Origin of the sequence: Sphingomonas sp. PAMC 26621, assembly GCF_000251145.1 — a bacterium.
Taxonomy (GTDB): Bacteria; Pseudomonadota; Alphaproteobacteria; order Sphingomonadales; family Sphingomonadaceae; genus Sphingomonas.
This window is the reverse complement of the sequence record NZ_AIDW01000016.1, coordinates 114,063-217,031: the sequence shown is the minus strand read 5'-3', so window position 1 is coordinate 217,031 and position 102,969 is coordinate 114,063. Positions and strand designations below refer to the sequence as shown.

The following is a 102,969-nucleotide window of genomic DNA, read 5'->3' as shown; positions in this document are numbered from 1 at the left end:
ACCAGGTCAGGCCGTCCATGCCGCGCTCACTTGGGCGGATCGGCGATCATTGCGGTGAAGTTCGCTTCCGCGGCAAGCTGTCCGTCGATCGTCGCGCGGCCGGAAAACTTGCAGACGCTCGAACGCTTCTGGACGAACGCGACCTCGAGCTTCAGCAGCACGCCGGGTTCGACCGGCTTGCGGAACTTGGCCCCGTCGATCGCCATGAAATAAACGAGCTTGCCCGAGCCGGCGAGACCGAGCGATTCGACCGCGAGAATCCCCGCCGCCTGCGCCATCGCCTCGACGATCAGCACGCCCGGCATGATCGGACGCCCCGGGAAATGCCCCTGGAAGAACTGCTCGTTGATCGTCACCGCCTTGATCGCGGTGATCGACCGGTCGAGGATCAAATCCTCGACACGGTCGACCAGCAGCATCGGGTAACGATGCGGCAGCGCCGCCATGACCCGCCCGATATCGAGCGGGCCCATGGCGCCACGGCCTTCGGTTTCACCGTCTGCCATGCGACGCTCAGCGACCCTGCGGTGCCTTGGTGCCGGCAGCCGGCGCAGCCGGTGCAGCGCCCGGCGTGCCAGCGGCGCGCTGACGCTGCATCGCCGAGATATAGGCGAGCTGCTGATACTGCTGGAGCAGCTGCTGGGTCTGCTGGCTTGGCTGCCAGCCGGCGGGCGGCGTGAACGGCACGGTCGGGTTCGCGCGGTCGAGCTCGGCCTTGATGGCGTCGGTCACGTCGACGGCAGGCGTGCTGAACTGGACGGTGTTCGCCGACAGCAACAGGCTGAGCTTCTTCGAAGCGACGACGGCCTGCATCGCGGCTGCGTACTTCTGCGAAATCTGCTCGATCGCATAGGCCTGCGCCAGCGTTGCGGGCCCACGCAGCCGTGCGACATCGGCCTGGCCGGTGCGCTGCGCGGTTTCGATCTGCGTCAGTGCCGGGTTCTTGGCAGCCTGCGCCTTCTGGATCTCGTCGTCGGACAACTGCTTGTCCTTGTTGAGATCGAGTGGTGCGTACAGCGTGTTGAGCTGTGCCTGGAGCGCCTGTGCACGTGCGGTGGCCTGGTCGAGCTGTGCCTTGTAGGTCGTCGCAATCGAGGTGTTCGCTGCATCGAGCGCCTTGGCGGTCAGGATCACGGTCTCGGGATCCGCGATCGCGATACCGCCAACCTGGGCCTGTGCCGAGCCGGCAATCGCAAGACCGACGCAGCCGAGCAGGATGGAATAGGTGGTCTTCATCAGAACTGTGTCCCCACGTTGAAAGTTACGAGTTTACTATCGTCGCCCTTGTCCTTGAGGAGGGCGTAAGCGAGATCGATGCGAAGCGGTCCGAAGGGCGAATTCCAGTTCACGCCCGCGCCGACGGACACACGCGGCCGGGGGGAATCCCCGACGAAGCGTTCGAGGAACGGCGCCGACACCTGAGTCGTCAGCGGCGTGTTGACCGAAGTGCCCGAGCAGGCCCCGCCTACCGCTGCCGAATAGCCGACCGCGCACGTCGTGTTTGCCGACGGATTGGTGCCGTCGGTGGCAGGCACGGTGTAATACGGGTTACCGTTGGTAGCGAGGACTGCCTGTGTCAGCGGAAGGACGATCGTGCGACCGGTGACCGGGTCGACCGTCGTCTGGAACGTCGCGGTCGGCTTGGGACGGGTAACGCCGAACAGCGCGCCCGCCTGGACATAGATCGACGGCCGCAACCCGAGTTCGCGAGCACCCGCGCCGAGCGGGATCTCGAGTTCGAGCTTGCCGAGATAGTAAGCGTTGCCGCCGAGCGCGTCATCGACGAACTGGTTGCGATCGGTGACCAGCGTCTGGTTGCCCGCTGCATCGGTCTGATACGGGATACGCTGGATCCGCGGGCCGACGCCACGAATGTCGAAGCCGCGGAAATCGGGTTCGCCGAGATAGAAACGATCGGTGATGCGGACCTTGTCGATCCCCACGCCGCGGCTCTTCTCGAGCGACTTGATATAGCCGCCTTCGACGTTGAGCGAAGCAATGAACCCGCTGCCGACATTGACGAACTTCGAACCCTCGACCTTCGTGCGGATGTACTTCACGTCCCCGCCCAGCCCGGCGAAATCCTGGCTGAAGATGAAACGTTGCCCTGCGGTCGGGCGCAGGCGGCTGTTGAGGCTGTCGTACAGCAGCGAATAGCCGACCGACGAGGTCCAGCGGTTGCCGATCGAGTCGCACAGATAGCGCCCGGCGCGAAGTGGATCGCAGACGCCGTTGGTGAAATAGGTCGCCTGATCGAGCCCGACCTGGTCGTAGGACAGACCATAGCGGCCGGCGAGCTGCCAATATTCGGTCAGCGGGATGCCGGCGCGAAGCTGGAAGCCGGTCGAGACCTGCGTGTAGGTGGTGTTGCGCTGGTTCCCGGTCGTGAAGTTGAACGCATTGTAATCGCGCCGGAAAATGTCACCACCGATCGCGATGTTCTTGTCGAGCAGATACGGTTCGGTGAAGCCAAGCTCGACCGACTTGGAATAGGTCGAGTAATTGACGCTGGCGCGCAGTTCCTGGCCCTTGCCGCGGAAGTTGCGCTGGCGGATCGACGCCTGGATGATGAACCGCTCGAGGCTCGAGAAACCCGCCGACAGCGACAGCTCGCCGGTCGACTTTTCCTCGACGTTCGCGGTCAGCACGACGCGGTCGGGCGAGGACCCCTGCGTCTGCTTGATCTCGAACTTGTCCTGGAAGAAGCCGAGCGAGTTGATGCGATCCTGCGACCGCTTGACCTGGAAGCTGCTGAACGCATCGCCTTCCGCAAGACGGATCTCGCGACGGATGATCTTGTCCTGCGTCTGGGTGTTGCCGTTGATGTCGATCCGCTCGACATAGGAGCGCTTGGCTTCGGCGATGTGGAAATTAATCCCCATCGTCAGCGTTTCCTTGTCGCGCTGGAAGTCCGGGTTCACCTCGGTGAAGGCATAGCCGAACGCGCCGGCAGCCTCGCTGAGCGAGTCCACTGCGGTCTCGACCTTCTTGGCGTTATACCAGTCGCCCTTGTTGATCCCGAGGCTGGCGGCGAGCTTCTTGTTGTCGAAGTCGCGGATGTCGCTGTCGACGGTCACGTCGCCGAACTTGTAGCGCTTGCCCTCCTCCACCACGTAGGTGATGATGAAGTCCTTCTTGTCGGGCGTCAGCTCGGCAACCGCCGACGTTACCTTGAAGTCGGCATAGCCCTCGGTCAGGTAGAACTGCCGCAGCTTCTGCTGGTCGTAGGCGAGCCGATCCTGGTCGTAGCTCGTGTTCGAACTCAGCAGCGTGATCAGGCGTGCCTGCTTGGTCGCCATCTGTTCGCGCAGCTTGTTGTCCGAAAACTCCTGGTTGCCGAGGATGTTGATCTGGCGAACCTTGGACTTTGGCCCTTCGCTCACCTCGAAGATCACGTCGACGCGGTTCTGGTCGAGGTTGACCATCTTGGGTTCGACCACCGCGGCGAAACGCCCCTGGCGGCGATACAGCTCGATGATCCGCGCGACGTCCTGACGGACCGCGGTGCGGGTGAAGATCTGGCGGGGGGCGAGTTTCACCTCCTTCTTGATCTTGTCTTCCTTGAGCCGCTTGTTGCCCTCGAAAATAATCCGGTTGATCACCGGATTTTCGCGGATCCGCAACACGATGTCGCCCGTTTCCGCACCAGCGATCGAAACGTCGGCGAACAGGTCGCTCGCGTACAGATCCTTGATCGCCTGATCGAGCGATTCGTTGGTGAAGGCCTGGCCGGACCGCAGCTTGGTGTAGGACAGCACGGTCTCGGGCTCGAGCCGCTGCGACCCCTCGACGCGGATCGACTTGATCGTGCGCGTCACGGCGGGGGCAATGGCAGCAGCCGGGGCCGGTGTTTGTGCCACAGCCGGAGCCGGCGCTGCACGACGTCCGGCGGGCGACGTGGTCTGGGCATCGGCGGGCAGGCACGAGAACATCGTGCTTGCCAGCAACACGGCGGTGGCCCGTGCCCTGAACGGAGAAACCTTGATCGCTGTCACATCCCACCCCAAATCGGAGAAAATACCCGCGTGGCCAAAAACGCTGGCCCGCCCTGCCTTACCTGCGTCAACCGATCAACCCGCCGAGGGTCTTCCAGAGGCCGAATGCGCCGAGGTCGTTGAACGTCACCATCACCATCAAGGCAAGAATCGCTGCCAATCCCCCGCGGAACGCCCATTCCTGCACGGTCGGCGCGACCGGCCGACGCTGCACGGCCTCGATCGCGTAGAAGAAAAGATGCCCGCCATCCAGCATCGGAATTGGCAAAAGGTTGATGAATCCCAGATTAATCGAAACCCCGGCGATAAAGAAGATCAGCACCGGCCAACCGAGCGAGAGCTGCTCGCCCGACACCTTGGCGATCCGCAGCGGCCCGCCGAGTTCGTCGACCGAGCGACGCCCGGAGATGATCTGCCCCAACCCCTCGACCGTGGTCCGCAGGATTTCCCCCGTCATGTCGATGCCGACGAGCGGCGCCTCGAGCAGGCCGACGGGATGCGCGACGGGTGTCGTCGGTCCGATCCCGAGCAGCCCCTTCTTGAATTCGTTGCCGAACCGGTCCCGCTCGGTTGCAACGCCAAGAACGGTCTGGCGGCTCTGCGGAACGCCGTTGTGGACGTAATCGACCAGCACCGGCTCGCTCGGGCGGAGAACCGCATATTGGAAGACGTCCTTGAACGTCGCAATCGCGCGCCCGTTGAGCGCGGTGATACGGTCGCCGGTCTGCAGGCCCGCCTTCGCCGCCGCGCTGCCCGGGCTGACGACCCCGACCAGCGATGGCGTCCGGTCGACGCCGTAGGTCATCGCGAAGCCCGCGAGGATCAGGATCGCGATGAAGAAGTTGGTCACTGGACCCGCCGCCACGACAATCGCGCGTTGCCATACCGGACGCGCCTGCAAGGTCCGCGCGCGTTCGGCAGCGGGGAGCTCGAGCCAGGCGGGATCGGGAACGCTGGCGGCATTCATGTCGCCCGCAAATTTGACATAGCCGCCAAGCGGCAAGGCGCTGAACTTCCAGCGCGTGCCGAGCCGGTCGGTCCAGCCGAACAGCTCCTTGCCGAAGCCGATCGAGAAAGCGTCGATCTTCACGCCGAACAGACGCCCGGCGAGATAATGTCCCATCTCGTGCAGGAACACGAGCGGACCGATCACCAGCGCGAACGCGAGGATCGTCAGCAGAAATCCGGGCGATTGGCTCAAACGACGTTATCCTTCATCAACGCCCCGTTGCGATGCCCCACCTGCCGGCGCGCTATGCTGCGCGCTTCGGCGTCGACCGCGAGAACGTCGCCCAACGTTCCCGGTGCGGCCGGATGATAGACCGACAGCGTATCGTCCACGATTGCGGCAATTTCGAGGAAGCCGATTTCGCGGTTGAGGAAAGCGGCGACCGCAATCTCGTTGGCGGCGTTGAGAATTGCAGGCCGCGCTCCCCCGGCGTCGAGCGCCTCGCGCGTCAGGCGCAGCGCGGGGAACCGCTCGGGATCGGGCGCCTCGAAATCGAGCTGTCCGATCGCCACCAGGTCGAGCGGGGCCATCGGCGTCGCCATCCGGTCGGGCCACGCGAGACAATGCGCGATCGGGGTGCGCATGTCGGGCGGCCCCATCTGCGCGAGCACGGAGCCATCGACGTAATCGACCAGCGAGTGGATTACCGATTGCGGGTGAATCACGATCTCGATCGACTCATGCGGCACCGGGAACAGCCGAGCGGCCTCGATCAGTTCGAGGCCCTTGTTGAACAGCGTTGCCGAATCGACCGAGATCTTCGCGCCCATCGACCAGTTGGGATGCGCGACCGCCTGCTCCGGGGTGACGCCGCGCATCGCCTCGGTCGACCAGGTCCGGAATGGACCGCCGCTGCACGTCAGGATGATCCGGCGCACGCGTTCGGGCCGTGCCGCGTCGAAACACTGAAAGATCGCATTGTGTTCGGAGTCCGCGGGCAACAGCGTCGCACCGTGCTTAGCCGCCGCCGCCAGAACCACGTCCCCTGCCGAGACGAGCGGCTCCTTGTTGGCAAGGATTACCGTCTTGCCCCCGGTGATCGCGGCCATCACGGGTTCCAGCCCGATGCACCCGACGATCGCCCCCATGGTGATGTCCGCGCCAAGCGTCGCCGCCTCGATCACCGCCGCGCGTCCGCCCGCGCAGACCGTGTCGGTTCCAGCCAGCGCCTGTCGGAGGTCGGGAAGGCACGCTTCGTCCGCCACGACGGCAAGCCGTGCGCGCGTGCGGATCGCAGCGGCGGCGAGCCGCGCGACGTCGCAATTGGCGGTCAGCGCGAGGACTTCGAACCGGTCGGGCTCGCGCTCCACCAGGTCGAGCGTCGAGGTGCCGATCGACCCCGTCGCCCCCAAGATCGTGATCGTCTTCACCACCAATAGACTTTCGGTAACAGGATGAGAAACGCGGCCACCGGCGCGACCGGGACGAGCCCGTCGAGCCGGTCGAGCACGCCGCCGTGCCCGGGCAGCAGGGTGCCGCTGTCCTTGACTCCGGCGCGCCGCTTGAGCCAGCTTTCGTACAGATCGCCGCCTTGCGCCAGTACCGCGAGAAACGGCGTCGCCAGCGTCAGCCGCAGCGGCAAGCCATATCGCAGGTGCAGGAACGCGCCGAACAACCCGGCCGCAAGGACGCCACCGCCGAGGCCCGCCCAGGTCTTGTTCGGGCTGATCGCGGGAGCGAGCTTCGGTCCGCCGATGAAGCGCCCGGCGGCATACGCGCCGATGTCGCATGCCCAGACGAGCGCTAGCGTCCAGATCGTGAGCACGATGCCGTTTGCCTGGCTGCGGATGAGCAGCAAGGCGAGGATCGGCAGACCGACATAGACGATACCGGTGGCAAGTCCCTGCCGCCGCGTCACGATTACGATGAAAAATGCCGCGCCGGCGATCAGCCCAAGAGCGAAGAAGCCCGGTCCCGCCCCGAGATGCGGTGCCATGATCGCGAGCGGGACCGACACCGCATATTGCGCGAGCCGCTTGGTGCTGGACGGAGCGGCGTGCAGATCCGCCCATTCCCCCATCATGAACAGGCCGAGCACGACGCACAGCAGCCAGAAGGCGATATCGCCGAACAGGACACTGGTGAGCGCCACCCCGATCAACGCTACGCCGACCACCGACCGCAGCGCGAGGTTGGACGACATTCGCTGCGACAGACCCCGCTTCACAGGCCCCCGAACCGCCGCTGTCGCTGCCCGAACGCGGCAATGGCGCGCGTGAGCGTGTCCCCGTCGAACTCGGGCCACAGCGTGTCGACGAACAGCAACTCGGCATAGGCCGCCTGCCACAGCAGGAAATTGGAGAGGCGAACTTCGCCCGAGGTCCGGATGAGAAGATCGAGCGGCGGAAGGTCGCGCGTCTCGAGTTCCTGTTCGAACATCGCCTCGTCGATCGTCGCGGGATCGAGCACGCCGTCACGCGCGCTTTCGGCGAGCCGTCGCGCGACCGAGGCGATTTCGGCCTGCGCCCCGTAATTGAGCGCGATCGCGAGGATCGGCCCGGTATTGGACGCGGTGCGACCGACCGCGTCGTCGATCAGCTGCACGAGATCGGCACTGAACCGACGATAATCGCCGATGATCCGCAACCGGACATTCTCGCGCACCATCTCGTCGAGGTCGCTACGGATGAACAGCCGCAGCAATCCCATGAGGTCGCTGACCTCTTCTTCCGGACGACGCCAGTTCTCGCTCGAAAAGGCGTAAAGCGTCAGCGCCTCGATTCCGAGCACGCGCGCGGCGCGCGAAACCCTGCGGACTGCCTCGACGCCCTGACGATGACCGGCAAGCCGCGGCAAGTGCCGCTTCTTCGCCCAACGACCGTTGCCGTCCATGATGATCGCGACGTGACGCGGGAGGACGGCAACGCCGGAATCCGGCGCCCCCGATTCCAATGTCGTCGCCCGATCGGCAGCCGGGGCGGCAAACGGCCTCACTTCCCCAGGATTTCCTTTTCCTTGACGGTCGCGGCGGCGTCGATCTCGCCGATCGTCTTGTCGGTCAGCTTCTGCACTTCGGTTTCGAGCTTCTTGCGCTCGTCCTCGCTGTAGACGCCCTTCTTCTCGTCGGTCTTGAGGCTGTCCATGCCGTCCCGACGGACGTTCCGTGCGGCGATCCGCGCATCCTCGGCGTACTTGCCGGCGAGCTTGGCGAGCTCCTTGCGGCGCTCCTCGGTCAGATCCGGAATCGGCAGGCGCAGCGTGGTGCCATCGACGATCGGGTTGAGCCCGAGCCCGGCCGAGCGGATCGCCTTGTCGCACGGCCCGACGTTCATCTTGTCCCACACCTGGACCGAGATCATCCGCGGCTCGGGTACCGAGACGGTCGCGACCTGGTTGAGCGGCATCTGCGCGCCATAGACCTCGACCGTCACCGGATCGAGCAGCGACGTCGAGGCGCGGCCCGTGCGGAGGCCACTGAGGTCGCCCTTCAATGATTCGATGCTGCCGGCCATACGCCGCTCGAGATCGGCCTTGTCATAGGCTGCCATGATTATGCTCCTGTCTCTGCCTGGACGATCGTGGAAACGCCCTCACCCCGCAGCACCGCGGCAAGATTGCCGGGCTCGCGGATGTTGAAGACGACGATCGGGATATTGTTGTCTCGGCACAAGGCGATCGCGCTCGCATCCATGACCTTGAGGTCCTTCGCGAGCACGGTGCCATAACTGATCGTGTCGTAGCGCTTGGCGGTCGGGACGAGCTTCGGATCGGCATCATAGACGCCGTCGACCGAAGTGCCCTTGAACAGCGCATCGCACTTCATTTCGGCGGCGCGCAAGGCTGCACCGCTGTCGGTGGTAAAATAGGGGCTGCCGACGCCTGCCGCGAAAATCACGACGCGGCATTTTTCGAGATGGCGCTCGGCGCGGCGACGGATGAACGGCTCGCAGACGCTCGCCATCGGAATCGCGGACTGGACGCGCGTATCGACGCCGATCTGCTCGAGCGCATTCTGCACCGCGAGCGCGTTCATCACGGTCGCGAGCATCCCCATGTAATCTGCAGTCGCGCGCTCGAACCCCTTGGCGGCTGCGGCGAGACCCCGGAAGATGTTGCCGCCGCCGACGACGACGCAGACTTCGAACCCCTTGGAACGGGCATCTGCAATCTCGCCCGCAACCCGAGCGGTTACCGATGGATCGATCGCGAGGCCTTCGGGCCCCATCAGGACCTCGCCCGACAGTTTCAACAGGATACGTTTGAAATTTGGGTTTGGCACGACAATCCGAACGGCAAGAAGACGGGGCGCGCGGACCTTATCGGGGGCGCGAAGCGATTGGAAGCGCGGAAACTGTGCGAGGCGGGCAATGGCCCTGCCTGCTTCGCAAATCAGTCGCGCGCAAGCGGCGCGCTGTCGCAATTTGCGTTAGAGTGCGGTGGGGGTGAGCCGTGCCCGAAGGCACGGCGCACCCCCACGCAAAGGGGTCAGGCGGTCTGCTGGGGAACGCCCGATGCCGCAGCGACTTCCGCTGCGAAATCGGTCGCTTCCTTCTCGATGCCTTCGCCGAGCTGGAAGCGGACATAGTCCTTGAGCTCGATCGACTTGCCCGCTGCCTTGGCGGCATTGGCAACAACGTCCGAGATCTTGGTCTTGCCGTCCATCACCAGCAGCTGGCTGACGAGCGCGTTTTCCTTGCGGTACTTGGCGATCGCACCGTCGACCATCTTGGCGACGATGTCGGCGGGCTTGCCGCTCTCGGCTGCCTTTTCGGTCGCGATCGCACGCTCGCGCGCGACGATCTCGGGGTCGAGGCCGTCCTCGTTAAGCGCGAGCGGGAAAGCGGCCGCGATGTGCATCGCGATCTGCTTGCCGAGCGGCTCGAGCACGTCATGGCCGGCATCGCTCTCGAGCGCGACGAGCACGCCGATCTTGCCGAGGCCCTGGGCTGCCTGGTTGTGGATGTACGGGATGACCGCGCCCTGCGTGACTTCGAGGCGCTTTGCGCGACGCAGGTTCTGGTTCTCGCCGATCGTCGCGATGTTGTTGGTGAGCGTCTCCTCGACGGTCGCCTCGCCGAGCGATGCTGCCTTGATGACGGCAATGTCGTCACCGAGCCGCAGCGCGACCGACGTCACGTCGCGAACGAAGGTCTGAAACTGCTCGTTCTTCGCTACGAAATCGGTCTCGGAATTAACTTCGACCGCTGCACCGATGGTGCCGTCGACTTCGACGCCGATCAGGCCCTCGGCCGCGGTGCGGCTGGACTTCTTGGCGGCAGCCGCGAGGCCCTTGGCGCGCAGCCAGTCCATCGCCGCGGTCATGTCGCCGGCAGCTTCGGTCAGCGCCTTCTTGCAATCCATCATGCCCGCGCCGCTCTTCTCGCGCAGGTCTTTCACCGCAGCGGCAGTAATGTCGGCCATGTCACTTATCCTCTTGTGTGTCAGATGCGGTTTTGGACGGGGCAGAGCGATGCCCTACCCCGTCCCTATGTCAGTTCTGCGACGCTTATGCGTCGATCTGGCGCTCGGCCTCTGCGACCATTTCGGCCTGCAGCGCTACGTCGCTGGCTGCGGTCGGCTCGGCACCGGCTTCAGCAGGGGCAGTCTCGAGCAGCGCTTCCTCGGCGGGCGGCGCTTCCATCGAACCGATGTCCTGGCGGCGAGCAAGCTGCTCGTTGCCACCGCGGGTCGCGGCGATCGCGATCGCTTCGCAATACAGGCGGATCGCCCGGCTTGCGTCGTCGTTCGCGGGGACCGGGAAGGCAATGCCGTCCGGCGAGACGTTCGAATCGAGGATCGCGACGACCGGAATACCCAGCGTGTTGGCTTCCTTGATCGCCAGCTCTTCCTTGTTCGCGTCGATCACGAACATCACGTCGGGGATGCCGCCCATGTCGCGGATGCCGCCGAGCGACAGCTCGAGCTTGTCCTTCTCGCGGGTAAGCTGGAGCACTTCCTTCTTGGTCAGGCCGACGGTGTCACCGGACAGCTGCTCCTCAAGCGTCTTCATGCGCTTGATCGAGTTGGAAATGGTCTTCCAGTTGGTGAGCATGCCGCCCAACCAGCGATGGTTGACGAAGTGCTGGCCCGAACGGCGCGCTGCGTCTGCGACGGGCTCCTGCGCCTGGCGCTTGGTGCCGACGAACAGAACCTTGCCGCCTGCCGCAGTCGACGCCGAGACGAACTCGAGCGCGCGGGCGAAGAGCGGTACGGTCTGCGAGAGATCGAGGATGTGGACGCCGTTACGGTCGCCGAAAATGTAAGGCTTCATCTTCGGGTTCCAGCGATGCGTCTGGTGGCCGAAGTGTGCGCCCGTCTCGAGCAACTGCTGCATGGAAACGACAGGTGCCGCCATAAATAATTCCTTTCCGGTTGATCCTCTGGGAAGCGAGTAATCGATTCGGGGTCAAACCCCTGCACGACACCGGTGATGTGTGCTTCCCATGCGGTGTGAAGGCGCGCCCTTTACGCAATCCGGGACACAAAGGCAAGACAGCGAAACCGCTTGACGAGCAGAACGAACATGGAACATACCATGTTCACGTACAGAACAGGGAACGTTGCCCACGCGTGTGGGTTAGACCTGCAACCTTTCGCGTCGAGACAGAGGAATTTAGGCGATGATGATGGTGACGGGCTTTCTGGTCTTCGCAAGCGCATTCGCTGCCAGCGCGGCCGTATTTTGGCAGACGCTGGTCCCGGCAATGCCGCGGATCGTCTCTCTGCTTCGCGATGGCGTCGAGCCTGTGACCGGCGCACGCCCGATGCTCACCGTCAGCGAAGCTCGGGTTCGGGTTCGGGCGCGGCTGGTGCCGGTGACCGCAGTGCCCCGCCAGGCGTTGCGCGCAGCCGCTTGACCTTGCCATAAGCCGCTATGCTGAACGGTAGCGTGCCTAGGTAGGCAATGCACAGGAACGTCAGCGTATGCCAGGGCGCTGAAATCAGGGCCGCGCCCAGCAGGACGACAACCGCGATCGCCTCGAACCGTATATGCGTCCGCAACCGCAGCGATGACCAGCTGAACGTCGCGACGCTCGAGATCATCAGCACTGCCATCGCCGCGACCCACGGCGCGACGAGCAGGGGCGACCGCCAGAAGTCCAGCCCCGTCCAGAACCACAGGTAGAGCGGCAACATCGCCAGCCCTGCCCCGACCGGAGACGGCGCCCCCGTCAGGAAGCCTGCGGATTTGTGGGGCTGCTCGACAACATCGATCGCCGCATTGAACCGGGCGAGCCTAAGCGCACAGAACACCGCGAACACCAGCGCGCAAAGCCAGCCGAGCCGCGGAAGATCCTTGAGCGACCAGAGATACAGGATCAGTGCTGGGGACACGCCGAACGAAATCGCGTCGGACAGGGAGTCGAGCTCCGCGCCAAACCGGCTTTCCCCGCGCACCATCCGGGCGATCCGTCCATCGATCCCGTCGAGCACGCTTGCGATCATCACCATCAGGACGGCGGTTTCCCACTGACCGGCGATCGCGAAGCGGATGCCGGTCAGCCCGGAACACAAGGCGAGCGCGGTCACCGCATTGGGCGCGACTGCCCGTAACGGAAGACCGCGCGTCGTGGCGCGGCGCTCGGGGCGCCTCATGCCCGCGTTTCCGAACCTATCACTGCGCGATCCCGGTAGCCACGGTCCCGCCGACACGACCAAGGATCGTCTCGCCGGCCACGCTGCGTTGCCCGAGCACCACCTGGCACGCGCAATCGTCGGGCAGGTAGACGTCGACGCGGCTGCCGAACCGGATCAGCCCAATCCGCTGCCCCGCGGCGACCATGTCGCCCGGCTTGACGAACGGCACGATCCGGCGCGCGAGCAGGCCGGCGATCTGGGTGAAGCCGATCCGACGCCCGTCGCGGCCCTCGACGACCAGATGCTGCCGCTCATTATCCTCGCTCGCCTTGTCGAGCTCGGCATTCACGAACTTGCCCGAGATATAGACGACCTGCTTGATCGTCCCCGCGATCGGCGTGCGGTTGATGTGGACGTCGAACACCGACATGAACACCGAAACGCGGATCAGCGGGGCTTCGCCGAGACCGTTTGGGCCGGCGAGCTCACGCGGCACCGGCACGCGCTCGATCCGCGAGACGAGCCCATCGGCGGGGGACACGATCAATCCGTCGCCCGATGGCGTGACGCGGACCGGATCGCGGAAGAACAGCGCGACCCACAAGGTCAGCCCGAGCAGCGGCCACGCGACGAACCAGCCGAGCCAGACCAGCGCGACGAGCGAGACGGCACCTGCGATGATGACGTATTTGCGCCCCTCTGGGTGGAGATCGGGAACACGCCATTTGGCGGTTTCGGGCGAAGGCGGCGCATAAGGCGGTGGTATCATGGGCCAACCCTAACCGACCGGCCGGTTTGCCACAATCGTCAATGCCCTACCGCCCGCCCCGCCGCGCGAAGCGCCGGGTTGATCGATCCCGCGCATGCTCCTAGACGCTACCCCAAAACCCCCACAGGAAAGTGCGTGATGGCGAAGATCAAGGTAAAGACGCCCGTTGTCGAGATCGACGGCGATGAGATGACCCGGATCATCTGGCAGTGGATCCGCGAGCGGCTGATCCTCCCCTATCTCGATATCGATCTGGAATATTACGACCTCGGCATGATGAGCCGCGACGGCACCGACGACAAGATCACCGTCGACAGCGCCAAGGCGATCCAGAAGTACGGCGTCGGCGTGAAGTGCGCGACGATCACCCCGGACGAGCAGCGCGTTACGGAATTCGGCCTGAAGAAGATGTGGAAGTCGCCCAACGGCACGATCCGCAACATCCTCGGCGGCACGATCTTTCGCGAGCCGATCGTGATCAAGAACGTCCCCCGCCTGATCCCGGGCTGGACGCACCCGATCGTCGTCGGCCGCCATGCATTCGGCGATCAGTATAAGGCGACCGATTTCCGCGTCCCCGGCCCCGGCAAGCTGCGCCTCGTGTTCGATGGCGAGGACGGCACGGTCATCGACCAGGAAGTGTTCCAGTTCCCGACCTCGGGCGTCGCGCTCGCGATGTACAACCTCGACGATTCGATCCGCGATTTCGCGCGCGCTTCGATGCACTACGGCCTGAACCTCAAGTGGCCGGTCTATCTGTCGACCAAGAACACGATCCTGAAGGCCTATGACGGCCGCTTCAAGGACCTGTTCGCCGAGGTTTTCGAGAGCGAATTCAAGGACAAGTTCAAGGAGGCGGGCATCGTCTACGAGCATCGCCTGATCGACGACATGGTCGCATCGGCGCTCAAGTGGCACGGGGAGTTCGTCTGGGCGTGCAAGAACTATGACGGCGACGTCCAGTCGGACCAGGTCGCTCAGGGCTTCGGGTCGCTCGGCCTGATGACCTCGGTGCTGCTGACGCCGGATGGCAAGACGGTCGAGGCGGAAGCCGCACACGGCACCGTCACGCGCCACTTCCGCCAGCACGAGCAGGGCAAGGCGACGTCGACCAACCCGATCGCGTCGATCTTCGCCTGGACCGGTGGACTCAAGTATCGCGGCAAGTTCGACGGTACGCCTGAGGTGACGCAGTTCGCTGAGACGCTTGAGCGCGTCTGCGTGCAAACGGTCGAGGACGGTCACATGACCAAGGATCTCGCACTGCTGATCGGCCCTGATCAGCCGTGGATGACGACCGAGCAGTTCTTCGAGCAGGTCCGTCTCAACCTCGAACAGGCAATGGGCGCTTCCGCCTGACGCCCCGGCATCGCGTCGCCCCGGAGCCATTCCGGGGCGGCGCGACCCGACGTTTTTTCGGCAATCTTCGGACATAAGCTGACAAGCGCAACGAATGTGGCTTAGATGCCACGATGCCTTCAGCCCTCAGCAACGCCGGTTTCAGCGACGCCCTCGTCATTCTGGGCGCGGCCGGTCTTGTCATTCCAGCATTCGCGCGCGCCAAGATCAGCCCCGTCATCGGTTTCATCCTCGTCGGCCTGCTGGTCGGTCCGTTCGGGCTCGGCGCTCTGGTCCGGGATTATCCCTGGCTCTATTACGTCACGATTTCCGATCCGCATTCGATCGAACCCTTCGCCGAATTCGGCATCGTGTTGCTGCTGTTCTCGATCGGGCTCGAACTGTCGCTGAAGCGACTCTGGTCTATGCGCCAGCTCGTGTTCGGCACGGGTGCTGCGCAGCTCCTCGCCGCGGGCGCGATCCTTGGTTTTGGCCTGCACCTGCTGACCGCCCTCCCGTGGACCGGATCGATGGCGCTCGGCATCGCACTCTCGCTGTCCTCGACCGCGCTGGTGCTGCCGATCGCGGGAACGACCAGCCCGGTCGGGCGCACGGCGTTCGCGATGCTGCTGTTCGAGGATCTGGCGCTCGTCCCGATCATCTTCGTGCTCGCCGCATTGGGGCCGATGGCCGCCGACAGCGGCTGGAGCGGGCTGGCGCGGGTCGGATCTGCGGCGTTTCTGACCGTCGGCGTGCTGTTCATCGGCGGGCGCTTCATCCTCCCCAAGCTGTTCGCGCAGGCCGCCCGGACCAAAAGCCCCGAACTGTTCCTTGCCGCATCGCTGCTCGTGGTCATCGTCGCAAGCCTCGCAACGACCGCGGCAGGGCTGTCGCCGATCGTCGGCGCGCTATTGGCGGGCGTGCTGATCGCCGAGACCGACTACCACAGCGAAGTCGAGGTGATGACCGCGCCGTTCAAGGGCCTCGCGCTCGGCGTGTTCCTCATCACGATCGGGATGAGCGTCGATCTGCGCGCGATCGCGGCGAACTGGGCTGCCTATACCCTCGCGATCGCGGCGGTCGTCGCGGTCAAGGCGATCGTTACCTATGGCCTGTTGCGCTGGGCCGGGATCACCGGCGGGGTCGCGGTTGAGACGGGCGTGCTGATGGGGAGCCCGTCCGAAACGACGCTGATCGTATTGGGCGCAGCCGCGCAGGCACAGCTGATCGCCGCGCCGACCGCGAATTTTTGGCAGACGGTCACCGCGATCGGGCTGACCATCACCCCGTTGCTCGCGATGCTCGGGCGGCGCTGGGCGAAGCGGATCGAGTTGCAGGATGGTGCAGATGCGCCGCTCGAGATCCCCGAGGAAGGCCCGGGAACGGTCGTAATCGGGTTCGGTCGGGTCGGTCGAATGGTGTGCGACATGCTGACGGTCCACAACCAGCGCTATGTCGCGGTCGAAGCGGATATCGACGTCGTCACTGCGGCGCATGCCGAGGGCTATGTCGTTTTGTTCGGCGATGTCGTGCGGCCCGAACTGGTCGACCGGCTCAATCTCGGACGCGCGAAGGCGTTGATCCTGACGATGGACGATCCGGTGCTGAGCGTCGCGCTGACGCGGCGCGTGCGCAACTGGGTCCCCGACCTCGCCATCGTGGCCCGCGCGCGCGACACGGGCCATGCCGCCGAGCTGTACCGCGCGGGTGCGACCGATGCGGTACCCGAGACGCTGGAGAGCTCGCTGCAGCTGGCGGAGGCGGTGCTGACCGATCTCGGGGTCGCGGTCGGCCCGGTGATCGCGTCGATCCATGAAAAGCGCGATGAACTGCGACAAGAGATCAAGGCCGCCGCGGAGATGACGGTCGCGCCGCGGTTGAGGCGGGTTCGCGGGCGGCGGGGCATGGATACTACGCCTGCCGCCTAGGGGTGATCGGGGCGTTGAGATCCCCTGTTCCCCGCTTCCGCTCTCCCTCCGCGCTGTTACTGCTCGCCTCCCCGGCGAAGGCCGGGGTCCAGTATTGGTGGTCGAGGTAATCGCGCGCTGCCGCCAGCAATCTTCCGTCTCGCTACTGGGCCCCGGCCTTCGCCGGGGAAGCGGCCACGAGTAAGAAAAGCGATCTCCCCCTTCCCCAATCAGCCGCCAGCACCCGCCAGCGCCGCCTTGACCGCATCGACCGCCGCCGCGCCGGCGCTGCCATCAGGCCCGCCGCCCTGCGCCATGTCCGGGCGACCGCCGCCGCCCTGCCCGCCGAGCACCGCCACCGCGACCCTCAGCAAATCGACCGCGCTCTTGGTCGCGACCAGATCCGCCGTCACGCCGACCGCGACCGAAGCGCGCCCCTCGTTGACCGCGACGATCATCGCGATCCCCGAACCGAGCCGCTGCTTCATCTCATCGACCGTCCCACGCAGCCCCTTGGGGTCGAGCCCGTCGACGACCTGCCCGAGGAACGCGACGCCACCGACCTGCTCCGGACCAGCCGCCGCCGTCCCCGCACCGCCGCCGAGCGCAAGCGCCTTCTTGGCATCCGCCAGTTCGCGCTCGAGCCGCCGCCGGTCCTCGACCAGCGCGGCGACGCGCGCCGGGACTTCGTCGGGCGACGATTTGAGCGTTGCCGCCGCCTCGCGCAGCTTCGAGTCGCGCGTGGTGAGATAGTCGCGTGCGGCTTCCCCGGTCAGTGCTTCGACCCGGCGGACGCCCGAGGACACCGCACCTTCACTCACCACCGTGAACAGACCGATGTCGCCCAGCGCGCGGACGTGCGTTCCGCCGCACAGTTCGAGCGAATAGGTCTTGCCGTGCTCGGTCCCCATCGAGACGACGCGGACTTCATCGCCGTACTTCTCGCCGAACAGCGCCATCGCGCCCTCGGCGATCGCTTCGTCCGGAGTCATCAAGCGCGTTTCGACCGCGCCGTTGCCGCGGATCTGCGCGTTGACGTCGGCCTCGACCTCCATGATCCGCGCGGGATCGATCGCGCTCGGTTGCGAGAAGTCGAACCGGAGCCGTTCGGGCGCGACGAGGCTGCCCTTCTGCGCGACGTGCGCGCCGAGCCGCTGGCGTAGTGCCTCGTGGAGCAAATGCGTCGCGCTGTGGTTGGCGCGGATCTGGTCGCGGCGCGCGGTATCGACGGTCAGGTGGAGCGCATCGCCGAGCGCGATGCCGCCTTCGCCGATCCGCGCGACATGTGCGAACACACGGCCGAGATACTTGCGCGTATCCTCGACCACCGCGTGGACGCCGGGCGCGGTGAGCGTGCCGGTGTCGCCGACCTGGCCGCCACTTTCGGCGTAGAACGGCGTCTGGTTCACGACGATCTCGACCGTCTCGCCCGCCTCGGCGCGCTCGACCTGCGCGCCGTCGCGGACGATCGCGACGACCGCGCCCTCGCCCTCGACCGCGCTGTAACCGATGAACTCGGTCCCGCCGCTCGCTTCGGCGATGTCGAACCACACGTCGTCCGACGCGCGCTGGCCCGAGCCCTTCCACGCCGCGCGGGCGGCGCGCTTCTGCTCGGCCATCGCGCTGTCGAAGCCGGCGCGGTCGATCCCGAAACCCTGCGCGCGCAACGCGTCCTCGGTCAGGTCATAAGGGAAGCCGTAGGTGTCGTAGAGCTTGAACGCGGTCTCGCCGGGCAAGGTCGCGCCAGCTTCCATCGCGCCCGTCGCCTCATCGAGCAACCGCAGCCCGTTGACGAGCGTGCGGCGGAACTGCGTTTCCTCCTGCAATAGCGTCGATTCGATCGCGGCCTGCGCGCGGACCAGTTCGGGGTATGCCGCGCCCATTTCCGCGACGAGTGCCGGGACCAGCCGGTGCATCAACGGCTCCTTCGCGCCGAGGAGGTGCGCGTGGCGCATCGCGCGCCGCATGATCCGGCGCAGCACGTAGCCGCGCCCCTCGGCGGCGGGCAGCACGCCGTCCGCGATTAGGAAGCCCGACGAGCGCAGGTGATCCGCGATGATTCGGTGGCTCGCCTGCGTGTCGCCAGTCGCAGGCGTGCCCGTCATCGCAGCCGACGCCGCGATCAGCGCCTTGAACGTGTCGGTATCGTAATTGTCGTGGACGCCCTGCAGGACCGCGGCGACTCGCTCCAGTCCCATGCCGGTGTCGATCGACGGACGCGGGAGCGGCGTGCGCGCGCCGTCCGCGGTCTGGTCGAACTGCATGAACACGAGGTTCCAGATCTCGACGAACCGGTCGCCATCCTCGTCGGGGGACCCCGGCGGGCCACCGAAGATGTGGTCGCCGTGGTCGAAGAAGATTTCGGAACATGGCCCGCAGGGACCGGTGTCGCCCATCGACCAGAAATTGTCGTTGGTCGCGATGCGGATGATCCGCTCTTCGGGGAGCCCTGCGATCTTGCGCCACAGGTCGAACGCCTCGTCATCGGTGTGATAGACGGTGACGGTCAGGCGGTTCGGGTCGATCCCCCATTCCTGCGTCAGCAGGTTCCACGCGAGCGTGATCGCGCGTTCCTTGAAGTAATCGCCGAAAGAGAAATTGCCGAGCATCTCGAAGAACGTATGATGCCGCGCGGTATAGCCGACATTGTCGAGGTCGTTGTGCTTGCCGCCTGCCCGAACGCACTTCTGCGACGAGGTCGCGGTCACATACGGTCGCGATTCGAGCCCGGTGAAGACGTTCTTGAACGGCACCATTCCGGCGTTGACGAACATCAGCGTCGGGTCGTTCTGCGGCACCAACGGCGCGGAAGCGACCTTCGCATGCCCATTGGCCGCGAAATAGTCGAGGAAGCTGCGACGGATGTCGTTGGTGGAGGTCGGGCTCTGGGTCATGCGCGGTGGCTTAGGCGAGCCGCCCGGGGTTCTCAAGTATGCCGCGCATCGCCAGCGTGGCTCGTCTGGTCGCAATGCGGTACGCTGTGCGAAAGGAGCTTCGATTTTGCCGATGCGTCTGCCTGTGCTCGCGTCTTTCCTGCTGCTGCTAGCACCTGCGACCGGGGGCGGCACCGCCGGACCGCAGGACATCCCTGCCCCAGTCTCCGGCGCAGTCTCCGGCGCGGCGGCGCATCGGATGTGCGGGGATGACGTCATCGCGCCGGGTGTCGCACGGCTGATGCCCGGGTTCGGGTCGGGCGCGCTGATTGTCACGACCGCTCAGCCCAAGGCACAAGCGTTCTTCGACAATGGGTTACAGCTTAGTCATGCGTTCGCGCACGAAGCCGGAACCGCCGCCTTCAAGGAATCCGCTCGGCTCGATCCGCAATGCGGGATGTGCGTCTGGGGCGTGGCGTGGTCGCAGGGACCGACGATCAACTACCCGATCGACGCGGCGACTCAGGTCAAGCTCGGCAAGCTTGTCGACGGCGCGATCCCGCTCGCGGCGACCGGCCCCCTGCTCGAACGACAGATGCTCGCAGCGCTGGCGGCGCGCTATCGGACCGGTGGGGATCTGGCGTTCGCCCGTGCGATGGACGCGATTGCGCGTGACCATCCCGGTAGCGACGAAGTGCTAACGCTTGCAGCGGATGCATGGATGATCCCGGCGTCGCTCGAGGGCAAGACAGAGACGCTGCCGCGTGCGGTCGCGCTGCTCGAGACGGTACTCAAACGCAATCCGGACTTCACGCCCGCAATCCACTTCTATATCCATGCCACGGAAATGTCGGGTTTTCCTGCGCGGGCGGAGCATTATGCAGACCGTCTCGCCGGTCTCGCTCCCGCGGCGAGCCATCTTATCCATATGCCGAGCCACACCTATTATTGGGTCGGCCGTTACCAGGCCGCGACCGAAGCAAACGTCCGCGCCGTCGCGATCGGGGTCGGGGACGCCAAGGCGGCGAAGGCCCCCGGGCCGGATGGCGCGTTCACGTTGCCCTATCATGCGCATAACGTTCATTTCGGGGTCGGCGGCGCTTTGCTCGCGGGAGACGCCAAGGATGCGTTGGCGCTCGCCGCACCGGTCCTCCGCGCGTTGCCGCAGCGCCCTAGTGCCTCTGCGTTCGAGCAAATGGTCGGCGGGACCGCCTATTTCGCGCACGGTCGTTTCGCCGATCCGGCCGTGGTGCTGGCGCTGCCCGACGCTCCGGCGAAAATGGGCTATCTGCGCGCCTACCGCCATTACGCGCGCGGCGAGGCCTTTGTGCGGCTTGGCGATGCGCGTGGGGTGCGCGCCGAGGCGGCGGCGATCCCGCGCTCGGCCGGTCCGATCGGGCGCGAGGATTCCACCCGGCAGGCGACCAATTTGATGCGGATTGCGAAAGCCGTCCTGCTCGGCCGCGCCGCGATGATCGAGCGCCGCTATGATGAAGCGATCCGCGCTTATGCGCAGGCGGCGCGGTTCAACGAGGACAAGGCGATGGCCGAGTTCAACGATCCGCCGATCTGGTGGTATTCGCCGCGCCGGAGCCTCGCGGCGGCGTTGCTGGCAGCGGGACGTCCGCAGGACGCGTTGCACGAGGCGGATGCGGCGCTGGCGCAGCGGCCGCTCGATCCGGTTACGCTGGCAGTACGCGCGGAGGTCTTTATGGCGCTCGGCAAGACAGCGGCGTCGGAACGCGACCGCGCGATAGCGGATAAAACCTGGCGCGGCGACCGGTCCGCCTTCGGTCCGGTGTTGAGCTAGCGCGACTTTCCTTATGGGGTAAGAGGTAGTCCCCTCACCCCAGCGGCGCATCCAGCGACGTCGGCGGTACGCTGAACCATTTCGGCCCGGCCGCGGTCATGTGGAAGCAATCCTCCAGCCGAACGCCGAACTTTCCCGGGAGATACAGGCCGGGCTCGTCCGAGAAGCACATGCCCTCTGCAAGCGGCGTCGTCTCGCCATGGACGAGGTTGACCGGTTCGTGCCCGTCGAGCCCGATGCCGTGCCCGGTGCGATGCGACAGACCGGGAAGACCGTAGCGCGGGCCATAGCCAAGCGATTCGTAATAGCCGCGCACCGCGTCATCCACCTTGCCCGCGGGCGTCCCGAGCTGCGCGGTAGCGAACGCCTTGGCCTGCCCCGCACGAACCTGATCCCAGATCAGTCGCTGCGCCTTGCTCGCGCTGCCGAAGACGAAGGTGCGCGACACGTCCGACTGATAGCCCTGCACGGTACAGCCGCAGTCCATCAGCACGATCTGGCCGTCGGCGACAACCTGCGGGTCCTTGCTGCCATGCGGGAAGGCTGCCGCCGGGCCGATCAGTACCAGCGAGAATTCGGGGTCGCCGCCCAGCCGCTTGGTCGCGGCGTTCATCAGTGCGGCGATATCGGCGGGCTTCATGCCTTTCTCGATGCGCGGCCACGTCCAGCGATAGGCGGCGATCGTCACGTCGGTCGCGGTCTGCATCAAAGCGATCTCGGGCGCGGTCTTGCGCATCCGAACCGCGCGGACGACCGGATTCGCCGATACGATCCGCGCCCCGGGCAAGGCGTGTTCCAGCCCGTCGACCGCGAAGTAGCGCACCGTCTCCTCGATCCCGACCGGGCGGGTGGCGAGCTTGCGCTCCTTGAGGAACGCAGCGATCAACGCGTGCGGGCTTTCGTCCTCCTGCCAGACGCGGACTTCGGCGGGGATGCCGAGCGTCTGGCGGACCGAGGGCTCCTCGAAGAACGGCGTGACGATGCACGGATCGCCCTCGACCGGCAGGATCGCCGCGGTCAACCGCTCGCTCCGGCCCCAGCGGATGCCGGTAAAGTAGGTCAGGCTCGATCCCGATTCGACCAGCACCGCGCCGATCCCGTTGGCGCGCATCAGCGCTTGTGCGCGCGCGAGCCGCCCGCGGCGTTCCTCGGGGCCGATCGGCGCGGTCGCGCCGGTGATGTCGCGCAGACCCGCGAGATCGGGTTCTGCAGCGCGCAGGACACCGCTGGCGGACAGGGCGGGAAGCGCGAGGGCGGCGGACGCGAAAGCGCGACGGGACAGGTTCATGGCACCAGTCTGGCAGCGGGCGTGCCGCCCCGCAACGCGCGTCTTGCTTGACCGATTGCGCATTCTCCCCTTGATGCGGGCCGAACCAACGGGGAAGAAGCGTGGCGAAGCGGCTGACACTGTATATTTTGATCGGCCTGGTGCTCGGGTTGATCGTCGGCTGGGCGATCAACCAGCAGATCGTCGACGGCAGCGCCGCGGGGGCCGCGCGCGCGAAGGAGATTGCCAGCTACTTCTCGATCATCACGACGATCTTCCTGCGCCTGATCAAGATGATCATCGCGCCGCTGGTTTTCTCGACGCTTGTCGTAGGGATCGCGCACATGGGCGACCTCAAGGCGCTCGGGCGGATCGGCGGGCGGACGATGGCGTGGTTCCTCTCGGCATCGCTGGTATCGCTGACGCTGGGCCTCGTGCTGTTCCACGGGATCGAGTTCGTGATCGACCTGGTCTCGCCGGGCAGCGGGTTCGGGCTCAAGCTGCCGCCCCCCGATGCGACGGTCGGGCTCGACGAGAAATCGTTCAACCTCACCAATTTCGTGACCCACATCGTGCCGTCCTCGGTGGTCGAGGCGATGGCGACCAACGAGATCATCCAGATCGTCATCTTCTCGATCTTCGCAGGCGTCGCGCTCACCGCGATCGGCGAGAAGGGCGCGCCGATCGTCCGCGGCGCCGAGGCGCTGGCGGCGATGATGCTGCAGATCACCGATTATGTGATGCGGGTGGCGCCGTTCGCGGTGTTCGCCGCGATCACTGCGACGATCGCGGTGAACGGGCTCGGTATCCTGTGGACGCTCGGGCTGTTCGTCGGGAGCTTCTACATCGGGCTTGCGGTGTTGTGGTTGCTTCTGTTCGGCGCGGCGTTCGCGATCATCGGTCCGCGTGCGCTGACGCTGGCGCGCTATATTGGCGAGCCGATCCTGCTCGCCTTCTCGACCGCCTCGTCGGAGGCGGCCTATCCGCGCACGCTCGAGGCGCTCGATCGCTTCGGGGTACCGCGCAAGATCGCGAGCTTCGTGCTGCCGCTGGGCTATTCGTTCAATCTCGACGGGTCGATGATGTACATGACTTTCGCGACGCTGTTCCTCGCGCGGGTGTACGGGGTCGACCTGTCGATCGGTCAGCAGATCGTGATGCTGCTGGTGCTGATGATCACGTCGAAGGGTATCGCCGGCGTACCGCGTGCATCGCTCGTCGTGATCGCGGCGGTGATGGGGCAGTTCGGCATCCCCGAGGCGGGGTTGCTGCTGATCCTCCCGGTCGACCAGTTCCTCGACATGGGGCGGTCTGGCACCAACGTCGTCGGCAATGCCGTGGCGACCGCTGTGGTGGCGAAATGGGAAGGGCCGCTGGATGTGGCCGAGGCGCCGGAGATTGAGCCGCCGCACGCGCCGTCGAGGGGATAGCGCAGGTTTCTCGACTTCGCTCGAAACGAACGGTGGTTTGAGTAGCGACCCTTATCCGTTCGTTTCGAGCGAAGTCGAGAAACCCGGCACCACTTCAATCACAACGTCCAGATCGCCACGTTCCCGACCAGCACCGCCGCCATCACCAGCATCAGAACCCCCTTGCGGACGTCGCTGCGCCGCCAGATCAGCCGCACGCCCCCGATCAGGCACGCAAACGCCGCCAGCATCGCAATCGCGGGTGCGAGCGATTCGACCCCGCTCACACCGCCTCCGCCAGCACGGATGCATAAGCGGCGCGGTCCACGTTCCCTCCCGACAGCAGCACCAGCATCCCCGGCTCCATCGCCACCTTGCCCGCGAGGATCGCCGCAAGCGCCACCGCACCGCCGGGCTCGACCACCAGCCGCAACCGATCCGCCGCCCAACGCTGGGCGTGCCGGATCTCGGCTTCGGTCACCGCGACCCCGGTCGCGCCGCGCCGCGAGAGTACGTCGAACGTCAGCGGCGAGACGCGCATGGTCTGAAGCGAGTCGCACGCGGTCGGGGGTGGCGAGTCCCCCACCGGTTCGATTCGACCGGCCACGAGCGAACGCCGCATGTCGTCCCAACCTTCCGGCTCGACCACGGTGACGCGCGCCTCTGGCAGCGCCAAGGCAATCCCCGCCGAAAGCCCGCCGCCGCCACAGGGCACCACGACATGCTTCGGCACGCCAAGCCCGAGCACCGCCATCTGCGCCGCCGCTTCGACGCCAGAGCTTCCCTGCCCTTCGATCACCCACGGATCGTCGAAGCTTGGCACCAGCACTGCCCCGCGCGCTTCTGCCAGACGCGCCGCGATCGCCTCGCGGCTTTCGGTCGCGCGGTCATAGTCGACCACCTCTGCGCCCAGCGCGAGCGTGCCGTCGCGCTTTGCCTTGGGTGCGTCGGAGGGCATCACGATCATCGCTGGCATGCCCAGCCGCCGCGCCGCCCACGCGACGCCTTGCGCGTGGTTCCCCGACGAGAAGGCAACCACGCCTTTGGCGCGCAATCCAGGTTCGATTGCGGTCATCCGATGCCAGGCGCCGCGCAGTTTGAACGCCCCCATCGGCTGCAGGTTTTCCGCCTTGAATGCGACTGTAACCCCTTGCGTCTCAATGGTAAAAAGCGGCGTCGCCGGCACCGCAGCCGCCACTTTGGCAGCCGCATCGCGTACCCCAGCCCGAGTGGGCTGTCTTAAAATTGTCACTGTCTGCCTCCGAGGGTCCAAAACCGCTTTACATTAGAAAACTGCGACCCTATTTCGCCCATCCGCTGCCCCATGGGACTTCCAACCGCAAGGCAGCTTTTTTCACCGTTCGGCGCACGCCACTTGGAGGTCCCTTGAGTTGCACAAGCATCATCGCGCGCTGGGGTTAGCGAAGACCCTTTCGAACTCGGTTTCGGGTATCGACATCGCTCAGCAGCGGCCGGTTCAGCCGGTTACGCTGGTTCGTCCTCACGCGGCAGCGCGTGCGGCCAGGTTCTTCGTCGAGAAGTTCCCGGGTCGCTCGATGTATGCGGTCAAGGCGAATCCGGCTCCTGAGTTGCTCAAAATCCTTTGGGACTCGGGGATCACGCATTACGACGTGGCCTCGATCGCCGAAGTCCGGCTCGTCGCGACGACGATCCCGGGCGCGACCCTGTGCTTCATGCACCCGGTCAAGGCCCCCGAAGCGATCCGCTCTGCCTATTTCGACTATGGAGTCCGCACCTTCTCGCTCGATTCGGTCGAGGAGCTGGACAAGATCATGGAAGCCACCGACCAGGCAACCGACCTGACGCTCTGCGTCCGGCTGCGCGTTTCGTCGGAGCATTCCAAGCTCAGCCTCGCGTCGAAGTTCGGTGCCGCTCCCGGTGAGACCAAGGAACTGCTGTTCCGTGCTCGTCAGGCAGCGGACGCGCTCGGCATCTGCTTCCATGTCGGCAGCCAGGCGATGACGCCCGAAGCCTATGCGAACGCAATCGAGCGAGTTCGTGCGGCGATCGTCGATGCGGCGGTCACGGTCGACGTGATCGACGTCGGCGGCGGCTTCCCGTCGTCCTACCCGGGCATGGAGCCCCCCCCGCTCGAGCATTTCTTCGAGACGATCCACCGTGCGTTCGAATCGCTGCCGGTCAGCTATTCGGCCGAACTGTGGGCCGAACCGGGCCGTGCGCTCTGCGCGGAGTACAGCTCGATCGTAGTACGCGTCGAAAAGCGTCGTGGCGACGAATTGTACATCAACGACGGGGCTTACGGCGCGTTGTTCGATGCGGCGCACATCGGCTGGCGTTTCCCGGTCGAGCTCCTGCGCGAGCCGGAGAGCCGCTCGAAGGAGATGGCGTTCAGCTTCTACGGGCCGACGTGCGACGACATGGATCACATGGCGGGGCCGTTCTACCTGCCGGCGGACGTCCAGGCGGGCGACTATCTCGAGATCGGGATGCTCGGCGCCTATGGCTCGGCGATGCGGACCGCGTTTAACGGGTTCGGTTCCGACGAGACGGTGATCGTCTCCGACGAACCGATGGTGTCGCTGTACGGCGAAGCCATGCCCCACGTCGCGTCGAACGTCGTCAAGCTGTAACAGGCATTTCATAGTCAATACGAATCGGGGAGGCGGTGCAGCGATGCACCGTCTCTCTCCGGGTTTCCGCGTCCCCTCAACGACGGCGGCTGTTGAAAAGGGTATCACCCCATGACCGAAGTCCTCAACACCAACCGCAAGGCCGAGCTGCTCTCGACCACCGTCGAGCATATCGACATCACCAAGTTCGACGCGCGCCCGATCGTCGACGCGATGAAGAAGATGAGCTTCACCAGCCGCGACCTCGGCCGCGCGACCGACATCTACAACCAGATGCTGGCGGACAAGGATTGCTCGATCTTCCTCGTCATCGCGGGTTCGACCTCGGCGGGCGGCTGCATGGATCTCTATGCCGAGCTGCTGCGCAACAAAATGATCGACGGCGTCGTCGCGACCGGCGCGTCGATTGTCGACATGGATTTCTTCGAAGGTCTTGGCCACAAGCATTATCAGGCGCTCGAAGTGCCGGACGACGACACGCTGCGCTCGCTGCTGATCGACCGGATCTACGACACGTACATCGACGAAGAACAGCTCCAGGATTGCGACCACACGATCCTCGAGATCGCCAACTCGCTCGAGCCGCGCCCCTATTCGAGCCGCGAGTTCATCCGCGAGATGGGCAAGTACCTCGTCGAGAACGGCAAGAAGGAGAACAGCCTCGTCAAGCTCGCGTACGAGCATGACGTGCCGATCTTCTGCCCGGCGTTCGTCGATTCCTCGGCCGGCTTCGGTCTGGTCAAGCATCAGGTCGACCGCGCGAAGGAGGGCAAGCCCTATATGGTGCTCGATGCGATCGCCGATTTCCGCGAGCTGACCGACATCAAGATCAAGGCGGGCGTTACCGGCCTGCTCATGATCGGTGGCGGCGTGCCCAAGAACTTCATCCAGGACACGGTCGTCTGCGCCGAGATCCTCGGCCATGACGACGTGCAGGTCCACAAGTACGCGGTGCAGATCACGGTTGCCGACGTCCGCGACGGTGCCTGTTCGTCGTCGACGCTGCAGGAAGCCGCCTCGTGGGGCAAGGTCAACACGGGTATCGAGCAGATGGTGTTCGCCGAGGCCGGGTCGGTCATGCCGCTGCTCGCCTCGGACGCCTATCATCGTGGCCTGTGGAAGGACCGCGTCAAGCGTCGCTGGGGTGCAAGCTTCGACTGAACCCGCTAAGCGCCAGGAATGCATAATCGTCGCAATATCCTGGCGCTCTCTCTTGGTGCGGCCGCGGCCCCTGCCGCGGCCGCTGCCCAGGGGAACGGAAGCGCGCTTCCTCCGGGAGCGCTTGCGCCTTCGTCGACCCCGAGCTGGCCTCCACGCGAGAATTTCGCGCTCTGGCCCGGTGCCGCCCCCGGCGCGCGCCTTCCGGAACCCCTCCTCCGTCCCGAAATCACCGGCCGCACCGGCGACTATCACGACCTCTGGATGCGCGGCGTCGTGCGCCCCGACGTCGGTGTCGTCCGCCCGCGCCGCCCCGATGGCCGTGCCGTCCTCATCATGCCCGGCGGCGGGTACAGCTTCACCTCGATCCGCAAGGAAGGGCTCGACGTCGCGCTCGCACTGGCGGCGCGGGGGATCACCGGGTTCGTGCTCAATTATCGCCTGCCCGGCGAAGGCTGGGTCGACCGCGCCAACACCCCATTGGTGGACGCGCAACGCGCGCTGCGGCTGATCCGCGCGAATGCCGAGCGGTTCCGGGTCGACCCGCGCCGGATCGGCGCGCTCGGTTTTTCGGCGGGCGGGCATCTTGCGGCCTCGCTGCTGACGCAGCACGACGCGCCGGTCTATCGCCGGCTCGACGCGGTCGATGCGGTATCGGCGAAACCCGACTTCGGCGGGCTGTTGTACGCCGTGTCCAACATGGATCCGGGCCGAAGCCACGGCGGTTCGCGCGCCAACCTGCTCGGCCCCAACCCCGAACCCGCGATGGAACGCCGCTACGCCTGCGATCGCAACATCACGCGCGAGACGCCGCCGCTGTTCATCGTCCACGCGCAGGATGACGCGACCGTGCCGTTCATGAATGCGATGGACCTGTTTGCGGGTGCACGTGCGGCGCGGATTCCGGTCGAGGCGCACTTCCTGCTGCGCGGGGGGCATGGCTTCGCCACGAGGTTGCCGACGGGCGACAGCGGATCGCTTTGGCCCGATCTGTACGATCGCTGGATCGGTGAGGTGCTGGGCAGCGGCAAGCGCTAGAGCGGGACAGGGTTGATGCACCGTCCGGCCACATAGCGGACGGGAGACGAACGGCCGCGGATCGTCGCCCCGTTGCTTTCTGGAACCCGATGCGGCAGCGTCGGGACGGGGGAGCAAATGATGCACAGTGAAATTCTGAAGCCGATGGTTGCGCTGATCGTCTGGACCTTGGCGATGCTGCTCTGGATGCTGGTGACGCGTTTGCCTGCGATGCAGGCGTCCGGGATCGATCTCGGGACGCTGGTCGGTGCCAAGGCGGCTGACGCCGACGGACGGCTGCCGCCGAAGGTCCAGTGGATCGCGCACAACCACAATCACCTGATGGAACAGCCGACGATCTTCTATGCGGTCTGCACGGTCATCGCGCTGACGGGCACGGGCGATGGCATGAACGCGTGGATCGCGTGGGCCTATGTCGTGCTGCGGATTGCGCACAGCGTGTGGCAGGCGACCATCAACAAGGTGTCGGTCCGTTTCGCCTTGTTCCTCGGTGCCTCGCTGGCGCTGGTCGCACTGACGTTGCATGCGGCGATTGCGGTGTTCGCGTAACGTTTACCGTCCACCAGGAAGGCCAGACCAATCGACCCGGACCTGGCCTACCCGAACAACCGCGCCATCGACCGTTCGAGCATCACCAATTGCCACAAGGTGCGCCCATGCTCGGCGGTCCCGGCGCGGTGATCCTCGGCGATCCGCGCGATCGTCCTGGGGTCGAACCATCCGGTCGCGCCCAGCACGCGGGAGCGCGCCAGCCCCGCCGCCTCGTCGGCCAACGGTCCGCGGAACCAAGCGCTGATCGGGGTGACGAACCCCATTTTTGGCCGGTACAGGATGTCCTTGGGCAGATACCGCTCGAGCGCCTTCTTCATCAGCCACTTCCCCTGCCCGCCGCGCAGCCGCATTCCCACTGGCAAAGTAGCGGCGAATTCGACCAGCCGGTGATCGAGCAGCGGCTCGCGCGCCTCGAGCCCGACCGCCATGCTCGTGCGATCCGCCTTCGTCAGGATGTCGCCCGGAAGCCAGTGCTGAATGTCGGCATATTGCGCCCGGTCGAGCGCATCGCGCGCCGGGGCGTCGCGCATCGTGCGGACGTAGCGTTCCTCGGCGCGATACCCGTCCAGCGCGCGTCTTGCGGCATCGCTGAACAGCGCCGCGCGCAAGGCGGGCGTCGTGACGCCGACCGAGCGTGCATAGGCCTCCGCGCCGTCCTCGGCCAGCGCGAGCAGCGTCGTCTTCGCGCGCAACGGGCGCGGTGCCCAGTCGGCCTTCGGGTAATAGCGGCCCAGCGTCCCGAAGACGCTCTGCCGCAGGTCCGGCGGGAGCAGCCCGCGCACGCGTTCCTCCGCCGCCTGGAACTTGTAGCGGCGATATCCGGCAAACGCCTCGTCCGCGCCATCGCCCGACAGCGCGACGGTGACATCCTCGCGCGCCAGTTCGCACACCCGGTAGGTCGCCAGCGCGGACGCATCGGCAAACGGTTCGTCGAACGCTTCGGTCAGCGTGTCGATGAGCGCGAAATCGTCCGCGGCAACCACGCGCTCCCGGTGGGACGTGGCGAAGCGCTGCGAAATCGTGGTGGCGTAGCGGCGCTCGTCGAGCCCCGCCGCATCGAACCCGATCGTACACGTCCGCACCGCGCCCCGCGACGCTTCGGACATCAAAGCAACCACGGCCGAACTGTCGACCCCGCCCGACAGGAACGCGCCCAACGGAACGTCCGAGATCATCCGCGACGTCACCGCCTCGCGCAGCAATCCTTGCAGCTCCGCCGCAAGATCGCGCGCGGAGCCGCTAGCGCGGCGCGAGAAGTCGACGTCCCACCAGCGTTGCGGCAGCGGGACGGGACGCCCGCGTTCGACCAGCATCGCGTGCCCGGCAGCGAGCTTCTGAACGCCTGCGACCAGGCACGCATCGTCGGGGACGTAGCCAAAGGCGAGATAATCCTCGACCGCGCGAATGTCGGGTTGCCGCCGGAGCAGAGGATGCGCCAGCAACCCCTTGAGTTCAGACGCAAACGCCAGCGCACCATCCGCGAGCGTGACATAATGCAGCGGCTTCACGCCAAGCCGGTCCCGCGCGAGAAAGAGGCATTGCCGGCGGGCATCGTGAAGGGCGAAGGCAAACATGCCGTTCAGCCTTGGCAGCATCGCCGGGCCCCAGGCTTCCCATGCGTGGAGCAGCACCTCGGTATCACCCGCTGTCACGAACCGGGCACCGAGCGTCTCCAGTTCGGCGCGCAACGTAGCGAAATTATAGATCTCACCGTTATAGGTGATTGTGAGCGCGCCGTCCGCGCTCGCCATCGGTTGCGGCGATCCGGCGACGTCGATGATCGACAACCGTCGATGCCCGAGCCCGACCCCGGGCGCTGTCCACACCCCCGACCCGTCCGGTCCGCGATGCGCCTGGACATCCGCCATCGCGCGGATGCGGGCAGGATCGACCGGCTTGGGGGTCGATGGATAATAAAGCCCGGCAATCCCGCACATCAGCGCGTCATCCCCGCGCTACGGTCGGCGAGCACGTCGATCGGCCCGAGCGCCGAAAGGAAGCGGGTCATCGCCGCGCGCGGGTCTGCGCCAGGCATCCGTTCGGCCGACAGATGCACCGCCACCGCACGCTGCGGCCCGCCGAACAACCGCGCCTTTACCGTCTCTATCTTCACCACATTACCCGCATGAGTCACCGTGTCACCAACGCGGTACCATGTCACGATCTCGCGTTCGACTGCCCGCCGCGCGAGGACCCGCATCACCGCGCCACCGGCGAGTTCGGGCCGGTCCTCGATACGGATCCAGACGTCATCCTCGCGCAGCGGCCCCACGCCGAACCCGACGATTTCCTTGCCCTCCCGCTGGCTGCCATAGACCGCAATCGCAAGGTCGACGGACTCGCCCCTGGCATCCGCATACCGCCCCTGCAGGATATGGTCAGCGCCGGGATAGTTGGGAGACCAGGGCGCGCGCGTACTCGATGGGACACGGTGCCAGCCCGGCACCGCCGGCAGCGCGATCCGATCCGGCAGCGCTTGCGCCCGCCCCGCGATCGCCGCCGCCCAGGCCGGAAAGGCAGCCGCTGTTGCGAGCGTCAGCGCGGCGGCAATCGCGAGATCGATCTGCCTGCGCGGTGGACGTTGAAGAGCTGTCGGATCGACCATCGGTGCATCGGGCGCACGATCGAACCAGCGCCACCCCAGCGCAAGCACCGCCGCCATCACCACCCCGAAGAACAGCCAGCCATAGACGATATGGTCGAACCCCGTCGCCCGCGCGACCGACGTCCGGTACGCGGCGTAGATCGTCCCGAACGCGCGCACGCCGTTGGCGAGCACGGGGACGACCAGCGCCACGACCAGGAACCCCGCGCGCCGCCGCCACGAGACGAAACAGACGTTGGCGACGAGCGTGCCGTAAGCGAACATCGCGATGACGAATTTCGCGCCCGAACAGGCCTCGGCAACCTCGAACGTGCCGTTGGGGATGGTGATCAGCACGCCGTCCACGGTTGCCGGCACCTCGAACAGATGGAGCAGCGGCATCGTCAGCGCGATTGTGACGGTCTGGAGCGGCCCCTCGAGCCCCTCCCCGAACGGCACCAGGAACAGCGCATAGCCGACTGGAAACAGCAGCGCGCGTGCCACGTTGGGCCCGAGTAGCGTGACCACCGCGCCTTGGAGCATCAGTACGAGCCCAAAATGCCGCGCCAGCGCGACGCTCCCCGCATCGCCCAGCAGCCAGCCGAACCCGTCGAGCGCGACCAGCACCAGTCCCGGGCTCCAGGCGACCGGGCGGATCTGCGCGAGTTCCGCGCGGCGCTGCCACACCAGCCAGACCAGCACCGGCCCGATGAACAGGCAATGGCCGAAGGTCGTGCTCGTCCACCAGATATGCGCAAGCGTGGCGACGTCGGACCAGAACATCGCGACCAGCACGAGCGCGACCGCGCCAAGGATGCCGCCGTGTCGCTGCCATGCCCCGACGGGCATCGACCGCGCGCGCCGGGTCTGCCCCGCAGCGACGAAGGGAGTCGCCATGTCAGGCGGCGACGGGGCGTTTTGCGGGCGCAAGTCCTGGCCCCAGGTCCAGCCCCAGCCCCAGCAACGCGTCGAGCGGCGCGAGCCGCGCCTCCCAGCTATACCGCGCCTCGACCTGCGCGCGCGCGGCGAGGCCAAGCCGGTCCGCCGCGCTGCGATCGTCGAGCAGGGCGATCACCGCTGCCGCTATCGCCGGGCCATCCGCGCCGACGCGGATCGCCCCCGCGTGATCGATCCCCTCCGCCGCCGCGACCGAGGCGACGACGGGACGCGCCATCGCCATCGCCTCGAGCACCTTGTTCTGCACCCCGCGCGCGAGCTTCAGCGGCGCGACGATCACCGCCGCTGCCGCGATCCAGCCGCGTACGTCGGGCACCTCGCCCGTCACCGTCACGCCCGGCTGGTCGGCCAATGCGACCACCGCCTCGGTCGGCGCGCGGCCGACGATCTTGAAGCCGGCGTCGGGGTGGCGTGCGCGGATCAGCGGCAGGATCTCCTTCGCGAACCAGAGCACCGCTTCGATATTGGGGCGGTAATCCATCTGTCCGGTGAATACGACCGTGTGCGGCGGAAGATCGGCTGGAACGAACGACGCGACGGGATCGAACAGGCGCGTATCGATGCCGTTCTCGATCGCGTGGACGTGTCGCAGGCCGGTCTTTGTGCGGAATAGCGCAGCCTCGGCCTCACTGACGAACAGGCTCGCTGCCGCCGTGCGCGCGACGGCGGCGTCATGCCGCAACAGCAATCGTGCTTCCCGCCGCATCAGCCAGCGCATCGGCCAGCGAGCGGTGTCGGCGTAGGCATCGAATTTCGCCGAATCCATGTCGACGAAATCCATCACGACGCGCTGTCGCGGGTTTCGCGGGAGATACTGCGCCATCTGGCTCGAGAAGACGTAGATCGTGTCGATCGGATGCCGCGCGAGCACGTCCGTTACCGCTGCGCGGATCGCGGCATCGTCGAACGCGGTCTGCGAGACCGGCTTGCCCGACAACAGCGCCTCGATCGCTGCGCGCGCCTGCGACTTGCCGCGCCAAACGACCGACCGGCTTCCGGCCATCGCCTCGGGCTTGGCGGACGGATCGAGGTCGCGCCGGTCATCCGCGAAGGCGACGAGATGAACCCGCGCGCGTGCCGACAGATATTGCATGACATGATAGCCGCGAATCTTGTCGCCGCGATTGGGCGGAAAGGGCAAGCGGTGCCCGAGAAACAGGATATCCCCCATCACCCCAGCCCGCGCGAAATCTGCGGTCCGACGATGTTGGCGAGCCACAATGGCAGCTTCTTCCACATCTCGACCTTGCGCGCGTAGCGCGGGTCGAGCGGATTGATCTCGCGCGGTTCACACCCCGGGGCCGCGTGCTTGGCATATGTCAGCGCAAGCCCCTCGAACCCCCAGTTCTTCTTGAAGGCGGCAGGCCCCGTCCCCGCTTTCGACCGCCCGAAGTCGAACCGCGTGCAGCCGCGCGCGCGCGCATGCGCCATCAGCGCGTGATACATAAGGTCGTTCGCACGGAGCACGCGTGCCGCCTGCGTTCCGCCGCCCCAATAGGGATAGACCGTGCCATTGAAGTACAGGCTCAGCACGCTAGCGACCGCAAGCCCGTCCGACCGCACCGTCAGGATATCGGCGTCCGCCCCGAATTGTTCGAGGATCGAACGGAACAGCCTGGCGGGAAATACCGGGGTCCCGAGGTTGCGCACCGATTCGGCGTAGACCGCATAATGCGCACGGCGGTCCTCCGGCTCACGACCGATCGCTACCGTCAGATCCCCGTCCAGCGCCTTGCGGACTTCGGCGCGTTGCTTGCGCGGGATTGCTGCAAGCAGATCGGTGTCTCCCTGCGGGATCGGCTTCACGAACCCGAGATACGTTGTCGTGTCGACCGACCATTCCCCGGCTGGAACCGCGCCGCCGCGCAGTTCGAGCGTCGGGCATCCGAGCCGCGCCGCCAGCGCGATTGCAGCGTCCGCCAGCGGGCCGACCGCCGCGTCCTCTTCCGTCAGGATACCGCCCCCGACGGCAAAGCCGTTCGACACCAGCGCCTTGCCGAACAGCGGCGAGCGCACCTCGGTCAGCGGGAGGATCCCCGCCAGCGTCCCGTCGGCCCGTTCGGCGATCAGCGTGTGGCTGGTCTGGCCGCAGCCCTGCGCGACGCCGATGCTCCACGCGGGGAGATGGAACGGCGTCGCTTGCGGATGCGCCCCCACGAACGCGTCGATGCTGGCATGATCCTGCGCGTTGCGGAGATCCGCCACGCGGATCGCAACCGGCGTCGCTAGCAACGGCAAGGTCACGCCGCGGTCATCCCGACCGGCACGGGACCGAGCCTGGCGACGATCGCATCCATCCGGCCCCAGTCATGCCGTCCGATCAACCCCCGCAGCTTTCCCGCCATCGCGCCGAGCCGGCTGTAATGCCGCAGCTTCGACTTGAACGGCGCGTTGCCGACCCGTGGCTGGCCGGGGTCGATCTCCCACGGATGAAAGTAGAAGACCGCCGGTTGCGCCTCGGCATCGACCTGCCGGACCGCGAAGTCGGTCAGCGCGGCCGGGAACAGCCGGAAGAATCCGCCCCCCGTCGCCATGCGGCGGTTGCCGAAGGTTGCGACCGTCACCGGCACCTCGACCAGCGGCGATCCGGCGAGCGGGCGGAAGGCGTAGCGCGGTGCTTCGGGCCAGCCATAATGGTCGTGCTTGAGCGGCGCGATGCTCGACGAATAGGCGTAGCCCTCCTCCGCTAGAACGCCATGCGCCCACGGGGTCCGCGCATCGATCGAGAAGCTGGGCGCGCGATAGCCGGTGATCGCCACCCCGCCCGCATCCTCCAGCGTGCCCCGCGCGCGCGCGATGTCCGCACGGAATTGATCGGGTGTCATCGTGAAGACGCGGTCGTGGTCCCAGCCGTGGCTCGCCAGCTCGTGCCCCTGTTCGACGATCCGGCGGATCACCGCGGGATAGCGCGCGGCGACCCAGCCGAGCGTGAAGAACGTCGCCTTGACCCCGCTTTCGGCGAACAGCGCGAGCACCGCGTCGGTGTTGCGCTCTACCCGCGGCGCCAGGCTCACCCAATCGGCCTTGGCGATGACGGTCTCGAACGCGCCGACCTGGAACCAGTCCTCGACATCGACCGACATGGCATGACGCATCCGGCTCACTTCCCGTTGTGCTGGATGGCGCTGATGGGACCGTGCGCGGTCTCCGCCCAGTCGACCAGCAGTGTCAGGACGCGGCGCAGCGCGACATCCTGTTCCTCGATCCGTGCCTCAAGCGACTCGATCCGGGCGACTAGCGCGGCATCGGCCGGAAGCGGGGCTGCGGTCGGCGCAGATGGTTCCGGTTGTGCAACGTCCCCCTCGACCGGGGCGGCGGAGAAGCGGATCGGCAACGCTTCGCTCGGCGCTGGAACGTGAAAGATCGGCAGTGGTTTCGGGTCCGGGAGACGCCTCGAAACGGCCGGCGTTTCGCGTGCCGTCGCTTTCCCTGGCATGTCGCCCGCGATGTCCGCGATCACCGCTCCGACCGCCTCGAGATCGATCGTGTCGAGCGCTTCGAGCGCGCCGAACAGCAATACACGCCCCGCCAGCTGGTTGAGGCGCCGCGGCACGCCGTCGGACGCCGCGTAGAGCGCGGCAAAGGCCTCCCGGGTAAAGTCGGGACGCCCCGCCGACCCGACCACCGCGAGGCGATGCTGGATATAGGGTTCGACTTCCTCTGGCTCCATCGGATCGAGATGATGCACCGCGATCACGCGCTGGCGCAGTTGCTCGAGTCGGTCCGACCCGTGCAGCCGGGTCCGGAATTCGGGCTGGCCGAGCAGGAAGATCTGCACCAGCGCATGCCCGCCGGTCTGGAAGTTGGACAGCATCCGCAGTTCTTCCAGGCTGCCGACCGGCAACGCCTGCGCCTCGTCGACGATCAGCAGCGTGCGCCGACCGGTTCGCGCGATCGCATGCAGCCCGCGCTCGATCGCGACGAGCAACTGCGCCTTGCTCAGCCCCTCCGCGTCGAGCTCAAGCCCGCCCGCGACCATCCGCAGCAGGTCTTCCGCTTCGATCTGCGTCGAGACGATCTTGATGACATGCAGGCGCGCCGGATCGATCGTTGCCATCAGATGCCCGACCAGCGTCGTCTTTCCCGCGCCGACGTCCCCGGTGATGACGATGAACCCCTCGCCCTGCGACAGGCCGTACCCGAGATACGCCATCGCCTTGCGATGCGTCGCGGTCTCGAACCAGAAACGCGGGTCCGGCGTAAGCTGGAAAGGGCGACCGGTCAGTCCGTAATGATCGTCGTACATTGCACCATCCTCGCCGGAACCATACACGCCCGGGCGTTTCAGAAGTGATACCGCATCCCGAGCTGCGCCTGTGCGGACAGCTGATCGTCGATACCCTTCTGGTTGAACGAATAAAGACCGGCCGATGCCTGCGCGGCGATCCGGCCGAAATTGTGGTAATAGAGCCCGGTCGCGCCGGTGCTGAACACGCCTGGCGCGGCGGCAATCCCGCTTTCGTAATAATTGGCGAAGACGTTGCCGTTGACGCCCGAATTGCGATCGATCGGTGCGCCCGCAAAGACCTGCGCGTAGAAGCTTTCGTCGGTCACCCCGTCGATGCTGAAGCCGCCAGCCTCGGGCGCCGCGAAACGCCGCGTGGCATATCCGCCGCCGATCCCGACGTTCAGCGCACCGCGCCGCGCCGACAGCACCGCATCCACCCCGCGAGCACGGTAGGCGGCGGTCGAAATCGACTGGAACACGCCGTTGAGGCATCCGCCCGCCGCAGCACTGGTCGCCCCGCCCGCCGAGCCGCCCGCCGCGCCGCCCGCCGCCCCAAACGTGCAGCCGCTGAACTGCTGCCCGAAGGCATCGGGCTGGTCGACGAAGCTCGTCGGCAGACCGGCGAGACCCTCGCGCAGCTGGCGCCCGAACGTGTCGAAACTGTCGTACACCGCGACCTGGACACCGACCGCACGGCTCGCGGCATAGCTGAACGAACCCGAATAGGTCATCCCGCCATAGCGCCACCCGACCCGCGCCTGCAGTTGCGTGCGCGGGCTGGGGCGCCAGAGCACGCCGCCATCGTAGATCAGTCCGTCCGTGCGATAGGCGATCCGGGGCGCGGCGGTGGGATCGGTGACGAACCGTCCGCGACTGTCGACGACCGGCACGCCATTGCCGTCGCGTAGCGGATCCTTCTGCGTGACGGTGATCTTCTCATATCCCGCCCCGGCGGTAAGCGCGACGGATCCGCTGACCGGCAGGGTGGCATCCGCGCGGCCGAGGGACTGTTCGTATTTCTGGACGAGCTGCGAGGCGCTATCGCGTTCATAAGCGCCGGACAAAGTGATCCCGACCGGCAGCACCGCCCCGGGCTTCACCGCGGCGCTCGCGTTGACGACGTGGCTCTGCGATGTTCCGAACACGTCGAGCGGCACACTGCCCGCCGCGACGCCGGTCGTGCCCGGGGCCTCGGCCTTTGTATAGCCATAGCGATAGCTTGCCGTCACGCCGACCGAGCCGACATGCCGCGCAAGCGTCGGGCCGATATAAGCGGAATAGACCTGACTGATATTGTCGACATTGCCGACGAGGTTGCCCGGTGCCGCCCCGCGAATGTCCGAACGCACGCGCGTTGCGATCGCGCCGCCCTCCAGGCTCACCCCGCGAGCGAGCGTGATCGTACCGCGCGCGAGCCCGCTGTGGACGTCCGCGTCGCCGACTCGCTTGTCCCAGGAAATCCGATGTTCGTAGCGATAGCTGACCTGCGCCTGCGCACGGCGGTTGTGGACCGATGCCTCGACCCCGGCGGCAACCGTCGAATAGGTCAGCACGTCGTCTGTGTTGAGGTCGGCGGTGACGGCCTGATTGATCTCGATATACGGTGCCAAAGCCTTGTCGCGTGGTGCCGCTTCGCTAGGCACCGCGAAAAGCCCGAGCGTCACGACCAGCCCCGGCCACACGCGCCGCCGCATCAGGCGTCGTCCTGCTGCGCATAATAGCTGCCATAGCGACGACCGCCCGGGGCGTAGGCGACCGCGTTGAGCAACAGCTGCACCTGCTCGCAATCATCGAGCAGCGCGACCGCGTCGCGCAGGTCGGACTCGCCGGTGCGATCCGCGCGAACCACCAGCACCACCTGCCCGACGCGCCCCGCGATCAGCGCCGCCGGCGACGCGGCGAGGACCGGCGGCGAATCGAAGATCACGATCCGGCGCGTATCCGCCGCCAGCAACGCCGCGAGCACCTGTTCGGTCCGCGCGCTCGCGACGAGTTCGGTGTCGGCGTGGCTCTTGGTCCCGCACGGCAACAGGCTGAGCTGCGCGATGTCGGTCCGGACGATGCAGCCTTCTGGGTCGATCGTCGGATCGGCGAGCGCATCGAGCAGCCCCGGTCCCTCGGCCAGTCCCACGCGCTTCATCACGTCCGGCTTGGCGAAATCGGCGTCGATCAGCAACACCTCGACGTCGCGTTCCGCCGCAAGCGAGATGGCGAGATTGAGCGCGCAATAGGTCTTGCCGTCATCCGGGTTGGCGGACGTGACGAGGATCGTGCGCGCAAAGGCTTGGCTTTCCGCGCGCAGGCTGCGGGCGGTCGCGAGCAGATGGCGCTTCACCAGCCGGAATTCCTCCGCGAGCGGACCGATCGGTGCGCCGGGCACGAGCAACCCATGCTCCGCCAGCAATGCACGGTCGATGCTGGCGACCGGCCCCGATGCCATTGGAGGGCGCATGCGTGAGGGCGCGGTGGGCGCCGATTCCGCGTCAACGATCCCCGGCGCAGCGCCGGTTCCGCTCGTGCGCGCGCGACGATGCGCATCCAGATCGTAAAGCGCGGCCGCACGCTCCAGCAGCGACGCGAGCGGCTTGTGAGACGATGGATCGATCATGCCGCAAATCCCCGCTGAAGCATCTCGACCCCGAGCAGTCCGACCCAGGCCACGCCCAGTGCCGCGACCCCGCCGCCAAAATACAGCACCATCCGCCGCGCGGTGGCGATCTCGGCGTCGCTGCGCATTTGCCCGATCGCGCCGATCACGGGCATCCCGGCGACCTTTTCCAGCCGCGCCGCGGTCGGGAAGGTCGTCTTGAGCTGGCCGAGCGCGAACGCCGCCGCAATGCCGGCGCCGATCGCCGCGACGAGCACGCCGCTCAGCAGCAACGGGCGGTTGGGCGATGCGGGGACACGCGGCGAAGAAGGCGGATCGATCACGCTGAACTTGATCGAATCGGTCTGCGACTGTGCCTGCCCGCGCAGCTTGATCGCCTCGCGGTCCGACAGCAGCTTTGCGTAGGAATCCTTCAAGACCTGATAGTCGTTTTCGATCTGCGACTGTTCGGCGGCGACCGCCGGGTCGCCCGACAGTTTCGCGGTGATCGAGTCGAGATCGGACTGGAGTTGCGCGCGACGGGCGCTGAGCGCGGCGACCTGCGCCTGCTTCTCCGCCTGGATCGACCGCATCGACAGATAGGCGGGGTTGGACGCCGCTGCGACACCGCCGCCGCCGACCAGCGGCTCGCCCCGCGCCGCCGCCTGTGCGGCGGCAAGCTGCCCCTTGAGCGCGATGACGTCGGGATGGTTCTCGGTATCGCCCTTCGCGCGCGCCTCCGCGAGCTGGCCCTGGATTGCGCTCAGCCGCGCGCGTGCCGGGCCGACGCTGACGGTGCCGGCGATGCCAGCGATGGTGGCGGGGGTTCCTGCCATCTGCCCGTTCATCGCCGCGAGCCCCGATTGCGCCGCCGCGAGATCGCTCTCGACCTGCGCCATCGCGGAGCGTGCCGCGCCCATGCGGTCGGTCAGCGACCCCGTCCCCGGCAGGCTGCCGAGATAGCGGTTCTGGAAATCGGTGCGCTTGGCATCGGCATCGGAGAGTTGCTTCTGCCGCTGCGCCAGCTGCGCATCGAGGAAAGTGAGGCTCTGGCTGGTCTCGTCACGGTCGCCCGACAGGTTCTGCTCGACGAACAGGTCGATCAGCTTCTGCACCACCTGCCGCGTGACCTTGGGGCTCGCGCCGGTCGCGACGATCTCGAACAGATTGTCCTGTTGCGCGGTGATCTTGATCGCCGTTTGCAAGCCTGCCACCCGTTCCGCGAGATCGCGATCGGTCCGGACGGTGGCGGCGAGATCGGTCCCGCGGACGACCTTTTCTAGGCTGCTCGCCGAGGTCAGCGTCTGGCGGATCGTGTCGACGTCCTTTTGCTGGTCCGCCGCGGTGATACCGACCGCGCTCGGCAGCACGGTCTGCATCTGGACGAAGACGCGCGCGCGCGATTCATAGCTGTTGTGGATCTGCGCCACGGCCAGCCAGCCGAGCAGCGCCACACCCCACGCCACCCCCAGCGCGATCCAGCGTCGCAGCCAGATCGCGTAGAGCGTCAGCCGGATTTCGTCGAAAAGCCCGTTCATCGTCGCCGCGCCCTCAGAACATGCTCTCGGGGATGATGATCACGTCGCCCGGTTCGAGCCGGACGTTCGCTCGACTGTCCCCGTCCTTGAGCAACCGGGACAGTTTGAGCGCATATTCCACCTGCTTGCCCGTGGCGCGATCGTAGCGCACCAGCCGCGCGCGGTTGCCCGCGGCATATTGGCTCAGGCCCCCAACCGAGATCATCGCGTCGAGCAGCGTCATGTTGGCGCGATACGGGATCGACGCTGGCTTCTCGGTCGCGCCGACGATACGGATCTGCTGGCTGAACGTGCCCGCGAAATTCTCGACGATCACCGAGACGATCGGGTCCTTGATATATTCGCCAAGCGAAATCTTCATGTCGTCCGCGAGCATCCGCGGCGTCTTGCCGACTGCGGGCATGTCGTTGATCAGCGGCGTGGTGATGCGGCCGTCGGGGCGGACCTGGACCTTGGTCGACAGTTCCGGGTTGCGCCACACGAAGATGTTGAGCTGGTCGAGCGGGCCGATGATATATTCCTCGCTCGGCTTGTCTTGCGAGGCGACGAACGAGGCCTGCGGGAGCGCCGGGCGGTCGCCGGCGGCACAGCCGGCCAGCGTGGCGACGGCCATCCCCGCTAGCAGCAAACCGACCGAAGTCCTCGAAACGCACACCATAAACACCTCCCGCCGAGCGCCATCAGCGCGCGGTATTCGGGACGCTATGCCGGGTAATGGGTGAAGATAGCGTTAGGGCTGCGTGCCCTGCCCGACGAGCATTTCGCTGGGGTGCGGATGGCCGAGGAACGCGGTCGGGCTGGCGGTAAGCCCATAGGCGCCTGCCATGAACACCGCGACGAGATCCCCAACCTGCGCCACCGGCAGCGTTACTTTGTCCGCGAGCCGGTCGAGCGGGGTGCAGAGCGGGCCGACGACGCTGACCGTCTCGGTCGGTGCGTCCGCAACGGCGTTCGCGATCGCGACCGGATAGTTGCGTCGGACCACTGTGCCGAGGTTCCCGGTCGCTGCAAGCTGATGGTGCAGGCCGCCGTCGACCACGAGGAACGTCTCCCCGCGGCTCTCCTTCCTGTCCACGATCCGGGTGAGATAGACCCCTGCCTCGCCGACGAGCCAGCGACCGAGTTCGATCGCGTAGCGCGTTCCGGCCCGGTCGCGACCTTCGAGCTGTTCTCCAAGCGCGGTGCCGATCGCCGCCACGTCGACCGGCACTTCGCCCGGGAAATATGGGATGCCGAAGCCGCCGCCGAGGTTGACCAGCGGCGGATGCGCGCCGACATCCGCACTCAACCGGTCCGCGAGCGCGAGCGTCGCTGCCTGCGTCTCGATGAGCGCGCCAGCGTCGAGCGCCTGCGAGCCCGCGAAAATATGCCAGCCGCGCCATTCCGCCCCGCCCGCGATGACCGTGCGGGCGACCTCCGCCGCTTGGTCCGCATCGATCCCGAACGGAGAGGCGCGCCCGCCCATCCGCATCCCCGAGCCGCGCAGCTCGATGTCGGGATTGACCCGAATTGCGAGACGTGGCGTCACGCCGTCGCGTTCGCCGATCGCCAGCGCCCGCCGTGCCTCGCCCGCGGATTCGACATTGATCGTGATCCCCGCGGCGATCGCCGCTGCCAGTTCGTCGTCGCGCTTGCCCGGGCCGGCGAAACTGATCGTGCGGGCGTGTTTGTGGGGCAAAGCGAGCGCCAGTTCTCCAGCGGACGCGATGTCGAACCCGTCGACCAGCGGCGCCATGAAACGAAGCAATTCCTCGTAGGGATTGGCCTTGATCGCATAATGCAGGTCGATGCCTGCCGGCATGGCCGATCGGAAGCGCGCGATCCGTGCTCCAACTATGGCCGCATCATAGACGAACAGGGGCGTGTCGCCGGCGCGTGCGACCAGGTTTTTCGCGGTTTCTCCTGCAATCCGCAGCGGCGTGCCCGCGTCAAAGTCGCCCGGGATCGTCCCCATCGGTTTCATGACGTCATCTCTGCCTTGATTGCCGCGCGATCGAGCTTGCCATTGGCGTTGCGCGGCAGGTCCGCGCGCCAGACATAGCGCTGGGGTTGCTGGAAACTCGGCAGGTCGCGCCGCAACCGCGCCCGGAGATCGGCCTCGCGTGTCCCGTCGCCGCGCGCGATGACGAGGATCGCCTGCCCCAGCCGCGCATCCGCGACGCCAAGCGCGACCGCCTCGACGGTCTCGCCACCGGCGACGACGGCTTCCTCGATCTCGGTCGGGCTGATCCGGTTGCCCGCGCTCTTGATCATCTCGTCGTCGCGACCGACGAACCGCAACAGTCCGTCCGCCCCGCGCACGACCGTATCCCCCGACCACACCGCCATGCCGGACGCCTCCACCCAGGCCGGTGCCGGGCGAAACCGCATCGCGGTGCGCTCGGGGTCCTGCCAATATCCGTGCGCGACCAGCGGCCCCGCGTGAACGAGTTCGCCCGGCTCGCCCGGCTCCGCGGATGTCCCATCGGGGCGGACGACGAGCACTTCGGCAAACGGGATCGCCCGGCCAATCGAATCGGGGTGGTCCGCTACCAGTTCGGGCGAAAGGTAAGTCGAACGGAACGCCTCGGTCAGTCCGTACATCGGATACAGGTCCGCGGACGGGAAACGGGCGCACAACCCAGCGACGACCGGGGCTGTCAGCGCCCCCCCCGAATTCGTCAATCTTTTGAAGTGGTTTGCAATCGTTTCCGGCCATTCGACTTCAAGCAGTTGGACCCATAACGGCGGGACACCCGCGAGCGTCGTGGGCGCGAGCCGCTCGACCGCTTTCACCACGTCGCGCGCGGTCAGGTAGTCGAGCGGCGCATAACTCGCCCCCGCCGCCCAGGTGGAGAACAGCTGGTTCTGCCCGTAATCGAAGCTGAGGGGCAGCACGCCAAGCACGCGGTCGGCCGCAGACAGGTTGAGATAGTGCGCAACGCTGATCGCCCCGAGCCACAGGTTCGCATGGCTGAGCATCACCCCCTTGGGCCGCCCGGTCGATCCCGATGTGTACAGGATCGCAGCGATCGTATCTCCCGAAGCGTTCGACGGTGGCAGCGGTTGGATCGAGGGGTCGAGCGCGGACTCGAACAGGGTCAGACAACCGTCGGGGATATCGCCGCTTTCCAACGTCTCGAGGCGGGCCGGCTGCGACACGAGCACGGTCGCTCCGCTATCCCCCAGAATGTGCGCGACCTGAGCGCGCTTGAGCATCGGGTTGATCGGTACGTGGACCAGACCCGCACGCGGCGCCGCCATCGGCAAGACGCAGGCAAGCCGAGTCTTGGGCAGCCAGCTCGCGACGCGCGCGCCCGGCGCGAGATTCTGCGCGGAAAGCCACGCCGCCACCTGCCCCGTCAGCCGCTCGAGCCCGGCAAAATCGAGCACGCCCGCCCGGTCGATCAGCGCGACATCGGACGCCGCACCGCGCAAGGGCAGCGTGTCGATCGGGAACGGGATCGGGTCGAGCGAGGTCATGTCCCCTGATAGCCCGCCGTAGCCGCGTGTGAAGCCTCCGCGCGCCGTGCCCTTGGCAGAGGGGCGTACAGTCTCTATCGCAGCGCACCATTACGGTCCTCAACCGGGGTTGTCAGTGCTTCCAGAAGATTACGGCCAGATCGACACCACCATCCGCGCCTGTCTGCGCGATGTGCTGGGCCTTTCCGAAGCGCGCGTCGCTGCGTTCGAGGACGAAACCCCGTTGTTCGGCGCGCTCCCCGAACTCGATTCGATGGCGGTCGCGGGACTGCTGACCGAGATCGAGGAGCGGCTCGGCATCCTGATCGAGGATGACGAGGTCGACGGCGACATGCTCGAGACCCTCGGCGCGCTCGTTCGCTTCGCTGCGGCGCACGCGCCGCGCTGATGGCGGGTTGATCGACCACTATGCCTGGCGCGGCGGCCGTGAGGTCATGCTGCGCTTCGGGCCCGAAACCGGGCCGGTCGTGGTGGTCGCGCTGCCGCTGTTCGAGGAAGCCAATCGCGTCCGCGCGCTTGCAGTGAGCGTATGCCGGGCGCTTGCAGACCGCGGGGTCGCGAGCGTGCTGCCGGATCTGCCGGGGCAAGGCGAGAGCCTCGTTCCTCTGCAGGAGTGCACGCTGAGCGACATGCAGGGTGCCTTTCACACCGTCTGCGAGGTCATGCGCGCAACGGGCCGCCTTCCCTTCTGTGTATCGATCCGCAGCGGTGCGCTGCTTGCGCCGCCAGCGATGGCGCCCTGGTGCCTCGCCCCGCAGGACAAGGCGGACCTGTTGCGCCACCTCCGGCGCATCCAGCAGGCCGGAAACCTCCATCGCGTGCCCGAGACGACGGGGCCAATCGCCGGCAACCCGATCTCCGCCGCCTTCCTCGCCGAACTCGCCGCGCCCGAGACCGCGCCTACGCTGGTCACGCGCACGCTCCGGCTGAACGGAGACCCTGCCGAGGCCGACCGTTATGTCGAAGCAAATCCGCTCTGGCGCCGTGCGGAACCCGACAATGACGCAGCGCTCGCGCAAGTGCTTGCGGCGGATATCGCCGCCTGGATCGCCTCATGCGCCGGCTGATGACCTTCCCCTGCGCGGGCGAGACGCTGGTCGCAACGCTTGACGAGGCGGAAGGCAAGACCGGCCTGCTGATCGTATCCGGCGGCAACGAGATCCGGATCGGCGCGCATCGCGGCATGGCGCTGCTGGCGCAACGGCTTGCTGCGCGGGGCCACCCGGTGTTCCGCTTCGACCGTCGCGGAATCGGCGACTCCACCGGGGAGAACGGCGGTTTCCTGTCGTCCGCGCCCGACATCGCCGCCGCCGCGACGGCGTTTCGCGCGGAAACGGGGATCGAACGCCTCGCCGCCTTCGGCAATTGCGATGCCGCCACCGCGCTGGCGCTGTTTGGGAACGCTGCCGGAATCGACCGGCTGATCCTCGCCAATCCGTGGGTGATCGAACAGTTCGACGACCTGCCCCCGGCCGCAGCGATCCGCGCGCGCTACGCGGAGAAGCTGCGCGACCCGCGCGAATGGCTCAGGCTGGCGCGGGGGGGCGTCAGCTTGCGCAAACTCTTCAGAGGACTGTCGAACTGTCGCGCAACCGGTCGCAGCGTCCACAACCGCTCGCGCAACGCTTTTGCGAGGCCCTGCGAGCGCGCCAATCCGGCGTGACGATCCTCCTCGCCGAGCGCGACAACACCGCCATAGCGTTTCGGGCTGCGGTCGCCGACCCTGTCGCAGCCGTCATGACCTGCGACACCGCCAGCCACAGCTTTGCCCCTGTGAGCGACGCAGCGTGGCTGGAACGCCAGATCGTTGAGGGTCTGGGGACAGATTGAGGCTGATAGAAGCAGCTTCCCCGGCGCAGCCCGGGTCCCAGAAGAAACGGCCGAGGTAACGAAGCTCGTCGCTCGCAATTGCTTGTTTCGCTCCTGGGCCCCGGCCCTCGCCGGGGAGGGAAACATTGCAAACGAGACTTGCCGCCCCCCGCAGGCGGCAGGCTACTCCGCCGCCTCGGCCATTTCGAATTCCATTTCCGCGAGGAACTTCTCGGCGTCGAGCGCAGCCATGCACCCCGTCCCCGCCGCGGTCACCGCCTGGCGATAAATCTTATCCATCACGTCGCCGCACGCAAACACGCCGGGAACGTTGGTCCGGGTGGAGCCGGTCTCGGTCCAGATATAATGGTCGTCGTCGAGCTTGAGATGCCCGCGGAACAGTTCGGTCGCAGGATGGTGCCCGATTGCGACGAAACCGCCCTCGGTGTCGAGCCGCGACTTCTCGCCGGTCACTGTGTCGATCAGATCGATCGCGACGAGCCCTGCGGTCCCGCCGCCGTCGACGAACTGGTCGACTTCCTTGTTCCACAGCACCGTTACGCCCTTATGCGCGAACAGCCGCTCCTGCAGGATGCGTTCGGCGCGGAGCGAATCGCGGCGGTGGATCAACGTCACGTCGGGCGAATGGTTGGTCAGGTACAGCGCCTCCTCGACCGCGGTGTTGCCGCCGCCGATCACCGCGACCTTCTTTCCGCGATAGAAGAAGCCGTCGCAGGTCGCGCAGGCGCTGACGCCCTTGCCCTTGAGCGCGTCCTCGCTGTCGAGCCCGAGCCATTTGGCCTGCGCCCCCGTCGCGATGACGAGCACGTCGCCCTCGTACACATCCCCGCTATCGCCGATCAGACGGAACGGGCGGCGCGTCAGGTCGACCTCGACCACCGTGTCGTACATCAACTGCGTCCCGACGTGCTCCGCCTGCTTCTGCATCTGCTCCATCAGCCACGGGCCCTGGATCACGTCCGCAAAGCCGGGATAATTCTCGACGTCGGTCGTCGTCATCAACTGGCCGCCGGGCTGGATGCCCTGGACGAGGATCGGCTTCATCCCCGCACGCGCGCCATAGATGGCGGCGGAGAGGCCGGCCGGGCCCGAACCGAGAATCAACATGCGGGTGGTATGGGTGGTCATGGTCGCTTTCGTCCTGTCGGCCCGCCGCGTTTAGGGTCGCGACGGGCCGGCTGACAACATGGTGTGCGCGCCGCGTCAAGCAAGACCGGCGCGCGGATTGCGGTATCAGGCAGGCACGCGATGCATCGCGCACAGTTTGTTGCCGGCGGGATCGCGGAGATAGGCGAGGTACAGCTTGCCGAGCGCGCCTTCGCGGATGCCGGGAGGATTTTCGCAAGGCGTGCCGCCAGCCGCCACACCGGCGCATGCCAAGCGTCCGCAGCCTCGGGCGAATCAGCCTTGAATCCGATCGTCCCGCCATTGGCGTGGCACGCGGGCTCGCCGTCGATCGGCTTGGTCAGGATCAACAACCCGCCGCCGTGCATGTAGAAGACCCGTCCCGACGGATCGTCGCGTCCTGGCGTGCCGCCAAGCGCGCCGATCGTCGCATCGTAGAACGCCCGCGATGCGGCCATGTCGTTCGATCCGAGCATAATGTGACTGAACACGGAACCTCTCCTTTTTTTGTCGTGAGAGGTTTCGATTAGCAGTTCGATACGGCGGCGCTACCGTTTTGGTAGCGGAGGAGGGACTTGAACCCCCGACCCCAGGATTATGATTCCCGTGCTCTAACCAACTGAGCTACTCCGCCAAGCCGTATCGAAGAGGGGGCGCTATAGGAGCGGGACGGCCGCGCGGTCAACCGCCTTTTCACGTAAAATTATGGCGCGACAACGGTTCCCACGGTCCGCCACGATACCACCAGCTCGCCAGGCCGGCGATGCGTACCGTCCGTGGCCGGAAATCGGTCTCCAACGTGGCTTTCAGCGCCTTGGCGACGGCAGGGTCGACCTTGTTCTGCACGGTGACGTGTGGCCGCCACCCGGCGCGGTCCTGCGGCGTCAGCAGCGTCTCGAACGCCTCGGCGAGCCCGGCGCGAATCTCTTCAAGTGCGGGCGAATCGATGCGGAACGCCACGCCGCGCCCGAGCGACATCACCCCGGCGATCCGCGCATCGGGCGCGGGAATGCCGCGCGTCTCCGCGGTCAGCCGCTGCTTGAGCTCGCGCTCGAGACTTGGCGCGAGATGATGGAACATCGTCAAATGCGCAGCCAACTGGTTGCGTTCGGGCGGAAAGTGCGCCCGGCGCAGCTCGTCGAAATACGCGGCGTCGCCCGCGCCGAACAGCGCCGTCACGATGATCGGCGCACCCGTCGCTCCATCCATGATCAAATCTCGAGCTGGCTGCCCAGTTCGACCACGCGATTGGTCGGCAGGCGGAAGAACTCCATCGCGCTCTCGGCGTTGCGCAGCATCCACGAGAACAGCTTTTCGCGCCAGATCATCATCCCCGGCCGCGATGACGGCAGCAACGTCTGCCGCGCGAGGAAGAAGCTGGTGTCGATCATGCGGAAATCGGCCCCGCAGCGATGCACGTTGGCCAGCGCGTTGGGGACGTCCGGCTCCTCGACGAAGCCGTAGCGCAAGATCATCCGGTGGAAGCCCTGCCCGAGATCCTCGATCGAGCAGCGCTGCCCCTCGGGGACATAGGGTTCGTCCGCGATCTTGACCGTCAGCAGGATGATCCGCTCGTGGAGCACCTTGTTGTGCTTGAGATTGTGGAGCAGCGCGTGCGGCACCCCCTCGGGCGAGGAGGTCATGAACACCGCCGTCCCCGGCACGCGCGTGGCGGAGGTCGCGGCGGACTGGATGAACACCTTGATCGGCATCGCCGATTCGCGCATCCGGTCGATCATCAGCTGCCGCCCCTTCGACCAGGTCGTCAGCACCACGAAGATGCAGAAGCCGACCAGCAACGGGAACCAGCCCCCCGACGGGATCTTGGTGAGGTTGGCGCTGAAATAGGCGCCGTCGACCAAGAAGAACACGGCAAGCAGCGGCACCGCGAAGTACACGGGCCAGCGCCACAGCCGGAACAGCACGATCGACAACAGGCAGGTATCGATCAGCATCGCCCCGGTCACCGCGATCCCGTAGGCTGAGGTGAGGTTGGACGAGCTGCGGAAGAACACCAGCAGCAGCAGCACCATCGTGCCGAGGATCCAGTTGATCAGCGGAAGGTAAATCTGCCCGACCGTCGCCGCGCTGGTATGCTCGATCCGCAGCCGCGGGATGAAGCCGAGCTGGATCGCCTGATGCGTGACGGAAAACGCGCCCGAGATCACCGCCTGCGACGCGATCACCGCCGCCGCGATCGACAGCAGCACCAGCGGCAGGCGAAGCTGTTCGGTCGCAAGCATGTAGAACGGCGCTTCGAGCGCGGGCAGGCCGATTCGCGAGAGCAACGCGCCCTGCCCCATGTAGTTGAGCATCAAGGCCGGGAGGACGACACACAGCCACGAAATGCCGATCGGGTTGCGCCCGAAATGCCCCATGTCGGAATAGAGCGCCTCGGCGCCCGTCACCGCGAGCACGACCGACCCGAGCGCGAGAAACGCGCGGACCGGGTCCAGCGCGAAGAATTCGAACGCGTGCTGCGGCGACAGCGCCCACAGGATCTGCGGCGTCTCGATGATGCTCAGCACACCGAGCGTCGCGATCACCGCGAAATAGACGAGCATCACCGGCCCGAAGAACAGACTGACGCGCGCGGTCCCGCTGCGCTGGATCGAGAACAGCCCGATCACGATCGCCATCGCGATCGGCAGGACGAACTGCCCGAGGCCGGGCGCGGCGACCTTCAACCCCTCGACCGCCGACAAGACCGAAACGGCAGGCGTAATCATGCTGTCGCCGTAGAACAGCGCCGTCGCGAACACGCCGAGCAGCACGATCCCGCGCGACCAGCGCCGCGTCGTCGTCCGATTGTTGACGAGCGCGAGCAACGCAAGGCTCCCGCCCTCGCCCTTGTTGTCCGCGCGCATCAGGATGGTGACATATTTGAACGTCACCACGATCATCATCGACCAGAAGATCAGGCTGACCACGCCCATGATATGAACCGCGTCGACCGCGAGCTTGTGATGCCCGGCGAAGGTTTCGCGGAAGGCGTAGATCGGGCTGGTGCCGATATCGCCGAACACGACGCCAACCGCGCCGAGCGCGAGGCGGGCAAGGCCGTTCTTACGATGCTGGGGTTCGATCGCGGCGGAGTCGCCAGCGGTCGTCAGGTCCGTCGCGGATGCGTTCACGATGCTCACAATGCGCTGAATTTCAAACCGATTTGAAACGGATAGGCCAAGAATGACCGCATGATGCCGGGGCCTCGATGGTGCGGCGCAATAGCATGCGCCCGCCCCCCTCGCAACGCACCGCTCACGCCTCGCTCGCCAGCGTCCGGATCGTGAATTGGGTCACGAGCCGGTGGACGCCGGGCAAGGCGGAAAGCACCTCGCGATGAATCCGCTCGTAGCTATCGTCCTCGCGGACCAGCACTTTCAGCAAGTAATCCGATTCACCGCTCATCAGATGCGCCTCGCTGACCTGCGTCGTCCGCACGAGCGCCTGTTCGAACGCCATCATCGTCGCCTGCCGCTGGTCGGTCAACGTCACCGACACGAAGACGGTCGAGGGATTGCCCCGCGCCGCCGGCGACAGCCGCGCGCGATAGCCGAGGATCAGGCCCTGCTGCTCGAGCGCCTTGACCCGCCGATGCGCCGCCGATGGCGACAGGCCGACGCGGCTGCCGAGATCCTCGCTGGTGATCCCCGACTCCGCGCCAAGCTGCGCGATGATCTTGCCGTCGATACTGTCCATGCGCGATGCCATTGCGACCCATGAACATCGAACGCAATCATTTCCCGTAAACGCACCGCCAGGCGGCAACTTTGCAAGCACATTTCCGCCCGACAGGGGTATTCTGGCAAAAATCAAAACTGGAGAGTTCACATGCGCGTCGGTGTCCCCAAGGAAATCAAGAACCACGAATATCGCGTCGGCCTGACCCCGCCGTCGGTCGCCGAACTGGTCGCCGCCGGGCATACTGTGTCGGTTCAGACCGGCGCTGGCCTCGGCATCGACTTCGAGGACGCCGATTATGTCGCGGCCGGCGCGACGATCGTCCCCGATGCCGCCACGGTCTTCGCGCAGAGCGACATGATCGTGAAGGTCAAGGAGCCGCAGGCAAGCGAGATCGCGCTGCTCGAGAGCCGCCACCTGCTGTTCACCTATCTCCACCTCGCCGCCGACAAACCGCAGGCCGAAGGGCTGATGAAGTCTGGCGCGACCTGCATCGCGTATGAAACCGTCACCGCTCACGACCGCTCGCTCCCGCTGCTCAAGCCGATGAGCGAAGTCGCGGGGCGCATGTCGATCCAGGTGGGCGCGCATTATCTCGAAAAGGAACAAGGCGGTCGCGGCGTCCTGCTCGGCGGCGTCCCCGGAGTCGCCCCGGCACGTGTCGCGATCCTCGGTGGCGGCGTGTCCGGCGTCAACGCCGCGCAGATGGCGGTCGGCATGCGTGCGGACGTCACGATCTACGACATCTCGAACGCGCGTCTGGCGGAACTCGACATGTTCTTCGGCAGCCAGATCAAGACCGCTTATGCCAGCAAGGCGGCGATCGCGGCGGCGGTGAAGAACGCGCATCTCGTGATCGGCGCGGTGCTCGTCCCCGGCGCGGCGGCACCCAAGCTCGTCACCCGCGACATGCTCAAGACGATGAAGCGCGGCTCGGTGCTCGTCGACATAGCGATCGACCAGGGCGGCTGCTTCGAAACCAGCCATGCGACCACGCATGAGGACCCGGTGTTCGAAGTCGACGGCGTAATCCATTATTGCGTCGCCAACATGCCCGGCGCGGTCGCTCGCACCTCCGCGTTCGCACTCAACAATGCGACGCTGCCGTTCGTGCTGAAGCTCGCCGGCCTGGGTGCGGAAGGCGCGATGGCGGCGGACGTGCATCTCGCCAACGGCCTCAACGTGTCGAACGGCAAGATCCGGCACGAAGCCGTCGCCGAAGCACTCGACCTGCCATTCGAGGCATGCACGCACTGATCCGCTGAACGATCCGGCCGCCCTGCCCCATCGTCACCCCGGCGCTAGCCGCGGGGTGACGGTGGGTTCTTTGCAACCTCGCGTCGTCCCGTCGAAGCTGGTAGATCGCGATGGTGCGTATCTCAAAGCTCGCCGGAGCGCTGCTCTCGCTTCTCTCGACGCCGCTTGCGGCCCAGGTCATCCCGTCGCGCCAGCCGACGCCGCCGGTCGTGACGATCCTGCCGGTGACCGCCGTCCCCGCCGTACCGGCACCCCCGCGCGAAACCCCCGCGCAGGCGCTCGCCGAGGATGCGGCCGAATATGCCCGCCAGTTCGCCGTACCCCCGGCGGAAGCCGAGCGGAGGCTCGTCGCCCAGACGGCAAGCGTCGCCGCGACCGATGGGATCGGGGAAGCGTACCGGTCCCGCCTCGCCGGGATCGCGATCGAGCATCGCCCGACCTATCACATCCTGGTTTCGCTCACCGGCACGACGCCCGTCGCAGAGCAGCACGTCACGGTCGGCAGCACGACCGTCCCGATCATCTTCCGCACCGGCGCGCGCGTCACGCGCGAGCGCGTGATCTGGGCGATGACCAACCACCAGGCGGCGATCCGCGCCGCCCTGAAGACCCCGCCCGGCATGGGGCTCGACCCGCGGACCGGTGAACTGGTCATCACGATCGGCAATGCCGATGCGGCCGATGGCGTCGACGTCATCCGACACCGGGTCGAGGCGATCGCGGGCGTCCCGGTGCAGGTCCGCGCGCTCGACCATGTCGACGTCAACCTCGCGGTCGAGGGCGGCGCGCGGGTCGACGGGGTCGATCCGGGCGACGGCAAACGCTACCTGTGCACCACCGGCTTCGCGGTCACCGACGGCACGCGCAGCGCGATCACCACTGCGGCGCATTGCGTCGACGAATTGAGCTACCGCGATCGCTCCGGACAGCGCGTCGCGCTGCCATTCGTTGCGCAATGGGGCTGGGGCTATCGCGATGTCCAGATCAACGCCTCGCCCGAGCCGCTCGCGCCGACTTTCTTCGCCGACAATGCGAAGACGCGGGTCCGTGCGGTCACCGGCCAGCGCAGTCGCACCAGCACCCGCGCGGGCGACTTCGTCTGCCACCGCGGCGAGCGGACCGGTTATAGCTGCGCGATCGTCCAGCTCACCGATTTTGCGCCGGCGGGGGATCTGTGCGGCGGGCCCTGTCTGCCGACCTGGGTCACCGTAGCGGGCCCGACCTGCAAAGGGGGCGACAGCGGTTCGCCGGTCTTCACCGGCACCACCGCGCTCGGGATCGTCAAGGGCGCGAGCTACCGACGCGACGGGTCGTGCGCCTTCTACTTTTATATGGCGCTCGACTATCTGCCAGATGGCTGGTTCGTGATCCGCGAAGTAGCAGATGGTTTTTCAAAGAGATAACTGCGGTATCACGCCTTTGGCCGGCGGCCTTCCAGCAAGTGTCGCCTATCGTGCCCTTCTTTGTTCGTAATTTGAGTTAACGTTCCGCCTCGTCCATATTGTCGATCTACCGCGTTTGTGGTTGTGCGACATTTGGAAAGACGCAACATCCGGGATGTGTCGCGACGGGGGCGATCCAACCGTCGTTCGTCGTTGGACAGCCTTCATCGCGGGGATCAGATGCATAAAGCGCTTGCCGACCGTATCCCAGTTCAGCCCCGGCCCGACCTTCGCTTCGTCCTCCGCGATGCAACCGACACCATTCACCAGCGTATGCATCGCCACCCGGGATATGCCCGGGCCGCCGACGGCAGCATCGGGCGCGGGGCGTATCGCAATCTGCTCGCACGCTCGTTCGGTTTCTACGCGCCGGTCGAACCGCTTGCCGGAATGAACGGGCAGGCAAGCGCGCGGCTGGTCAACGATCTGCTTCTGCTCGGGCTCAGCCGTGAAGCGATCGCGGCGCTGCCGCAGTGCCCGCCCCTCGCGATCGGCGGGACCATGCCGGAACGGCTGGGTGCGGCTTATGTCCTCGCCGGGGCTGCGCTCGGCGGCCAGGTGATGGCGCGCGCGCTGCCGCGGACCTTCCCGACGCGGTTCCTGAGCGGGGACGGCATCGAGGCCGGTCGCTGGCGCGGGTTCGTGCAGACGCTGGAGGCGACCTGCACCGGGGTCGATCAGCGGGCGGCGGCGACCCGCGCCGCGATTACGACATTCACGACGTTCGAGCGCTGGATGGATCGATGGGGCGATACCGATGCCGAATAACCCCGCCCCGGCGACCGTCGACCTGACCAATTGCGATCGCGAGCCGATCCATATTCCGGGACGTATCCTGCCACACGGCGTATTGCTCGTCGTCGACCCGGAACGGCTGGTCATCGAACAGCTCGCGGGCGATACCGAGCGGCTGCTCGGCAAGCCTGCCGCCGACTTGCTGGGCCAGCCGCTCGCCGGGGTCGTCTCCGACGAACAGCTCGGGCGGATCGCGGACCTGGTGCGCGCATCCAGCCTCCAGCGCCCCCGGCATTTGCTCGACCCGGTCCTGCGGATCGTCGCGGGGCATCCGACCGATGCGAGCATACACCTGAGCGACGGCGCGTTGCTGATCGAGTTCGAGGATGCCGATCTTGCCAACCGGCACGTCGTCGATCCGCTCGCGTGCGTGCAGGAAATGTTCGACGGGCTTGGCGACGCGCCGGACCTGCACGAATACTGCCAGTGGGCCGCCGAGCGGGTACGTACCGTGATCGGCTACGATCGCGTGATGGTCTATCGCTTCATGCCGGATGAATCGGGGTGGGTGTTCGCCGAAGCGCGGCACGACGATCTCACCCCGTTCCTCGATCTCCATTATCCCGCGTCGGACATCCCGAAGCAGGCGCGTGCGCTGTATCTCACCAGCACGTTGCGGCTCATCACCGAAGTCGATTACGAGCCCGCGCCGGTCCTGCCGGTCCTCAACCCGCGCAGCGGTCGCCCGATCGACCTAGGCCAGGCGGTGCTGCGTGACGTGTCGCCGATCCACCGCGAATATCTGCGCAACATGGGGGTGAACGCCTCCATGTCGATCTCGATCGTCCATGAGGGCAAGCTCTGGGGCCTGATCGCCTGCCATCATCGCACCCCGCGCCGGCTGCCGCGGCATCTCCGCGCGGTGTGCGAGCTGTTCGGCTCGATCTTCTCGTTGCAACTGGAAGCCCGGTTGCGTGCCGCAGGCCTTGCGAAACGCCTGGAATCCCGCGCAGCGCTCAACACGATCCTGCACGCCCTGGCAGACGAAGACGATTACGCCATCGGACTCGTCGCGCAGCGCGAGGCGTTGCTCGGCTATGTCGCGGCGGGCGGCCTCGCGCTTCGGCTCGGCCAGTCGAAAGGCGGGATCGCGATCCGCGTCAACGACGGGATCTCGGTGCTGGGAACGACCCCGTCCGACGATCAGATCGCGGCGCTGACCGACTGGCTCACCGCGACGATGCAGCCGTTCGAAGGCGTCTTCACCACCGACCGTCTTGCCGAAGTGTACCCCCCCGCTGCGGCCTATTCCGGGCTCGGCTCGGGCTTGCTCGCGATCTCGGTCTCGCGCGAACCGCATGATTTCATCCTGTGGTTCCGCCCCGAAGTGCTCGAGACCGTGCGGTGGGGCGGCGACCCGAACAAGCCGGTCGAGCAAGGCCCCAACGGCGACCGGCTGACGCCGCGCAAGTCGTTCGAGGTCTGGACCGAAACCGTCCGACAGCAATCGGCACCGTGGTCGAACTCGGATCAGGACGCCGCCTTCGACCTGCGTGTGTCGCTGCTGGAGATCGTGCTGCGCCGGATCGACGCCGCTGCGCGTGAACGGCTGCGCGCTTGGGAACATGAGCAACTGCTGATGGCCGAGCTGGATCATCGCGTAAAGAATACGCTCGCCAACATCCAGGCGCTGGTCGCGCAGACCAGCCGCAGCGCCAATTCCCTGGCCGACTTCACCGCCGGTCTCGACCGGCGGATCCGCTCGATGTCGCGGGCGCACAGCCTGCTCACCAAGAGCCGCTGGGAAAGCGTGTCGATCGAAAGCCTGCTGCAGGAGGAACTCGACGCCTACCGCATGCAGCAGGGCGAGATCACGCTGGTCGGCCCGAACGTCTCGCTGACGCCCAAGGCCGCGCTCGCGCTGTCGCTTGCGGTGCACGAACTCGTGACCAACGCAGCGAAATATGGTGCCTTGTCGATCGCCACCGGAAAGCTGGAAGTTCTCTGGCAGATGGCGCCGGACGGGGCGCTGCATCTGGTCTGGCGCGAGAGCGAGGGCCCGGTCGTGACCGAACCCGAGCGTCGTGGCTTTGGATCGACGCTGATCGAACGCGCGCTGGCAATGGAGACCGGCGGCACGTCGGCGCTGTCCTTCCCTTCCACCGGCGTGATCTGCACGATCATGGTGCCCGCCTCCGCGCTGCACCTCACGTCTGGCCCGGCCGCGGAGACGTCAGCCACCGTCCATCCCGAGGCGGCCGATATCACCGCCCCGCCCCGCCCGACCCAGCGGATTTTGGTGGTCGAGGATTCCGCGCTGGTCCTGATGGAGATCGAGGATGCGATCGCCGACATCGGATGGCAGATGGTCGGTCCGGCGATGCGGCTCGACGAGGCGGTTGCGCTCGTCCGTACCGAAGCGATCGACGCGGCCTTGTTCGACGTGAATCTCGATGGCGAAATGTCGTGGGAAGCCGCCGCGATCGCGCAGGACCGTGGCATTCCGTTCGTCTTCACCACCGGATACGACAGCAACAGCATGATCCCGGAACAATTCGCCGATCATCTGATCGTGGCCAAGCCGTTCAAGCGCGGCGAAATCGTCCGGGCGCTCCGCGCGATGCTTCCCTGAACCGGCCGCGGAACGGTCCGGCCTGATCCCGGTCCGGGACGATTTTCCCGCGTTTCGGGAACGGCATGGCCCGCGTGCGTGTTCGACTGATGGCCAAACGGCGTCGTCAACAGGGAAGTATTCCATGCGTATCATCACCCAGCGAGCCTTGCTGCTCGCCACCGTCCTCGTCGCCTCGACGGGGAGCGCCTTCGCGCAGTCCGCGGCCACGCCGACCGCAGCCCCCCCGCCCCCGCCGCCCGCGACCAAGATGGCGCCCCCCAAGGCAGCGCCCGACATGCAGGCGGTCATCGACCAGCTCGCCGTTCTGAGCTCGAAGCCGGTCGAGACGCTGACCCCGGCGCAGGCGCGGATCAACCCTTCCGCCGCCGATGCCGCCAAGGCGGTCATGGCCGCCAAGGGCATGGCCACCACGCCGGACGCGAGCGTCACGACGCGCGATGTGCCCTATGGCAGCGATGCGCAGCAGTTCGGCCGCGTGTACCGTCCCGCCAACGCGCCGGCGGGTGCCAAGCTGCCGATCGTCGTCTATTATCACGGCGGTGGCTGGGTGATCGCGACCGTCGATACCTATGATGCCGCGCCGCGCCTGCTGGCGAAGCAACTCAACGCGATCGTCGTCTCTGTCGAATATCGCCACGCACCCGAGTTCAAGTTCCCCGCGCAGCATGACGACGCGTTCGCGGCGTATCGCTGGGTCCTGCAGAACGCCGCAAGCTGGGGCGGTGACACGCGCAAGATCGCGTTCGTCGGCGAGAGCGCTGGCGGTAACCTCGCGGTCGCGACCGCGATCCGCGCGCGCGACGAAGGCGTGGCGCGACCGCTCCATATCGTCTCGGTCTATCCGATCGCGAACAGCAGCATGACGCTGCCGTCGCGCACCGATTCGGGTAACGCGAAGCCGCTCAACACCGCGATGCTCAACTGGTTCGGCTATTATTATTCGACCACCAAGGCCGATCAGATGGATCCGCGGATCAACCTGGTTAAGGCGAACCTGCGCGGCCTGCCGCCGACGACGATCATCAACGCGCAGATCGATCCGCTCCGCTCGGACGGCGAGACGCTCGCCACCGCGATGCGGGCGGCGGGCGATCAGGTCGAGCAGCGCACCTTTCCGGGCGTCACGCACGAGATGTTCGGCATGGGGCAGGTCGTGCGCGGCGCGCATGACGCCAACATGTACGCGATCGGCAAGCTCAAGGCTGCCTTCGCGATGCCGCCGAAGCGCTGACGCCATCGAGGACGCGCTGCTGCCGCGGCGCGTCCTTCCTTTTGACTGACCGGAACCCCGCCATGCCGACGCTCACCACCGAAGATCTCGATATCGCCTATACCGATGGCGGGCCTGGTGACGGCCAGCCGGTGCTGCTGATCCATGGCTGGCCCGACGATGCCTCGACCTGGGACGCGGTTCGCCCCGCGCTCCACGATGCTGGCCTGCGGACGATCGTCCCGACGTTGCGCGGGTTCGGCGCGACGCGATTCCGCGGTGACGCCCCCCGCACCGGCAACAGCGCGATCCTCGCGATGGATGCAATCGCGCTGATGGACGGGCTCGGGATCGAGCGGTTCATGGTCGCGGGGCACGATTGGGGTTCGAACACCGCCGAAGCACTCGCGGTCGGCTGGCCCGATCGGGTCGATCGGATCGCAATGCTCGCGACCCCGCCACGGCTTGGCGGAATGCCGACGCCGCCGTTCGAACAGGCGCAGCGGCAATGGTATCACTGGTTCATGGCGACGGGGCGCGGCGCACAGGCGGTCCGCGACGATCGTCGCGGCTTTGCGCATCTCCACTGGGTCAATTGGGCGCCTCGCGGCTGGTTCGACGAGGAAACGTTCGCGCGGGTCGCGGTGTCGTTCGCCAATCCCGACTGGGTCGACGTCACGTTGCACAGCTACCGGGCGCGCTGGGGCGAGGCAGAGCCAGATCCGCGAAGTGCGTGGCTCGAACAGAAAGTGAAGGCGACCAAGAGCCTGTTACTACCGACCTTGTATTTCCAGGGCGAGCGCGACGGCGTCAATCCGCCGTCCGCCGCCGAGTCCGTCCCCGCGAAGTTCACCGGCCCGTTCGCGGTCGTATCTCTGTCGGGCGTCGGCCACTTCCCGCAGCGCGAAGCCCCGAACCGCGTCGCACCCCATCTCGTCCGGCTGTTCACCGGCGATCCGACTACACTTTCCACCGATACCGAGAGGACGATGACGATGAACAAGGTAAAACCCTGGATTGCCGGGCTGGCCGTCGCCGGCGCGGTCGCCGCGACCGCTTTCGGTGCGGCACAGGCCCGCACCGCCGCCAGCCCGCTGTCGCTTGTCGCGACGTTCGACCATCAGGTGACCGGCGTCGCCGTGACGGAAGACGGCCGTCGCTTCGTCAACTTCCCGCGCTGGACCGACGACGCGCCGGTCTCGGTCGCAGAAGTGATGAAGGACGGAACGACCCGCCCCTACCCCGATGCCGAATGGAACAGCTGGCGCAATGCGCGCGCGAGCGAGCTTTCGGTCGCGGACCATTTCGTCTGCGTCCAGTCGATCGTCCCCGACGGCCACGGGCACCTTTGGGTCCTCGATCCGGGCGCGCCGGGGAATGAAAAGATCCTCGAAGGCGCACCCAAGCTGGTACGGATCGACCTCGCCACCAATCGCGTCAGCAAGGTCATCCCGGTTCCCGGCGACGTCGCGCTGCAGGGGACCTACCTCAACGACATCCGCTTCTCGTCCGATGGCAAGACCGGCTACATCACCGATTCCGGAACGCGCGGGGCGATCATCGTGGTCGATCTGGAGAGCGGCGAAAGCCACCGTGCGCTCGACGGTCATGTCTCGACGCAGGTCGACAAGACCGTCAAGGTCCTGCTCGACGGCAAGCCGCTGGTTCGCCCCGACGGTCGGCAGCCTGCCTTCTCCGCCGACGGGATCGCTTTGTCGAACGACGGCAAGACGCTGTATTACCAGGCGCTGACCGGCAAGACGCTGTACAGCATCGACACCGCAAAGCTGCGCAAGGACGTCAGCGAGAACGACCGCGCGAGCGCGGTCAAGACCGTTGCCCAGACCCACGTCGCGGACGGATTGTGGATGGCGCGGAGTGGAACGCTCTACCTTACCTCGCCGACCGACTATTCGATCACGCGCCTGGTCGGAAACCGGGTCGAGCCCGTGGTGTCGGACAAGCGGTTGCGCTGGCCCGACACGTTCTCGGAAGGCCCCGACGGACGCCTTTACGTGACCGCAAGCCATATTCAGGACACCAACTGGTTCGTCCCGAGCGCGCCGCCGTCGATTCGCACGGAACTTTTTGTTTTCTCGCCCAAGACCAAATGAGATCGCCGACGCGATCGATGCCATCAATCCTGAGCTGAAAAATTTTCCAAAAACCTGCGGGATTGCGCAATCCCGCGGGTCTTTTTTGCATTCCGTGGCGGCAAATCATGCCAGCGGCGCGGGACCGTTCTCGACGAAAGCGGGAGCCGCGTTCGCTTCGTTCATGCATCTCCTTGAAGAACAACGCTTGTCTTCCCAAGCAGACTTGACCATCGTCCCGCCGTGCAAAGCACCGGGCGGGGGGCCGACAAAGGGAATTTACTAGGCGTAGCTGCGACCCCGTTAATCGATTGCACATCACAACGTGGCAGCGGTCGTTGAACTGTTCGTATGGAGAGTGAGGTGGCCAGCAACGTTTTACGCATCCTCGCAATCCTGCTCGGGCTATCGTTACCGACCGCGTCGGCAACCGCCGCCGTCCCGCTGCTGCAATCGGCGTGCGCCGCCTATAGCGCGGCTGCGGCCATTCCCGCGCCTCGGGCCGTCATCGCGTTGCGCTTCAGTTGCCCCCCTATTCCCGCGCCGGATCGAACGCGCTGGACGTGGCTGCGGATCGACGGGTCGCAACTGGAGCAGCTGCCCCCGCAATGGCATCTGCTGGTGGACCAGACCCGCTTCCGCCGCGTGATGCTGATGACGGTGCTGACGGACGGATCGGTTCGCCGGTCGATCAGGACCGCCGGCGCGCTAGACGGCATCGGCGCGCCGGGCGGCGTGCTGGACTTCGGCATCGGTGATCGCGGGAGCAAGGTGCGCGCGATTTATCTGGGGTTCGACGGGGTCGACGATCTGTCGCTGATCCGTCGAATGTCCGCGGCAACCGATATCGAAGCGGCGCGATCGCGCGATCGCTGGTTGATTCTGATGGGGCTGTTCGCCGGAACGCTCCTGTCGGCCTTCGCCTATAACGTGTTGATCGACCGCGGCCGTCGCTTCCCCTTCCAGCGCTGGTATCTCGCCTGGATTTCGATCGCGCTGGTCTACGGAATGGCCTGGTCGAACAGCTTCGGGATCGTCTTTCCCAAACTCGTCGGGCCGTGGGTCGTCGGGGTCGACTATATCCTCGTCGGTTTGCTCGTCGGCGCGGGAGGGATGTTCTTCCTGTCGCTGGTAGAGGACCAGCTCCTGCCGCGCTGGTTGCAACGCACCGGGCGAGGCCTTGCCTGGGGTGGTGTCGCGATTGGCGTCCTGGCGGCCACCAACGACGTGCTGTTCCCGCCGCTGCTGCTGGATCGGCTGCTCAACATGGTGGTGATGACGAGCGCGATCATGGCGTTCGTCGGGATCGGCTATGCGATCCGCCGTGGCAGTCGCGTGGTGTGGTTCTACGTCATCGGTTGGGCACCGGTTCTGACGATCTTCGCGCTGCGGGTGATGCGCAACCTCGGCGTATTTCCACAGGGCGACATGCTCGACATCGCCATGTTCGGGGCACTGGCGTTCGAGGCGATCGTCCTCTCGCTTGCCACCTCGGACCGCTTTCGGGCCTTGTGCAACGAGCTGGAACTCGCCCGGCAAAGCCGCGAATGGGGGCTGATCGAAGCCGAGAAGCTGCGGAGCGCGGCGCTCACCGATCCGCTCACGGGGCTGGGGAACCGCGCCGCGTTCCAGCAGGCGCTCCAGACGAGCATCGCGGTCGGACGCGAAGCCCCCTTCACGCTGTTCCTGATCGACGTCGATCACCTGAAGGACGTCAACGACCGGCTCGGCCATGGAGCGGGGGACGAAATGCTGTGCCACATCGCCCGTCGGCTGGCGACCGTCGCGGCGAACGGCGGCGGGGTTGCGGTCCGGCTGGGTGGAGACGAATTCGCGATCATCGCAGCCGACGGCGAAGACCAGTGCGCGCGAATCGAGGCCGACATCGCCCGGATCCAGGGCACGATGTGGCGTCACGCCGAGGAACGCCGCGCCCTTTCGCTCAGCATCGGATCGGCGCGTTGCCCGCGCGACGGGCGCGAACCCGATCTCCTGTATCGTAACGCCGATCTCGCGCTCTATCAGGCAAAGCGGCTCGGGCGGAGCCTGCACCACCGCTACGACGCGATGCTGCGGACGCTGCTGGAAGTCAGCACCGCCTTTGCAAGCGATGCCGATGTCGCGATGCAACGCGACGAATTCCTTTTGTATCTCCAGCCGATCGTCGATCTTCAGGACGATAGCGTGGTCGGATACGAAGGCTTGTTGCGCTGGCAGCATCCCAAGCACGGCCTGCTGATGCCAAGCCAGTTCGCCGATATCCTGGTCGAGGAACGGATCGGCCCGCGCGTGCAGGAGCATGTGCTCGATATCGCGCTGACGCTGCTGCGCGACAATGGTGCCGAGATTCCGTATCTGGCGGTCAACTTCACCTCCGCGCAATTGTCGGGGCCAGTCGCAGCCAAGCGCGTGCTGACCCGGCTCGCGCATTTCGGCGTACCGCCGACCGCATTGTGTATCGAGGTCACCGAAGGGGTCATGCTCGGGCGCGCGGCGGATGGCGTCGTCAACACGCTTCACGCGCTCCACGATGCCGGGGTACGGATCGCGCTCGATGATTTCGGGACGGGCTATGCCTCGCTCAGCCATTTGCGGCAGGTGCCGGTCGACACGATCAAGATCGACCGCTCGTTCATCGCGGCGCTCGAGCGCAAGTCGGATAGCGCCGAGGAGATCGTCCGCGCGATCATCGGCCTGGCCCACGGGCTCGGCAAGGCCGTGGTGGCCGAAGGGGTCGAGAACGAGGCGCAGATGCACATCCTGCTGCAGCTCGGCTGCCGGTATGTGCAGGGCTATCGCTTCGGTCGCCCGGTGCCGTGGCGGGCGATCTCCGCGACGACACGGCACCGGTCGGTCGTGCAGGGGTGAATGCGGCGATACGAGAAAGTTGGTCGGGGAGACAGGAGGCCCGACCGTTAATCCGGTAAGCAACTGACTTTTCCTGCTTTTGAAGTCGAATTCGGTCAAGTGTGCGCATAGCTGTCGCACTTGGCTGTCGCACTTCTGGAGCGACGAATGACAAAGATCCCCTACACCTACCGCCGTAAACACGGCTGCTATCGCTATCGTCGGGCCGTATGTTTGCCAAAATTCGGCAAATTCCACATAACATGTTCGTTAGGGACCAGCATAGCGTCCCTGGCCCGGGTTCGGGCGGCAGCGGTAACTGCAGCCCTTGATAGGGTTGTGGCCATGCTTCATTATCATTCCTTCCAGATCGGCGTGCGCTCCGCAAGCGAGGCCAATCTCCTACTAAAGCAGGTTACCGACTTCACGATCGGAATCGCGACCCAGGGGTATTTCGACCCGGTCGTCTCGCCGGAACTGGTGTCGGCGTCGTGCCTCGTCAACGCCGACCTGCATGATCTCGCCGCGCGGCACGAAGGTTGCGCCATCCTCGACAAAGCCGATGAGATACGCCTGCGGGATCAGGGACGAGATGACGTTCATATGCGTCGCCTTCGCCAATTAATTTCAGCCGAGGGCGATGGCCTACTGCTGAGCGACATGAGTTTGCAGCAGCGGCTAGAGCATCTCGGCATTGCCGGGCGGCCTGGAGCCCTCAAGCAGGACCGACTTCTCATGCATCGCGGGATACGGGATGGTCAGCTGCGCGCGACCCGATTCAATGATCCCGAGGTCGTGGCGAGCGGAGACCCGCTTGGCTATCTCGTCGAGCTTGGCGGCGCCCTGATAGCGCGCGGAGATCAACCGACAACACCGGGAATCGAGGTCGCCGATGCGGAAGTGGCTTCCAGCGCTGTGAGCGCCTCGCCGATGCTGGGAACACTCATCGACGGAATCGTCAATGATCTCATCGCCAAGGACGCTTGGTCAGAAGGCGTCGGCGAAGATGGTCGACGACTGGTCAAGCAATTCGTGTGGATGGTGGGTGACATGCCGTGCCTAGATTATCGCCAGATGCATGTTTCTGAGTTCGTGCGCGAGCTGTGGCAGATACCCAAGACGGTTCGTGTCCAGTCAGTATGGGATCGACCATACTCCAGTGTGAGGAAAAGCCTGGGCTTGGTCACGGCTCACAACCGGCGTAGCAAAAAGACTCTCAACAAAGATCTGGCTTACCTCGCCTCTTTCACGAACCAGATGGTAGCAGCAGGATATTGGCCGGAAGATTTCATTAGGCCGCTGAAGCTGACGGCGACAGTGACGGTTCAGGAGAAAGACAGCGGCCGATTGCCCTGGCGGCCGGTGCATCTCGAAACGATGTTCAACGCGCCGATCTATCGCGGGAACCGGGGCAGCAAGCGTCGTCTTGCCTGCGGCGAAGACGTCTACCATGACAGCGCCTACTGGCTGCCGCTGTTGGCCTGCTACCAGCTCGGCCGACGTGACGAGCATGCCGGGCATCTCGTCAGCGATTTCGTCTTTGATATCGGCACACCGCATATGTTGATTGAAGAAAACCTTAACCGCACCCTTAAGTCGGCGAACTCCGAACGCGTCCTGCCATTACATCCGCGGCTCCTCGAATTAGGCTTCCAGGAATTTGTAGAAGCTGCACGGGCGGCCGGCGAGATAAGCCTTTTCCCTGAACTCTGGCTCAACGCCGGAAAAAAGGGCGGCGATCAATATTATTCCGTTTCCTGGCGGAAGCTGATGGGCTGGCTCGAACAGCAGAGCGGGATCGCGATCCCCGCCACGCCCTCTGGTAAGAAAGCCGACTTTCATTCGATCCGCGCGACCGGATTGAGTCAATTGGATCGCAACGACATTAATCAGTACATCGTATGTGATCTCGCTGGCCATGGACGTGAAGGCACGACGGCGCGTAGCTACCAGAAGCTGTTACAGTCCGGCGGTTTGGAGGACGTGTTGCAAGAGCGCCTAAAGGTTTTGCAACGCCTCCCAGACTATGCCGCGACCGTTTCGCGACAACCGCTGAAGATTCTGCCGATCCCTCTGCGAGCAAGGTAGTCGGGATGCAGCACAGTGCCGTTCCCAATGATTGGCGCGCGCAGCCGAGCTGCGCCGCGTTCCATGCCACCGCCCCGTCCACCGACGGGGCGGAGTGGTCGAAGGTGTCGATCATTCACTCGCCCTTCTGCCGTATTCATGCACGGTATCGACGTCAGTAACGACCCGCATTGGGACATTTCAGCCGTTCGCATGACGCAGGCCGGAGGTCACCTCTTGTCGGAAGCTGACGTTCGGCGTTTGGCCCACCGGTGTCGCGTTGCGACAGAAGCTGGGCCGTTTACCGACAGGCAGTAATCAGCCGTAGAGGCTTGGATAGCGGACGTTCGCATAGGTAAGCGTCGGGTGACCCAAGACCCAAAGCGGATTGTTAACGGCAGTCGCGCAGCTGACAGGTGAGCAGGACAAAGCGGCCGCAGATCGATCCGATTGCGTGCGGCAGGCGGAGGCGACTTCGGCTTTGCCGACAGCACCTCCGACCGACGATTGACCTGACGGAACTCGACTTCAGCCAGCCATGCCCGGGCCCCGCGGCGAAGCTGAAGAGTTGAATTAGTCGGTCATTGCAGCTCAGGAGCAATTAGCGCTAGCAACCGGGCTATCTCGTTCACGTCACCTGCGCCTTCTCTTCCTGCCCATCGATCGGACAGATCCTGCACGATCGCCGAGATTCGCGTGCCGACGTTCATGTAGACTGCGTCGCGTCCATTGAATTGAACGTGGGGTGCGAAGGAATGGCCGCGATGGAGAGCTACAACTCGCCATGCATCGTCGAACACAGGCGCGCCCGATGATCCGCCCTTGGTGTCCGTGAAATAGCGCAGGTCGGTTTCGCTCGCGCTCGCCATCAGGTTGTTGCGGATGGCAAATTGCTTCGGATCACCGTCGGGATGCTGGATGATGTTGAGCGCCGGCGCGCCGTGGTTGGGCGCGGCCTCCGGTAAACCAGCGGAGATCGGCAGGGGCGCGCGCGTCGTATCCGCAATGCTGATGAGAGCATAGTCCAGCGCGGGATCGCTGGCGAGCAGCTCCAGCGCGGCGACGAAGGACGGCTGAACCTCGCTCTCGTCGTGATCGAACAGCACCCGCATCCCGCGCACCTGCCGAACGAGCTCGTCGGCGCTCGCCGCCGCCTGCCCCTTCAGGCGGGCGTTGATCACGTGATGATTCGTCAGCAGCAAGCCGGGCCCGATTAGCCAGCCGGTGCCCAAATGCAGCTTCGTCGTCACAGAGGTGCCGCCGTGGACCGGTGTCACCTCCAACTTGCAGACGCTCGCCGCTGCGGCGAGCCCCTCGCGCATAAACGACAACGGCAGCATGTCGTTCTGGTGAACGATAGCTTCCTTGATCTCGTTCGCGGTCGGCGGCCCGACTGCTGGCGCCCCCGACGCGCGTTCGGCGACGGCATCAAGCAGCTCGCGTATGCGCGAAAGCTTGGTGGGATCGTCCGCTCCGAACACGACCAGCAACGTCTTAAGGAAGGCGGCAAGCGGCACGGTGCCGTCCGCAAGCCGGTCCGTTTCCACAAACTTCGTCAGGTCCGCCATAAGCTGGGCCGCAGGGACGGGCGCCTTTTGCAATATTGCTTTGAAGGGGCTCGGCAGTCCGCCGATCAGCGCTCCGCGGTACGTGTCGTAATCGCCGCCGGTAAGGTCCCTAACAATCGCAAACAGCTCTAGCTTCTGTTCGTTGGTAAGATACTCATTCACGCGACCGACTCGGACGCGCTGTCCGTCTCCCAGCGTTCGCGCCGGCCTTCGAGGCCGGCGAGCGCCGCCGCGGCGAGAGTGGTACCCTCGGTGATGCACAGGCGGTGCGCGGCGACCGCAGCCCGCACATCGCCGTCAGTTTTCTGCAACGCGCCTACGACTAGCTCGATTAGATGGGCCACGCGGGACTCGAGATGCCGGTCGGCCAGCAGCGCGTGCGCCTTACCGAGATCCGGATCGGCAGCGCCCTCCAGCACCTCCAGCAGCTCGACGCGGAGCGTCGAAAGAATGTCGCTGGGCCGGGACGCGATACGGTAGGCGAGATCGTAGGCCAGCAACTTCGCGAAACGCGTCCACAGGCTCCACGGCGCCGGCCCCACGCGAGCCAGCGCGAGACGAACCAGGGTAGCCTCGTTGAACGCGGCGTTAAGATCAAGCGTCGCCAGCGCCTGGCCCAGCCGCTCGCGCGCGGCCTCGGCCTGTTCGGGCTCAGCAACGGAGACCAGTTCGGCCAATGCTTGAACTTCGGTGATTGGGGAGAGGCGGGCAGCAACCGGCACCAGCCGACGGAGCATTTCCGCTGCTGCAGGGCCCGAACCCGAGGCCTGCGCGCCGAACCACAGGAGCTCGGCATGCCGAGTGCGGTCACCCAGCGCGGGAAAGAGGGCGAGCTGCTCGGTCGCGTAGCGTGCCGCTTCTTTATGCCGATTGAGCCCGATGAGAATGCGCACGCGCAGCGGAGCGAGACCGCTACCCGGCGCGATCTGCCGGTCGAGCATAGCTAGGGCCTCATCGAACGCGTCGGACCGGATCGCCGCAAGCACTTCGCGCCCGAGCAGCCGTTCTTCCTCCTCCGCATTTGCCGCTTGCCGGTCGTTGCCGTCGAGCTTGACGCGGGTGAACGCCGCGAGCGCGATCCGTCCGGCCTGTGGCAGTTCGTCGAGCGTGCCGGCCAGCGTGCTCGCCAAACGGCTGCTCAGGCTCAACTCATGGGCTGCCCACTCGGGGTGCGGCAGCATCAGCCGGTGGTACAGAGCCTCGACCCGGTCGCTCTCACTTTGCTCCTCGCTCCAGCGATAGTAACTGTAGGCGGCCTCGTGCAGACTGCGCACCTCATCCGGCGCGTCAGCCTCGATGAGCGCGAGCATTGGCCGGCGAACCTCCTCGCGGTAGACCAGCGCGCCGTCGGGTGCCCGTGACACCAAACTGTGCTCGCGGGCCAAGCCATCGAGCAGCGCCTGCGCCGCCTCCGGCGTATGGACGGGAACGTCGCAGACGGGCGCGAGCACCTCGGTTATTATGTCGGCGGTAACCCGCCGTAAAACCATCCCGGGATGCGCAAGCCGCCGGACGATCGGATCGTGGATGTGATTAAGGATGCGCCGGTAAAGATATCCGCGGATAACCTCCTGCCCGGCGCTGGCGATCGCCTCTCCCGGTAGCGCGTCGCCGACGGCCTTATCGCGGAGCGCGCGGACGCATAGCTTGAGCGTGAGCGGATTGGTGCCGAGTTGGGCGGTTACGCGGGCGGCGGCGTCGGGCGACAGCCCCTCGCGCTTAAGGAACGCCAAAGCGTCGGCTTGGTCCAAATCGCCCAGGCTGAGCGCGTCGGCGCCCAGCCGGTGAAACTGCGCCCCGTCCGGCTCCGCGCGCCCAACCATGAGCAGGCGCAGCGTCGGCACCCGCTCCCCCAGATCGGCAAGGAAATTGTACAGGAGCCACAAGTCGGAGTCCGGGTGGTAGCTCGCCTCCTCGAATGTATCGAGCACAAACAGGAACGATGCCGTCGGGCCGTCGCCCGCTAGTGACGCGAGGCGGTTCAGCGTCTCGGCAAACGCCGCGCCTAATTCGTCGTCGAGTTGCCGGAGCTGCCCGATCCTGCCGCGCTGGCTCGTGGCAACGATCGCGCGGTCATTAAGCCGGCGGCGCGCCCGCGTGTGGCCGGACATTCGGTCGCGCAGCTCGGCGACCGCCTGCCGGGCCTCGTCGGCGGCCTGATCTGTGTGCAGGCTCGCCACCTGTGCCTCGAGCTGGAGCAGCGCCGCACCGATCAGCGTTTGCGGCTCGGCCGGATTGATCGCCGGATCGTCGAACGTTACATACAGGAAGGGCAGCGCCGCCGCCTCCGGTTCGTCGAAGAAGTCGAGGACCACGCGGGCGACTAAGGCCGACTTGCCGACGCCGCCTGGCCCCTTCAGGAACAGCGAACGCGCTCCTTTGCCGCGACGGCCGGCCGACGCCCTCTCCTCCAAGAGGAAAGATCTTAGTCGCGCGAGCTCCTTGCGCCGCCCCACGAAGCGGTTCGCGAGGCCTTCGAAATCTGCGACGAGCCCGCGGCGACGCCAAGCCGCGCCGATGCGCCCGGCGTCCGGAAAGCCGGGCAGGTCGGCGAGGCCCCATTCGCCAATCGTGCGCAGCGCATCGAGTTCGGCCGCGCTCAGCTTCTCCAAGACCAGCGGGCGGCCATCTAGCCAGCGGTCGAGCATCTGTTGTACCACCGTGTCCGCGGGCGGGTTGTTGAGGCGGCGGGCTCGCCGCAGCGAGTCGCGCGTCGCCATCCGGCGGATCGCCGTCCGCCGCGCTGACGTTGAGAGCGTCCACAACCGCTCTGTTGACCATCCGACGGCCGGACTGGCGAATGCTACGACATGGTTGGCGCCGGTACCCGCGGCCATGCCGGCGTTCAGCTCGTTGGGGCGGAACAAGTGCAGCATGGCGGCGGCATCGAGAAAGGCGTCCCGCGTTGCCAGCGATTCGGCGGTCGGCGCTAGCTCTGCGTCGTCGTCCGCATGGAACGTAGCGAGCAGCTCCTCGGTCGAGAGTGCAGGGTTCACGCCGTAAGCTCCACCAGCTTGCGAATCACGCCGGCGCTGCGCCGACCGATTTCGCGCATATCCTCGTGGGGTTCTGACAGACCGTTGAGGATACCCTGCGCGAGATCCGACGAGTCGGGTCGCCCGAGGTTTCGGAACAGCCGATCGAGGTCGTCATGCACCTCGGCGGTGGAAAGGCCCTGGATCGCGATCTCCTGGCTGTACAGCTCCAGGTCGGGCAGCGCGTCGATCGGTATGTCGATGAGGATCAAGCGGTGATGTCGCCGTCCCGCGCCCGTAGTCAGGTTAGTTGCCAGCTGGTGGATGAACGTCGCAACGGGGAGCGATAGTGGCTGCCGGCCCCCCACGTCGAGCACGATGATCCAGGTGCGCGGCGCGGCGTCGGTGCGCTCCAGGAGCTCGGCGGTCACCTCATTGGCCAGTTCGCGGGGCCAGCGCTTCTGGTTGGTGGCGTCGGGCGGCGGCAGCGCGCTCGGCTTGCCGCCGAGCTTGGCCATCATGTCGCGCGCGATCTCGAGCACGCCCGGCGGATCGGTGTCATCCGCAGCCTTGACGATGCAGTGTTCCAACTGGTCGTGGCGGGTCGCCAGATGGTCGATGAAATGCGAGGTGAAAGACTTGCCCGACCAACGCGGCCCGTTCACGAGGAGGAGCGGGATGTCGTGGTCAGCCACCAGTCGCCGCATCGCGAGTCGGAGCGGCTTGCGGTCGATGAACGGCACGAACTGGCGGATCACCAGCGCGTCGTAGGGGTCCGGCATACCGGGCGGCGGCGCGCGAAGCGCCGCCGCGATCGGCGCCAGGATATGGGCCTTTTCCGAGAGTGGCGCGAGCTGAGCCACGAATTGCGACAAGGACGAGGGATTGCGGCTGAAGCCGTCCTCCTCGCAGATCCTGATCGCCGATCGGAGCATGACGGCGAACGGCTTCCCCGGGGTGAAGTGCCGCCGCAGTATCTGCGGCATCGCATCAATTAGTGTAGGTTCGCCGGCATTCTGCGCGACCGGCAAGAGATATTCGAAAAGCTCTTCTCGTCCCGTGTCGTCCAACATGGCGCGGCTACTTCCTGAGAGTCGTTCTACCGTAATCCTCATTGAAGCCGCCCGCCAGAAGCCGCGCAAGGATATTCGTGCGGGTTCCACCCTGCCCTACCGTCCGAAGTCGGACAGGCTTTTTGTCATCCTTGTTGCAACACTCTCAGTTTAGCGTACCCTGCATCGTCGTAACATCATCCGTCTAACCGTATTCAGGGCGAGGATCATGGACGCTACCAAGTATGTTGAGACAATCGAACTCGCCGACTTTGGCGCAGAGGCCCCGCGCCGCCGAAGCCCAGCGGGCGATGCGGCCACGCCCACGGTGCCGGGCACGGTGGCGGCGCACCCGCTGCCAGCCACGCTGTCAGCTGCGGTCAACACCAGTAGCATACTCTCCTTCGTCGACGGCGTGCCTCCTGAGCAGCAGGCGGACGTGATCTATTCGGTACAGTTCGCCATTCGCGCCGCCTCCGCGAAGTTTGACCGCTTCGCCAAGCCGCGCGACTGGTACAACCTGTTCGCGCAGGTACTGGAGACCGTCGGCTGGACCGCCGAACAATTCGCCTTTGCCCAATCGGACCAGTCGCAGGGCGAGTTCCGGATGGATCAGGCGGCCCTAGCCGTGATCACATCAATCGCCACTGGGAACCAGTTGGCCGTGCTCAAGTCCTCGATCGATGCGCTCGGCAAGCTGGCTGACGGGAGCGGGGCGATCACTATTTTTGATTATCACAGCTCCACCGACCTTGCCGGCAACTTTCAACTAGGTTCCGTGGAGCTTGGCCAGAACGGCACTTTGTCGATGGCGTTCGGTGGATTCTACTTCAAGACAAACGACCATCGGAAGAACTTCCTCTTCTTTCATTGGGGAAAGCAGGAGGTGGACTTCTGGACTGCGGCCGAGAAGATGAGCTTCAACGTGGCGCTGTACGGCACGGTGCGGGACAAGGTGAAGGCGCGTCTGGGGGCGGCCGCGACCAGCTATGTCGACGAGATCCCCCTTACATCGTGAGCGCCTGAAGGAGCCCTTCTGGGAACAGGGGACCGTATGCCGAGCCTGATTGGCGAGATTTGGGTCGACACCAGCCGTCTGTCGGTGGAGGTCCGGCCAATGCCGGGGCCGGGGCGGGAGCGGCGGAGCGTTGCAGGCCACGATGGAAGCATGCTCGGCGACGACCTGATCGACGTGCTGCGCGACGCGGACTTCGATCTTGTGTCGGACCTCGACCTCCGCAGGATCGATCCGACGTCAAGGCGCGGAGCCGGGGCGGCGGGATCGGACATCGCCCTTCCCGTGGCGGCCAGCGAGAGCGCCGTGCTGCTGATCGAGACGACGAACGGCGCCCTGCGCTGGCTGCGCCCGCTGGCACGCGAGACAGCGCCCCTCGACCGGCGTGACGCGGTCGGCCCGCGACAGGACACGCTTCATTTCTCGCTGGACGGCGGCGGCGCGGCCGACGCGGCATCCGCCCGGCGTGGGGTGCTCGATCAGCTGGCAGGGAAGGTAATCGATCCAGTACGCACCTTGGTGCTGCGCTTCGTGGTCAGCCGGACGATCGACGCGGCGGTCGCGCGAATCGAGGGCGGCAATCCGACGGGGCCGGTGGCGATTGGCGGCAGCAATCCCGCGGCGTGGATCCCGCGCAACGGTGTCGCGCAACCGGTTGCGTGGCGAAGCGGGCGCGTCCTGCTGATGGTCCATGGCACCTTCTCATCCACCGCCGGCAGCTTTGCCGGGCTGGCCGCGCACGACGAGGGCAAGAGGTTCCTGGATGCCGCGCAGGCACGCTACGATCTCGTCCTCGGTTTCGATCACCGCACACTTGCAGAGGATCCAGTTACAAACGCCGAGGCCATCCTGGCGACATTGACGGCGCTGCATCCGCCAGCCGGCACCGTGATCGATGCAGTCGCCTACAGCCGCGGCGGCCTTGTCTTCCGCGCGCTTGCCGAGCAGCTGCTCCCCACAAGCGGGCTTGATGTCGCCGTCGGGACTGTGGTTCTCGTCGGCTGCACAAATGGCGGCACACACCTTGCTGAGCCGCTGAACTGGGCGGCGCTGGTCGACAGCTACACCAACCTCCTAGTCGCCGCCGAACGCGACGCGACCGCGCTGGCGGGGGCGCCGCAGCTCAGCCCGTTCGTAACGCTGTCGATCCGCACTCTTGGCAGGTTCGTGCAGATGTTCTCCGAGGTCGCGATCAGCGACCGGCGCGTGCCGGGCCTCGCCGCGATGGAGCCCGGCAGCCCGCTCGTGACGGCACTCAACGAGACGGAGGCGGCGCTCGGATCGGCGGCCTACCACGCCATCACCTCGAGCTATGAGGCCGATGGCGGTGTGCTGCCTGGCGCAGTCGGGAGCTTTGTGCTGGATCGGGTGACCGACGCGCTCTTCAACGATCCCAACGACTGCGTGGTCGACACCGGGTCAATGACAATGCTCGGCCGGCAGACTGCCCGCCTGGGAGAGTGCTTCGCGTTCGGCGATACTGCCGAGGTGATGCATACCAGCTATTTCCGTTCGACGCGCGTCGCGGAAGAGCTGAGCGGGCGCCTGGGCCTAAAAGGAGGAGGCGTGCGGCGCGGTCCGACGATGCTGGAGCCTCTCCCGGAGCGGTTTGAGCCCAGGGCGATCGCGCCCGTTGAAATCGAGATGGAGTCGCTGGAGATCGAGGCTGGCGGCTTTGCGCCAATTGCGGGACCACCGCCCGACTCGGCGCCCGCGCCCTCTTCGAGCGGCCCCCTAACGAGCTTTCCTCCTCCGCAGCCGCCGAGGCCCGTCGCCGCCGCGCCGGACGTGCCGGCTCCATCCCCACCGCCGTCTTCAGTCGAGCGATTTATCGCGGCGGAGATGATGCCGTTCCCCGACATTGATCGAGATGCCCGTATCTACATCACTCTCTCTGGCACGCGCATCGACGTAACGGTGGGGGCGACCGCCGCGGCGTCGGCGGAAGGCGTTACGTTGCTGTCCGGCATGCCGGCGCAGGTGGTGCTGATCCCTGTGCGCAACATCGCGCTGCCAGGCAACGTCATCGCCACCGAAGGCGCGAACTCCGGCCTAGCGTACCGCGAGGTCGATCCTCGGATCGAACAGACTGTTAGCTTCACCGCCCGCGGGATCGCAGTCGGTCCTGCGGAGCTGACGGTGCAGCTACGGCAAAACGGTCACATCTTCGCGTCCTTCAGCCTCGCGCCAACCTTCGTCTCGGCCAACGCGCAGGCCCTCGTCGCCGGCCAGACGCTCGTCGCGGCGGCTGCGCCCCCGACTGGGGACGAAGCTGACGAAGAACGAAGATCGATGGTGCTTCGAATCTACGAAACGGTGCAGCCGAATGGCGCGCTGGCGCTTCGTTTCGAGCTGGTTTGCGACGCGCTCAACATCGGTGTTGTGGACACTCGCATGCTCGACCCCCGGTTCGATCTCAGCGCCTATGTCGCATCCGTGCTCGGCGAGGTTGAGGGCGCCTGGAACCTCTCTCGCGTGGCGGGTCAGTACGAGGCGGCGCTGGACCGCTTCGTCGCCAGCGCCAGAATACGGACAGAGGCTATGATGCCAGACTCGATCCGCCGGTCGCTGTGGGAGCATCGAGACGAAATCGTCGCCATCCAAGTAATTGGCGACGTTCCGCTGATCCCGTGGGAACTGATGGCGTTGGTGCCGCCGCCGGGTATTCAGCCTCCTGCGGATCCCTCCCGACGGTTCCTAAGCGACTTTGGACTCGTACGCTGGCTGCCAGGTGTGCCGCAGCCGGGACGCGCGATCCGACTGAACGGAGCGCGCAGTCGCTATATCATTCCGCGCTACGTGCGCGCCGGCAGCAATCTGCCCGGCGCGCAGGAGGAGCAGGCCATGCTGGAGGCGGCGCTGCCCGGCATCCAGCCGATCAAGGCGAGCAGCATCGAGGTGGCCAATGTCCTCCGATCGGAGGCGAGCGACATCGACGTGCTGCATTTCGCCTGCCACGGGCTGGCGGAACAGAAGGCGGTGCTCAGCTCATATCTGCTGATGGCAGGCTTTTCCGGTCCACCGCCCGCCGACGATCCGCTGACGGTGGACCAGGTGAAGGCCTCTGCCTGCTTCGGGAGCGGGGAAAGGCGACCCCTCGTTTTCCTCAACGCGTGCCAGACTGGGCGGGAGGGCGAGGGCATTGCGGGCGTCGCTGGCTTTGCCGACGCCTTCATTCGGCCGTTGAGCGGATGCGGCGCCGCTGCCTTCGTGGGCGCGCTCTGGTCCGTCACGGACTCACTCGCCCAGGACTTCGCGAAGGCCTTCTACGAAAGGCTCAACCAGGGGGATCGGCTGGTCGACGCGGTCAAGTCGGCGCGTGCGGCAGCACGCACGGGTGACGATTTCACTTGGCTTGCCTACGCCGTCTACGGCAACCCATTTGCGCGAGGGGTCGCCGCATGAGCATCGCCGACGCTGTCCACACCATGGTATCGCCCGTTGCCAGCGCGGACGAAAGCGACGCAGATCTGGTTCGCGTGCAGCTAGCGCTGTTCCCACAGGCCCTGATAATTGAGCTGCACGATAGCGGCATCCGGGTCCTAGCGTGCCGGGAGGCCGTCACCGATTACCGGCCCGACCTCCTCATGAAGACACCGCGCGGTTGGCCGCCTGGGGTTAACTGGGGTGCCGTGCCCGGCTGCTACCTGCCCGACGAGCACAATGTCGCGATCGCCACGGTCGTTTGGAGCGGCGTCCGGCAGGTGCCGCCGACGGGCGTGAAGCACGGTTCCTTCAACCTCGTACTGCACGAGACGATGCACGCGGACGACTATTTGGCCAACCGACTGCGCAGCCACAATCCCCACTTTCTCTCCGCGCGCACCAGCGACTTGGCGGCGCTCACCGACTATCAGCGCCAGGACGGCGCTGCGGGCATGGAGGAAAGTTACGCGGAGACCGCAGCGCGCCACTTTGGCGCGGATCCCCACTTCGCCGCCCAGTGCCCTGATCTGTGCCGGTTCTGGAACTCGATCGCGCTGCCGGTGGAGCCCGGTCCGGCCACCCGACTGGCCGACCATGACGCGGACTATATCGGGACGGCGGAGCTGCTAGACGATGGCACCATCGAACTCGATCTGCGCGCCGACGACGACGAGGTTGCTATTGGCGCTCACGCCTTGTTCCGCGTCGCGCCCGGCAGCCGAACCTATGAACAAATTAGGGGACGCCAGCGTCGAGGTTGGAGCAGCGGCACGGTGCTGCTAAAGCCGTTCTAGATTGGTTGGAGCTCGATAGCTCCTTTAACGAACGTAAAAAACCTTTGGGCGCCGGCGATGTAGCTTGTGGCGAAATTTGAGGGCGCCCCCCGCCGTGCACGCCAGATGAATGGACGGCGGGAAACGCGAATGGGGCGCCTTAAAGCGGCCATTCCGCTTTAAAACAATCGTGTCGATCCGCGCTGAGTGAACGGAGGTCCGCTTCAGCTTCGAAACTCCTCAACGTTTCGATTTGGGCGCGTTTCTGCCAGACGGCGTCGCGCTATGCGAATGGCTGGTTATCGCAGAAGCTGCCGTTTAAAGCCCGATCAGCGAACGACGCATTCTGGTCGGCAGCTGCCTCGGGGCATTCCTGCTTATCAAGCGCCAAAGCGTTCTTCGGACGGCCACTCTGGCCATCGGAGAATGATCATGGAGATGCCTGAAACCGAACCCACTGCGACCAAGCGCCAAGTCTGGAACGCCGGACGGACCGTCGGCGCGAAGCGCGCGCTGAAACCGAAGCAAATATGGGAGATCCGATCTTACCTCAATCAGCGCCGCCGCTTGCGAGATCGGGCGCTGTTCGACCTTGCGATCGATAGCAAACTCCGGGGCTGCGACTTGGTGCAGATGAAGATCCGCGACCTTGTCAGCGGCGGACAGATCCGAACACGCGCAATCGTAATGCAGCAGAAAAACAGGTCGGGCGGTTCAGTTCGAACTTCTCCCCGATGCTCGGGCTAGCCTGCTGGCCTGGCTCGATCGGCGGGGCGGCACGGTCGACGACTATGTCTTTCCCAGCCGGGTTGACCAAAGCGGGCACCTCAGCACCCGCCAGTACGCCCGACTCGTCGATGAATGGGTGACAGGGGTCGGTCTGATGCGGAGCGAGTATGGCACGCACTCACTTCGGCGGACGAAAGCATCGATTATCTACAGGGCGACCCGCAACCTTCGTGCCGTTCAGATCCTTCCCGGTCATAGCAAAATCGAGAATACGGTCCGCTATCTCGGGATTGACGTGGAGGACGCGCTTGCCCTCGCCGAGAATACCGAGATCTGACCAATCGGCTCCTCGCCTCCGGCGAGGGGCCAACTTCACGGCGCTTGGGACAAACCCGTCATTTACGCCCGGTCCCCCAAATGTCGGCTTCCGACACGAGCCGACATTTCACGCGTTCGGCCACCATGGCTCGTTGAACGAGCAAGGCTGGCCGTTAAACGACCGACCGGTCTCAGGACCGCACGCAAGGAAGCGGACCTTCGCTCCCATGCCCAAATATAGATGAGCCGCTCCATCATTGGCGCCACATGAACCCAAATCAGATCGCCGAGTTACGACTGTCGACTTGAGGAAGATGCTCGGCCTCAGCTAAAGCGTGATCCGGTTCCCCTCGAGATGACGGAAGGCGCGTTCGCGGCAGGTGAAGAGGATGACCTGCATCCGCCCGGAGGCCTCACCGAGAAGCGTCGTCATGGCATCGAGCCGGGCGTCGTCCGAATAGACGAGCGGATCGTCGAGGATGAGCGACACAGGGGCGCCACGATCCTTCAGCAGATCGGCAAAGGCCAACCGAGTGAGGACTGCGAGCTGCTCCTGCGTGCCCCGGCTATCTCCGTGACGCGAATACAGCGGCGATGAAACTCTATGTCGCTGCCGGGACCGCCAACACCGCGGCACGAAAGTTTGAGAGTCTCGGTCAAGAAGTGAGCGAAAGAGTCACGCGATCGCTTCTCGCGGTCGAACATGCCGAGCGCGGTATGCGGGATCAGGCATCAGAGAATCGGGCTGCCTATCGGGCCATCCGCGAACACCTATCGTGGACGCGGCCAACCCTCCTCATAGTATTGGCGCTGGGTCTTGCCGCCAGCATCATGGTCAACGGCTTCCTTGCGAGGCAGGCGTTCGCCATCCGTCCGAGCAGTTCCTTATGGACGCTTTTATCCGACGCGGAGCGCCGGGAATTGCCCGATTTCGTGGCATCGGGTGCATTGTCCGACGTAATGGACTGCCGGGTAGCGGATTTCCGAATTGAACAGGGTCGATGCATTCCGAACGTCGGGCATGGTGAGCACGGAAGTGGAGGATGGGCGCTCCCGGACGAGGTTGTACGGCGCAGGACGCAACGCTGGAGTTCGGAACGATGAAGGGTTCGCGGCCCCTGCCCCTCGATGCAGTTTAAGGAACGGCCGGGGACGATTTGTCGCAGTCCACCGCCGAGCCCGTGATGATGGCCGTCTCCGACTCTGGCGTACCCGGGGCGCCACTCAGAAGCCGACGACAACCGTGTCACTCTTGACTGTCGCACATAGGGGTAGCAGTTTGCTCCGGCCATGTGGCGAAACCCGCAGGAAAGTGCGGTTTCTTGCCGGAGTAAAAAGTGGTCGGGGAGACAGGATTCGAACCTGCGACATCCTGCTCCCAAAGCAGGCGCGCTACCGGACTGCGCCACTCCCCGATCCCGTCGTGCGCAGGCAATCAAAGCCACTTGCGCCATCGGCCGGTCGGCAACGCCGCAGCGCCGCCTGTCGGGCGGCTTTGCCGTGGTGCGGCGGGGATGGCAAGTGAATTAGCGGGTTTTCTGCGCGTCATGTGCGCGAGAATCGATGGTGGGCCCGGCAGGACTTGAACCCGCAACCTAGCCGTTATGAGCGGCCAGCTCTAACCAGTTGAGCTACAGGCCCCCCGAAAGGCTCGTTAGCGCCGTGCCACGGTCGCTGGCAAGCCCGCCGCGGCAATCACCGTGTCGAGCGACGCCGCCGCGACGCCGCGCCGCGCGAGATCGGCGAGGACGACCGTCCACCAGCGATAAAACGCGGCAAGGTCTGCGGCATCGCGAACGTAGGGCGTGTGCCCCGGGACCAGCGAGGGCGAGTGGAACGCAAAGGTCAGCAGCCGCAGCCCCTCCCCCAGGGCGACCGCGATCGCTTCGAGCGCGGCGTCCAGCGTCATGTCCTCGGGCGTCAGCGCGATTCGGCCGAGCAAGCGGGTGCGGGACAAGAGCCCCCGCCCGCGCGGGATCCTCGCCGCCGCGCGGTACAGCGGCTCGCCACCGCGACGCAGCAGGCCGGTATGGACGGTCGTTAGCGGAACTTCGACCAGCGCGTGATCGGGTCCGGTGCGGAAGGCCGTATTGCCGATCGCGCCGAAATCGGGGCCGCCGTCTGCAGCGTAACAGTATCGCGCGCGCATCGAGCTATCGATTCGATAGCCGCGCGTGGCGAGCAGCCGCAGCGTATTGGGGCCGATCCCGTAGCGGCCGGCACGATAGGCCAGCGGTTGCGTGCCGAAGGCCCGCGAGATCGCGCTGGTCAGCCGGTCCAGCTTCGCGGCCTCGAGCGACTCTGGAAGATTGCCTGCATAGCTGTTGGCAGGGTTCACGACCTCGTCGAACGGCGGATTGACCCACGGATGGAGTTGCGTGCCGACCGCAGACCGACCATCGGCAAGAACCTGCTGGATACTGGCGATCGCCCCCGGGTCGGTCGCGACCGGGTAATCGACCATCAACGTCAACGGCACGCCATGCTCGGCAAACCGGCGGTGCGCTTCGGGCAATGCGGCGATCGCCGACACGCCATGCCCGTCGCGCCGGAGCGGTGCGCGCCAGTCGAACTCTTCCTCGGTGTCGACGAAGACGACGAAACGCGTTCCGAAACGTTCCGGCCAGACGACGGCGTCGGCGGGAGCAGGCGCAGCGGGGCGATAGACCGGTCGCGGCGTCACGCCGGGGATGGCATCGGTCGTGCCACGATCAAAGGTGAGAGATCAGCTCCACGTCCGCAGGGATCGTGGCCGGGAGGTGCAATGTCAAGCTGTCGGGCCCGATCGCCAGCCCGCCCCCCAGCTCTGCCGCAAGATTGCGCGCGAGCCGAAGGGCGAAACCGGTGCCGAGCAACGGCGCACCCTGCTCGCCGGCATCGGTGTCCGCATCGATCGTCAGCAGCAGATCCTCGGGATAATCGGCAAGCGCGCGCGGGCGGTCGAAGGTCAATTTGATCTGCTTCGTCGCGGTCGCGGCGGCAACGATCCCGATCTGCTCGCCCGCCGTCCCCGCCGCGACCAGCGTGGCGAGCAACCGGCCGATCAGGCGCTCCACCGCCTGCCCGTCTCCGCGAATACTCAGCGACGGGTGATCGACGCGCAGCGCAAAACGAGCGCCGCGCAGGATCGCCAGCGGCGCGAGATCGGCCGTGATCCGTTCCAGCAATTGCGCGACAGGGACGTCGTCCACGAAGAGCTGCAGCGCGTTCGTCTCGATCCGCGCGGCGATGTCCATGTCCTCGATCGCGCCGAGCAGCCCTGCCGTCTGGCTGCGGATCGCGGCGGCCTGCTTGCGATAGACCGCAGGTACCGGGCCGAACAACTCGGTCTCGATCATCTCCGCGAAGCCCGCGATCGCATTGGTCGGCGTCCGCAATTCGTGGACGAGTTGCCGTAACGCGTCCGCGACACCGGCACGCTCGTCTGCGGCTTGCTCCGCGGCTTCATCGACCCGCGGGCGCCGCGCGCTGCCGCGATATCCTGTGAACCGGCCCGACGCCCGGTCGAACACCGGGACCGCGCTGATCCGCCATCCCCCCGCCGCATCGGACTGGCCTTCGACCCACAGCCGCAGGTCGGCAAACCCGGCGCGTTGCCGGAACGCGCCAACCACCGCGCCGTCGACGCTGGTCGTCAACGGGTCTGTCGTGTCGGACCTGATCGCCGCCGAGGTCCGCGCAAGGGTCACCCCGATCAGCGGCGATCGGGAAACCCCTTCGACCCAGCGGATCACGCCTGCCGAATCGGTTTCGAACCGGAAGCGCTCCGCCTGTCCGATGGTGCTCGCGTTCGCGCCTGTACCCCCGACGGCACGGTCGCGTTGATACGCGTTGATCCGTTCGACCAGCTCGGCGATTTCGAACGGACCGGTTGCGGGTTCCGCAGCAGGGGCAGATGCCGCCGCAGGGGCATGCAATCCGGCGTCGTCGGCGATTGGGCTCGGCTCGGTCGTTGCGTCCTCCTCCGGTGCAGCCGTGCCTTCGAGGGGAGCAGGCGCTTCGGTCCGAGCGGCGTCGTCCTGTGACGGCGAGGCGAGCACGAAATCGACGCTGCCGAAGCTCTCCAGCATCGCGACGACTTCGGGGCCGAGATCGCGCCGGTGACGCAAGACAGAGCGTGCGGTTGGCGACAGGATCGGCAAGAGCTCCGCCCAATCCGCCGTACTCAGATGGACGCTGCGCAGGACAGGCGCCGCCACCGCGATCTCGTCCTCCGCAAACAGCAGGACCAGCGCGAGCGGGGGCGACGCAAAGGCCACCGCACGCGCGCTCGAGGTGCGGACCGGCGGGGGCACTGTCCCCCGCAATCCCCGGAGGCGCGAGATCACCGCGTCGCTGGCGGCCACCCGGCCCCGCCCGACCAGATCGACCAGTTGGCGCCACGCAAGCTGCGCGCCCATCGGAGAAGACATGTCCGCGGACAGGACGGTTTCGAGGCTATCGTCGTAACGCAAATCGGAGAACCTTCGGGAACAGCGGCATTCTTGGCCTCGCCTCCCGCCTTACTCAGCGGGACGGCCACAGGGAACGGGAGATTTCGCCACGTAACAATGTGGGACAATTGCGTTCTCCGGCAATTATATTATAGGGCCGCTCCACAGCGCGATGCCAAACGCGGCGATTCCAGGAGCTTCACGTAATGTCCTTTGATTCGATCGACCGGCGCATCCTGGAGTTGCTTCAGGACGACGGGCGCATGACCAATGTCGATCTGGCCGAGCGCGTCGGGCTGACCGCTCCCCCCTGCCTGCGGCGTGTCCGTGCGCTCGAGGAAGCCGGTGCGATCCGCGGCTACCATGCCGAGATCGACCCGGCAACGCTTGGCTATCCGATCACGGTGTTCGCAATGGTCAGCCTGCGCAGCCAGGCCGAACAGGATCTTGCCGCGTTCGAACAGCATGTCGCGACCATCCCGGAGGTCCGCGAATGCCATATGCTCAACGGAGAGATCGACTTCATCCTCAAGATCGTCGCGAGCGATCTCAAGGGGTTCCAGGAGATCCTGATGACCCAGCTGACACCCGCGCCGAACGTCGCGAGCGTCAAGACGTCGCTGACGATCCGCACCGCCAAGTCGCTCCCCGGCATCCCGATTCGCGGCGCCTGACCGCTGCAACAAAAAAGGGCGGCCCGTTCGGGCCGCCCTTTTTTTTACCGTGAGGCAAAGCCTTATGCCGCAGGCGGTGCCGCGACATAGGTCTGCCACAAGCGGGCGATCGACTTGTTCGGCTCGCTTGCGACCTTGGCGAGGGCTGCCTTGGCGGCCTCACGGTCGCCCGCCATTGCCAGCGCCATGCCGAGGTGGAGGCTGTTGCGATCCGCGTCGGTCGCGCCCTTGGTCTCGGCGAGACGATACATTTCGACCGCCTTGGCGTAATTGCGCGCGCCAAAGTAGGCGTCGCCCGCCTGGCCTGCGATGTCACCCTTCGGCGCAGCCTGGGCGTTCTTTTCCTTGCCCGCGGGCGAGGTGCTGCCGGCGATGCCGGTCTTGGCCGACGCCATCAGTTCCTTGCCGAGCACGTTGGTCGCGGGAACGACGTTCGATGCCGCGCCCTCGTCGAGCACGACCTTGGCTTCGTTGGGAAGGCCGACCTTGATCGCCGCATCCGCATACTGGAGATATTCGGTCTGCCCGGCCTGGCTCTTGGTCGCCCACATCAGGCGGAACAGGTCGACGCGGTTCTTGCTGTACTTCGCGGCGTTCGGCCCCTGGAAGCCGAAGGTGTAGATCGCGGCGCGCCAGTTCTGCTTGGTGCCGTAATGCGACAACCAGCCTGCGGTCCAGGCGTCGCCCGCCTCGTCCTTGCCAGCCTTGTAAAGACGCGTGAACGCATACTTGTACCATGCTTCCGGCGGCACGCGGCCAGCGGCTTCCTCGGCCTTGACCGCTTGATCGAGCGCGGCGACGCCGCCGTCGACGTCACCGGACTCGACCTTGGCGCGCGCGATGTTGAGCAGCAGGTCGGCGTCGGTGTAGCCAAGGTCCTTGGCCTTCTGCCAGCCGGCGGCGGCCTGAGCGTACTGCTTCTGCGTGAAATACAGGCCAGCGCGCTCATTGGTGCGAATCGCGACTTCGGTCTTCGGGGTCGTCGGGTTGGCGATCAGCGCATCGAGCATCGGCGCGAGCGCGGCGGCGCGCTGTGCGTCGGTCAGGCCGGTGCTCTGTGCGTTGACCACCGACAGGCGCAGGCTGCTGCCGATATACTTCTCGTAATCCGTCTTGGCAGCGGCATCGAGCGCGGTCACGCTTGCCTCGGCCTTGGCGAGATCCTTCGGGTTGGCGTCGAGCGCTGCCTTGGCGGCAACGAAATTGTCGCGAACTTCCTTGGAGATCGTCGGCGCGGCGGGTGCCTCGTCCTTCTTCTTGGCGAATGCGGGCGCAACCAGAGCTGCACCGTTGATCGAGACGACGAGCGCCCCGGTCAGTGCGATTTTCGAAACCATCTTCATTGCCGAACTCTCCTCATGCCTCGAACGGGCGACCTTGCGGGGGAAATGCCTGAGCCGCTCTAACGCCACCGGTTTCACCGTCAAGCGACGCCGGTGCCGTCACCGGGCTGAACAACGCTTGAACCCGCCGTGGTTCCCCCGCTTCGCGACGGCGGGAGACTCTTTGACGTGTCGTCGGCGCGCGGCTACCCGGCTCGGCGATGATCGCCCTGCTCTCCCCCGCCAAGACGCTCGATTACGACAGCGCGCTTCCGCCCGTCACCGCAACGCGGCCGCATTTCGCCGAGGAAGCCGCGACGCTGGCGAAGGCGGCGGCGCACCTGACGCAGAAGAAACTGTCCGACCTGATGGGCATCTCGCCGAAACTGGCCAAGCTCAATGCGGATCGGTTCGCGGACTTCCCGGAAGCGCCGGAGCGTCCGGCGCTGTTCGCCTTCGCGGGGGACGTCTATACCGGGCTCGAGGCATTGACGCTCGACGCACCCGCGCTCGATTTCGCGCAGGACCACGTTCGCATGCTGTCAGGGCTCTATGGCCTGCTGCGCCCGTTCGACTCGATGCGCCCCTACCGCCTCGAGATGGGCACGCGCTGGGCACCGCGGAAGCCGTCGCTGTACGACTGGTGGGGCGACCGGATTGCGGCACTGGTCCGCGATGAAGTGGCCGCCGAGGGGTCGGGCGTGGTGCTCAACCTGGCAAGCCAGGAATATTTCCGTGCGGTCGACGGCAAGCTTGCCGGCGTCCGCGTGGTCGACGTCGATTTCCGCGAGCCCGGGCCGGACGGCCCGCGCTTCGTCAGCTTCCACGCCAAGAAGGCCCGCGGCATGGTTGCGCGCTGGCTGTGCGAGCATCGCATCACCGATATCGAGGCGATGAAGGGGTTCGACAGCGACGGCTATCGCTTCGATCCGGCGGAGAGCACCGACGATTGGTGGCGGTTTACGCGGACATAAGGACATGGGCATGAGGACATGGGCATGACGACAGCCGTCATCATCGGCGCATCGGGCGGCATCGGCGCGGCGCTCGAAGCCGCGCTGACCGAAGAGGGTGCGTTCGACACCGTCCTCGGGTTCGCACGGTCTTACGAGGGCGACCGGCATATCGACTTGCTCGACGAGTCGACCATTGCTGCCGCGGCGGTGCAGGTTGCGAAGGGCCCTGCTCCCACGCTGGTGATCGTCGCGACCGGCCTGCTTCACGATGGCGAACGCGGACCCGAGAAGGCGCTTCGCGAGCTCGACCCCGACTGGCTCGCTCGGCAATTCGCGATAAACGCAATCGGGCCGGCGATCGTCGCGAAGCACTTCCTCCCGTTGATGCCGAAGACCGGCCGTTGCGTCTTCGCGGCCCTGTCGGCGCGCGTCGGAAGCATCTCGGATAACAAGCTCGGCGGCTGGTATGGCTATCGGGCCGCCAAGGCCGCCCTCAACCAGTTAATCCGCACGCTATCCATCGAGGAAAAGCGGCGCAACGACCGGGCGATCGTCGTGGGGCTCCACCCGGGCACGGTCGATACCGCACTGTCCAAACCGTTTCAGGGCAACGTCCAGCCGGGCCGGCTGTTCGATGCCGAGCGCGCGGCGTTGCAACTGCTCGACGTCATCGAGGAGCTGAAGGCCCCGGACACCGGCAAGCTGTTCGATTTCGAAGGCAAGGAAGTGCCCTTCTGAGGTAAGGCGTAGCGCAGTGTTTCGAGCCGCCTTGCTCGACACAGCATGTATTGATGACAACTGCGTTACGCTTCAACAGTAAGTATTTCCCGGACCGGGATGATATCTAGCGTAAACGTCTTGTAGTTTATCGATCGAGATGCTCTGCGGTTAACACATCGTTAACCGGGGGATTTCGTATCATGAAGCGTATTGCACTGCTGGCGGCTGCCGCCACCGCGTTGGTCTCGGCGATCCCCGCTTCAGCGACGACGCTGTTCTACGCGATCACCGGTTCGAACGGTTTCTCGGCACACTTCTCGCTCGACGATCACACCAGGCCCGACGTCAACTTTCCAACGGAATTCTTCATCTTCGACGTTGCCGGCGTTTATTCGGACGGATCGTCGACCGCCAGCCTGGCGCTGTATGATGCAGCGGACGGCGGGGGCATGACGCTCAACACGTTCAACTTCACGCTCGCGAACATCGCGGGTCCGGCGCTGTACAGCGGCACGCTCGCGCAGCCGACCTTGCTCGCGTTCGGGCCGACCGCATTTTACGATTATGACGTCCCGACCGTCAGCTACAGCGTTTCGGCGGTCGCAGCAGCGGTGCCCGAACCAGCGACGTGGGCGATGCTGCTGGCAGGTTTCGGCATGATCGGCATGGCCGTGCGTCGTCGGGGTTCGGCCCCGCTAACCGCCTGAACGCCAACGCTGGACGAGGGGGCGTCGGCATTCGTGCCGACGCCCCCTTTTTTGTGCGTTTTCGCACCGTGAACGCCCGCTTCTGACACCGTGCCGCGTGACATAAGTCGAGCGCTGGGCTAGGTCGTAACCGAACCGACATAAACAGCCGAAGGCACCAAAAATTGACCGACGAGACCGTACTCGCCGACCCTTCCGATATTGCTCCGATCTCGATCGTCGACGAGATGAAGTCGAGCTACCTCGACTATGCGATGAGCGTGATCGTCGCGCGCGCATTGCCTGACGTTCGGGACGGGCTGAAGCCGGTCCACCGCCGCATCCTGTGGTCCGCGTCCGAAAGCGGGTTCGTCTACAACCGGCCGTATCGCAAATGCGCGCGCATCGTCGGTGATGCGATGGGTAAATACCACCCCCATGGCGATAGCTCGATTTATGACGCCCTTGCGCGCATGACGCAGGACTGGTCGATGCGCGTGCCGTTGATGGACGGTCAGGGCAACTTCGGCTCGATGGATCCCGATCCGCCCGCAGCAATGCGCTACACCGAGGCGCGTCTCGCCAAGGTCGCCGGCTCGCTGCTCGAAGACATCGACAAGGACACGGTCGACTTCGTCCCCAACTATGACGGATCCGAGCGCGAGCCTGCGGTGCTTCCGGCGCGCTTCCCCAACCTGCTCGTCAACGGCGCGGGCGGCATCGCGGTCGGCATGGCGACCAACATCCCGCCGCACAATCTCGGCGAAGTCGTCGACGCGACGCTGGCGCTGATCGATGCTGCGACCGGCGCGCGCGACGAAGTGACCACCGACGAACTGATCGAGATCGTCCCCGGTCCCGATTTCCCGACCGGTGCGATCATCCTCGGCCGAGCCGGTGCGCGCTCGGCGTATGAGACTGGGCGTGGCTCGGTGATCGTTCGCTCGCGCTATGTGGTCGAGGAAGGCCGCGGCGACCGTCGCTCGATCGTCCTGACCGCCATCCCGTTCCAGACCGGCAAGAACGGGCTAGTCGAAAAGATCGCCGACGCCGCCAAGGAAAAGCGGATCGAGGGCGTCAGCGACATTCGCGACGAATCGAACCGCGAAGGCGTCCGCATCGTCATCGACCTCAAGCGCGATGCGACCCCGGACGTGGTGCTCAACCAATTGTGGCGGCACACGCCCGCGCAGTCGAGCTTTCCCGCCAACATGCTCGCGATCCGCGGCGGCCGCCCCGAGCTGCTCAACCTGCGCGACATCCTGACGTCGTTCATCACCTTCCGCGAGGAAGTGATCACCCGGCGTTCGAAGTTCGAGCTGGCGAAGGCCCGCGAGCGCGCGCATCTGTTGCTCGGCCTCGTCATCGCGGTCACCAACCTCGACGAAGTCGTCAAGATCATCCGGGGATCGTCGAGCCCCGCAGCCGCGCGCGAAGCGTTGCTCAACCGCGATTGGCCGGTCGCCGAGATCGCGCCCTATATCAAGCTGGTCGAGGCGGTCGAAGCCGAAGTCACCGGCGACACCTATCGCCTGTCCGAAGCGCAGGTCCGCGCGATCCTCGACCTCCGCCTTCACCGCCTCACCGCGCTGGGCCGTGACGAGATCGGCAACGAGCTGCAGGGCCTCGCCGATTCGATCGGTGAGCTGCTCGACATCCTCGGCAACCGCGCAAAGCTGTACGCGGTGATGCGCGAGGAACTGGTCGCGGTTCGCGCCGAATTCGCGACGCCGCGTCGGACCGAGATCGCCGCTGCCGCAGACGGCATCGACGATGAGGATCTGATCGAGCGCGAGGACATGGTGGTCACCGTGACGATGCAGGGCTATATCAAGCGCACCACGCTCGACACCTTCCGTGCGCAGGCACGTGGCGGCAAGGGTCGTGCAGGGATGGCGACCAAGGATGAGGACGCAATCACGAACCTGTTCGTGACGAGCACCCACACCCCGGTCCTGTTCTTCTCGACGCTCGGCAAGGTCTACCGGATGAAGGTCTGGAAGCTGCCGGAAGGTGGCGCCGCCACCCGTGGCCGTCCGATGATCAACCTGCTCCCGCTCGCCGAGGGCGAGACGATCTCGACCGTGCTGGCGCTGCCGGAGGACGAGGCCGAATGGGCCAAGCTCCACGTGATGTTCGCGACTGCGGGCGGCAGTGTGCGGCGCAACTCGATGGATGCGTTCACCAACGTGCCCACCGCGGGCAAGATCGCGATGAAGTTCGAAGGCATCGACGCCGACGACCGGCTGATCGGCGTCGCGTTGCTCAGCGAGCATGACGACGTGCTGCTCGCGACGCGCGCAGGCAAGGCGATCCGCTTCGCCGCCGACGAAGTCCGCGAGTTCCAGAGCCGCAACTCGACCGGCGTGCGCGGCATGCTGCTCAAGGGCGACGACAAGGTCATCTCGCTGTCGATCCTCCACCGCGTCGGCGCTACGCCGGAGGAGCGCGAGGATTATCTCCGCTTCGCACCCTGGAAGGGGGAGCGCGACGGCGAGCCGACGATGGACACCGGGCGCTATCAGGAATTGATGGAGCGCGAGCAGTTCATCCTGACGGTCTGCGCCAACGGTTACGGCAAGCTGTCCTCGGCCTATGACTATCGCCGCACCGGTCGCGGTGGCCAGGGTATCACCAACATCGACAACATCCCGCGCAACGGTCCGGTCGTCGCGAGCTTCGCCGCGACCAAGGGGCACCAGCTGATGCTCGTCACCGACCAGGCGAAGGTGATCCGCACCACGCTCGGCTCGATGCGCGTGATCGGGCGGAACTCGGCAGGCGTGCGGCTGTTCGACGTCGCAAGAACGAGCATGTCGTCTCGGCGGCGCGGATCGAGGAAGCGGAAGGCGATGCCGAGGCGGACGTCCGCGACCTGACCCAGGTCGAGCTCGCCCCCGACGACGGTGCGAACACGAGCGACGACAGCGCAGCCGGTCCGGAGGATGGCGAATGAGCGACCTGCCCCTCACCGCGTACAAGGTCCTGACCGCCGAGCAGATGGCGGCGCTCGAAGCCGACGGATCGTTCGCGGGCGCGCCGGTCGATCTGGCGGACGGTTACGTCCACCTGTCGACCGCCGATCAGTTGACCGAAACCGTCGACAAGCATTTCGCCGGGCAAGGCGATCTGCATGTCGCGGCGGTCGATCTCGGCTCGTTCGGGGCGGGGTTGAAATGGGAGCAGTCGCGCGGCGGGCAACTTTTCCCGCATCTCTATGGCGGTCCGCTGCTGCTGGAGACGGTCATCGCGTACGGCCCGCTCGAGCGGGATGCCGATGGCAGGGTCAAGCTGCCGGTAGCTGGCTAGGACCGGGGACTGTTTCGACGGGTACTTGCGGAATTCGCGGTCCGGGAGGCGCGCGTCCCGCAGCACCTGTCGCTCAGGACTGCACGTGCCCCGGGACGTACCGGTAGACCGTGCGCGACGCCTGATTGAGCTCGAGCGGCGATTCAGCGCCATCGACGATAAGCGTGGATGAGGCATATTTGTCGAGCGACCGCCGGACATGGACGCCCGCGAACTTCCACGTCTGCGGATAGCCCGAGACCGATTGCATGCCGTGCGTACTCGCAGTGAAGTCTTCGAAATCGCCCCAGCTCAGCTCGAACTGACGTGGCACGACCTGTCGGTCCCGGGCGATCGACAACGCGGCGGACATGCGCGAATACGGCATCGACTTCCTCGAAAGGGTGTTGGCTCTGGAAATTGCTGCTGGCCGGGATCGCCATGGCGAGACCTGGTCCATTTGATGTATTCCTACCGCGCTGCTCGCCACGCCTCAAGGCCGGACCGACGGTCCGATACGAATTAACGATGACCGGATCAGCAATAGAGATCGACGACCTCGACCCCCTCCGCTTCCGCCTCGAGCAGCAGCGTCCGGTGGCAATGCCGCGGGTCTCGCTCGTAGCATAGCAGCGCGCTCGGCTGCTCGGCGGCGAGCGCGAGCATGCGTGCCGCCTGTACCTGCGCCTCAGGCAATTCGAGCTGGTGCGCGTAGACCGACTCGAGCGTCGCGACGTCGCCTTTCTTGGCGGCGTCGCGCCCTGCCTTCGGCGTGCCGAGCGCCTTCAGGTGAACGTAATCAATGTCCGCCGCCGCGAGCGACGCGGCCAACGACGTCTTCGAAAATCCCGGGCGGCGAGACAGCGGGAGCGCGCGAACGTCGATTACGCGCGTCACCCCTGCCCGGGTCAACGCGGCGAGGAAGTCGGACATCGTGGCGGCTTCGTAGCCGATCGTGAAAATCTTCATCATATCCCGTTCCGCCCCGACGGCGCGCACCGCCGCCGGGGCTGGATGTCTCTTACATCGCGACAAGCATGTCGATGTGATGCTGGACGACGGGTACGATCTTGGTCGCGGCCGCCTTCAGCGGAGCGGCGGTCCCGGTCGACGACTCATCCTGATGCAGCGCCAGCGCGTCCTGATGCGCCGCCTTCTGCTGCTGGATATACAGCGTGTCGCGCGCAGTACCGGTTGCGGCGCGCAGCGCGGCGAGATCGCTCGACTGCTTCGCGGTCAGCTTGGGCGCGGCGGGATGCATGCCGGCCTTCATCGCGGCGGCCTTGACGGCGGCGGTGCTGTTGGCGTGGTCGGTGACCATTTCCTTCGCGAACTTCTTGAGCTTGGGATTGGCGGTTGACGTCATCACGAGCGTGCTCGCCTGTTTTTCGTAAAGATCGCCTGCGCCTGCCTTCATGACATAGGTCGCCGACGTCATTGCGGGCGCTGCGATCGCAAGCGCCGGAATTGTACCGAGCGCCAGTATCGCTAGAATTTTGCCAGTACGCATCTTCGATCTCCTGTTGAGACGAGCGGCTATGCTTCGCCCTGATGCCGGAACGTCCGGCCCTTGCAATCGCTTCGCGGGTTGCCGATCTTATCTGCTTGATCGACATCAGGCCTTCCCCACCGCGATCGCCGCGTGGCGGTTGACCAGTCGGCGCGGATGCCCAAAGGACGGCGCATGACACACGACATCCACATCATCGGCGGCGGTCTCGCCGGGTCCGAGGCGGCATGGCAGCTGGCCGAGGCGGGCTTTTCGGTCCGCCTGTCCGAAATGCGCGGCGCCCCCGCCGAGCGTGGCGGCGAAATGACCCCCGCGCACCAGAGCGACGGACTCGCCGAGCTGGTCTGCTCGAACAGCTTCCGCTCCGACGATGCCGACAGCAACGCGGTCGGGCTGATCCACCAGGAGATGCGGACGCTGGGATCTCTGATCCTGCGCGAAGCGGACATTCACAAGGTTCCCGCAGGTTCGGCGCTTGCGGTCGACCGCGACGGCTTTTCGGCCGGCGTCACCGCGGCACTCGAGGCGCATCCCAACATCCAGGTGGTGCGCGAACGGGTCGACACGCTCCCCGACACCCCCGTCATCGTCGCAACCGGCCCGCTGACCGCTGCGGGCCTCGCGTCCAGCATCGGCGCTGCGACGGGCGCGGACTCGCTTGCCTTCTTCGATGCGATTGCGCCGATCGTCCATTTCGACAGCATCGACATGGACACCGCGTGGTTCCAATCACGCTGGAACAAGGGAGAGGGCAAGGACTACATCAACTGCGCGCTCAACCAGGAGCAGTATATCGCCTTCCACACCGGCTTGATCGAGGGCGAGAAGACCGAGTTCAAGGAATGGGAGCAGAACACCCCCTATTTCGAGGGCTGCATGCCGATCGAGGTCGCCGCATCGCGCGGGGTCGATACGCTGCGCTATGGTCCGATGAAGCCGGTCGGGCTCGATGATCCGCGGACCGGGCGCTGGCCCTATGCGGTCGTCCAGTTGCGGCAGGACAATGCCAGCGGCACGCTGTGGAACATCGTCGGCTTCCAGACCAAGCTCAAGCATTCCGAGCAGGTCCGCCTGTTCCGTACGATCCCGGGGCTGGAGAACGCGGAATTCGCGCGGCTTGGCGGGTTGCACCGCAACACCTTCATCCGTTCGCCCGAATTGCTCGACCCGACGCTGCGGCTCAAGTCCCGCCCGAACGTCCGCTTCGCCGGGCAGATCACCGGCTGCGAAGGCTATGTCGAGAGCGCCGCGGTCGGGTTGATGGCGGGGCGGTTCGCGGTCGCCGAACTGGGCGGGCGCGCGATGACGCCGCCGCCGGTCACGACCGCGCTGGGCGCTTTGCTCCATCACATCACCGGCGCGGCGGTTGCGGATACGTACCAGCCGATGAACGTCAATTTTGGTCTGTTCCCCCCGATTCCGGGCCGGACCAAGAAAGCCGACCGCAAGAAGATGTACACCGACCGCGCACGCTCGGCACTCGGCGCGTGGTTGTCGGTGGCTTGAACCCGCCCGTCCCGTTCGTTTCGGTCGAAGCCGGTTAACGAACGGGAGGGCTGAGGCCCGGATCGGCCCTCGGATGTCGCGGACGTTCGGGCCCGACCGGTCAACTCTCCTCCGACGCGGCGGCGCTGGCGGGTGGTGGGCAATCGCGATGGATGTGCGGTGGCTTGCGCTTCGGCGCGGTGGTGGCGAATTCGGCGGGGGTCATTCCGCCCGACTTGTCCTTGTCCGCCTCGGCGAACTTCGTTTCGGTCTTTGCGGCCCATTCGTCGAACGACAAGGCGCCGTCATGGTTGGTATCGAGCTTGGCGAACGCCTTGCGGCGTGGCGCGAGATATTCTTCGCGCCCGACCGTACCGTTCTCGTCCTTGTCATACCGCGCGAACCGTTTGGCCTCGCGCGTCGCCTCGGTCGCGGCGGGCGCGACGTCTGGCAGGTTTTCACCGCTCCCCGCCTGCGCGACCGGCAACGGCACCGCCGGCAGCGCCGCGACCGACCGTGCATTGCGATTGAACAACACGACGCCCGCCGCGACCAACGCAAGCGCGGCGAGCCCACCGATGATGATGCGCCACATATTCCGATTCCCCCCATGTCCCCGCTCCCGGAATATCGGGTTCGGCTGCCCCGGGAAAGCCTAGCGTCCGCTGATTCGGTGCCACGCGAGCCGGGCGACGCGCCGCGGCGAAGTGCTTGGCGGACCGCCGTCCTGCAGCATCGCCAAATCCATCCGTGCGGTGAGGGCGAGGGCGCCGAGCGCGCGCGCCGGCCTGCTCCAGCGCAACCCGAACGCCGCGTCCAGTTCGTGTTGCGAAAGCATCCGCGGTAGCGCGGCAGCTTCGGCGTCGCGCACGTGACGCGCGAGGTCGGCGAGCGCCCACCCCGCCCCTGCCTGCAGCAACGGATCGCGCGGACCTGCACCGAGCAGAACACCGGCCTGGGCGAACAGTGTCCCGCCGCGGTGCGCGGCGTAGGCTTCGAGCGTTGTGCGAGTTAGCGGATCGGGGTCGAGCAAGACTTCCCATCCGTCGATCATGCCCGCAAGCGCCGCCCCCGACACGCCCCGGGACACGACCTCTGTCGCGAGCGCCTGCAACACCGGCTGCGCCGGCGGCGCGGTGTGATCGAGCGCGGATAATGCCTCGTGCCACCAGGTCAGCCGCATCTGCCCGACCATCGGTTCGCGCGTCGTCCGCAGGATCTGGCCAAGCGTCCCGTCGAGCGCGAGCAACGCGGTAAGTCCGGGCTGCGCGGCGGGTACCGCGTAGGATAAGGCGAGGTACCGTTCGGGGTCTTCCTGCCCGCTCATCGCGCGATGCCGCGCGGCGCGTGGTCATCGCTCCTTAACCATGCTCGCTCACGCGTGATTATCCCCTTCTGCGGCATATCGCACCCCGAGACGCGTGTTTTTCTTGCAGGGGATATTGGCGGCATGACGGGGCAGGCACCCAGGACGGAGGTAGCGGCACGCGGCCTGATGGTCACGCTCGCGCACGATGCGAGCGGCAACACGCTCGCCATGATGGCGATGTTCCTGATCCCGCTGACGGGTCTGGTCGGATCTACGGTCGACATGGGGCGCATCTATGTCGCCAAGACCCGGCTCCAGCAAGCCTGCGACGCGGGCGCGCTCGCCGGGCGCAAGACGATGGCCTATACCAACAACACCGCGCTCGACGACCCTGCCGTGGCGCAGGCAAATGCGTTCTTCGCGAACAATTTCAACAAGGACGATCCTACCAAGATCCCGGCCGTAACCGGCTACATGGGCACCACCAAGGTTGCGTTCACGCCGACCAAGACCACCGACAATCAGGTCGCCGCCACCGCCACCGCGACCGTACCGATGACCGTCTCGAAGATCATCGGGACCAAGGACGTCACCCTCACCGTAACGTGCGAGGCGCGTTTCGACGTCGCCGATACCGACGTGATGTTCGTGCTCGATACCACCGGGTCGATGGCGTGCCTCGCCTCGCAGACCGCGGGCTGCAGCCCGACGATCAAGAGCTATACGCGGCCCGACGGTACGACGGGGTATTACGCCCAGGAGGTCAGCGGCTCGAAGCTGTCGGGCGTGCGCACGGCGGTGCTCAACTTCTACGACACCGTCGCGGCGAGCAAGGATGACACGACCCACATCCGCTACGGCTTCGTGACCTATACCTCGACGGTCAACGCCGGCTATGCGGTGACTCAGGTCTCGCCGGTCGATCCGACCGTTACCGACATCACCAACTATCCCCTGTATATGGTGAGGAACTGGAGCTACGACACGCGCCGCCTGAAGGGCGATATGACTGACGGAACGTCCTCGAACGTTTCGAAACCCAACATGACGTCTGCGGCCTGCACAGCGCTCGTCCGCGATCCTGTGACTGGATACGCGACCGACGGTACCGCAACCGCCTATACCTACCAGTCCTGGACGCAGACGAGCACGTCGGGAAGCCCAGCTCTCGGCACGTGCAAGCTCTCCGCGCAGCCGGTCAAGCCCGCGTGGATCTACGATTATTCGCAGCTCGACGTCGGCAATTACGTAATGGGCAACAGCGTCGACGATCCCTCCAAGATCACCGCAGCGACCAGCAGGTGGCAAGGCTGCCTTGAGGAACGCGACACGACAACGGGAGCGACGAGTTTCGACCAGACCAAACTACCGCCCGATCTCGACCCCGATTTGATCCCCAACGGCTCCACCGCGACAAAATGGCGTCCGATGTGGCCGGATGTGATCTATTATCGTGGGACGGCGACGTCGCTGGACTCGAGCGTTCTGGACAATGGCAACAACAAGAACTGGGCAGGTACCAACAGCACCAATCCGCGCGGCGACAGCAACAGCACGACGCAAACGGGTGTTTGGACCGCACTCAACCTCTATCAGAACATCTCGTCCGGCTATGTCTCGTGCGGCAAGCCGGTCCAGCGGCTCGATACGCTGACCCGCGCGCAGGTCAGCGCCTATGTCAACGCGAGCGATTTCGTGCCGCAGGGTGGTACGTATCACGACACCGGGATGATCTGGGGCACGCGGATGATTTCGCCCCTTGGGATCTTCAAGAACGATACCTCGACATGGCCCGGTCGCAACGCGCCCAACCGCTACATCGTCTTCATGACCGACGGCGACATGGCGCCGAACGCCAACATCTACGGGCTTTACGGGATCGAGGCGTATCGCAAGCGCGTCGCCAACGGCAATCAGGGAAACCTGACGACCTACACCAATTATCACAACCAGCGTTTCCTCGCCGAATGTGCGGCGGCAAAGGCCCGCAACATCAAGGTGTTCGTGGTCGGCTTCGGGCAGCAGCTGACCAACGAACTGACCACCTGCGCATCCGACGGGCAGGCCTATTACGCCAGTGACAACAAGTCGCTCGACACCGCCTTCCAGAAGATCGCCAAGCAGGTGGCGATGCTCCGTGTGACGAAGTGAGCCGGGCTTCGCTCCGCCGCGACATTCGCGGCGGGACCCTGCTCGAATTCACCTTCGTCGCGCCGGTCATGGTCGTGCTGATGATGGCGCTCTGCGACCTGCTGTACGGCACCTATGCGCGCGCGATCTTGAACGGCGCCGTCCAGAAGGCTGCGCGCGACAGTACGCTGCAAGGTGCCTCGGTCAACGACCTCGATCAGAAGGTGATGACCGTGATGGGCGGTCTGATCGGAGCGACCACGCAATCCTGCGCGACCGATCCGGCGGCCGGCACATGGTGCGCGACGCGAGTGAGCTATTCGAGCTTTACGCAAACCGGTCCCGAGCCGTTCTCCGACAACAATAATGACGGCATTCGCCAGCCGACCGAATGTTATTCCGACGTCAACGGCAACACGAAATGGGACGCCACGCCCGACCCCGGTGCCAGCGGCCAGGGCGGTGCAAGCGATGTGACGGTCTACACCATGCGGGTAACCTACCCGCGTCTCCTGCCCGTGGCGGGGTTGCTCGGATGGTCACCCAACCAGACAATTACGGGTAGCACGACCTTGAAAAACCAGCCTTACCAGTCCCAGTCCTCGCCTGCGACCGCGCCCGCGGTGTTGTGCACGCCATGATCCGCGCATCGACCTTCGCCAGGCTTCGCGGCGATACCAGCGGTCTCGCGTTGCTCGAATTCGCGCTATCGATGCCGATCGTGCTCGCGCTCGGGCTTTATGGCGTCGAGATTTCCAATCTTGCGCTGACCAACCTGAAACTCAGCCAGATCGCGCTGGCGCTGGCGGACAACGCGTCGCGCGTCGGGGTGGATAACGGCCTGTCCCAGCAGGATCTGCGCGAGTATGACGTCAACGACGTGCTGCAGGCGGCAAAGCTGCAGGGCACCGATTTGAAACTTACCGCGAATGGTCGGATCACGCTGTCCAGCCTCGAGGAGTCGAACGGCGTCCAGCGGATCCACTGGCAGCGCTGTCTCGGTCTCAAGACCGGCACCGGCTTCGATTCGACCTATGGGCGCACCACTATCAAGAACAACGCGCCATCGACCGCGGACGATTCCGCTGCCAGCTATGATCCCACCGCCGGCGTCAACACCGCTTCCTCGGGCAGCCCCGACAATTCCGCCAGCCACCCCGGCAGCGTGATCACCGGCGGGATGGGCGACGTTGGCAGCAAGGTTTCTGCGCCGACCGACTCCGGGGTAATGTTCGTCGAGATCAACTACAATTACCAGCCGGTCACCGGCACCTGGCTGATCGGCGCAAAAAAGCTGCACTCGATCGCGACCTTCATCGTTCGCGACAAACGCAACTTCACGCAGGTGACGAACCCGGCACCGACCGCCAAACGCAATACCTGCGACCTCTACACCGCGTGACGCCCCGAAGGGCGTACCGGGGCCTCAGCCCCGGTACGTCACCTTCTTAACCGCAGCGACGATCTTGTCGCTCGTCACCAGCATCAGCTTCTCGAGGTTCGCCGCATAGGGCATCGGCACGTCTTCGTTGGTGACGCGCAGCACCGGCGCGTCGAGGTCGTCGAAGCCCTGCTCCATGCAGACCGCCTGGATTTCCGACGCGATCGAGCAGGTCGCCCAATTCTCCTCGGCGATGACCAGCCGATTGGTCTTCTTGAGGCTCGCGAGCACCGTCTCGGTATCGAGCGGGCGCAGCGTGCGCAGGTCGATCACCTCGGCGTCGATCCCCTCTTCCGCCAGCTTTTCCGCAGCTTCGAGCGCAAGCCCGACGCCGATCGAATAGCTGACGATCGTGACGTCCTTGCCCTCGCGCATGATCCGCGCCTTGCCGATCGGCAGGACGTAATCGTCGAGCTTGGGGACTTCGAACGTGCGGCCGTAGAGCAGCTCGTTCTCGAGGAACACGACAGGATCCTCGGTGCGGATCGCGGCCTTGAGCAGGCCCTTGGCATCCGCCGCATCATAGGGCGCGATCACGATCAGGCCCGGAACGCTGGCGTACCATGCCGCGAAGTTGTGCGAATGCTGCGCACCGACGCGCGACGCCGCGCCGTTCGGACCGCGGAACACGATCGGGCAGCGCATCTGGCCACCCGACATGTAGTTGGTCTTCGCGGCCGAGTTGATGATGTGATCGATCGCCTGCAACGCGAAGTTGAAGGTCATGAACTCGACGATCGGACGAAGCCCGCCCATCGCCGCGCCTGCACCGATCCCGGCAAAGCCATATTCGGTGATCGGCGTATCGATCACGCGCTTGTCGCCGAACTCGGCGAGCAGGCCCTGCGTGACCTTATACGCGCCCTGATATTGCGCGACTTCCTCGCCCATCACGAAGATGCGCTCGTCCGCGCGCATTTCCTCGGCCATCGCGTCGCGCAGCGCTTCGCGTAGCGTAATCTTGACCATCTCGGTCCCTTCGGGGATCGCGGGGTCGCTGACCTTTGCCTTCTGCTCGGCGGCGGCGTGAAGCTGCTGCGTGCCGCTCTCGGCGGCCATCGGCACGTTGCTCTCGGGGGCTGGCGGCGCCTTGTCGGCGGGCTGCGCTTCCTTGGGCTGCGCGTTGGCGGAATCGCCCGCACGCTCGCCGGACGACGGCTCTTCGCCCTCGGCGTCGAGCGTCGCGATGACGGTGCCGACCTTCACGTTATCGGTGCCCTCGGCGACGAGAATCTTGCCGATCGTGCCTTCGTCGACGGCTTCGAATTCCATCGTCGCCTTGTCGGTCTCGATCTCGGCCATGATGTCGCCCGACTTGACGACGTCGCCTTCCTTGACCAGCCACTTGGCGAGCGTGCCTTCCTCCATGGTGGGGGAAAGCGCGGGCATCTTGATCTCAATCGGCATCAGTATTTTTCCACCAGAACGTCGGTATAGAGCTCGGCCGCATCGGGCTCGGGCGTCTGTTCAGCGAAATCCGCCGCTTCGTTGACGATCTTGCGGATCTCCTGCTCGACCCCCTTGAGATCGCCCTCGGTCACGCCCTGCTCCTCGAGCAGCTTCTTGACGTGCTCGATCGGGTCGGACTTGTCGCGCACCGCCTGGACTTCCTCGCGGCTGCGATATTTCGCGGGATCGGACATCGAGTGACCGCGATAGCGATAGGTCTTCATCTCGAGGATGATCGGACCCTTCCCCGCGCGAACCCAGGCGAGCGCCTCTTCGGCCGCGCCACGGCATGCCAGCACGTCCATGCCATCGACCTGAATGCCCGGGATGCGGAAGCTCTCGCCGCGGCGATAGAGCTGGTCCTCGGCCGATGCGCGATTGACGCTCGTGCCCATCGCATATTGGTTGTTTTCGATGACGTAGATGACCGGCAGCTTCCACAGCTCGGCCATGTTGAAGCTCTCGTAGACCTGACCCTGGTTGGCAGCACCATCGCCGAAATAGGCGAGGCAAACGCCGCCGTCGCCCTTGTACTTGTGGCTGAAGCCGAGCCCGGTGCCGAGCGAGACCTGCGCGCCGACGATGCCGTGCCCGCCGTAGAACTTATGTTCCACCGAGAACATGTGCATCGAGCCGCCCTTGCCCTTGGAGATGCCGGCGGCACGCCCCGTAAGCTCGGCCATCACGTCCTGCGGCGGGATGCCGCAGAGCAGCATGTGGCCGTGGTCGCGATAGCCGGTGATGACGCTGTCGACCGGGGTCAGCGCGGATTGCAGACCGACTGCGACCGCTTCCTGGCCGATGTAGAGATGGCAGAAGCCGCCGATCAGGCCGAGGCCATAGAGCTGGCCCGCCTTTTCCTCGAAGCGGCGGATCAGCAACATCTGCTTGTAGAATTCGATCAGCTCGTCCTTCGAAGCCGCGTACGGCGTCGGTTCATCGGGACGTTCGCGGTTGGGAACCGGCGGTTCAGCTTTACGAAGGGCGGGGGCTTTGGCCACGGACGATCAACCTCGTATCCTGGGGAATGTCGCGAGCCTATAGGCCCGTTGTTGCGCGCATATCAATGTCCCGCGTCAAATCCCTAGCGTCGCCGGGACGAACAGAAGTTTCCACGGGCCAAGCAAGACGGTGATTGCGGCGCGCGCGCGGCTCGGCCTAAGGCATGACGCGATGCAGACGCACCGCATCCCTTCCGCATCCCAATTTCCGCGCCTATTGGGCGTCGCGCCTGTCGGGCACGGTCGCGATCACCGCGATGGCATTGATCGTCGGCTGGCAGGTCTATGGCCTGGCGCGCGCGACCATGGGGATTCGCGAGGCGGCGTTCCTGCTCGGGATGATCGGCGCGGCGCAGTTCGTGCCGCTATTCCTGCTGACCCCGGTGGTCGGCCTCGTCGCCGATTCGGTCGACCGGCGCTGTATCGTGCGGGTGACGACGCTGGTGATGCTGCTCACCGCCGGCACACTCGGCGTGCTGACCGCGACGCACACGCTCACCCTCCCCGCGCTGTTCACCGCCGCTGTCGTGTTCGGGATCGTCCGCGCCTTCTCCGGCCCGGCCTATTCCGCGCTCGCCCCCAACCTAGTGCCCCGCGAAAGCCTGCCAACTGCGATCGCGGTGAGCTCGATCGCATGGCAGGTGGGGTCGATCGCGGGGCCGAGCCTCGGCGGGCTTCTGTTCGCGGTCCACCCGGACTTTGCGTATGGCGTCGTCGTAAGCCTGTTGTCGGTCGCGCTGGTCGCGATGTTCCTGATCGGCCCGGTCCCGCAGCCGCCGTCGCAACCCGACCAGCACCCGCTCACCCGGATCGCGCAGGGCTTCGCGTATGTCCGGCACAACCGGTTGGTGCTGGCAACGATCACGCTCGACCTGTTCGCGGTGCTGCTCGCGGGGTCCACCGCTTTGCTCCCGGTGTTCGCGCGAGACATCCTGCATGTCGGCCCGCAGGGGCTTGGCATCCTCGCCGCGAGCATGGGCGCTGGCGCGACCGTCACCGCCTTGTTCTTCTCGGTCCGGCCGATGAAGACCAACGTCGGGGTCAAGATGCTGATCGCGGTGATGGTGTTCGGCGCGGCGATCCTCGTCTTCGGCCTGTCGCGCAACCTGTGGCTCAGCGCCGCGGCGCTCGCGGTCGCTGGCTGCGGCGACATGGTCTCGGTCTATGTCCGCCAGTCGCTGATCCAGCTCCACACCCCCGATGCGATGCGCGGCCGCGTCAGCGCGGTCTCGCAGCTCACGATTTCCGCCTCGAACGAGCTCGGTGAAGCCGAGAGCGGGCTGCTCGCTTCGCTGCTCGGCCCGGTCGGCGCGGTAATGTTCGGCGGGATCGGCGCGATCGTCGTTACGATTCTGTGGGTCCGCCTGTTCCCCGAGCTCAGGCTTGCGAAGACCTTCGACCAGCCCGACATAGCTTTAACCAAGACCCCAGCAGGAGTTGCGCAATCATGAAGGCGAACACCATCCTGGATACGATCGGCAATACGCCGCACGTCCGTATCCAGAAGCTCTTCCCCGGCGCCGAAGTCTGGATCAAGTCGGAACGCTCCAACCCCGGCGGGTCGATCAAGGATCGCATCGCGCTCGCGATGATCGAGGCGGCGGAACGCGACGGGCATCTCCAGCCCGGCGGGACGATCATCGAGCCAACCAGCGGCAACACCGGCGTCGGCCTCGCGATGGTCGCCGCGGTCAAGGGCTACAAGCTCGTGCTCGTCATGCCCGAGAGCATGTCGCTCGAACGCCGCCGCCTGATGCTCGCCTACGGCGCGACCTTCGACCTGACCCCGCGCGAAAAGGGCATGAAGGGCGCGATCGAACGCGCGCTCGAACTGGTCGAGCAGACGCCCAATTCCTGGATGCCGCAGCAGTTCGAGAACGCCGCCAACATCGACGTCCACGTCCGCACCACGCGATCGAGATCCTCAACGATTTCCGCGATTCGCCGATCGACGTGATCATCACCGGGGTCGGCACCGGCGGTCACATCACCGGCGTCGCCGAGGCGCTCAAGAAGGAATGGCCCAACCTCAAGGTCTATGCGGTCGAGCCTGAAGCTTCGCCGGTCATCTCGGGCGGCGCGCCGGGTCCGCACCCGATCCAGGGGATCGGCGCCGGGTTCGTTCCGGCCAACCTCCACACCCAGTCGATCGACGGCGCGATCAAGGTCGATGCCGCGGTCGCCAAGGACATGGCGCGCCGTTCGGCTGCCGAGGAAGGCATGCTCGTCGGGATCAGCTCGGGCGCGACGCTTGCGGCAATCCTGCAGAAGCTCCCTGACCTGCCCGACAACGTCCGCGTGCTCGGGTTCAACTATGATACCGGCGAGCGGTATCTGTCGGTCCCGGACTTCCTGCCCGAGAGCTGATCCGTTTCGAGACGCCTGCCGGATCGGTATCCGGCGGGCGTTTCGCTTGTTCGCAAAAATGCGCTAAGGGCCGCGGCCAATCCCGGTCAGGAGCCCTGCGTGCCCGTTTCCCCGTCCCCTTTCGTCGGTCGCTGATCGCCGTGCCGCCTTCCCCGAAACCGACGCTGACCCTCCGGCTCGTGCTGGTCGCCATCGCCGCGCTCGCGATCCTGCTTCCGCTGTTGCTCGTGCGCACGGCGCCCCCGCCCGTTCGTCACCACCACAAGGTCCGCCCGGTGCCGCAACGTGTCGTTCCGCAGGCCGAGCTCCCCCCGGTCGAGCCCGTTGCGTTCCAGGACCTCGATCCGCAGGATGCGCGCGACTATAATGCCGACGTTCCTTTCGTCTACGGCCCCAATCCCGCTGCGCGCCCGTTCAAGCTCGCTGGCGATGCGAACGAGCGCGCGCGCGCGACGGACTGTATGGCGGCGGCGGTGCTCTACGAAGCAGGCGACGATCCGGTCGGCCAGCGCGCGGTCGCGCAGGTCGTGATCAACCGCGTCCGCCATCCGGCTTTCCCCAAGACGATCTGCGGCGTGGTGTTCCAGGGATCCGAACGCAGCACCGGGTGCCAGTTCACCTTCACCTGCGACGGTGCCCTCACCCGCAATCGCTGGAGCGAGGCGCAATGGGGGCGCGCTCGGACGGTCGCGGCGTCGGCGCTTAGCGGGTCGGTCGCTCGCAAGGTCGGCTATGCCACGCATTATCACACCGACTGGGTGGTGCCGTACTGGCAATCCAGCCTCGACAAGATCGCTTCGGTCGGCACG

The 102,969-nt window shown here is 65.9% G+C and carries 82 protein-coding genes, 3 tRNA genes and 4 pseudogenes (1 of these 89 cut by a window edge); 38 read left to right on the top strand and 51 right to left on the bottom strand.

All coding sequences use genetic code 11. From position 1 onward, the window contains the following. Positions 1–26: 26 nt before the first annotated feature. The 13 genes from fabZ to RI03_RS09180 form a co-directional block, all read right to left on the bottom strand. Positions 27–506 carry a 3-hydroxyacyl-ACP dehydratase FabZ gene (fabZ, locus tag RI03_RS09240; protein ID WP_026046592.1) on the bottom strand — a complete coding sequence of 160 codons (480 nt, stop codon included), beginning with the start codon at positions 504–506 and terminating at the stop codon, positions 27–29. 7 nt (positions 507–513) lie between these two features. Then, entirely contained in the window at positions 514–1,236 is a 723-nt protein-coding gene (locus tag RI03_RS09235) for an OmpH family outer membrane protein (protein WP_010216853.1), read from the bottom strand. Beyond that, positions 1,236–3,818 (bottom strand): outer membrane protein assembly factor BamA, encoded by a 2,583-nt coding sequence (bamA, locus tag RI03_RS09230; protein ID WP_010163699.1) that lies wholly within the window; start codon positions 3,816–3,818, stop codon positions 1,236–1,238. Before bamA ends, RI03_RS09235 begins: the two co-directional genes overlap by 1 nt. A gap of 244 nt (positions 3,819–4,062) precedes the next feature. Continuing rightward, positions 4,063–5,196: a M50 family metallopeptidase gene (locus tag RI03_RS09225; protein WP_010216850.1), complete on the bottom strand. Its 1,134-nt coding sequence runs from the start codon at positions 5,194–5,196 to the stop codon at positions 4,063–4,065. Further along, a complete protein-coding gene (locus RI03_RS09220; RefSeq protein ID WP_010163695.1) occupies positions 5,193–6,374 on the bottom strand; it encodes a 1-deoxy-D-xylulose-5-phosphate reductoisomerase in 1,182 nt (393 codons plus the stop codon). The genes RI03_RS09225 and RI03_RS09220 overlap by 4 nt, the downstream gene beginning before the upstream one ends. Continuing rightward, on the bottom strand, positions 6,371–7,147 hold the full coding sequence (locus RI03_RS09215; RefSeq protein ID WP_026046590.1) for a phosphatidate cytidylyltransferase: 777 nt from the start codon (positions 7,145–7,147) through the stop codon (positions 6,371–6,373). The genes RI03_RS09220 and RI03_RS09215 overlap by 4 nt, the downstream gene beginning before the upstream one ends. Positions 7,148–7,167: 20 nt before the next feature. Continuing rightward, positions 7,168–7,896 carry an isoprenyl transferase gene (locus RI03_RS09210; protein ID WP_010163692.1) on the bottom strand — a complete coding sequence of 243 codons (729 nt, stop codon included), beginning with the start codon at positions 7,894–7,896 and terminating at the stop codon, positions 7,168–7,170. Between the two features lie 38 nt (positions 7,897–7,934). Next, positions 7,935–8,492 (bottom strand): ribosome recycling factor, encoded by a 558-nt coding sequence (gene frr, locus RI03_RS09205; protein WP_010216846.1) that lies wholly within the window; start codon positions 8,490–8,492, stop codon positions 7,935–7,937. A gap of 2 nt (positions 8,493–8,494) precedes the next feature. Next, positions 8,495–9,223: a UMP kinase gene (gene pyrH, locus RI03_RS09200; RefSeq protein ID WP_010216844.1), complete on the bottom strand. Its 729-nt coding sequence runs from the start codon at positions 9,221–9,223 to the stop codon at positions 8,495–8,497. Between the two features lie 206 nt (positions 9,224–9,429). Then, complete coding sequence (gene tsf, locus RI03_RS09195) at positions 9,430–10,365, bottom strand: translation elongation factor Ts (RefSeq protein ID WP_010216842.1); 936 nt, start codon at positions 10,363–10,365, stop codon at positions 9,430–9,432. 85 nt (positions 10,366–10,450) lie between these two features. Beyond that, positions 10,451–11,299 carry a 30S ribosomal protein S2 gene (gene rpsB, locus RI03_RS09190; RefSeq protein WP_010216841.1) on the bottom strand — a complete coding sequence of 283 codons (849 nt, stop codon included), beginning with the start codon at positions 11,297–11,299 and terminating at the stop codon, positions 10,451–10,453. Between the two features lie 419 nt (positions 11,300–11,718). Then, the gene (locus tag RI03_RS09185; protein ID WP_010216838.1) at positions 11,719–12,540 is read right to left on the bottom strand and encodes a CDP-alcohol phosphatidyltransferase family protein; all 822 of its coding nucleotides are present in this window, start codon (positions 12,538–12,540) and stop codon (positions 11,719–11,721) included. Between the two features lie 19 nt (positions 12,541–12,559). Continuing rightward, positions 12,560–13,291, bottom strand: coding sequence for a phosphatidylserine decarboxylase (locus tag RI03_RS09180; RefSeq protein ID WP_010216835.1), 732 nt, complete (start codon positions 13,289–13,291; stop codon positions 12,560–12,562). Positions 13,292–13,429: 138 nt separating this feature from the next. Between RI03_RS09180 and RI03_RS09175 the strand changes: the two genes are divergently transcribed. After that, the gene (locus RI03_RS09175) at positions 13,430–14,650 is read left to right on the top strand and encodes an NADP-dependent isocitrate dehydrogenase (RefSeq protein ID WP_010216833.1); all 1,221 of its coding nucleotides are present in this window, start codon (positions 13,430–13,432) and stop codon (positions 14,648–14,650) included. A gap of 113 nt (positions 14,651–14,763) precedes the next feature. After that, on the top strand, positions 14,764–16,557 hold the full coding sequence (locus tag RI03_RS09170) for a cation:proton antiporter domain-containing protein (protein ID WP_010216832.1): 1,794 nt from the start codon (positions 14,764–14,766) through the stop codon (positions 16,555–16,557). A gap of 209 nt (positions 16,558–16,766) precedes the next feature. On the opposite strand, the gene alaS is transcribed toward RI03_RS09170, so the two are convergent. Further along, positions 16,767–19,430: an alanine--tRNA ligase gene (gene alaS / locus RI03_RS09165; RefSeq protein ID WP_010216829.1), complete on the bottom strand. Its 2,664-nt coding sequence runs from the start codon at positions 19,428–19,430 to the stop codon at positions 16,767–16,769. Positions 19,431–19,542: 112 nt separating this feature from the next. Here alaS and RI03_RS09160 point away from each other — a divergent pair, with 112 nt between their 5' ends. Next, complete coding sequence (locus RI03_RS09160) at positions 19,543–21,219, top strand: hypothetical protein (protein ID WP_010216825.1); 1,677 nt, start codon at positions 19,543–19,545, stop codon at positions 21,217–21,219. Between the two features lie 34 nt (positions 21,220–21,253). On the opposite strand, the gene RI03_RS09155 is transcribed toward RI03_RS09160, so the two are convergent. Then, complete coding sequence (locus tag RI03_RS09155) at positions 21,254–22,507, bottom strand: M24 family metallopeptidase (protein WP_037515058.1); 1,254 nt, start codon at positions 22,505–22,507, stop codon at positions 21,254–21,256. A gap of 101 nt (positions 22,508–22,608) precedes the next feature. Here RI03_RS09155 and RI03_RS09150 point away from each other — a divergent pair, with 101 nt between their 5' ends. After that, on the top strand, positions 22,609–23,916 hold the full coding sequence (locus tag RI03_RS09150; protein ID WP_010216822.1) for a dicarboxylate/amino acid:cation symporter: 1,308 nt from the start codon (positions 22,609–22,611) through the stop codon (positions 23,914–23,916). Between the two features lie 98 nt (positions 23,917–24,014). On the opposite strand, the gene RI03_RS24050 is transcribed toward RI03_RS09150, so the two are convergent. Then, positions 24,015–24,182, bottom strand: coding sequence for a hypothetical protein (locus tag RI03_RS24050; protein WP_026046588.1), 168 nt, complete (start codon positions 24,180–24,182; stop codon positions 24,015–24,017). Next, the gene (locus RI03_RS09140; protein WP_010216819.1) at positions 24,179–25,093 is read right to left on the bottom strand and encodes a threonine/serine dehydratase; all 915 of its coding nucleotides are present in this window, start codon (positions 25,091–25,093) and stop codon (positions 24,179–24,181) included. Before RI03_RS09140 ends, RI03_RS24050 begins: the two co-directional genes overlap by 4 nt. Positions 25,094–25,286: 193 nt before the next feature. Here RI03_RS09140 and RI03_RS09135 point away from each other — a divergent pair, with 193 nt between their 5' ends. The 4 genes from RI03_RS09135 to RI03_RS09120 all read left to right on the top strand — a co-directional run bounded on the left by RI03_RS09135 (position 25,287) and on the right by RI03_RS09120 (position 29,252). Further along, positions 25,287–26,507 carry a type III PLP-dependent enzyme gene (locus RI03_RS09135; RefSeq protein WP_010216817.1) on the top strand — a complete coding sequence of 407 codons (1,221 nt, stop codon included), beginning with the start codon at positions 25,287–25,289 and terminating at the stop codon, positions 26,505–26,507. 111 nt (positions 26,508–26,618) lie between these two features. Further along, positions 26,619–27,668, top strand: a complete 1,050-nt coding sequence (locus RI03_RS09130) for a 1,9-bis(guanidino)-5-aza-nonane synthase (RefSeq protein ID WP_010216815.1) — start codon at positions 26,619–26,621, stop codon at positions 27,666–27,668. Positions 27,669–27,686: 18 nt separating this feature from the next. Next, entirely contained in the window at positions 27,687–28,703 is a 1,017-nt protein-coding gene (locus tag RI03_RS09125; RefSeq protein ID WP_010216812.1) for an alpha/beta hydrolase, read from the top strand. Positions 28,704–28,823: 120 nt separating this feature from the next. Beyond that, entirely contained in the window at positions 28,824–29,252 is a 429-nt protein-coding gene (locus RI03_RS09120) for an MAPEG family protein (RefSeq protein WP_010216811.1), read from the top strand. Positions 29,253–29,299: 47 nt separating this feature from the next. Here the strand turns inward: RI03_RS09120 and RI03_RS09115 are convergent, their stop codons facing one another. From RI03_RS09115 to RI03_RS09060, 12 genes are all read right to left on the bottom strand, one after another. Further along, positions 29,300–31,192: an XrtA/PEP-CTERM system amidotransferase gene (locus RI03_RS09115; RefSeq protein WP_010216809.1), complete on the bottom strand. Its 1,893-nt coding sequence runs from the start codon at positions 31,190–31,192 to the stop codon at positions 29,300–29,302. Beyond that, a complete protein-coding gene (gene xrtA, locus RI03_RS09110) occupies positions 31,192–32,736 on the bottom strand; it encodes an exosortase A (protein ID WP_010216807.1) in 1,545 nt (514 codons plus the stop codon). The genes RI03_RS09115 and xrtA overlap by 1 nt, the downstream gene beginning before the upstream one ends. 1 nt (position 32,737) lies before the next feature. Beyond that, positions 32,738–33,967: a TIGR03087 family PEP-CTERM/XrtA system glycosyltransferase gene (locus RI03_RS09105; RefSeq protein WP_010216805.1), complete on the bottom strand. Its 1,230-nt coding sequence runs from the start codon at positions 33,965–33,967 to the stop codon at positions 32,738–32,740. Continuing rightward, positions 33,967–35,040, bottom strand: coding sequence for a FemAB family XrtA/PEP-CTERM system-associated protein (locus RI03_RS09100; RefSeq protein ID WP_010216803.1), 1,074 nt, complete (start codon positions 35,038–35,040; stop codon positions 33,967–33,969). The genes RI03_RS09105 and RI03_RS09100 overlap by 1 nt, the downstream gene beginning before the upstream one ends. Continuing rightward, positions 35,037–35,891 carry an XrtA system polysaccharide deacetylase gene (locus tag RI03_RS09095; RefSeq protein WP_010216801.1) on the bottom strand — a complete coding sequence of 285 codons (855 nt, stop codon included), beginning with the start codon at positions 35,889–35,891 and terminating at the stop codon, positions 35,037–35,039. The genes RI03_RS09100 and RI03_RS09095 overlap by 4 nt, the downstream gene beginning before the upstream one ends. 5 nt (positions 35,892–35,896) lie before the next feature. After that, positions 35,897–37,042 (bottom strand): ExeA family protein, encoded by a 1,146-nt coding sequence (locus RI03_RS09090; protein ID WP_037515056.1) that lies wholly within the window; start codon positions 37,040–37,042, stop codon positions 35,897–35,899. Between the two features lie 38 nt (positions 37,043–37,080). After that, a complete protein-coding gene (locus RI03_RS09085; protein ID WP_010216798.1) occupies positions 37,081–38,718 on the bottom strand; it encodes a hypothetical protein in 1,638 nt (545 codons plus the stop codon). Further along, the gene (locus tag RI03_RS09080; RefSeq protein ID WP_010216797.1) at positions 38,718–39,632 is read right to left on the bottom strand and encodes an AAA family ATPase; all 915 of its coding nucleotides are present in this window, start codon (positions 39,630–39,632) and stop codon (positions 38,718–38,720) included. The genes RI03_RS09085 and RI03_RS09080 overlap by 1 nt, the downstream gene beginning before the upstream one ends. Beyond that, positions 39,629–41,149 (bottom strand): XrtA system polysaccharide chain length determinant, encoded by a 1,521-nt coding sequence (locus RI03_RS09075; RefSeq protein ID WP_010216796.1) that lies wholly within the window; start codon positions 41,147–41,149, stop codon positions 39,629–39,631. The genes RI03_RS09080 and RI03_RS09075 overlap by 4 nt, the downstream gene beginning before the upstream one ends. Before the next feature lie 13 nt (positions 41,150–41,162). Continuing rightward, the gene (locus tag RI03_RS09070) at positions 41,163–41,813 is read right to left on the bottom strand and encodes an XrtA/PEP-CTERM system exopolysaccharide export protein (RefSeq protein ID WP_202949366.1); all 651 of its coding nucleotides are present in this window, start codon (positions 41,811–41,813) and stop codon (positions 41,163–41,165) included. A gap of 66 nt (positions 41,814–41,879) precedes the next feature. Continuing rightward, the gene (locus tag RI03_RS09065) at positions 41,880–43,112 is read right to left on the bottom strand and encodes a pyridoxal-dependent decarboxylase, exosortase A system-associated (protein WP_010216793.1); all 1,233 of its coding nucleotides are present in this window, start codon (positions 43,110–43,112) and stop codon (positions 41,880–41,882) included. Beyond that, entirely contained in the window at positions 43,109–44,611 is a 1,503-nt protein-coding gene (locus RI03_RS09060; RefSeq protein WP_010216791.1) for an AMP-binding protein, read from the bottom strand. The genes RI03_RS09065 and RI03_RS09060 overlap by 4 nt, the downstream gene beginning before the upstream one ends. A 115-nt stretch (positions 44,612–44,726) precedes the next feature. Here RI03_RS09060 and RI03_RS09055 point away from each other — a divergent pair, with 115 nt between their 5' ends. The 4 genes from RI03_RS09055 to RI03_RS24610 are packed head-to-tail and all read left to right on the top strand — an operon-like array spanning position 44,727 to position 46,441. Next, the gene (locus RI03_RS09055; protein WP_010216790.1) at positions 44,727–44,999 is read left to right on the top strand and encodes an acyl carrier protein; all 273 of its coding nucleotides are present in this window, start codon (positions 44,727–44,729) and stop codon (positions 44,997–44,999) included. 7 nt (positions 45,000–45,006) lie between these two features. Further along, positions 45,007–45,678, top strand: coding sequence for a hypothetical protein (locus RI03_RS09050; RefSeq protein ID WP_010216789.1), 672 nt, complete (start codon positions 45,007–45,009; stop codon positions 45,676–45,678). Continuing rightward, on the top strand, positions 45,666–46,274 hold the full coding sequence (locus tag RI03_RS09045) for a hydrolase 1, exosortase A system-associated (RefSeq protein WP_010216788.1): 609 nt from the start codon (positions 45,666–45,668) through the stop codon (positions 46,272–46,274). The genes RI03_RS09050 and RI03_RS09045 overlap by 13 nt, the downstream gene beginning before the upstream one ends. Continuing rightward, on the top strand, positions 46,271–46,441 hold the full coding sequence (locus RI03_RS24610; protein WP_238542330.1) for a hypothetical protein: 171 nt from the start codon (positions 46,271–46,273) through the stop codon (positions 46,439–46,441). The genes RI03_RS09045 and RI03_RS24610 overlap by 4 nt, the downstream gene beginning before the upstream one ends. 162 nt (positions 46,442–46,603) lie before the next feature. Here the strand turns inward: RI03_RS24610 and trxB are convergent, their stop codons facing one another. The 6 genes and pseudogenes from trxB to RI03_RS09015 form a co-directional block, all read right to left on the bottom strand. Then, positions 46,604–47,569: a thioredoxin-disulfide reductase gene (gene trxB, locus RI03_RS09040; protein ID WP_010163651.1), complete on the bottom strand. Its 966-nt coding sequence runs from the start codon at positions 47,567–47,569 to the stop codon at positions 46,604–46,606. Positions 47,570–47,674: 105 nt separating this feature from the next. After that, positions 47,675–48,057: pseudogene (locus RI03_RS09035) on the bottom strand (VOC family protein). Between the two features lie 66 nt (positions 48,058–48,123). Next, positions 48,124–48,200, bottom strand: a tRNA-Met gene (locus tag RI03_RS09030). Positions 48,201–48,259: 59 nt separating this feature from the next. Then, on the bottom strand, positions 48,260–48,775 hold the full coding sequence (locus RI03_RS09025; RefSeq protein WP_010163648.1) for a 2'-5' RNA ligase family protein: 516 nt from the start codon (positions 48,773–48,775) through the stop codon (positions 48,260–48,262). A gap of 2 nt (positions 48,776–48,777) precedes the next feature. After that, complete coding sequence (locus tag RI03_RS09020; RefSeq protein ID WP_010216785.1) at positions 48,778–50,709, bottom strand: KUP/HAK/KT family potassium transporter; 1,932 nt, start codon at positions 50,707–50,709, stop codon at positions 48,778–48,780. Positions 50,710–50,824: 115 nt separating this feature from the next. Continuing rightward, on the bottom strand, positions 50,825–51,265 hold the full coding sequence (locus tag RI03_RS09015) for an Lrp/AsnC family transcriptional regulator (protein ID WP_026046583.1): 441 nt from the start codon (positions 51,263–51,265) through the stop codon (positions 50,825–50,827). A 132-nt stretch (positions 51,266–51,397) separates the two neighbouring features. Here RI03_RS09015 and ald point away from each other — a divergent pair, with 132 nt between their 5' ends. The 8 genes from ald (at position 51,398) to RI03_RS08975 (ending at position 65,554) form a co-directional block, all read left to right on the top strand. After that, a complete protein-coding gene (ald, locus tag RI03_RS09010) occupies positions 51,398–52,504 on the top strand; it encodes an alanine dehydrogenase (protein ID WP_010216783.1) in 1,107 nt (368 codons plus the stop codon). A gap of 110 nt (positions 52,505–52,614) precedes the next feature. Then, positions 52,615–53,907 (top strand): hypothetical protein, encoded by a 1,293-nt coding sequence (locus RI03_RS09005; RefSeq protein ID WP_010216782.1) that lies wholly within the window; start codon positions 52,615–52,617, stop codon positions 53,905–53,907. A 219-nt stretch (positions 53,908–54,126) separates the two neighbouring features. Further along, the gene (locus tag RI03_RS09000) at positions 54,127–54,714 is read left to right on the top strand and encodes a biliverdin-producing heme oxygenase (RefSeq protein ID WP_010216781.1); all 588 of its coding nucleotides are present in this window, start codon (positions 54,127–54,129) and stop codon (positions 54,712–54,714) included. Further along, on the top strand, positions 54,704–57,313 hold the full coding sequence (locus RI03_RS08995) for an HWE histidine kinase domain-containing protein (RefSeq protein WP_010216778.1): 2,610 nt from the start codon (positions 54,704–54,706) through the stop codon (positions 57,311–57,313). The genes RI03_RS09000 and RI03_RS08995 overlap by 11 nt, the downstream gene beginning before the upstream one ends. Positions 57,314–57,437: 124 nt before the next feature. Beyond that, entirely contained in the window at positions 57,438–58,547 is a 1,110-nt protein-coding gene (locus RI03_RS08990) for an alpha/beta hydrolase (RefSeq protein WP_238542329.1), read from the top strand. Positions 58,548–58,609: 62 nt separating this feature from the next. Next, a complete protein-coding gene (locus RI03_RS08985; protein ID WP_010216776.1) occupies positions 58,610–60,640 on the top strand; it encodes an L-dopachrome tautomerase-related protein in 2,031 nt (676 codons plus the stop codon). A 342-nt stretch (positions 60,641–60,982) separates the two neighbouring features. After that, on the top strand, positions 60,983–63,487 hold the full coding sequence (locus RI03_RS08980; protein ID WP_010216774.1) for a putative bifunctional diguanylate cyclase/phosphodiesterase: 2,505 nt from the start codon (positions 60,983–60,985) through the stop codon (positions 63,485–63,487). A gap of 324 nt (positions 63,488–63,811) precedes the next feature. Continuing rightward, entirely contained in the window at positions 63,812–65,554 is a 1,743-nt protein-coding gene (locus RI03_RS08975; protein WP_010216773.1) for a phage integrase, read from the top strand. A gap of 560 nt (positions 65,555–66,114) precedes the next feature. On the opposite strand, the gene RI03_RS08970 is transcribed toward RI03_RS08975, so the two are convergent. Genes RI03_RS08970 through RI03_RS08960 form a run of 3 tightly spaced genes read right to left on the bottom strand, consistent with a single transcriptional unit; the run spans position 66,115 to position 71,149 of the window. Beyond that, positions 66,115–67,263 (bottom strand): trypsin-like peptidase domain-containing protein, encoded by a 1,149-nt coding sequence (locus RI03_RS08970; RefSeq protein ID WP_010216770.1) that lies wholly within the window; start codon positions 67,261–67,263, stop codon positions 66,115–66,117. Beyond that, on the bottom strand, positions 67,260–70,097 hold the full coding sequence (locus RI03_RS08965) for an ATP-binding protein (protein ID WP_010216769.1): 2,838 nt from the start codon (positions 70,095–70,097) through the stop codon (positions 67,260–67,262). The genes RI03_RS08970 and RI03_RS08965 overlap by 4 nt, the downstream gene beginning before the upstream one ends. After that, entirely contained in the window at positions 70,094–71,149 is a 1,056-nt protein-coding gene (locus RI03_RS08960; protein ID WP_010216768.1) for a hypothetical protein, read from the bottom strand. Before RI03_RS08960 ends, RI03_RS08965 begins: the two co-directional genes overlap by 4 nt. Before the next feature lie 208 nt (positions 71,150–71,357). Here RI03_RS08960 and RI03_RS08955 point away from each other — a divergent pair, with 208 nt between their 5' ends. The 4 genes and pseudogenes from RI03_RS08955 (at position 71,358) to RI03_RS08940 (ending at position 77,408) form a co-directional block, all read left to right on the top strand. After that, complete coding sequence (locus RI03_RS08955) at positions 71,358–72,146, top strand: hypothetical protein (protein WP_010216767.1); 789 nt, start codon at positions 71,358–71,360, stop codon at positions 72,144–72,146. Positions 72,147–72,182: 36 nt separating this feature from the next. Beyond that, positions 72,183–75,548, top strand: a complete 3,366-nt coding sequence (locus RI03_RS08950; RefSeq protein ID WP_026046581.1) for a CHAT domain-containing protein — start codon at positions 72,183–72,185, stop codon at positions 75,546–75,548. Further along, positions 75,545–76,363 carry a hypothetical protein gene (locus RI03_RS08945; protein WP_010216764.1) on the top strand — a complete coding sequence of 273 codons (819 nt, stop codon included), beginning with the start codon at positions 75,545–75,547 and terminating at the stop codon, positions 76,361–76,363. The genes RI03_RS08950 and RI03_RS08945 overlap by 4 nt, the downstream gene beginning before the upstream one ends. 411 nt (positions 76,364–76,774) lie before the next feature. Next, positions 76,775–77,408, top strand: a pseudogene (locus RI03_RS08940) (tyrosine-type recombinase/integrase). 309 nt (positions 77,409–77,717) lie between these two features. Here the strand turns inward: RI03_RS08940 and RI03_RS22665 are convergent. Next, the gene (locus RI03_RS22665; protein ID WP_238542328.1) at positions 77,718–77,879 is read right to left on the bottom strand and encodes a hypothetical protein; all 162 of its coding nucleotides are present in this window, start codon (positions 77,877–77,879) and stop codon (positions 77,718–77,720) included. A gap of 104 nt (positions 77,880–77,983) precedes the next feature. On the opposite strand from RI03_RS22665, the gene RI03_RS24045 reads away from it, so the two are divergent. Beyond that, entirely contained in the window at positions 77,984–78,493 is a 510-nt protein-coding gene (locus tag RI03_RS24045; RefSeq protein ID WP_026046580.1) for a hypothetical protein, read from the top strand. Between the two features lie 234 nt (positions 78,494–78,727). On the opposite strand, the gene RI03_RS08930 is transcribed toward RI03_RS24045, so the two are convergent. The 4 genes from RI03_RS08930 to RI03_RS08915 all read right to left on the bottom strand — a co-directional run bounded on the left by RI03_RS08930 (position 78,728) and on the right by RI03_RS08915 (position 81,843). Continuing rightward, positions 78,728–78,804 (bottom strand) — tRNA-Pro (locus RI03_RS08930). A gap of 149 nt (positions 78,805–78,953) precedes the next feature. Further along, positions 78,954–79,030: transfer RNA gene (locus RI03_RS08925), tRNA-Ile, on the bottom strand. A 13-nt stretch (positions 79,031–79,043) separates the two neighbouring features. Next, positions 79,044–80,072, bottom strand: coding sequence for a polysaccharide deacetylase family protein (locus RI03_RS08920; RefSeq protein WP_010216759.1), 1,029 nt, complete (start codon positions 80,070–80,072; stop codon positions 79,044–79,046). Between the two features lie 28 nt (positions 80,073–80,100). Beyond that, the gene (locus RI03_RS08915) at positions 80,101–81,843 is read right to left on the bottom strand and encodes a histidine kinase dimerization/phospho-acceptor domain-containing protein (RefSeq protein WP_026046579.1); all 1,743 of its coding nucleotides are present in this window, start codon (positions 81,841–81,843) and stop codon (positions 80,101–80,103) included. Between the two features lie 185 nt (positions 81,844–82,028). Here RI03_RS08915 and RI03_RS08910 point away from each other — a divergent pair, with 185 nt between their 5' ends. Beyond that, the gene (locus RI03_RS08910; RefSeq protein ID WP_010216756.1) at positions 82,029–82,496 is read left to right on the top strand and encodes an Lrp/AsnC family transcriptional regulator; all 468 of its coding nucleotides are present in this window, start codon (positions 82,029–82,031) and stop codon (positions 82,494–82,496) included. 62 nt (positions 82,497–82,558) lie between these two features. Here the strand turns inward: RI03_RS08910 and RI03_RS08905 are convergent, their stop codons facing one another. After that, positions 82,559–83,839, bottom strand: a complete 1,281-nt coding sequence (locus tag RI03_RS08905) for a hypothetical protein (RefSeq protein WP_010163633.1) — start codon at positions 83,837–83,839, stop codon at positions 82,559–82,561. 200 nt (positions 83,840–84,039) lie between these two features. Between RI03_RS08905 and yaaA the strand changes: the two genes are divergently transcribed. From yaaA to RI03_RS08880, 5 genes and pseudogenes are all read left to right on the top strand, one after another. Next, a complete protein-coding gene (yaaA, locus tag RI03_RS08900; protein WP_010216755.1) occupies positions 84,040–84,792 on the top strand; it encodes a peroxide stress protein YaaA in 753 nt (250 codons plus the stop codon). A gap of 18 nt (positions 84,793–84,810) precedes the next feature. After that, the gene (locus RI03_RS08895; protein WP_010216753.1) at positions 84,811–85,512 is read left to right on the top strand and encodes an SDR family NAD(P)-dependent oxidoreductase; all 702 of its coding nucleotides are present in this window, start codon (positions 84,811–84,813) and stop codon (positions 85,510–85,512) included. Positions 85,513–85,694: 182 nt separating this feature from the next. Beyond that, on the top strand, positions 85,695–86,201 hold the full coding sequence (locus RI03_RS08890; RefSeq protein ID WP_010216751.1) for a PEPxxWA-CTERM sorting domain-containing protein: 507 nt from the start codon (positions 85,695–85,697) through the stop codon (positions 86,199–86,201). A gap of 164 nt (positions 86,202–86,365) precedes the next feature. Further along, a pseudogene (gyrA, locus tag RI03_RS08885) lies at positions 86,366–89,136 on the top strand (DNA gyrase subunit A). Next, entirely contained in the window at positions 89,133–89,489 is a 357-nt protein-coding gene (locus tag RI03_RS08880) for a DUF952 domain-containing protein (RefSeq protein WP_010216748.1), read from the top strand. The pseudogene gyrA and the gene RI03_RS08880 overlap by 4 nt, the downstream one beginning before the upstream one ends. 73 nt (positions 89,490–89,562) lie before the next feature. Here the strand turns inward: RI03_RS08880 and RI03_RS08875 are convergent, their stop codons facing one another. From RI03_RS08875 to RI03_RS08865, 3 genes are all read right to left on the bottom strand, one after another. Further along, positions 89,563–89,856, bottom strand: coding sequence for a hypothetical protein (locus RI03_RS08875; RefSeq protein ID WP_010216747.1), 294 nt, complete (start codon positions 89,854–89,856; stop codon positions 89,563–89,565). 149 nt (positions 89,857–90,005) lie between these two features. After that, complete coding sequence (locus RI03_RS08870) at positions 90,006–90,437, bottom strand: DUF488 domain-containing protein (RefSeq protein ID WP_026046578.1); 432 nt, start codon at positions 90,435–90,437, stop codon at positions 90,006–90,008. Between the two features lie 52 nt (positions 90,438–90,489). Continuing rightward, on the bottom strand, positions 90,490–90,978 hold the full coding sequence (locus RI03_RS08865; RefSeq protein WP_051007261.1) for a DUF4142 domain-containing protein: 489 nt from the start codon (positions 90,976–90,978) through the stop codon (positions 90,490–90,492). Between the two features lie 174 nt (positions 90,979–91,152). Between RI03_RS08865 and trmFO the strand changes: the two genes are divergently transcribed. Then, positions 91,153–92,484, top strand: coding sequence for a methylenetetrahydrofolate--tRNA-(uracil(54)-C(5))-methyltransferase (FADH(2)-oxidizing) TrmFO (trmFO, locus tag RI03_RS08860; protein ID WP_026046576.1), 1,332 nt, complete (start codon positions 91,153–91,155; stop codon positions 92,482–92,484). A gap of 100 nt (positions 92,485–92,584) precedes the next feature. Here the strand turns inward: trmFO and RI03_RS08855 are convergent, their stop codons facing one another. Then, positions 92,585–93,058, bottom strand: a complete 474-nt coding sequence (locus RI03_RS08855; RefSeq protein WP_010216741.1) for an EF-hand domain-containing protein — start codon at positions 93,056–93,058, stop codon at positions 92,585–92,587. Positions 93,059–93,118: 60 nt separating this feature from the next. Then, positions 93,119–93,790 (bottom strand): squalene/phytoene synthase family protein, encoded by a 672-nt coding sequence (locus RI03_RS08850; protein ID WP_010216739.1) that lies wholly within the window; start codon positions 93,788–93,790, stop codon positions 93,119–93,121. A gap of 123 nt (positions 93,791–93,913) precedes the next feature. Between RI03_RS08850 and RI03_RS08845 the strand changes: the two genes are divergently transcribed. The 3 genes from RI03_RS08845 to RI03_RS08835 are packed head-to-tail and all read left to right on the top strand — an operon-like array spanning position 93,914 to position 97,304. After that, complete coding sequence (locus tag RI03_RS08845) at positions 93,914–95,923, top strand: TadE/TadG family type IV pilus assembly protein (RefSeq protein WP_051007260.1); 2,010 nt, start codon at positions 93,914–93,916, stop codon at positions 95,921–95,923. Continuing rightward, positions 95,920–96,543, top strand: coding sequence for a TadE/TadG family type IV pilus assembly protein (locus RI03_RS08840; RefSeq protein ID WP_010216736.1), 624 nt, complete (start codon positions 95,920–95,922; stop codon positions 96,541–96,543). The genes RI03_RS08845 and RI03_RS08840 overlap by 4 nt, the downstream gene beginning before the upstream one ends. Next, positions 96,540–97,304, top strand: coding sequence for a TadE/TadG family type IV pilus assembly protein (locus RI03_RS08835; RefSeq protein ID WP_010216735.1), 765 nt, complete (start codon positions 96,540–96,542; stop codon positions 97,302–97,304). Before RI03_RS08840 ends, RI03_RS08835 begins: the two co-directional genes overlap by 4 nt. 24 nt (positions 97,305–97,328) lie before the next feature. Here RI03_RS08835 and RI03_RS08830 read toward each other — a convergent pair whose 3' ends face one another. Continuing rightward, positions 97,329–98,750, bottom strand: a complete 1,422-nt coding sequence (locus RI03_RS08830) for a pyruvate dehydrogenase complex E1 component subunit beta (RefSeq protein WP_010163614.1) — start codon at positions 98,748–98,750, stop codon at positions 97,329–97,331. Continuing rightward, positions 98,750–99,793: a pyruvate dehydrogenase (acetyl-transferring) E1 component subunit alpha gene (gene pdhA / locus RI03_RS08825; protein WP_010216734.1), complete on the bottom strand. Its 1,044-nt coding sequence runs from the start codon at positions 99,791–99,793 to the stop codon at positions 98,750–98,752. The genes RI03_RS08830 and pdhA overlap by 1 nt, the downstream gene beginning before the upstream one ends. A gap of 164 nt (positions 99,794–99,957) precedes the next feature. Here pdhA and RI03_RS08820 point away from each other — a divergent pair, with 164 nt between their 5' ends. The 3 genes and pseudogenes from RI03_RS08820 to RI03_RS08810 form a co-directional block, all read left to right on the top strand. Further along, positions 99,958–101,244 carry an MFS transporter gene (locus RI03_RS08820; protein WP_010216733.1) on the top strand — a complete coding sequence of 429 codons (1,287 nt, stop codon included), beginning with the start codon at positions 99,958–99,960 and terminating at the stop codon, positions 101,242–101,244. Next, positions 101,241–102,160, top strand: a pseudogene (cysK, locus tag RI03_RS08815) (cysteine synthase A). Before RI03_RS08820 ends, cysK begins: the two are co-directional and overlap by 4 nt. Positions 102,161–102,339: 179 nt before the next feature. Beyond that, a protein-coding gene (locus tag RI03_RS08810) for a cell wall hydrolase (protein WP_010216732.1) crosses the window boundary here: on the top strand, positions 102,340–102,969 show its beginning. It continues 693 nt past the right edge of the window; only the first 630 of its 1,323 coding nucleotides appear in the window; it begins with the start codon at positions 102,340–102,342; the stop codon falls past the right edge of the window.

Bases quoted from the DNA above. Each gene is read 5' to 3' on its own strand.
- RI03_RS08910 (WP_010216756.1), top strand. From the start codon at position 82,029: ATGTCCTTTGATTCGATCGACCGGCGCATCCTGGAGTTGCTTCAGGAC.
- RI03_RS08835 (WP_010216735.1), top strand. From the start codon at position 96,540: ATGATCCGCGCATCGACCTTCGCCAGGCTTCGCGGCGATACCAGCGGT.
- RI03_RS09005 (WP_010216782.1), top strand. From the start codon at position 52,615: ATGGTGCGTATCTCAAAGCTCGCCGGAGCGCTGCTCTCGCTTCTCTCG.
- RI03_RS08865 (WP_051007261.1), bottom strand. From the start codon at position 90,978: ATGCGTACTGGCAAAATTCTAGCGATACTGGCGCTCGGTACAATTCCG.
- yaaA (WP_010216755.1), top strand. From the start codon at position 84,040: ATGATCGCCCTGCTCTCCCCCGCCAAGACGCTCGATTACGACAGCGCG.
- RI03_RS09095 (WP_010216801.1), bottom strand. From the start codon at position 35,891: ATGCGTCATGCCATGTCGGTCGATGTCGAGGACTGGTTCCAGGTCGGC.
- RI03_RS09175 (WP_010216833.1), top strand. From the start codon at position 13,430: ATGGCGAAGATCAAGGTAAAGACGCCCGTTGTCGAGATCGACGGCGAT.
- RI03_RS09085 (WP_010216798.1), bottom strand. From the start codon at position 38,718: ATGCGGCGGCGCGTGTGGCCGGGGCTGGTCGTGACGCTCGGGCTTTTC.
- RI03_RS08950 (WP_026046581.1), top strand. From the start codon at position 72,183: ATGCCGAGCCTGATTGGCGAGATTTGGGTCGACACCAGCCGTCTGTCG.
- RI03_RS08850 (WP_010216739.1), bottom strand. From the start codon at position 93,790: ATGAGCGGGCAGGAAGACCCCGAACGGTACCTCGCCTTATCCTACGCG.
- RI03_RS09155 (WP_037515058.1), bottom strand. From the start codon at position 22,507: ATGAACCTGTCCCGTCGCGCTTTCGCGTCCGCCGCCCTCGCGCTTCCC.
- RI03_RS09060 (WP_010216791.1), bottom strand. From the start codon at position 44,611: ATGACCTCGCTCGACCCGATCCCGTTCCCGATCGACACGCTGCCCTTG.
- RI03_RS08880 (WP_010216748.1), top strand. From the start codon at position 89,133: ATGAGCGACCTGCCCCTCACCGCGTACAAGGTCCTGACCGCCGAGCAG.
- trmFO (WP_026046576.1), top strand. From the start codon at position 91,153: ATGACACACGACATCCACATCATCGGCGGCGGTCTCGCCGGGTCCGAG.
- RI03_RS09125 (WP_010216812.1), top strand. From the start codon at position 27,687: ATGCATAATCGTCGCAATATCCTGGCGCTCTCTCTTGGTGCGGCCGCG.
- RI03_RS08945 (WP_010216764.1), top strand. From the start codon at position 75,545: ATGAGCATCGCCGACGCTGTCCACACCATGGTATCGCCCGTTGCCAGC.
- RI03_RS08870 (WP_026046578.1), bottom strand. From the start codon at position 90,437: ATGAAGATTTTCACGATCGGCTACGAAGCCGCCACGATGTCCGACTTC.
- RI03_RS09120 (WP_010216811.1), top strand. From the start codon at position 28,824: ATGCACAGTGAAATTCTGAAGCCGATGGTTGCGCTGATCGTCTGGACC.
- RI03_RS09090 (WP_037515056.1), bottom strand. From the start codon at position 37,042: ATGTACGACGATCATTACGGACTGACCGGTCGCCCTTTCCAGCTTACG.
- RI03_RS09215 (WP_026046590.1), bottom strand. From the start codon at position 7,147: ATGTCGTCCAACCTCGCGCTGCGGTCGGTGGTCGGCGTAGCGTTGATC.
- RI03_RS08905 (WP_010163633.1), bottom strand. From the start codon at position 83,839: ATGAAGATGGTTTCGAAAATCGCACTGACCGGGGCGCTCGTCGTCTCG.
- RI03_RS08820 (WP_010216733.1), top strand. From the start codon at position 99,958: ATGACGCGATGCAGACGCACCGCATCCCTTCCGCATCCCAATTTCCGC.
- RI03_RS09025 (WP_010163648.1), bottom strand. From the start codon at position 48,775: ATGGATGGAGCGACGGGTGCGCCGATCATCGTGACGGCGCTGTTCGGC.
- RI03_RS09080 (WP_010216797.1), bottom strand. From the start codon at position 39,632: ATGATCGATCCATCGTCTCACAAGCCGCTCGCGTCGCTGCTGGAGCGT.
- RI03_RS08955 (WP_010216767.1), top strand. From the start codon at position 71,358: ATGGACGCTACCAAGTATGTTGAGACAATCGAACTCGCCGACTTTGGC.
- fabZ (WP_026046592.1), bottom strand. From the start codon at position 506: ATGGCAGACGGTGAAACCGAAGGCCGTGGCGCCATGGGCCCGCTCGAT.
- RI03_RS08890 (WP_010216751.1), top strand. From the start codon at position 85,695: ATGAAGCGTATTGCACTGCTGGCGGCTGCCGCCACCGCGTTGGTCTCG.
- RI03_RS08975 (WP_010216773.1), top strand. From the start codon at position 63,812: ATGCTTCATTATCATTCCTTCCAGATCGGCGTGCGCTCCGCAAGCGAG.
- RI03_RS08855 (WP_010216741.1), bottom strand. From the start codon at position 93,058: ATGTGGCGCATCATCATCGGTGGGCTCGCCGCGCTTGCGTTGGTCGCG.
- RI03_RS09015 (WP_026046583.1), bottom strand. From the start codon at position 51,265: ATGGACAGTATCGACGGCAAGATCATCGCGCAGCTTGGCGCGGAGTCG.
- RI03_RS08845 (WP_051007260.1), top strand. From the start codon at position 93,914: ATGACGGGGCAGGCACCCAGGACGGAGGTAGCGGCACGCGGCCTGATG.
- alaS (WP_010216829.1), bottom strand. From the start codon at position 19,430: ATGACCCAGAGCCCGACCTCCACCAACGACATCCGTCGCAGCTTCCTC.
- RI03_RS09105 (WP_010216805.1), bottom strand. From the start codon at position 33,967: ATGGGGGATATCCTGTTTCTCGGGCACCGCTTGCCCTTTCCGCCCAAT.
- RI03_RS09170 (WP_010216832.1), top strand. From the start codon at position 14,764: ATGCCTTCAGCCCTCAGCAACGCCGGTTTCAGCGACGCCCTCGTCATT.
- RI03_RS08875 (WP_010216747.1), bottom strand. From the start codon at position 89,856: ATGCCGTATTCGCGCATGTCCGCCGCGTTGTCGATCGCCCGGGACCGA.
- trxB (WP_010163651.1), bottom strand. From the start codon at position 47,569: ATGACCACCCATACCACCCGCATGTTGATTCTCGGTTCGGGCCCGGCC.
- RI03_RS09045 (WP_010216788.1), top strand. From the start codon at position 45,666: ATGCGCCGGCTGATGACCTTCCCCTGCGCGGGCGAGACGCTGGTCGCA.
- RI03_RS09180 (WP_010216835.1), bottom strand. From the start codon at position 13,291: ATGATACCACCGCCTTATGCGCCGCCTTCGCCCGAAACCGCCAAATGG.
- RI03_RS08990 (WP_238542329.1), top strand. From the start codon at position 57,438: ATGCGTATCATCACCCAGCGAGCCTTGCTGCTCGCCACCGTCCTCGTC.
- RI03_RS09235 (WP_010216853.1), bottom strand. From the start codon at position 1,236: ATGAAGACCACCTATTCCATCCTGCTCGGCTGCGTCGGTCTTGCGATT.
- RI03_RS09115 (WP_010216809.1), bottom strand. From the start codon at position 31,192: ATGTGCGGGATTGCCGGGCTTTATTATCCATCGACCCCCAAGCCGGTC.
- rpsB (WP_010216841.1), bottom strand. From the start codon at position 11,299: ATGGCGGCACCTGTCGTTTCCATGCAGCAGTTGCTCGAGACGGGCGCA.
- RI03_RS09185 (WP_010216838.1), bottom strand. From the start codon at position 12,540: ATGAGGCGCCCCGAGCGCCGCGCCACGACGCGCGGTCTTCCGTTACGG.
- RI03_RS08830 (WP_010163614.1), bottom strand. From the start codon at position 98,750: ATGCCGATTGAGATCAAGATGCCCGCGCTTTCCCCCACCATGGAGGAA.
- frr (WP_010216846.1), bottom strand. From the start codon at position 8,492: ATGGCAGCCTATGACAAGGCCGATCTCGAGCGGCGTATGGCCGGCAGC.
- RI03_RS08960 (WP_010216768.1), bottom strand. From the start codon at position 71,149: ATGTTGGACGACACGGGACGAGAAGAGCTTTTCGAATATCTCTTGCCG.
- RI03_RS24045 (WP_026046580.1), top strand. From the start codon at position 77,984: ATGAAACTCTATGTCGCTGCCGGGACCGCCAACACCGCGGCACGAAAG.
- RI03_RS08995 (WP_010216778.1), top strand. From the start codon at position 54,704: ATGCCGAATAACCCCGCCCCGGCGACCGTCGACCTGACCAATTGCGAT.
- RI03_RS08985 (WP_010216776.1), top strand. From the start codon at position 58,610: ATGCCGACGCTCACCACCGAAGATCTCGATATCGCCTATACCGATGGC.
- RI03_RS09075 (WP_010216796.1), bottom strand. From the start codon at position 41,149: ATGAACGGGCTTTTCGACGAAATCCGGCTGACGCTCTACGCGATCTGG.
- ald (WP_010216783.1), top strand. From the start codon at position 51,398: ATGCGCGTCGGTGTCCCCAAGGAAATCAAGAACCACGAATATCGCGTC.
- xrtA (WP_010216807.1), bottom strand. From the start codon at position 32,736: ATGGCGACTCCCTTCGTCGCTGCGGGGCAGACCCGGCGCGCGCGGTCG.
- RI03_RS09160 (WP_010216825.1), top strand. From the start codon at position 19,543: ATGCGTCTGCCTGTGCTCGCGTCTTTCCTGCTGCTGCTAGCACCTGCG.
- RI03_RS08895 (WP_010216753.1), top strand. From the start codon at position 84,811: ATGGGCATGACGACAGCCGTCATCATCGGCGCATCGGGCGGCATCGGC.
- RI03_RS09000 (WP_010216781.1), top strand. From the start codon at position 54,127: ATGCATAAAGCGCTTGCCGACCGTATCCCAGTTCAGCCCCGGCCCGAC.
- tsf (WP_010216842.1), bottom strand. From the start codon at position 10,365: ATGGCCGACATTACTGCCGCTGCGGTGAAAGACCTGCGCGAGAAGAGC.
- RI03_RS09130 (WP_010216815.1), top strand. From the start codon at position 26,619: ATGACCGAAGTCCTCAACACCAACCGCAAGGCCGAGCTGCTCTCGACC.
- RI03_RS09065 (WP_010216793.1), bottom strand. From the start codon at position 43,112: ATGAAACCGATGGGGACGATCCCGGGCGACTTTGACGCGGGCACGCCG.